Raw genomic sequence first — 115343 nt, 5'->3', positions numbered from 1 at the left:
TACGTCGCCGACTGCTCGGGGACGAAGTCCGCGAACGGGACGGACCCCATCGTGTTTCGCACGCCCGCCTTGAAATCGAAGAGGTCCTTGATCGCGATCGGCACGCCGTGGAGGGGACCGACCGGCCCGCCATCGTCGAGTTCCGCCTCGAGTTCTCGAGCGCGCTCTCGGGCGTCGTCCTCGAGGACGGTCACGAACGCGTTCAGATCGTCGCGGTCGTCGATGCGCTCGAGCGTCGCGTCGACAACGTCGACCGGGGAGAGGTCCCGCCGTCGGATTCGTTCGGCCAGGTCTGTTGCCGTTGCAGTCTCCATGCTATATGGCATCAATAGACATGTCCTCGAACTAGTTGGTAAGTGTTGTCGTGTGTAGCACGTGCTGATTCCGCGTGGGCACGACGAGTCCCGACGTCGACGGCCGGGCGATCGGACTGGAAGGTCTATGTACGTCCCCGGTGGAGACGAACGGTGAGCCGGATCGACCGTGCGGTTGGGCGCGCGAGAGCGCGTCGTCGCCGGATCGATTCGGTCGAAGAACTATGGAGTACGTATACGCAGCGATGGTCTTACACGAGGCGGATCGAGACGTGACCGAGGAGAACGTGACCGAGATACTCGAGGCGGCGGACGTCGAGGTCGAGGACGCGCGGGTGAGGGCGCTCGTCGCGGCACTCGAGGACGTCGACATCGACGAGGCGATCGAGACCGCCGCCGTCCCGGCTGCGGGCGCGCCCGCCGCTCCCGCAGAAGCGGAAGCCGAGGAGGCAGAAGAAGAAGCGGCGGAGGAAGAAGCCGAGGAGGAAGAGGAACCGGAGGAAGAAGAGGAGGTCTCCGGCGAGGGACTCGGCGACCTGTTCGGCTAAATCCGGTGCGAAGACACCTTTGAACGCCAGAACGGCGCTCCAGGACGACTGGTTGCTCGACGGATCGCCGTCGACAGTCGTTACTCGTCGGACAGGTGGCCGGGGTTCCAGTCGCCCTCGAACTCCTCGTGGAGGAAGGGCTCGGCGTCCTCGCCGGCGTACGTCCCGACGAGCTGTCCGTCACCCTCGAGGTGGTACTTGTAGGTCGTCAGGCCCTCGAGGCCGACGGGTCCTCTGGCGTGGATCTTCCCGGTACTGATGCCAACTTCTGCGCCGAGGCCGAACCGGTAGCCGTCGCTAAAGCGCGTGGAGGCGTTGTGGAAGACGCTCGCCGAGTCGATGCTCCGCATGAAGGTACTGGCCCGGTCGGCGTCGTCGGTCACGATCGACTCCGTGTGCTTCGAGCCGTACTCGTTGACGTGATCGACGGCGGCCTCGAGCGAGTCGACGACCTTGATCGAGAGGATCAGGTCACCGTACTCGGTCGACCAGTCGTCTTCGGTCGCCGCCTCCATCTCGACGATCCCCCGCGAGGCCTCGTCGCCGCGCATCTCGACGCCCGCCTCCTCGTAGCGGGCGGCGATTTCGGGCAGGAACGCCTCGGCGACGTCCTCGTGGACCAGCAGCGTCTCGACGGCGTTACAGACCGCCGGATACTGCACCTTCGCGTCGTAGGCGATCTCGGTTGCCATCTCGAGGTCGGCGTCGTCGTCGACGTAGACGTGGCATACGCCCTCGGTGTGACCGAGCACGGGAATGCTCGTGTTGTCCTGGATGTAGCTGACGAACCCGGAACTGCCCCGCGGCATGAGCAGGTCGATCGAGTCGTCCATCTCGAGCAAGGCGTTGACGTCCTCGCGCGCTTCGATGAGCTGTGCCCAGCCGTCGGGCATCTCGGCGGTCGCGTCCCGGATGATCTCGTAGAGCACCCGGTTGGAGTGGCTCGCCTCGCTGCCGCCTTTCAGAATGACGGCGTTGCCGGACTTGAGACTGAGCGCGGCGATCTGGACTAACGCGTCGGGTCGGGACTCGAAGACCGTGCCGATGACGCCGATCGGGACGGCGATCTTGTACAGTTCGAGGTCCTCGTCGAGCCGTCGCGAGGTGAGCGTCTTCCCGAGCGGGTCCTCCTGGGCAGCGACGCTCCGGACCATCTCGGTGATGCTCTCGAGTTTCGACTCCGAGAGCTTCAGGCGATCGACGAGCGCCTGGGTGTACTCGCCTTCCTCGAGCATCCGCTGGCCCTCGGTGACGTCTTTCTCGTTGGCCTCGAGGATCTCCTCGTGGCGCTCGTCGATCGCGTCGGCGATCGCGTGCAAGGCTGCGCTTCGTTCGTCGTCGTCGAGTTTCGCCAGCTCGAGTGCTGCGGTCTGTGCCTCGTCGACTTTGGTTTCCGTCGTTTTCTCAGTCATCGATGACACCGTTGATGGGGACGAATACGGTTCCCACAGGTTTGGCAGCAGCGATTTTCTCGAGGATGTCGTCCTCGGTCGATCTGGCGATAATCGCCGGAATGCCGTGCTCGCTTGCGTCGCGTGCCCCCTGAACTTTCGTCTGGATGCCGCCGAACTGGGAACTCGAACTTTCGTCGATGATCGCCTGGACCTTGTCGTAGTTGCGACCGACGGCGTCGATGCGTTCCGCCTCGGGGTCTTCTTTCGGATTCCCGGTATACACCCCGCCGACGTCGGTGAGTGTGACCAGCAGGTCGACGTCGATCCCGATGGCGACCGACGACGAGAGCATGTCGTTGTCGCCGATCTGGATCTCCTCGGTCGCGACGGCGTCGTTTTCGTTGATGATCGGGACGACGTCCCACTCGAGTAGCGTCTCGATCGTGTTCCGGAGATTCGTAAAGCGCTCGGGGTTCTCGAGGTCGTGCTGGGTAAGCAAGAGCTGAGCGACCTTCTGGTCGTAGCGTTCGAAACTCTCCGTGTAGCGTCGCATCAGGTGACTCTGGCCGACGGTCGACAGCGCCTGCGATTCCTCGACGGTCTCGCCGGTGTAGCCGATCCGTCCCACGCCTGCACCGATCGACCCCGAGGAGACGAGTATCACGTCTTTGTCCCGCTCGAGGAGGTCGGCGATGTCGTCGACGAGTTTGTCGAGTTTCCCGTCGTCGAGGTTCGACTCGTCGTCGGTCAGTGAGTTCGTCCCGGCCTTGACGATCACGCGCTCGGCGTCGGCCGCGAGCTGTCTCGCCTTCTCGGCTTCCTCGGGTTCGATTTCGGTCGTCTTACTCATGCGTGACGGCCCCGACGTCGGTCGACAGTTCCTTCGAACGCTCTTCGGCGGCGGCTACCGCGTCGACGATCACCTCGTCGACGTCGCTGTCCCACAGCACTTCCATTCCTTCGATGGTCGTCCCCTTCGGTGAACAGACTGCGTCGATCAGATCGTCGACGCTCTCGTCGGACCGCAACACCGTCTCGGCGGCCCCCTTGAACGTCTGTGCCGCCAGCGTCTCGGCCTGTTCGTCGTCGAGGCCACCCTCGACGCCAGCCTGCTTCATCGCGTCCAGGAGATAGAACACGAACGCGGGGCCGCTGCCGTTGACCGCCGTCGCGACGTCCATCTGCGCCTCGTCGATCTCGACGAACTCGCCGACGTCGTCCAGCAGTTCCCTGACGTCGTCGTCGACGCTGTGTTCGGTTACGGCCGCCGCCATGTTACCCGTCTCGGCTGCGAGGTTCGGCATGACCCGAACGACCGTCGCGTCGGTTCGCTCCTCGAGGTAGTCAGTCGAGACGCCCGCGGCGATCGAAACCAGCGTCTGCTCTGCCGTCAGGTCGAGGTCCTCGAGGACGGCGCCGACGATGTCGGGCTTGACGGCGACGACCACGACGTCAGCCTCCGCCGCGACGTCGGGGTCCGACGTCGTCGTCGTACAGTACTCGGCTACCGACTCGAGCGCGTCCGGGTCCAGATCGCACGCCGTCAGCGTGTGATTTCCGGCCCTGGAGAGGCCCTTCAGGAGGGCTCCTCCCATGTTTCCGCACCCAATAACGCTCACATCAGTCATCCTATTTCACTTGAAGCGGCGAGACCAACATACACCTTTGGTTTCCGCTACGATTTGCACTCGAGTACAGATTGCCGGTACGATGGGGTGTATATTGCGACGTGTTTCCATATCGGGCGGTCGACAGCGTCTTTTCAGACTCAGAAACTACCCTCACGAGATTATTACAGTCCGGTGAGACGGGACAGTCAGGGAGCACCGACGGTCACTGTGGCCCGGTCGTTCCCTGCCTCTGACAATCCCGAACGGTCTCCGAACGCGGGCATCGTTGCCCGACGACCGTTCACCGTCGCTACCCGATTTCGCGAGTCCACTCGCGAGAGTCGACACGCGGTTGGTCCCCGCGACGTTCGGCCCACCTGACGGTGATTCGGCAACTGGTTCGGAACCGGTTTTACGATTCGACGAGCGACGACGAGCGACGCGACAGACGAAACGCGAGGTCAGTGACGGCCGTAAAGCGAGTACATGATCACGAGCAGTCCGAGCAGCCGACTCACGTTCTCGAGGAAGACGATAACGACCCGAGCTGGAGCGACAAGCGTGGTGATCGCGATGTTGATCAGAAACGGACACAGGGTGAGCAAGAGTAACCCGATCGCGAGATAGAGCATCGACGTTGCGTCGTTTCGCCGATAGCCACGGTACGCCTGGTAGGCGATGATCGTCCCGAGAAGAGCGACGAGAAAGAGACTTACCACGGTCAACAGCTCGAACATCGTGGCCTCGTCGAGACGGACGACGCCCTGGCTCATCGCATTCCCTCCCACATGTCAGTGAACTTGTCGGCGACGTCTTGTTCACGATACGATAGTTCGAACGCAAACTCTCCGTCCCCAAGGGAGAGCTCCAGTCGATCGAGGTTCGCGCTGTAGACGCTGTAGTGATTCCCGTCCGGTGCGAGTTCGGTCTCTTCAGTGATGAGCTGACACTCCTTGAGCCGGTCGATTCGCCGATAAATCGTCGGCAAGGACGCGTCACACCGCTCGCTCAGTGTGCTGGCAGACATGGGTTCGACGCTCGTTTCGGTGAGGATCGACCGTGCGTACTCGTCGTCGAGAATAGCGAGCACCGCCGAGAGATCGCACTCCTCACTCACTGATGACCGTTCGTTCTGCTGGGGATATGAAAAGCGATCCGTTTTTTCTGATCGAGAAAAGGCCCGACGTCGCCGTCGCCTCGACGAATCTGCTCTGATACTACTGGACAACAGTCAGTGACTACTCGATCGCGTCTCGACGGCTGTCGCCGCTGGCGACAGCGTCTCCCGTGTGACCGAGGTTCGAACCGTGTTGTCCGACAGTACGAGCCACACTGTCCGAAGCCAGCAAGCCATCGCTCAGATTCTGTCGACTGTCGACATTGCAGTCGAGATACGGCGGACGCCTGAAAGTAGGGACAGCTTTTGTGTCGAGTCACTCGAATCGACGGGCGAGGCTAGCTGCATCTCACGTCGGCAAACGCCGGTCGACAGCCTTCTGAGGTCGACAGTCGAGCGAAATACCTCACAGTTGCCACAGAAAATATTGCTAATACCGGGCCAGCCACAAAAGTACCCGAAGAAAATTCTTGCTTAGACAGAACTATACTTTGTACTCACGTAACTAAGGATGCAATGTCGGATACAGAAGTTGACGACACCGATAAATCCGCTGGAATGCCACTGCTCGGGGACCGGTTCCCGGACCTCGAAGTAGAGACGACCCACGGGACGAAGTCGCTGCCCGACGACTACGAGGGCGAGTGGTTCGTCCTGTTCAGCCACCCGGGTGACTTCACGCCGGTCTGTACGACCGAGTTCGTCTCGTTCGAGCAGCGCCGCGAGGAGTTCGCAGACCTCGACGCCAAACTGATCGGCCTGTCGGTCGACCGCGTCCACTCGCACATCAAGTGGACCGAGTGGATCGACGAGGAACTCGACGAAGACATCGGCTTCCCGATCATCGCCGACGAGAGCGGCGACGTCGCCGAAGCGCTCGGCATGATCCACCCCGGCCAGGGTACCGCAACCGTCCGGTCGGTATTCATCGTCGACCCCGAGGGCAAGCTTCGTCTCATCCTCTACTACCCGATGGAGATCGGCCGCGACATCGACGAAGTCCTGCGCTCGCTCGAGGCCCTCCAGACCTCCGACGAGGAAGGTGTCGCCCTGCCCGCTGACTGGCCCGAAAACGAGAACTTCGGCGACAAGGCACTGCTCTCCCCGCCCTCCAACGTTGCCGACGCCGAGGCCCGACTCGAGGAGGCCGAGGAAGAAGACTACGACGCTTACGACTGGTGGTTCACGCTGAAGGACCTCTAGCGACGGTCACACCACCCACCGCCTGACAGCATCGATCGATCGCTCCCGCTTTTCTGCGACAGTAGACCTCGTTCACACGTGGAGCAACTGCCACTCCTGTTGGAACGACGTCACGAAACGACCGTTCAGCCAAACTGCCTACATAGAATTCATACAGAGGCAGCGCGGAAACCCACGGCTTTAGCACTGTCTCTTACCCATACGTCGGAGTCTCGCGAAAGCGGCGTTTCGGAGGCTCTCGAGGCGGGCGAGCACGAGCCGAGACCCACAGGAAGAGAGACGGGATCGACGCTCGGTACGGAGCGTAGTATTCGAGTCGACTGCGTTCGGATCCACAATTACGGATTTCACCTGGCGAAAGGCGCTGAACACTGGTATCTCGAGAGCCACTCTCCGATGGATCGCTCGCAGACTGGTGACGCAACTTGTGGGTAAGAGACAGGACTACAGTCGTGGGCTTTCTCCTCGATTTCGTGTAATGGGTTCGAGAGTCGTTCATAATCGATCTCGAGAGCGACGACCGTCAGGGGAGAACGAACGCGACGTAGAGTTGGCCGACGCCGGCGATCGCCATCACGACGCCGGCGATCCGCTTGATCGTTCCCGCGTACGCCGCGAGACTCCCCGCACTGGCGAGCAGGCCCATCCCGGTCGCGACCGTCACAGAGACCATCAACAGCGCCATCGCACCGGCGTACGTCGCCAGCACGAGCACCGCCTCCGCCGTCGACAGCGAGATCGCCCGCCCGACGACCGCCAGGAACACCGGCGCGACGCAGGCCGCCGCCGCGAGCGCGTAGCCGGCCCCGAAGACGCCGAAGCCGGCCACGCTCGAGCGGCGTTTCGGGAGCGTCACCGAGAGCGAGGGAGCCCGGTCGACGGCGACGAGGACGCCGAAGACGACGAGCAAGCCGCCGACGATCGGCTCGAAGATGGCGACGTTCGAGAGCGTCGCGTGGCCGACCCAGAACGTCACGCCCGCAAGCAGCGTAAACGTCGCGAGCACGCCCGTCCCCGCGATCAGCCCACGCGAGACCGCACCCCCCAGCGACGCTTCCTCGCCGTCGGTCTGGCTCACGTAAAAGCCAACGTACCCCGGCAACAGCGGGTACGCACACGGCGAGAAGAACGTCGCGAGGCCGGCGGTGAACGCGAACGCCAGCGTCGGTGTGATCGACGCGTCGACCATCGGTTATGCCTCCGTCCCCGTTTCCGCGCGTGCGGTCTCGACGGCCTCGAGGAGGTCGTCGACGCTCTTTCGACCGGTGTTGTACCACCGGACCGCGCCGTCGGCGTCGATGATGATCGTCGTCGGGTACTGGAGGGCGTCGTAGCGTTCGGCGAGTTCGACCGTCGGATCGAGGCCGACCGGCCAGTTGCCGTCGTGTTCGACCCACCAGTCGGCGACGTCCTCGCGCGAGAGCGACCGACCGACCGGTTCGTTCGTCACCGACAGGAACGCGACGTCGTCGTCGACCTCCGCTCTCGCGTCGGCGAGGTGGGGCATCTGTGACTCACAGATCGTACACCAGGTCGCGAAGAAGTCGATCAGCATCAGCCCGTCGCCGGGGACGCGCATCGTCCCCGCCTCGCTCCCTGGCGCGTCGATCGTCTCGATCTCGAGTGGGTCGGCCGCGGCCGGGTCGGCGGACTCGTCTCCCGATCCTCCGTTGCCCTGATCGTCGACCTCGAGGGCGGAGGGGCCGCGCGTGGCGAGGACGCCGGCGGCACCGATCACGCCCAGGCTGCCGATCCCAGCGAGGACGTCTCGGCGGCGCATACTACCCGTTCACCACCGTTTCGAGGTCGGAGACGAGTTCCGACGGCTGGACGCCCGAGGGGGCCGTCACGTTCTGGTAGGCGCGCTCGACGATTCCGCGCTCGTTGACCAGCAAGATCAGGCTGATGTGACTGAACATGTACTCGAGGCTGCCGTGATTCTCGTGGCCCTCGACGTTCTCGGGGTCGACTTTCTCGACGACCAGCCCGAATTTCTCCTCGAGCACCGCCGTTCCGTCCTCGTAGCTCTCCGGGCGCAGGAAGTGCCAGTTGCCCGCCTCGAGGTCGATCCCGCGCTGGGTGGCGTACGACCGAAGTACGTCTGCCGTGTCGCGTTCGGGGTCGAACGTCATCGAGAGGAACGCGACGTCGTCGCCGTAGCCGCCCGCCGCGGCCTCCTCCTGTGCCCGGCGCAGACGCAACATCAGCGCCGGACACACGCCGTCGGGACACGACGTGTAGAAAAACGTCACCAGCATCGCTCGCTCGTCCTCGAACTGCTCCGAGGCGATTTCCTCGCCGGCGATCGGGTCGGGCAGACTGAACGACGGCAACTCCTCGCCGTGGATCGGATAGACGGGATCGCCGCGAGTCTCCTCCGGCGGCCCGAGGACCGTCTGGCTCCCCCCCGTTCCGGGCAGCGACTCGAGACAGCCTGCAGCGGCGACAGCACCCGTCACGCTCAACGAGGCAAGATATGTGCGCCTGTCCATACGCTCCCTTCGGAACTCGGTAGGTAAAGCGGAATCGGCGGTTTGCTGTGTCAGCAAATCGGCCCTGCGCCCGGACAGGATCGACGGTGACTCGAGGATCAAGTTCGTGACTGCGTCACCGTCGGGATTCTGGCCAGCGACGAGAGAGTGAGATGGGGTGACGGTCGACGATCCAGAGAGATGGCGACGACATTATATATTCTCAATGTGAAAGATACGTGCTATGTCAAACGACCGTGTCGTCGACCTCCTCAAACAGGCGTACAACGACGAAATCGAGACGGTGATGAACTACCAGACCCTGTCGATCGTTCTCGACGGGATCCACGCAGAAGAGATCAAAGAGAGCCTCAAAGCGGACGTCCAGGAGGAACTCGGCCACGCCGAACAGCTCGGACAGCGACTCAAGCAACTGGACGCACGGCCGCCGGGATCCGAGGAGTTCGTCGCCCGCCAGGCGACGCTCCAGCCACCGGAGAACACGACCGACGTCGTCGCGGTCATCGACGGCGTTCTCGACGCCGAAGACGACGCGATCGAGACGTACCGCGAACTGGTCGACGCGGCAGCGGAGGCGAACGATCCCGTCAGCGAAGACCTCGCCGTGACCCTGCTCGCCGACGAGGAGGCCCACCGCACCGAGTTCCGTGGGTTCAAAAAAGAGTATCAGGACGACTAGCGTCGGACACTCACTCGAGTCGGTGCCCGGTCGGTGCGTCCCTGGGACCTCATCTGGCGCTGATCGACACGAAAACGCCGCTTTTCTGGGCGGTGGTGCCGTTTCGTTGTACGCCCTGCCCGCGTGGTCAGTACAGACGAACCGGAGCGGCCGAGGGAGAAGGCTACGGGACAGTCGCGGTCTGTAGTCGCGGGTTCACAGCCCATCCTGAACACTTCCTCTATCGCCGCACGAATTTGCGCAAATGTGTCACTTGCACAACTGCTTTATTAGCTAGCCGAACCAAGTATCGGACACCAAAGACGGTGACACAACTGGCTATGGCATTTTCGCACTCGAGTTGCGGGCACGCGACAGATCTACAGAACCGACAGTCTCGTCCGAACTCGGTCGTCGCGACCGAGACAACGTATGTCGAGTGATCGTGAGACTGGACGCGAGCAACGCATCGTGATCGTCGGCGGTGGGACCGGCGGGACGGTCGTCGCGAACAAACTCGCGACCGAACTACGCGAGGAGCTCGACGCCGGCGACGTCGACCTGACGCTCGTCACGGACTCTCCGGATCACGTGTACAAGCCGATCTTCCTGTACGTCGCGTTCAACAGGAAGGACGTCGCCGACAGCCGTCGTCCGAACCGCGAACTCCTCGACCAGCGGGTCGACCTTCGCATCGATCGCGTCGTCGACGTCGATACCGACGCCAGGCGACTGGCGTTCGAGGGCGAAAACGAGGCGCTCTCGTACGACCATCTCGTCGTCGCGACCGGGACGACGCTCGTCCCGGAAACGATCGACGGACTCACCGACGGGGGCCACCACTTCTACAGCGCAGCGGGTGCCGAGAGGCTCCGCGACGAACTGGCCGAGTTCACGTCGGGACACCTGGTCGTGAGTACGATCGGGATGCCACACATGTGTCCGGCAGCCCCCATCGAGTTTCCCCTCATCGCAGACGAGTGGTTGCAGAAACGCGGCTGTCGAGACGATATCGATATCACGTACACCTACCCCCTCGAGCGAGCACACGGTCTCGAGTCGGTCGCCGACTGGGTGACGCCCCTGTTCGAGGAGCGAGGGATCGGCCTCGAGACGTCCTTCGAGGTCGAGGCCGTCGATCCGGACCGCCAGACGGTCGCCACGACGGACGGGCGAACGCTCGAGTACGATCTCCTCGTGACGATCCCGCCACACGCCGGTAGTGACCTCGCCAGTCGTGCCGACCTCGGCGACGAGTGGATCGAGGTCGACCGGCACACACTGGAGGCGACGCGCGCGGACGACGTCTACGCGATCGGTGACATCACCGACGTGCCGACGAGCAAGGCTGGCAGCGCCGCACACTACCAGGCCGGCGTCGTCGCCGACCGAATCGCGAGCGAGGTTCGCGGGCATCCACCGACCGCCAGGTACGACGGCAAGACGCTCTGTTTCGTCGAGACCGGACTCGAGAAAGCGACGTTCGTCTCGTTCGGGTACGACGAGCAACCGGTGGTTCGGCCACCGTCGCGGTTCGTCCACTGGGCGAAACTCGCGTACAACGAATCCTACTGGCTGACCGCTCGAGGACTCCTCTGAACCATGACCGAGAACACGATCACGGGAGACGACGAGATCGACCAGCTGCTCGTCGACGCGATCGCCGAGAATCCCAAGGAGGTCGCCGCCCTCATCCACCGGGTGGGGCTTCTCAATCAGCTGCTGGACGTGACGGAACTGGCGAGCGAGGCGCTCGACGACCGGCTGGTCGTGGACCTGGCGGCGACGTCGGCGACGCTCGGCGAAGCGGTCGACGGAATCGCGACCGAGGAGACGGTTCGGCTGGCGGACGCCGTCGGTGCCAACGCCGACGATCTGGCCGCTGGCCTGGAACGGGTCGCCCGACTCGAGGCCGACGGCGATCTCGAAACGCTGGTCGGAGTCGCAAATGCGGCGTCGTTGCTCTCTGCCGCGATGGACGACGACATCGTCATGTCGGTCGGCGAACTGGGAAGCTCGCTGGGTGAAATCGCCGATACGACGGCGGATCCGGACACGGTCAGCGGCGTCACGGCACTCCTCGACGGGGTCGGCACTGCAGCGGCCACGGACGCGCCACCGGAGCGACTCGGCCCAGTCGGACTCCTCCGTGCGCTTCGTGATCCGGACGTCCAGCGCGGACTTGGGTTTCTCGTCGCCGTCGCTCGCGCCACGGGCGTCAACATGCAGCGCCAGCGAACCGACGAACCGACGAACGACGAAAAAAGCCAGGGGTGATACTGCCGGACGACACGGTGTGGCCATCGATCGCACTCGAGACGCTGTCCTGACGACAGCCGTCGAGACGCGATCGAGTAGTCACTGACTGTTGTCCGGTAGTATAAACGTGAGGTCGTCGGCCACGCGCCTGCTCCCGTCTGGCAATGTCGACGGAGTCGGTGTTAGGCGGAACGTTTTTACTCGGTCCGGCTATGATATACAACTACACCCGTATCCACGCGACCCGCCGTCCCGATCCCGATCTGAATGAACCCGATCGACCCGAGGGGAAACTCACGTGCTGGCACGGTCGACGAGGCGAGACGACCGTACCCAGAAGCGATGCCCGTTGCAGTCGATTCGAGGTCACGGGTCTCACGTCCCGGTGGTTCCACGTCCCGGGAGCCATGACGTGCCGTCGAGACACGCCACGAATCGTCCGCAGTGGTCGTCCGCCGTCCATCGGTGACTCGGTGTGGTATCGTCGAACGTCTCGAGACGTCTGATATACCGCCGCTCGAACGGCGATCCGCGGAAATCTGCCCAACCACGACGTAATCATGCTCGATCCCGTCATCGCCAGCCGCCTTCAGTTCGCCGTCACGACTATCGTCCACATCATCTTTCCAGTGATGAGCATGGGCCTTGCGCCCTTTCTCATCTACTTCACCTGGAAGGAGATCCGGACCGGCAAGCCGATCTACGAACAGTTACGTCGGTTCTGGACGCGGATCTTCGCGATAAGTTTCGTCGTCGGCACCGTCACGGGCATCGTCCTCGAGTTCGAGTTCGGGACGAACTTCGGCGTCTTCTCGACGAGCGCGGGCGAGCTATTCGGCGGCCCGCTCGCGTTCGAGGGGATGATGGCGTTCATGCTCGAGGCGACGTTCCTCGGGGTCTTCGTCTTCGGCCGCGAGCGCGTCAGTGACGCCCTGTTTTTCGTCTCGAGCGTCGCGGTCGGCGTCGGGACGTGGCTGTCGGCGGTGTGGATCCTGATCGCGAACTCGTGGATGCAGACGCCTCGTGGCTACGAACTGGTGACCGAAAACGGCGATCAGGTCGTCCGGCTCGTCGATCCGATGGCGGCGTACTTCAATCCGAGATTTTTCTGGATGTACGTGCACATGCAGAACTCGGCACTCGAGTCCGTCGCGTTGTTCATGGCGGGCGTCGGGGCCTACTACGTCTTCCGGCACCACGTCTGGGGATACCAGGTCGAGAACGTCGGGTTCTGGGAGACGACGCTCAAGATCGCGCTGGTCGCGTTGATCATCACGGCCCCGTTGCAGGTGATCCACGGCGACTTCTACGCCAGGCACGTCTTCGAGACCCAGCCACAGAAGTTCGCCGCCATGGAGGCGGTCTGGGAGACCGAATCCTACGTCCCGGAGTACATCGTCGCGTTCCCGACGAGCGTCCAGGATCTGCTCGATCCACGCGCCAAGGAGATCTTCGGCATCGGCATCCCCGGCGGTGCGTCGTGGCTCGCCAGCGGCGGTGATCCACAGGCGACGATTCAGGGGTTAGAGGAGTTCGAAGGGCCACAGCCGCCGGTCGCGATCGTCTTCTGGGCGTTCCGGATGATGGTCGGGCTCGGCTTCTGGTTCATCGTGCTCGCGTTCTGGGGTGGCTACCGCTGGTGGCGCGGCGAACTCTTCCAGGACGACCTGCTGCACAAGGCGCTGATGGCGTCGTCCCTGCTCGGGATCGTCGCAGTGCACCTCGGCTGGATCACGACCGAGGTCGGTCGACAGCCGTGGATCATCCAGGACGTGATGAAGACGAGCGAGGGCGTCTCGACGGGCCTTACCGGCGCCGAGGCGACCGCGACGCTCGTGGGCTTCGTCGTCGTCTACACCGGCTTGCTCGTCCTGTACACGTACGTCGTCGTCCGCATCATTCGTGCGGGACCGCCAGCTGGCAGCGACCTCGCGGTGATCGACGGCGAACAGCCACAGGCACCGCCAGCGGAGGTGAGCGTCGATGACGACGACTAGTCTCGCGTCGCTTGCCTCCGAGCCGCTGTTCGGGCTGCCTCTCCCGGAGATCTGGTTCGGACTCCTGTTTTTTATCCTCGCGATGTTCCTGTTTCTCGACGGGTTCGACTTCGGTGCCGGCGCGCTGTTCGCGATCAGGGACGACGAACACGAACGCGAGCAGCTACTCGCAGCGGTCGGCCCGTTCTGGGACGGCAACGAGGTGTGGCTGGTCGTGTTCGGTGGGGCCATGTTCGCCGCCTTCCCGGCCGTCTACGCGGAGGTGTTCACGCGATACTACCTGCTGATGTTCGCGATCCTCGGCGCACTCATCGTCCGCGGACTCGCACCGGAGATGTACGAGCAACGCGAGGACGAGCGCTGGCAGCGCTGGTGGGGTCGGGCGTTCGTCTTCGGGAGCGTCGTCGCGCCGTTCCTGCTCGGTCTGTTCGTCGGCAACTGGATGCTCGGCACCAGTTCGATCGTGACACTGCCCGGCGTCGTCGTCGGACTCGTCGTCGTCGCGCTGACGATCGTCGACGGCGTCGCGTTCGTCAGACTCAAAACTCGAGGCTCGCTCCGGACGGAGCTCCGACCACACGGCCAGTGGGCCGTCGTCGCCTATCTCGCGCTCGTCGTGATCACGCTCGGCTACGTGTACGCGGCGTACCCCACGCTCCGGGAGAAGCTCCTCTCGCCGCTCGTGCTCGGACTCGTCGTCACGTCCGTGGTACTCGGCGGCATTTACGTCGTCGCGACGCGGCAGGATCGGTTCTACACGGCGTTCGTCGCCGGCGGCGGCCTCGTGTTCGCACTCGTCGCCGTCGTCGCGCGACTCATGTACCCGACCATCGAACCCGGCACCGGCCTCACCGTCGGCGACGCGATCGTCTCGACGCTTCCGCTCAACGTCATGACGATCGGTGCGAGTATCCTGCTCCCGCTCATCTTCCTCTACTTCGCCGTGCTCTACTCGTCGTTCAGCGGTCCGATCGAAGCAGGTGAGGGGTACTGACGAATGGACCGCGACGACACCTCGAGCGGCGAGACGGTGCGACCGAGGGCGACGATCCTCTCGCGAAGCCTGCTCACGTGGTTCGAACTGTTGATCGTCGGCATCGTCGGCGGGGCACTCGGCACGGTTACGTCCGGCCCCGTCCCGTTCGTCGTCTACCTGGCGACGAGTCTGGCCTCCGTCGGGATCATCTTCTACAACGTCGACGCGATGGTTGCCGACCGACTCGAGGAGTGACACCGGTCGACTCTGAGCGGTTCATCGTCGCTCGAGGTGAATACCCCGACTCTTCGGGCTTTGGCCCGACGTATTCGTCGTCGGTAGACGCCATCGAGCTGCTGTGGAACGACGGTACGTCGGAATCTTGCTCGAGATCGTCTCGGATTGAGACCACGTCAGCGTCGTCTTCACAGAATTTTAAGGCGGACCACGAGGTCGTCCGGAAATTGTCGGTTTCGCTCGATAACGAGCTGCTTCGTGTCTCGAACCACTCGACCTCGAGGCAGTTCACATACCTTTCTAAAATATCATAAATAGGAGGTTTAGAAAAACCGCCCGGAAAATGGTCACCGACACATCCGCCCTTTCTGCTTTTTCAGACCCCTGCTTTCACCGATGTACTTATCAGTAACAAAACCCGTCTGGCCCACATCACTCGAGCGGGGTAGTTCGTATCGATTCCATTCGGGTCCCACGGCGTACTCCGACAATCCAACCCGTCCTTTCTTTTACCTGTGTGTGGAGATCAATTATATCCCTAGTTCAATCCAGAACCCGGTGAGTATACTAACGATGACTAGAATGCGTGTGCTATTCAAACTTTACCCCGAAGATTTTCATTGAGCGGGTCGAAAGTGGCGACAATGAAAGATGGCTACGATCTTCCATCGGAAGCTCCCGGCCAATACATCCCACTCCGAACGAACGAGCCACTTCCGAAGATGTACCTCCCGGAGCCACTCCCTCCACGGGTGGATCTCTCCGAGGAAGTCATCACCGAGTGTGCGCGGGCGATGTGGGCATTGGGTCGACTCGAGGGACTCGGGAGCGAGATCGAGAACCCCGGTGCAGTGTTCAGTTCCTTCGTATACAAGGAGGCTGAACAGTCATCGCGAGTCGAGGGGACTGCAGTCACAGTGTCGGACATCTACCGATACGACATCGACCAACTCGAAGTTGAAAAAACGCCTACGAGCGATCATGAAGTCGACGTTCAGGAGGCACGAAACTACATCCTCGCACTCGAGGAGGCGGTGTCGTACCTCCGGACTGCTGGGTTCGATCGAGACAGTATCACGACGGAGCTCATACGGACCCTGCACGGACAACTGCTCGAACAGGGTCGAACAGACGAAGAGGATCCTCTTCCCGGTGAGTTCCGTCCCGGGTTTGCCGTCATCGAAGAGGACCATCCCCACTTCCACGGAACGCAAATCCGGTTTATCCCACCGAAAAGCGGCTCAGTCCCCGGACTAATGGACGATCTCGAGGGGTTTATCCAGCACGGGACGAACTGGCCTGACCTGATCGACATTGCGATCGCCCACTATCAGTTTGAGACGATCCATCCGTTCAAAGACGGGAACGGTCGAGTCGGCCGTTTGCTCGTCGTTCTTTTGCTCATCGCCAGCCGATCGCTCCACTATCCAATGCTCTACTTGAGTTCGTACATCGAACGCCACCGGACGGAGTACGCTGACCGACTGCTTGCCGTCAGCGAAGAGGGTGCATGGGATGCATGGTTTCAGTTCTTCCTTCGTGGCATCCGTCAACAGGCCGAAGAGGCGTTCGTTCGGGCACGGCTCCTTATCGACACCCGCAAACAGTACGAAGCGCGGTATGCTGCTGACCGACCCTCGGTACGACGACTCGCACTCGCGCTGTTTGAAACTCCGTATTTCACTGTCAAAGAAATTAGCGAACGAATCGATGTGACGTACCCAACTGCGAATACGGCAGTCGAGCAACTGAAAGCCGACGGCGTCGTCACCGAAATAACGGGGAACGAGCGAAACCGAGTCTTTCGAGCCGAGGAAATCATGGATATCGTCAAGCAGGAAGACCGTAAACTCCCAGACGCGAGCGATCTAGTTGATCTCGAACACGTATGGCAGCTCCCTGACCATCGATAGACCAGTGGTTGACATCCTCCTCTGCGTGAACGCGGAGGAGGATGTCAACATACAACTTCTCCGAGGATCGTTTCCAACTCGTCTTCCAGCTCCGAAGCCTGGAGGATGGCAATCTCGCGATCGGACTGGTCCTCGAGTGACGCCGTCTCTTCCTCGAGGTCCTGCACCACCAGGAGCCCGTTCCACCCAGAGCCGAAGTAGTCCCCGTTTCCATCCCCATCCTCGTCCTCACGACCGAAGACGTACTCCTCGTTCACACGGAGAAAGGCGAGGTACTCGAGTGTCTCCTTGATTCCCCGCCGGATCGTGTCCTCGTTGGTGCTGTTTTTGACCTCGACGATCAGGTACTCGTGCTCGTTTTCGTCCGCCGAGACGATCTCGAGGACGATGACGTCGGGACGACCCGTGTGGTTCCGGTAGTCTTTCTCGAAGTAGTTCCCCGCGATCTCCTGTGCAACGAGTTGTACCTGGTCCGTCCGGGAGGGATTTTCTTTGTCCTCGTCCGGGACGGCGACGAAGGAGAGTTTCCGATCTCGAGCGGAATTGTCGTGATAGAGGACGATCTCCCTGTCGCCGTCGAAGCGGGCGACTTCCTGGCGATCGGTCGCGATCGTCTTGAACTGCGGTTGCGTCTCTCGGAGATCCTCGATCGTGGCGACGAACCGAAACAGGACGAAGAGCTCGAACAGCGAATCGGTGTCGTCCGGTGCGATGGCAGTTTCCTCGAGCAATCGCCGGATCTCCTCGGGCTCGCCACGGAACAACCGCTGGCGTGACCTGAGCAGTTCGGCTGCATCTCGGTAGACTTCGTGGCGTGACTCGGCGGCCGTCGTCAACATCCGTTCGGTCGGCTCGTACGTGTCCGGCTCGCGAATCCGTCGGACGTGGACGTTCCGCTCGACGATCCGCTGGAGTTCGTCGATCAGGTCCTCGCTGCCCTTCCAGGTCTCGCTCACCCAGTCGTACTCCCCACGGAGGTACTCCTCGGCCTCTCGAGTCGTTCGATGAACGACGGAGATGAGCCGCTTGAGGACGATGTTCTCGGGGATGTCGTAGTTCACCGATCGGTTATCGCAGACGAAAATCGAGTTGTCTCGAGGGTACTGCGAGTACCGCTTCTTGATCGTCTCGCCCCAGTTGATCCGCCCGTCGACGGTCCCGCGTCGCATTCGGGACGTCGTCCGGGTTTCGGTTCGGATGCTGCGCAGGTGCTCCGAGAGCTGTCTGACGAACTCGACGACGTCGTCCTGGAGGATGAAGTGGAGGTCCAACAGGAGTTCGTACTCCTCGAAGCGCTCGTCTAACTGCTCGGGTTTGATCGAGCGAGCGAGTTCTCGCTCCGGGAACGTCCCGCCCATCGCGTAGGCGAGGATATCCTCCGTGAGTTGCTCGAGGAGGTCGTCTCTATTCATTCGTGGGCAGGGGGACCTGGAGCATCTCTCTGGCTGCGCTCTCGAGGAGTGGTGTCTCGATGTCTGGCACGGCGGCGAGTCCTCTGACGATCGTCTTTCGCTTCGGAACGCCCTCTAGCTGCGGGAAAATGTAGCTGATGACCGCCTGTGTGAGGTGGTATTTGAGCTCCTCGTCGGGATGGTGGCTGACATACCGGAGGACGTCTTCGATGATCGCCGGCCCGATCGAGCGCTCGTCAACCGCGGTGTTTGCCGTTCGCCAGACGCGCCCGACTGCGCCGGCTTCTCGCCGCGTGATCTCGAGATCCCAGGCGTTCGCGTACTCGAGGACGATGTCCTCGACTGAGTCGTCGGCTTCCGTCGCCTCCGGGAGCGTCGGCGCTGGAACGCGCACGAACGCAAATCGGCGCATGAACGCGTAGCTCATCTCGTACAGCGACGTCTTGTCGTAGGCGTTCATCGTCGCGAAGATCCGCCAGGAGCTGGGGACGACGTACTGGTTGCTGGCCGGCGTTCCATCGACGTCCTCGTCGGTGGTCAGTTCGACCTCCCGCCCGTCGACGGTGTAGGGGAGCTGGACGGACTGGCCCGAGAGCAGTGTGAAGAGCTGGCCGAACGCTTTGTCGATATCCGCCCTGTTGAGCTCGTCGATGACGAGCAGATCGTTCGCCTGAGTGCCTGTCTGGGAGTTTTTGAGGCGGTTGAGGACGATCCCGGGTTTGAACGAGAGGTCGTCGTCCTCCGTGGACTCGCTCGGCATGTACCCGCCGACGGTGTCGAACGTCGACCAGTCGGCCGTGGCCGTGGTCATCTCGAAGCCCGAGTAGAGATGCGGCTGTGTTTCCGTGAGGTGCTCACAGACGCGCTCTGCGATTTCGGTCTTCCCCGTTCCCGGTGGTCCCGTGAGGAGGACGTGTTTTCCAGAGCGCAGGGCCGTGGAGATCTGCTCGAGGATCTTCTCCCCGAGGTCGTCTTCGAAGTGAAGGCCCTCGAGAATCTCCGCCGGAAGCGTGCCCTCGAGTGACCTGTACGGATTGATCGGTGAGACTTCGGTCAGGTCGTCGGCCATGGCGTCGATGAGCGCCATCGGCCGGTCGCGATCGATCTCACCGCCATCCGTCCGGAACGTTCCGTACATCGACTGGACGGGGAACTCCGTCCCGGTGGTGACCTCACAGGTCCGGTTGGCCTCTTCGATCGGCAGGCAGTTCGCCGTCAGCGCCTCGAGTTCGCGTTCGATCTCGGCTGGTTCCTTCGCGGCGATCTCGCGGGCGCGATCTATTCGCTCGAGGTCACCCGTGAGGAACAGCCGGTCGAAACTCGCGATCAGCGGGAACTCGCTGTCCCTGTGGTGTTCGTCCCACCACCACGGCTCCGACGTTTCGAACGTCTGCCCGATGATCCCGAAGCCGATGATTCCGCCTGGCTGGTCGTCGAGGTCAGCGTTCGATGGTGCCGCTCGAGAGTGGAACACGACGACGTCGCCGGCCTCGAGGCGGTCCCATCCCTCCCGGTCGGCCTCCTCGAACGAAATCGACGCGAACTCGAGTGCGGTGAGCCAGTAATCCGGCGGTGCGGTGAACTTGTAGACGGTCGGTTCCGTGGTTTCGATGTAGGTCGCCAGTGGGTGATCGACGTCCACGTCCACGTCCACGTCCGATGGTTGGTCAGGTTGCTCGTCGGGCGTCGTGTAGGCACCAGTGAGGACGCTGTTCAGACGGGGCTGGTTGAACGGTCCCGGCATGTCGGACTCCTCCTGGACGAGACGGACCCCACAGAGGAACAACGTCTGGGCAGGAGTGAACGCATCGAGCGTCCCAACCTCGAGTTCGTCGGCTTTCGTCTCGAGTTCCGACTCGAGGCGCTCGTAGACCCGGCGGATCTGCTCGAGTTTCGCGGCGGTATCGGGGTCGACCTCGTCCGCCGGTCGGAACCCCGTGAGTGCGTCGGACCAGTCTTTGATGACGGCTTCGCCGATACGGGTTTTCGGCCACGACGGTTCGTCTTCGTGGGCCAGGCTCGAGCGGACGTCCTCGAGTGCGTGCTCGAGGGAGTCGTACTCGGAAACGGTGTCGTCGGGATAGAGCTGTCGGCCCGTGATCTGGCCGATGAACTCCTCGACGGAGGCGTATTCGTCGTAGAAACTCGAGCCGTTCCGATCGAAGTTGATGGCGCTGTAGGTATCGTTCGGCCAGCCTTTGAAGCCTAACGTGGCCCAGAACGCCTCCCGGTCGAGTTCCGCCTCGTAGAGTGGCTCGAGGAACAGGACGTGGGGAAAGATTTCGTCGGTGACCTCGCCCCAGCCGACCGCGTCGGTGAATCTGGCTGCTGTGTCACGGTCCAAGACCGTTGCATGAGCGACACGGGCGACGATGGTGTACTCGCCGCCTCTCCGTCCGTTGCGATCGGCGAACATCAGGTAGTCGCCTTCCTCGGCGGCTTCGTCCTCCTGGTTTCCCCATACCCGAAGGGTGTCGTGGTCGATCGGCAGATCGTAGATCCCTTCTAGCTGCTCTCGTGGGACGCCCTCGAGTATCGTCCGATCGAAATTCGTTCGAATCGGTCCGTCGCCAGTCTTGACCGGTACCTGATAGACGGTCGGATCGGTGAACTGCCTGAGATCGGAATTCGTCGAGTCGGTGCTGGTGGCGGATTCAGCGTGAAGGGTCGGTTTGGGGTCCCTGTCGACCGGTGCAAGTTTGAACCGGATTCCCTCACGGAGGTTCCCCTCCGAGTCAGGAAGTTCCTCGAAGAAGTGGCCGGCATACAGGTACTGGCCGACGTACCGGACGCCTTCCTCTTCCATCGTAAAGAAGTGGAGCTCGCGGCCGTCCTCGAGGTGGTCTCTGATCGCGCCGTTCCCGCGTTTCATCTCCATGTCGCCGACCTGTCCCTCGCCAGTGTAGATCACCGTCCCGTCGGGGCGGATCTCGTCCTGGTAGCCGTGGTCCTCCCCGGTTCCGCCACTGAAGAGGAAGACGACCGGCTCATCTCTGGAGGGGGCGATTCCACCCTGGATGCTGCCGCCGTATTTGGAGTGGAGGTCACGGCGGTCGTAGATCGCGTTCGGCTCGAGGTCGACGTTGGAAATGCCTTCGAGTTGGTTGGCGATTTCTTTGCCGTCCGAAGTGAGGTGGGTTCGCTCGTCGTCCCGTTCGACGTAGCCGAGCATCTGGAGCCACTCCCGGTGTCGGGTTGCGACTCCCGGCGTCTCCATCTCACACTCGTCGAAGGCGTTCACGAGCACTTCCATGAGCTCCTCGTCGGTTCTGGGCTCGCGTGCTACTGCGCAGATGATCGTGTCGAAGCCCTTGACGGTCGTCCGGAGGGCATTGTACAGAACGATCGGGTCTCGGTCTCTGAGATACCAGCGGGCGGTGTGAGTAGGGCTGTATCGGTTCTCCTGGTGTTCGATGAGTCCGAGTTCCTCGAGGAAGTTCAGACGGTCCCCGACCGCGTTTGCTGTTTGTGCGTTCGTATTGGATATGAGCCAGTCGATGACCTCGTCTCGTGGAATTCCGTCGTTCTGTTGTGTGAGGTATGAGAGTAAATCGGTGAGAATCCCCAACCGATCTTCGATGCTACCGTAGAAGCGAACGGTAGACATCCGGCGCTCGTCTGTCATTATTCCGTAACACGACACAGGACCTTCCTATAAATCCTGTTAAGGAATCTGAGAATCACTGATGAATTATTTGGTTTTAACCATATAGTGTGATTTATTATTTGAGGTATTGTTAGCAGAGCATATATATATATATATATATATAGTGTGCTGGAAGAATCGAAGAGTGATTTCTGAGATTTCCCGTTCAATCACTTGGACGTGTCCTTAGCACACCCCTCCCGACGCCGTACCCCCTAATCAACAGAATACATTTAGGGTATATTAACCCAGAGAGCAATTCGGGTACTAAATTACATTGGCGTATTTGTCATACATCCTTCATCAATGTATTTATCTAGCGAATATATTGATATGAACGTGACTGACAGGAAAACAAAAACTGCTCCTATTGAGTTGCCAAATCTGATTGAATAATAATAAAGAAATATCATTGAGAGTGTCCAAAATATTAGTGGCGAGAATATATTTTTTGACAGTAGTGAAGTAATGGTGGTGGATAATATTGTAAGGGGAACTAAAATCAGGAGGATCAGATTACCCTGTTTACCAAAAATTATAGAGAATGGCTGTGATGGGTAGAAAAATTGTAAAAGCACTACGACTACTATCTGGATTACAAACCCGAATACCATATAATTGTAGTTGTATGATTCCGAGTCCCTTTCTCTACGTATTCGAGATCTGCCTCCTCGGAACTCATCTACAAAGGGCTTTATCCGCCAATAAATTGCATGTATTGGAAATATAGAAATAATCAACCATAGAAATACCTCAACGAATTGTATTATTTGTGTTGTAGAATACAGCTTCCGTACTATAAGATATGGATTATAGGGGCCAGAGGGGATTTGTAACCCGATCCAAAATCCCATGTAACTAACGGGGAGAACTGGAGCCATATTAAGTGGAAGAGATACATGAGCTGATTTTCCATTATTGGAATAGTAATAATTCAAGCGCCGCATTTCAACAATCCAAAACTGCAGCGAATAAACGCCCAAGATGGCCGATGTAATTTGTGGCAGACTAATCCAAATGTATAAAATAATACTTTCTATCAGATATTGTTTCTGAATTAAAAGCCCTTTTATAAGATATCTTGATAGAGTTAGGAGATTATGGTAATAAATAAAATCGCCGCTAATCAGAGTGATGGCTATTTTAAACCCACACAGGACCATCAAGAATGTAGTTAGGTATTTTATATTATCTATCGATTTGGATGCGAAGTTAAAAACTTCCTGTTCAATATTCGCATCTATGACTGGATAATCTCCGGTATATTGAGTTGATCTTAATTTGTTCCAAAAAGTACTAAAAACTACAATGATTGCTAGCCAAACAGCCAGACCTTCAAATAAAACAACAGTAGCAGCTAACAGAAGGGATAGTGCGGAATAAAGTACTGATTTGATTAATCTTTTCTCTAATCGTTTCTGAGTGAAAATATGGAAATAGATCCAATATACACCAAATATTATAACCAAAATTAACACCGGGGAGATAACACTCCCTCCAGTCATAACTGGTCGGATGAGTGGAATTGCAAAAAGCGATTGTATAATACAAACCATATCAAGTATAGTTAATTCCTCTGTTCTCTTATGAGGAAAAATATTAACTCCCACACTAAATATTACTGATATGGTTATGAATAGACCAATTAATGTTGTGACCATTCCACTATTAATAAAGTAAACTGAAGTAATCTTCAGTAATGACGTGATGATTGGTTCTGTAAACAGATATCCCGTAAACCGCAACCCTTCGAAGACTGCTGCTATAATCACCAGTGCCCGAACTGAAATGTACCCAGGGATGTAGGAGATGATACGTAATAGGACAGATCCGATTTTACTATATTTCCGAGTCAATCCTGTCTTAAGATTTCAGTCAATGTTTTATATTTGTTTCGTACCAAATATGACTACGCGCCTAATTAACTGTCGCCAACAGATCTGAACCCGCGACAACTTGGTTCGAAGCCAGTGACGGTGTTGAATAGATAATAAAGATTTCCAGTGAGCAGCTGCCTCACCCTTTAGTATCTTCAATTGACTCGAGTTCGCTCGCATCAAGTTCTTCATCTAGATACGCTTCACCTTCATCTGTAATCCGATAGAGACCTCGAGAAATCTTTGTGACGAGTCCGTATTTAGCTAGCATTGGAAGACGATCGCTTGCATGACCTGCGACAGGCCCTCCGAAATCTTCGACAGCCTGCGGTGTCAGGTTCCCCTCTTCTCGAAGTAGCTCTAATATCCGGTCGTCACTGGGAACCATCCAATCCGCAGGCTGTCGCATTGTATTTCCTGTGTCCACTGTCGAACTCATAGTAGTCTCGATTGCGTAGGGATACTATCAGAAAAGCCTTAATTATTGCGCAACCTCCAGCAGTCACTGAGTAATTCGCAGTAAACATTATGTTACTGGGAGTATCAACGATGAATTGGAAGCCAAGCTATCAGGGTACGAAAGCTACCCGGCGTGCCTCCACACGCCAGGCTTGACTTCCGAATCCCTGCACGGGGTTTCAGAAGCCATGCGAAAAGACAGCCTCTGGACTCATAACTATAGGGTCCTCGAGTCGACAGCATCGCCCGATCGACACGACGATCGTCCAGACGATCCCCAGGACACACAGAAAACGCACCCGCGTCACACCGCGGATGCACGGACGAGAGAGCGGACACCCCCTGCCCCTCGTCCAGGAGACTCGTCCGACCGCGAGTCACCTGATCCTTCCGCTCTCACACACGCCCATCCCGACGACGAGGGCGTCGAACTCCTCGCACACGACGGCATCCTCCTCGCCGACGGCGGCACCGACTCGAGGTACGTCGTCCCGACGGGGGAGGGCTACCTCGCGACCTACACCGTCGGTGACGATCGCAGACTCTCGATCGGGACCGCCGGGCTCGGCGCGTGGCCTCGAGCCCACCGCGTCCACGCGATCGACCACGAGGACGGCGTCGCCCTCCGCGCCAGCACGACCGACGCCGAGACCATCGCCAGCTACCGGGTCCTCCGACGCCACCGCCGCGCTCGAGTCTGCGTCGGGTCGGCCGTCCTCGAGACCCTCGAGGTCGACCCCGGCGACGACGTCCGGGTGTACGACCTCGAAGGTGACGACATCCTGCTCGTCGACGCCGGCGACGATCCACGCGTCGTGACCGACGGTGGGCGAGAGTGCGAGTCTGACGATACAGAGCGGACGACCGCCCACCCCCGCCCCCGTACGCGCCTCGCAGCCATCGACGAGCAGACGGGGACGCTCCTCGAGTGGCTCGAGACCGACGACGGGCTCACAGCCGACGAGCGTCGAATCGCCCGGCGACACCTCCGCGAGATTCGCGCTCGAGTCGAGTCGCTTTCGGTCGTGCTCCGGTGTCCCGAGGTCGTCGTCGCCCGCCTCGGTCGAGACGGCGAGTGCGACGAGCGTCCGGACGAGCACCGGGACGTGACCGACGACACGACGCTCCCGATGGGCAGCCACCGTGGTCGCCACGCCACCACGGATCTCGGGCCCGACTCGACCGCCGGCGAACGAGAGTGCAGGTCACGGGGTGACCGCGAGGAGCGAAGGTAACGCCGGCTCCCTCGCCTCGAGACGGGACCCTCGAGTCGAGACCCTCGAGACGAGACCCTCGAGACGGGACCCTCGAGGAATCGATCGACCCGAAGGCCGCCGTCTCACCCGTTCAGCGTTGCGCCGACTCGAGTTACGACGCTCGCCAGCCAGACGACTCCAGATCCAGATTCAGACCCATGCCAACAGACACGACTGCAGATTCGACCCAGCCGACCGCAGACCAGCTTCGCGACCAGTTCACGACCCTCCAGGAACGTATCGCCGATCTCGAGACCGCCCTCGAAAACCGGGACGAGCGTCTCGAGCGTCTCGAGGCCGAACTCGAGGAGACGACCGAGGAGAACGCGCGCCTCCAGGCCCGCGTCGACGAACTCGAGGCCGAACTCGAGACGTGCCGGACACAGACGGAGGCGCGCCTGGACGCCCACGAGAAGAAACTCGACGCGAACAAAGATCGCGTCGGCGAACTCCAGGCGCGCGAACTCGAGAAGGGGGCACATCTCCTCGCGGATCACGTCGACGAAAACGAGATCGACGTTCCCGACGACCGCCTCGAGCGCATCCGGAAAGACGACGGGCAGCGCTACTTCCGACTCCCAGAGAGTGAGGACCCACTCGAGCGAGGCGGTCGGGTCGCGCTCGCCTACGGCGACCTCCTCCCCATCCAGCAACTGGCCAGGATGGACGAGGAGATGCTCCGTGCAACGACGTCCGCACTGCCGTCACGACTCGCTGCGAAGCTCTGGAAGGCGCGTGTCGACTCGACGGTTGGTGACAACCCCTGGCGAAAAGGGAGCGCTGGCGTTCGCGAGTACGTCAGTGCCGGCGACCTGAAACACTGGATCCGTCGGCAAGAACAGGGCGTCAGCGATTCCTACGCGAAGAAGCTCGTCTCGCGGACGATCGACGCCTTGCTCGAGCTCTCGAAGAACCGGCTCGCGGTCAAAAAGAAGCGGCAACGAAAGAACGGCCTCGAGTACACCGAACGACGAGTCCTGCTGATGGACGACGCCGAGATTCCAGGTGAGTTCGAGTCCGGGGACACCTGACGTCCACACTCGAGGGTGTCCCCAGGCAACTCACAAGCCCTGAGAAGGACTGCACTCTTCACGCCACACTGAAACCCTGCACGAAGGCGGTGGTTTGCTCGGTACGGCTACTTGTGTGTACGTCACTCGATCGGTCGTCGTCGGTCTTACTCGAGTGACTCTGGTGCAGGCGTGTCTGAAGACGTCAGCTGTCTCCGGAGCTCCTACAGAATAGTTTCAGACGAACCCTTGTGAGGTTGAAGCGAAGCGGAGACCTCGAGGCCGGTCGGCTCGTCGAGGTCGAAATCTCCGTAAGTCCGAACGACCACGCACGCGTCGACGTCCGTCTCGAGGACGGTCGACGGTGGGTGTTCGGTGTGAACGACGACGTCGCCGTTCCGCTGTTCGACCTGGATGCCGACGGATACAGGAACCGCGATGAGGAGTGACCGGCGTGGATCGAACTGCTACTGCGCTGGCTCAGACTCGAGGGGGTGGACGCGTGAGGTCGAGAGTGTTCCTCGATCCACCGACACCAGTTATAAGAGTTCGTTCCACGTCGCATTCCAGAACGAGCGAGTTACTTCGACGACAATGCCTCTCCGAGTCCCGTCCACGACCTCCTCCATGAGGATGTCGCGCCCCTCGTCAGCCGTCCGTTCTGCTTGTCGAACGTTCTCGTAGCCAAGATTCCGGAAAACATCTTCCATCACGTCCTCGAACTCGAACCCGGAGAGATCGTCCAGAACAGGCATTTTGATATGTTCTATTTGTTGATTATCCGTCCCGTATATACGTTCCCTTGGATTAGTACCGAAGTACTTAGGATGCTCTGTTGAACGCCGACGCCCTCTGCGGATTGTATCGCTGATTTCAGGGGATTTGGACGCCGTCTGGCGATATGGGACGTCTCAGGAACCTCGCACAGACGTTTCACGAGTTCGCCACGACCCACGTAGAAGAACCAGACGTACCCGCCGCGCCGGACGGCGCGGACGGGTACGCCAAGTCCACGAAGATCGCGTTGCTCTTGCTCAAAGAGGAAGTCAACAAGCCGCTCCGGCAGTTCGAGGACTATCTGAACGAGATGCCGGGAATCCTTGCTGTGTTCGGCCTTGAGAAATCACCTGATTACACGTCTTTCAGCGTGTGGGACGGAGAATTCCCGATGAAAGAGTTGCGCCGCCTGCTCCGCCGGTCAGCGGAGCAGGCGGGGCTCTCAGGAACTGCCTCGATCGATGCCAGCGGCTTCCAGCGAGATCAGGCTAGTTCGCACTACCGAAATCGTGTCGGCTACTCGTTCAATGCGATGAAGACAACGCTGCTCGTCGATACGGAGTCACTTGCTATCATGGACGCTCATTTCACCACAAAGAAAGCCTATGACGGTCACATTGGGCTGCAGGTCTTTCGGCGCAACGCCGAAGAACTGCAGGCACTTCTGGCTGACAAGATGTACTCATGGAGCAATCTCCGGGAGGCCTGCCGTGAAGCGTCAACGCGACCAGTGATCAAACACTGTGAGCAAAACGCACTCAAGAAGGCTCACAACGCCAGAATTGACGACGAAGTCTACAATCAACGGTCAATGAGTGAGACCGTATTTGCGATGCTGAAGGACGACGGCGACGAGCTCCGCTCCCGGAGCTGGCATGGCCAGTTCCGGGAGCTCACACGGAAGTGCATCGTCCATAACCTCGCGCAGGCGGCGAGTTAAGGCTCGCCGCCTGCTCCTCTTCTCCGGACGTATTCGAGAGAGGCATCGCCATCGTCCATCTCACACTTCGTGCAGCATCTTGTGAAACTGATGTTTTGATCACTGCACAAGTCGGCTGAAATCGAATCGTCCGATCTCAGAACCTACCGATAGAGCGTAGCTACCGGTGGAAAAGCGAATGTCAAAATTTCTATGACGGCGCTGTCTTGCGTTCAACACTGCAACTTAGGACGGCGTGAGTAGCTCGTCGAGGTCCGCTACGCTGAACAGGGACCACGAGTCGTCGAGTTGCGCTTCGAGTCCGTCGACGAATCCGTTTTTCGAGAACAGGGCGAATTGCTCGTCTCGATCCGGCGGTCCCCATCGGACGTTCTCTGCCTTTGCTCGTAGGCTTTCGACGAGGTCTTCCCCAATCGGATCCGTCGTCCACTTACATTCGGCGAGGAGGACTCGGTCGTCATTCGGTGCCAACCCGACGATATCGATCTCTTCTTCTCCGTACCACCAGCGACCGACTTCTGAGTACGGCTCGAACGTGCCGCGTCGAATCCCTTCCCAGACGGCTTCTTGGCACACATCTTCGAACGTGGTTGCGACGTGCGTTGGGAGGTCCGGCTCAATCGTCCCGTCGTACACGATCTCCGGTGCTTCCTCGATACTGGATCGATTCGGCTCGACGTACCGAAACCAGAACCGAAGGAACTCATCAGCCACCCGGTACCGTGACCGCTTTGATTTCTTCCCCGAGGCCGTGACTGGAACGTCTCGTTCGATGAGCCTGAGTCGGCGAAGTGTCTGTAGGTACTTCGAGAGTGGTCCCGAGTCGATCCCCGTTGCGCCGGAGATCTCGTTCGGTGTCGTATGGCCTAGCGCGACCGCTTCGAGGATACTCATATACCGGGCCGGGTTTCGGAGCTCGGTTCGCAGGAGGAACTCTGGTTCGTTATACAGCACTGCAGACGGTGACAGTACGTGCGACTGAATATTCGCCGCGAGCGACTGTGTGTAGTCGAACAGCGTGAGGTACATCGGGGTGCCACCCGTGACGGCATACGAGCGAATCGCATCCTGGATGTCGTACGAGATGACCTCTCGGGCCTGTTGAAACGAGAACGGCGTCACGTCGAGTTGTGCCGTTCGTCGCCCGTAGAGTGGGCTCTCGTGTCCCAGGATCTCTGACTCCATCGTACTCACGCTCGACCCACAAAGTACGAGCATCGAATCCGTCCCATCGAGTTCCTGGTCGACGAACGCTTGTACGTACGACGGGAGTGAGTCGTTCTCTGCGACGAGATATGGGAATTCGTCGATGACGACGACGAGATCCTCACGCTGGAGTTGCTCCCCGAGGTATTCGAACGCCTCGTCCCACCCGTCGATTCGCGGAACGCGCTCGTCGAAGTGGTCTGCGATCTGGTTGAGGAACTTCTCTCGCTGTCTATGCTCGGCCTCCTGCGCGGCGAGGAAGTATATGTGGGGGCGATTGGCACAGAATTCTTTGAGGAGCTCCGTCTTCCCGACTCGACGTCGGCCGTAAACAACGATGAAGTCCGCACCGGGGGACTCCACCGCGGCGGTGAGGGTATCGAGTTCCGCCTCCCGGTCGTAGAAGGTCATACTCTGGATAATGATTACTGCGATAATGACTTAAACATTCGGTCAACCAGGCCCAACCGAGAGTTGCTCGGACTGCGAACAAAGTACCAAACCAAGCCCAGCAAAAGATTCAAGCGAAACAGGGCTGGAGAGTCGGGGATACCGTCTGTCCACTCATCGGATGGGACTGATGTACTCACACGTCGATTCCAAACGCGAGTCCGGCGACCTCGAGGCGATCCGCGAGCGCGTCGTCGATCTGCGGGCCAACGTCGACGACGTGTAGCCTCAGTAGCGGATCGCCGCATCGACAATTCCTGCCGTCTGGCCAAGCCCGACGAGCACGAGTCCACCGACCGCGGCCGTCCGGGTGCCCCAGGTCGGGCCGACGGCGTAGAGGGCCGCACCGAGTAGACAGCCCGCGGTCCCGACCGCGTAGATCCAGCCCCCTCTGGTGACCCGACGCCTGGTATCGACGAAGCCGACTGCCGGTAGAAGCATCCAGCCGAAAAGAGCGACGGCCGTAAGCGCCGGATTCGTCGGCTCGAGCCAGAGGCCGACGACCCCACAGAGCGTGACGACCGAGCCGACGGCGATGAGCAGCCACCACGTGCGTAGGACGCCCTCGCGCATGTCGGCGTAGCCGGTCGCCGCGAAGCCGACCAGAAGGACGGCCATCACGACGTGAGCGATGAACAGCGTGTACTCGGTTACGACCTCGAGGTGGGCGGCCGTCACGAACGTCCAGGCCAGCGGGACCAGGATCGGCGGGCCGAGCTCTCGAGCGCGTCTGAACATGCCGGAGCATACTGTGTACTGACACAAATGCGTACACGGTAGCGGTGGTAGCTCCCGCCGAGTGTCTCGAGACCTCTCCTCCGAGCAGCGATGTCAGCTATCCAGTTCTTCGTAGCGTGCCTCGATGTCGATCATCGGCCGCGGGTAGTCGACGCCGAGTTCGACGCCGTAGGTGGCCTGTTGCTCGTCGCTCAGTCGCCAGGGCTGGTGGACGAACGCCGAGGGAAGTCCCTCGAGTTCGGGCAGCCAAGTCGTCACGTACTCGCCGTCGGCGTCGTAGTATTCGGCCTGTGAGAGGACGTCGAAGTAATTGTCACGGGAGTCGTTTCCCACGCCGGCCTGGTAGGCCCAGTTCCCCCAGTTCGAGGCGACGTCGTAGTCAACGAGTCGTTCCTCGAAGTATGCTGCTCCCCAGCGCCAGTCGATACCAAGTGCGTCGGCGAGAAACGAGGCGACGTTCTGGCGGCCACGATTGGACATGTATCCCGTCCGGTTTAGCTCGCGCATGTTCGCATCGACGAACGGAATCCCCGTCTCGCCGTTCACCCACCGCTCGAACGTCTCCCGGTCGTGCTCCCACGCTTTTTCGATGTCCCGGATTCCGTTGGGATGGAAAAACTGTGCGCCGTATTTACAAAACTGGAACTGGAAGAAGTCACGCCACAGTAACTCGTAGACGAGCCAGTAGGTGTCCTCGTTCGAGACTCGTTCGGCCTCGTAGCGACGGACCTCGTCATAGATCCACCGTGGCGAGAGACACCCTGCCGCCAGCCACGGCGAGAACTTCGAGGAGTAGTCTGCCCCCAGCATCCCGTTTCGGGTCTCTTTGTACTCTCTGAGGTGATCTCCTTCCCAGAAATATGCCTCGAGGCGGCGCTTGCCGGCTGATTCGCCTCCCTCGAAGGCGAGCACTGTACGTTCGTCCTCGGGCGGCGTCTCGAGTCCGAGGTCCGACAGCGTCGGTACACCGCCGGCGGGCAAGGCTGGCGTGGAAATCGATTTCGGTGGTTCGACGGGCTCTCGAATCGAACACTCGCGTTCAATCTCTTTGCGCCACGGCGTGAACGTCTCCCCCATCCGCTCGTATGACGTCGGGAGATCAGAGACGTGATACAGCGTATGCGTCCACCGGTGCTCGAAGGCGATCTCGTCGGGAAGTGCCGCTCGAACACTGTCTTCCACCTTGCGTTCCTCCGTCGCCGGTTTCGTTTGTGCGTACACGGCATCGGCGTCGACGCGACCCGCGATGTCGGGAACGACTGTCTCCGGACGGCCCTGCCTGACGAACAACTCGCCCCCTCGCTCTCGGAGCGCCGCCCGTAACTCGAGCAGTGACTCGCGGCGGAATCTGGCGCGGTGAGTGCCGAGCTTTTCGGTCCCGTAGCGTGTCTCGCCGCGCTCGTGCGGATCGACGACGTAGACCGGCACGATTTCGTCTGCCGTGGTGACCGCATCGGCGAGCGTCGGATTGTCCGTGACTCGGAGATCGTCTCGAAACCAGACGACGGCGGTATCCATGGTTTCTGGACGGAGAGCGATAGCAAGTATCTGTGGACAAACAGTGATACCGGATGTATCCAGCTACAGTAACAACTGAAACGATTTACACACTGATCGCACGAGAGCTGTGCGATCAGGTGTGCAGTGACTCTCGATGGTGAACCAAGTGTGTCGCTGGGGGTTAGCCGATCGCTGGAATCGATAGATTCCACGATCCACACCGAGAACAGTACGTATCTCCGCCAGAACTCGTAGTCAAAGAGCTTGAGAACCGACTTCTTCGTCGTCAGATCACTGTAAAACAACAGCAGATCGAACAACTTGAGGCTCGCCTCGAGTGGTACGAAAACCCATGTCGTGTTGCACACTACTTCCGAGAGATATTGACCTCCTCCCGCGCCTAAATCAATAGGGTTGAAGCGGAAGACCTCGGTTGCCCATGACCGTCTTCGGGTTGGGTTGCCGAGACGCGCGCAATGTTTGATGTCTGTCCGTCTCCAGTGATCAGTATCCCATGCGCCACGTCGAGATTTCGCTCCGACCGGAGACGCGCGAACCAGTCTTAGAGGTACTTGACTCGGAACGGATTGACTACACAGTCGTTCCGACCGACGACAGCAGCGAGTACGAATCCCTCGTGTCATTCACCCTCCCGAAAAGCGCCGTCGAAGTCATCTTAGACGAGTTAGAGAGGGTCGGACTCGGCGAGGACGATCACACGGTGATCGTTACGGCAGACATGGTCATCTCCCAGAAGTTCGGAGCTCTCAAAGATCGGTTCACGGGAGAGGTACTGGACGATCAGCGCCTCGCTCGCTACGAACTGTACGCCGAATCGGAAGGACTCGTATTGGCGATTCCGATATACGTGACGCTGACGCTGGTGAGTGCGATCGTTGCGACGGCCGGGCTGTTACTCGATTCGGCCGCCGTCGTGGTCGGGTCGATGGTTATTGCACCCTTGATCGGACCGACGCTCGCAGCCAGCGTCGGGACCGTTCTCAACGAACGCGACCTGCTCTGGACCGGGGTTATGTATCAAGTGCTGGGCGTCAGCGTAGCGATCGCCGGTTCCGCGGCGTTCGCCTGGCTCTCGAAGTCGCTATTTCTCGTACCGCCTGGGATTGAAGTCCTCGAAATCGACGAAGTCAGCGAACGGGTCCTTCCTCACCTCCTTTCGCTGGTCGTCGCCTTCGGCGCGGGAATTGCCGGCGTGTTGTGCCTCTCGACGGGTACCTCTGTCACACTGGTTGGCGTGATGATCACTGCTGCACTGATCCCGCCCGCCGCAGCGGCCGGCATCGCTATCGCCTGGTGGATACCGAACGCCGCAGTCGGCTCGCTCGTCCTCGTCTTCGTCAACCTGCTTGGCGTCAATATCACGGGCCTCCTCACCCTCTGGGCGATGGGGTACCGCCCCCAAATTCAGAGTGAGGAAGGGATCGCACGTCAGTTAGTCCGTCGTCGCCTCGTCGTGTTGACGTTCGTCATCCTAGTACTGTCGGTATTCATGATCGGTGTCACGTGGGCGTCGTACGAACGCGCATCGCTCGAGAACGACGTCACGACGGAAGCGGAAGCCGTCCTCGACTCGTCGGCGTATCAGGACATCTACCTCGTCGAAGTCGAACTATTTCTCGAGGAAGAAATCCCATTCGAGCCCGTAGTACGAATCGAAGAAGGGTCCCTGTTCGAAGGACCCGAACGTATTGTAATCACGGTCGAGCAGCCGAGCGATGACGAACATCCGGAACTTGTCTCAGAACTGGACGAACGAATTACCGACGAAACGGGAGACGACGTGAGGGTCGACGTTCGGTTCGTTGAGTACGATACTGCGTAGGGATTTCGGCGCTCTATGACTGACAGTGAATCCTCTCCTGCCTACAGGAGTTTCTTACCCACAAAGAGCGTGACTCCATGAAGATCCCCTTACGTCCAATAGGGTGCCAGCTGACTGTGCGACAGGCGTGACACTGTGTGTCGTTGCTCGATTCGATGTCAGAACCATTCCCGGGCCTTCAATCGAGCAGTTAACTCGATGCTTTTGCGGAGGCCTCGACGAACGATACCGCTTGAGTTCGGGACGCCCTCACCGTCTTCATACTCGAGCCCACGAACGACCACGACGGGAACCTGTTCGTCAGCCTGGCCGAACAGCAGCGCTGAACCTGCGGTGAGTTCGTCGGCGACGAGATCGACACCGCCCATCTTCGGCTGGTCGTAGAGATCTGTCCGTCCGAAGTTAGCGTCAATCGCTTCGATTCCCGAACAACCAACAGCGAGGTCCATCGATCCCGGACCGGCAACTTCTGAATCAGAGAGCACGACAGCGACGTCGGCTTCGGTTCGTGCTTCGATCTCCTCGCGGAGTCGTCGCGCACTTTCGTCGGGATCTTCTGGAAGGAGCGTCATTTTTCCTTCCGGACTGTTCGACCAGTCGATGCCCGCGTTCGTACAGAGTCGGCCGTTACGTTCGGTCACAAGCATGGAGGGGACGTCGTCGAGCGCTTCTTGAGCGACGTCGGGATCCACAGCGTGTTCCAACAGCAGGTCCTCACCAATTTCCGCGATCGGGATTGCACCGAGAACGTCACTTTCCTCATAGATGACCGCCACCTCGCGTGGATCGATTCCAGTGATATCAGCGACTCGCTGGTCGCGTTCAGTAACATCGACATCGTCGGCTTCGATGAGTCGCCCCTCGGCGAATGAAACGACTTTCGTGGTGATAACGATCACGTCACCGTCCGACAGGGGATACTCCTCGTCGGTCGTCTCGACGATTCGCTCAACGAGATCGTCATTCGGGTCGACTCGCCCAATATCTAATCCGTGAAAGGTCAATTCCGGCATTAGTGAAACATCGGCGGCGACCTATTTAAGATGCAATCTCGTTCTCACCAACTCTGGTGAAGAGGACGTAAGACCACAAAGCCCCTATCAAACGGGCAAGATAGCATGACGGGAAACAGCACAGCCGTTGCCAGTCAATCGAACGAGGCGCTCACTGCATCTGCGAGCACGCCCGGTTCGCGGTAGTGCTTGCTCACGGGTGGAATCTCCGCATCGAGATCGAGCAGGTCATAGACGGCGGTCATCGCCGTCCGCACCGAGTACTCGACGGTGAACACGACGTCACGTTGGAGTTCGGCGTACTGCCCGACGAATGCGAGATTGTTCGAGCTATCGGGGACGACCAGCGGCCGGTCGCCGGGCGTCCGGGGCTGGAAGTGGGCCGTGATGAACGGCATCATGCACGGCACGCAGTCTACGTCCTCCAGGATTTCCGGCAGGCGATCCTCACACTGCAGGTGATAGCAGAGCTCTTCGAGGATCTCTCGTCCTGTACATTCGGACATCTTCTTTTCGACGTAGTCGCCCTCCTGGTCTGTGAACAGGGCGTACCCCCAGAAGATTTTCACGTCGTCAGGCTGGTTCGGGAAGTGGGGCTGGGCTGCGACGACAGTGGACAGAAGCCAGGACGAGTCGACGTAGGTCACCAGCCCGTTGCCCGGCTCCTCGTCGGTGAATTCGACGATGTGATCGAACAGATCGGTGTTGTGTAACGTGACGGTAAAGGACTCCCACTTGGTCTCCTGGACATTGCCCGCGAAGACCTCGGGGTCGCCGAACCCGGTGTTGTCCTCGGCGATCGACCTCCACAACTCCCAGGACGCTCCGGTCTCGTTCGTTTCGGGTGCTTCGTCCCATGACCCGAGATCCGAGCCATCGGTCATCGAACCGTTGGTGAAAAAGACCAGATCCGTGGGATCGACCTCGACGCTCTCGGTTCTCTCTCCGGTCTCGTAGTGGAGCCGCTCGACAGTCCGCCCTGCTCGCGAAGTCACGATGTCCATATCGGTCACGCGACAGTCCTGCTGGAAGTCGACGCCACGAGTTTCGAGCCAGCGCCGAAGCGGCAGGATCATCGAATGATACTGGTCGTACTTGGTCCGGTCGATATCTTCCAACGTGTGTAGACCGGGGAACACGTGCAGGAACCGATACATGTATCGGCGGACTTCAGCGACGCTGTGCCACGGCTGGAAGGCGAAGATCGTCGCCCACAAGTACCAGAAGTTCGTCTCGAAGAAATCGTCGTCGAACCACTCTTCGATCCGGGTGTCCCCGAGTCGTTCCTCGGGTGTAAGCAGAAGTCGAACCAGCGAGGTCCGGTGGTGCATCTTCAGCTCGAATTGCGAGGCATCGAGATGGGTCCCATCTTCGACCAGCCGCGTCTCCGCATATGACTCGTGGATCTCGTTGAACTCGTTCATCTCTTCTTTGACCGAGATGCTGGAGTCCTCGAGCGAAGGGATCGTCCGGAAGAGGTCCCATGTACATTCGTAGGCGGGGAAATTGAACATGCGCCCGCCGCGGATAACGTACCCTTCGTCGGGGTTGCCTGCACCGTCCATCGCCCCGCCGACGACGTCGAGTTTCTCGTAGAGATGAACGTTCTCGCCAGGCATGTTTCCATCGCGAATCAGGAACGCCGCGGCGGCCAGGCCGGCGATGCCACCGCCAACGACGTGGGCTTCGCGGTCGGCGACGTGTGGTGTCTGTTCACCAGGCATGCAATTCCCCCAGTGGCGCATTCGTCCGGAAACGATCAGAGGCCGTCATACCGTCTGTATTCGTCTGAAGTGCCGGTAGTGGAGTCGTGGATACTCTTCTGGATCGCTGCCGACCTAACAGGTGCATCTGACGTTTCATCACAACTAAACCGAGGATGGTCGGGCAAATAACAATTTGTAAAATATATACTGTATTTCGCATAGTCTGTTTAATAACTAGAGATATAATCTCTCATTCGTGCAACCAATCCGTCAGTAGACGATCGATGATCATACCATGCGATTGATTGTGTAGTCGACGAGGCGACGTTGGCCGCGTCGGAGCTGCTCAGACTGCTGTGTTCAATGACACCGTCGCTAAACGCGATCAGTCGGTCGGTTTCCTCGGATTCGGGGTGGAGTGAAAGTTCTATGTGCGATATATACAGCCCACCGATAATTTATAGAGAATCGAGGCGAATACACCCGCCTTCCCGTGAAATTCCCCCGCGTTCACGCGGGGGAGGAGGTCAATTTGGTCACTCTACCGTGAATAATGGCTGAGAACCGTCGTATCAAGCAGTTTCATCTTCTGTCTCTCCATCCGTCAACTCGTCGAGAGCCTCTCGTTGCCGCGCGGAAAGGCCCTCGCCCAGTTGGTCACGGGAGTCCTCGACGAACTTCTCGAGTTCGTCGGCTTCCCCTTCGGAGAGCGTTCCGAAGCCCTCTCGCCAATCGACGGTCGTTTCGTCCAGCAGGCGGTTGACGAGGTCGGAGAGACTCTCGTCCGCTCGCTTTCGAGCCTGCAATCGCTCGTACACGTCGTCTCGAATGTCGATGGTTTTCGTACCCATACCTTGTATTACCACGCAGAACCACAAACTCCTTTCCGACGATTTCAACGACAGACCGAGTACCGATATCGAATTCCCGACGACCGACACCGAGGCCGTTCCAGGCCGTCGAGAAGATGCGAAGGAGTTAATAAGCTGTGGGGTATAGTTATTAACGAGCAATAGTGATCGAAGACACCACCACCTCACAGGCGGACACGGGACAGGGCCGGGGGCGTTCCTACGAGCGAGCCGTCGGCGTCGGCGGACTGCTCGCGCTTGTCGTACTCTCCGTGCTCGCCCTCGCCGCGGACGTTACCTGGAAACTGCTGGCGATCTCCTGGGTCGCGTTCGGCGCGATGGCGATCGGCGCGCCGCTGGGCGCACGGGCAGCGACCGCCAGCCACCCACTCGAGTCGGTGTGGGGATACGGCCTCGCGAGCGGTGCGATGGTGACGAGCGCCGCGCTCTTTCTGGTCCCGCAGGCGCTCGGCCAGCACGGCCAGTTCGGGAGCCTCGGCATCGCCGTCGGCTTCCTCGCGGGCTACGTCGGCCACACCCTCGGCCACCGACTCTCCCACCTCGAGTTGCCGGTCGACCACACGGCGGCTGAACTGACGGTCCACGCCCTCGCGGCCGGGGCGATCATCGGCGCGATCTACACCGCGATGCCGTCGCTGACGTCGGTCCTCGGGGTCGCACTCGTCTCGCACAAAGCGCCCGCCGGCTACGCCGCGGCGCGTCGACTCGCCGGGGAGGGACGGTCCGTCGTCGCGCTCGCGCTCCCGGCGGCCGCCGTCGGCTTGATCGCGCTTCCCGTCGGCATCGTCGGCTTTGGCCCCTCGAGCGTCGTGCGCGGACTCCTCTTCGGTATCGCGGCCGGCGTGTTCCTCCACGTCGCCGTCGACCTCCTGCCGGAGTGTACCGCCGGGAGCGAGACGTGTCCCGCAGACGCCGCGATCGACGGTGACTTCCACCAGTTCCAGGACCGACTGCGAACGCACGCTGCGGTCAGTGCCGTCGTCGGAGCCGTTGCAGTTGTCCTCGCGTGGCTGCTGGTCGTCTAGAGTTTTCGGTTCCACTCGTCGGAGGCGAACGTCTCGGTCGCGCGGGTGCGAGCGTCGTTCACGACGTCGTCCGGAAGCGATCCGGGTTCGGCGTCGAAGCGGTCGGTGAACGTCTCTTTCATCGCGTCGATGATCTCCGCCCGGGTCGCGTCGACGTAGTCACGCATGACCGCGACGCGTTTTTCCGCGGACTTGATCGCCTTGTCGGAGACTTTCTCCTCGCCGATCCGGAGCACCCGGAGCATCTCGCTCGTGTCGAGGGCGTAGCTCATCGTCGTGTGATGGAGGACGGCGTCGTCTTTCCGAAGCTGGGCCGAGCCGCCGATTTTCCCATCGGCGTGGGTGATGTCGTTCAGCGGCTCGTGGAAGACGTCGAGTCCGACGCTTCGAAGGGCGTCGATCGCCCACTGGTCGAGTTCGGCGTAGCTGGCCTCGATGTCGTCTGAAACGGCCTCGCGGGGCAAGTACAGCGAGTAGGTGATGACCGCACCCGGTTCGACGTACATCGCCCCGCCACCGGTGAGCCGTCGGACGACGTCGACGTCGTGTTCGTCGACGTAGTCGACTGCGACTTCGTCGGCGTACGCCTGAAAGCGTCCGAGCGCGACTGCAGGCGACTCGCGATGCCAGAACCGCAGCGTGGGCTCGAGGTCGCCCTCGTCGAGACGCTCGGTCAGGACGCCCTCGAGTGCCTGCTGTACCGGCTCGCTGTAGGTGCCAGCGTCGACGATTCGATAGGTCATCGGATCGCCTCCAGCGTCGCATCAGCCAGGTGCTCAGCGTCGAAGCCGATGAGCGTCGCGTCGACCGCCTCGATCGCCTCGACGAGCGTCGGCCGGGAGACGTCGGCTGGATGGCCCTCGAGTGCGGCCTCGAGCGAGGCGTGACGCTCGGGTGGCTCGAGGAAGAAGTCACCGGTCACGCGGACGTCCGTCAGTCGGTCGTCGTAGGTGACGTCGACCTCGACGAGTTTGCCAGCGGGAACTTTGACCGTCGCGCTGTCGTGCATCAGTACGAAAAACGCGTTCGAAACAGGTAACGCTGACTTTCTCCGGTCCGTGGACCGGTCGAGGGCGGCCTGCCCACTGTCGGCCGTCCAATCGACGTTCGTCCGTCTTCACGTCGATCCCGTGACTCGCTGTCGTTCGAGTGGCACTCTCGAGTCGCCTCGAGATTTATGTACCTGCGGTACCCATCGCCCACATGGCAATCCTCGTCGCGTACGACGGTTCCTACCCCGCACAGCAGGCAGTCGAACACGCAGTTCGCGAGTACCCCGACGAGGAGATCATCCTGCTGCGCGTCGTCGAAGCGGCCGGCGGCTCCCTCGGGGCGGGCTTCAACCTCACTCGTGAGCGATTCATGGAAAAACGGGAAGAGGTGGCAGGCGAGACGGCCGAGGAGGTCAGCGACCTCCTCGAGGCCGAAGACGTCGAGTACCGACTCGAGATGGCCGTCGGCCAGCCTGCGGCCGAGATCGTGTCGTTTGCAGAAGAAAACGACGTCGATCAGATCGTCGTCGGCAGTCACGGCCGGGCGGGCCCCTCTCGCGTCTTGCTCGGGAGCGTCGCCGAGAAAGTCGTTCGCCGTGCGCCGATGCCGGTTACGGTCGTCCGCTGACCGGCGTGTTTTGCGATACGAAAGGCGATACGAAAGGCGAATTCAGTTATCGAACGCGCCGGCCTCGACGGTGATGTCGGCGTGTAGCTCCTCTCGAAGCGCCGCGTGCACGTGACAGATGTCCTCACCGAGGGCGGCGAGTTCGTCCGGGTCGTCGACGTCGGCTTCGACTTTCAGCGTGAACTCGATGTTCTCGAGGTCGTCTTCGTCGTCCAGCGTGGCCGTCGCGTCGATCTCCATCCGACCGAGGTCGTCGTAGCCGGCTTTCTGTGCGCCGACGCGGACGGCAGGGAGGAAACACGACGCGTAGTCGGCGACGAGCACCGCGTTCGGGTTCGGCCCCGTCTCTTCCATCGGATCGATGGCGAGTGCGAAGTCGCCGATGACGCTCTGCGTGTCGAAGCCGTCGTCGCTGGTCGTCGTCAGAGAGATGTCGTCCATGTCTGTATTGTGCAGTGTCCACTATACAGGAAAAGGTCTTGTGAATCGATCGGATATAAATACGGTCTCGAAACGAGGAGATAGCGGCCCTGTATCGGTGTCCGACGGCTGACCCTCAGCGCGTGTGGATCGCTTCGTCGCGAGCGTCGGCGGCGGCTTCCATGATCGCCTCCGACAGCGTCGGATGCGTGTGGACCGTCCCGGCGAGCGTCGAGAGGTCGGCACCGACCTCGAGTGCGAGCGCGACCTCGCCGATCAGTTCGGAGGCGTTCGGGGCGACGATCTGCGCGCCGAGGACGCGTTCTGTCGCCGCGTCGGCGACGACGCGGACGAACCCGTCGGTCGCCTCGACGGTCAGTGCCCGGCCGTTGGCCTGGAGGGGCATCCGACCGACGACCGGATCGTAGCCCGCATCGGCAGCCTCGTCGCGTGCCAGCCCGACCGTCGCGATTTCGGGGTCGGTGAACACTGCAGCGGGCATCGCCTCGTGGTCGAGTGCGGCCGGCTGACCGGCGATCGCGGCCGCGGCGACCTCGCCCTCGTAGCTGGCCTTGTGTGCCAGCATCGGCTCGCCCGCGACGTCGCCGACGGCGAAGACGTGATCGCGGACCGTTCGCCCCTGGGCGTCGGTCGGCACGAACCCGTCTTCGTCGAGTTCGATGCCGAGCGCCTCGAGGTTGGCCGTGTCGGTCGCCGGTTCGCGCCCGGCGACGACCAGCGCGGCGTCGGCGGTAAGTTCCGTAGTCGCGCCGTCTTCGTCCTCGGTCGTGACGAGAACGCCGTCGTCGGTCGGCTCCCAGTCGGCAGCGCGTTCGCCGAACCGGAACTCGACGCCGTACTCGACGGCCTGCTCGCGGACGACGCGCGAGATCTCGTCGTCGTACATCGGCAGGACGTCGTCGAACATCTCGACAGCCGTGACGTCCGTGCCCAGTTTCGCGAAGACCGTCGACAGCTCCATGCCGATGTAGCCCGCGCCGACGACGACCAGGCGGTCGGGGACATCCGAGAGCTCGAGTGCGTCACTCGAGTCGAGAATGTGCTCGCCGTCGGGTTCGAATCCAGGGATCTCGATGGGGCGGCTCCCGGTGGCGACGATCGCGTACTCGAACGAGATGGCAGCGTCCCCATCGTCGGTCGCAACGTGGGCGCGGTGGTCGTCGACGAACGTCGCGTGGCCGTCGACGAGCGTGACGCCGGCGGCACGGCACAGCCCCTCGACGCCGCCGGTCAGTCGATCGACCACGCCGTCTTTCCAGTCGGTCAGCCGGTCGGCGTCGACGTCGATCTCGGCGGTGATACCCAGGTGCTCGGCGCTCGTCGCCTCGTGGGCGACGTCCGCGCCGTGGATGAGTGCCTTCGACGGGATACAGCCGTCGTTGAGGCAGGTACCGCCGTAGGCGTCTTTCTCGACGAGCGTGACCTCGAGTCCGAGCTGGGCGGCGCGAATCGCCGCGACGTAGCCGCCCGGGCCGGCCCCGACGACGAGCACGTCGGTCGACTCGGGGACGCCGTCGACGGTCCCCGCGGGCACGTCCGCCGTATCGGTCGATTCCGTGTCGTCGTCGATCCGGGTGACCGCCGGCGTGGGGCCGTCCGCATCCGACTCGTTCGTGCCAGTCGACTCATCGGCGTCGGGGTCGTCGTCCGCCTCGAGTCGCGTCACTGCCGGCGTGAGGTCGTCGTCGGTATCGGCGTCAGCGGTAGCGCCGTCCGATTCCGCCGTATCGGTCTCGAATCGCAAGACGACGTCACCGACCGAGACGGTGTCACCGACGGCGGCGACGACGTCGGTGACGGTGCCGTCGACCGGTGCCGACAGCTCGACGACGGACTTGTCGGTCTCTACTTCGGCGACGAGGTCACCCTCGACCACGTCGTCGCCCGGTTCGACGTGACAGGCCACCAGTGTCCCGTCGGTCGCGCCGTTTCCAAGCTCCGGCAACTCGAACTCGTAGGTCATCGACGTGAGTTCATCGGCCGTGTTTAATATTGCCTTTGGTATGCAAGACTAATGGGGCGTGATACCGTGTGGAACTGCGACACGCCACTCGCCAGTTGACGCCAAATTTTCGGCTGGCTGCAGTCGATACGTTCAAGTCTAACGGCGCACAGTTATTACAATATTAGACAATACTATGGCTGACGTCGAGCGGACGACGGCGGAGACGCGATCACGAATCTCGAGTACTATCGAGTTCTTCGGACCGCAGTGGTTTGGATCGACGATGGGGACCGGCGTCCTCGGCGTCGCGCTGGCGCTGGTCGCAGCACGGGTTCACCTCGAGTCCGTCGCGACGCTCGCCACGGCGTTCGTCGGCCTGACGCTGGTCGCGACGGTCGCGTACGCGATTCCGTGGTTCCTGCGGATCGTCTACTATCCCGGCCGGGTGTGGGCCGACCTGACCCACCCCGTCCGGAGTCAGTTCTTCCCGACGATGCCGATCACGCTGCTCGTCCTGGGCGTCGGGATCGCCCAGACGACAGGCGACGTGTTGCCCGACGCGACCCTGCGGCCGCTGCTTACCGCCCTGTTCGTCGCCGGAAGCGTCGGCATCTTCGGGTTCGGGTTGTTGCTCGTCACGCTCATGTTCACCAACGATCGGATCGGCCCCGACGACGGCGTCTTCGCGTGGTACATCCCGCCGGTGTCACACCTCGTGATCCCGCTGCTCGGCTTCCTGCTCGTCAGCGAGTACTACGCCGGCACCCTCGCCGGTCAGGCGATCTTCACCGCGTCGGTGGTCGCCCTCGGCGTCGGGACCTTCATGTTCCTGTTTTTCGGCTCGATCGTCCTCTATCGATACGCCTACGAGTCACTCCCCCACGAGAAACTCGCGCCGACGTTCGCCATCGGTCTCGCGCCGACGGCCGTCCTCGCGATCGACGTCGCACGGCTCTCTCACGCGTTACAGGCTGGCGTCGGCATGGACGTCGCCGCCGCGCCACTGGAACCACTCCTGAAGCTTCTGGGGCTGTTGCTGTGGGGCTTTTCGGCCTGGTGGTTCCTCCTGACGGGCGCGCTCGTCGCCTACTACGCCACCCGTCGAACGCACCCCTTCTTTTTCACGTGGTGGGCCTACACCTTCCCGGTCGGTGCGTTCGCCGTCTCGACCGACGTGCTCGCAGGCCTCCTCGAGGTCGACGTCTTCGGCTACGTTCTGGTCGGGGTGACCGCGCTGTTGCTGGTCGTCTGGACGGTCACGGCAGGACGGACCGTCCGACTCGTCGCCCGTGGACGAGCGTTTACGGCCGATTGATTCCTCTCTTTTGGCCCTGTCGAAATCCCATTCGGTCGTCTCTGTCATCATCGAAGCAACCGTGGAGTGGGCGTATCGACAGCGCTACTCATCTCATCACGTCCCTTTTTGGACCACCGTGGGTAAGATGCATACGGCGGCAATGGAACACAGCAACGTCGAGAACGTCGGAGCGATCTCTTTCGATCTCGATGATACCTTGATTCGGTACGAACGATCTCCCGGAGAACTGCTCCGGGTGTGCTTTTCCCATCTCGATCTCGAACCGATCTTTTCTGTCGAGGAGTACTATGGCCGATACGACGAGTTCGCAGAAACGTGCGATTCGATGGCCGAACTCCGTTCTGAATGCTTTGCAACGCTTGCTGCAGAGAACGGATACGAGAGGCAACTTGGCAAAGATGTCGCAGCGGTGTTCGACGATGAACGCGACCAATCGAACGTAACACTCCTCCCATCTGCCGCTCGCCTCCTGGACGAACTCGCTCGAGAATACCGACTAGCCATTGGTCTTTAGCTAAGCCTCAGCAGCCGGTTGGATGGTAGTAGCGAGCTGTTCTTGCAGGATTGGTCGTTGCCTGTGGATCTTCTGAGCGTCTTCGATCAGTCGTTGTAGCAGTGGCGGCGGTGAGTAGGCGAGATACTCTCTCAGTTCGCGGAGGATGAGCTGGGCGTGCGACCGAAAGGTCGCCGCCCAGCGTTCCGGCGGAAACACGATCCCATCATCAGCGTGCTCTATGACCAGACCGAGTAAATCACGACTCACGACCAAGGATAACAACGCTGCGTACAGCAGAATCTCTACGATGTGCTTCTTCGTCGTGTCGAACTCGTCCAGTTCGTACTGCGTCTTCAGTTCACGGAACAACAGCTCTACTTCCCATCTACATCGGTAGATCGTCGCTAGATCGGCCGGGAGAAACTCTTCCCGAGAAAGGTTCGTGATGTACAGATGGTAGTCGTCGGCGTCCTCGTTGCGGACGCCGACGACGCGGAACCGTTTCGTATCACGTGACTGCGTGCCCGCGTACTCTCGTCGGTCAAACTCGACCTCGACTTCCACGTCGATGTACTTCCGGGAGAGATCATCCACGATGTCGAAGATCTTCTCGCCTTCTAAGGGAATGGCGCGGCCGCGCCATTCCCGTAATTCCTCCGTTACAACCGGGTTCGCGCTCTTTTTCAGTCGGCTCACGAAGTAGCCGTCGTTCTCGTCGATCAACGCGAACCGCCGGTACTTGAAATAGGCGAGGTCGAAGATCGCTAGCCGTCCTTCCAGCCACGATCCTGTGTTAAACAACGTGCTGTCGTGCGTTTTCTCGTCTGTGACGTTGAAATGTTCGACTGTCTGGTCAGTGACGTTGTGGAGCAGGTGGAGCTTCGCTCCAGCCTGCTCCTCGTGACGTGCTTTGTACGCTTCAGAGAGCAACTCGTGCAACCGCAGGACGGTTCCATCAGCGATCATCACGTCTCGAAACCGGTCGAACTCATCAGAGACGGTGTGAGGGACAGCGACCTCGTCGAACCCGTATTCGACGAGGTCGCGGAGGTACTCTGCGAGCGTCGGAGTCAACCGCTGGTAGAAGCCGCCCGGAGAAAGTGACTCGTCAGCGGTAGAGTTGTAGGTACGTCTGAAGGCCGCAAGCGTTCGGCTTTCGCCTGCGGCGAAGCCGAACGCAAACGACCAGACAAGTGGCGGGAGCTGAAGCTTCCCCTCGCGCTCGACCACGCCGACGGCATCGGCGTGGTCTTCGAGCGCTTCAGAGGGAAGGAGGTTAGTGAGACGGCGTTCAATGTGACGTGAGGAGGTTTCGGTGTGCACAGCTGTCACCTCCTCATTCCTTCCGAAAAGCAACTCCGATAAGCCGCCGCTGTCATGCGGTTCTTGGCTTAGCTAAAGACGGATGGGGGTAGATATCGGGGAAGCCTCTTTGTTAACTGTGTGTCACCGTGACGAGCGTGGCTCCCCGGCTACACCCAACCTCTGGAACGACGAAGGCAAGACGGTTCGACAACTCCGTGAGATGTACTTCACGGCAACTCGACGCCTTCAGCAGCGTGGAAGCAAACGAATCGCTGACTCCTACGGCGACGAACTGTGGCGACACATCGACCACATTCTCCACACGGTCACGTCGGAGGTCGTCGCCTACGCCGACCAATTCGAGACCCCCGTACTGGTTCTGGAAGACTTGACGCACATCCGTGAGAACATGGACTACGACGCGTTCATGAACCGGCGGCTTCATGGATGGTGGTTTGCGAAGATGCACGCCCAGATTCGGTACAAGGCAGCGGAAAAAGGGATTCGAGTGGAGACGGTAAATCCCGCGTACACCTCGAAGACGTGCCACTGTTGTGGAGAACAGGGCTACCGTCCGAAGCAGGCGACGTTCAAGTGTTCCAATTCGGAGTGTTGGGTTTCAGAGTACCAAGCAGACGTTAACGCCGCGCTCAATATTGCAGACCGCTGCCTCAGCGGAGAGAGCCATTCAAGAGAACACACGAGTGGCGATGACTCGGCTGAGGATGGGGGACGTTTGACCGTCCCACAAGACAGCCAAGCCGATGCTGAAACTCAGCAGTTAACGCTTGGAACGTATGCGTCTTGAAACCTTAGGGCCGCGCTCGGCCTGAAATCCCATGGTGGGATTCCCGCGACGTTAGGCGCGGGAGGAGGTCAAACTCTAGGAGTGCGACTGTCGTCTCTGTGTAGAGACACGCCTCCAAACCATCCATTAGGGAGTGAATCCCAATCCACGGAGCGGTAGCGTATGCAGTCGGTCATAGCTTCTATCGAGGTGCACATTTCCAGGCGGAAAAGCAGTAACCTCGTGTGTGAACCGCCCCGGGCCGAGTCCCGTGGCATTCGCCTCGACACCTGTGGACACTACAGCGTCTCATTTCCGTGGCAAACGTTTATGGTTTCCAGTTTCGTAACTCTATACAAGATGAGTTACGATACAGAACACGTGCGAAACGCGGGTGAGACTCCGGGGATGATCACCGGAATCCCCACGTTCGCAGAATTACTCGAGAACGCGTCCCTCGCTAGCCTCTATACATCGATTAGACGCACAGCGACTGCCACGGGCCCCGAACTCGTTGAATCAACGACCGTCTCGAAGAAGACGGTGTACGACTATCTCCATAAGCTGGAGCAGGCGGGCCTGATTAGCAAGGTCGGTGACGATGGCGGGACCGCCGTGTACACCGCTGAAGAGTTCGAGCTGACACTGACGGTCCGCGAGACGGAAGTCTCGATCACACCCGAACTTATCGAAGTGATCGCACAGAAGAACGAGTACCCAGTGATCAAGCGGGTTTTCGAAGACCACGGTATCGTCACGTTCGCACTCGCATACGATCTCGTGAAGGCACACAGTGAGGGGGATGTCACAATCCGGCAGATCGCGACCCTCACAGACCTTTCGCCTGGAACTACGTATGATCTCGTCGAAGCGCTCTATTCGATTCTCGATCTCGGTGACGACGAGTCGGCCCCGACGACGTACGCACCGGATGATTTCGATGAGGACGAAGGCGATCTCCTCGGAGAATTTGCTGACGAGTAGCCTGAGTACCGAGGATGTACACTGCGAACATTGCGGACACGGTGATGTTTCGGAATGTAGGGAAGCATCCCAGTCCGCGTTTACAGTCGCTCAAGAGTGCCGTCGAGGAATCCGGAACAGAGATTTGGGTGCCAGCAGCGGTCTACCACGAACTGGCGGATACTGGGAGTGCCGATTCACCGACGAATCCATACCTCGATAGGGCTATCGAAGAGGGGTGGCTTCGGGTGGCCACACCGCTGCCAGGTGATCGCACAAAAGGGTTTGATAATAGTGCTGGGCCAGTTGAGAAAGCGCGCTTCGTTGCAGATGCGTTTCTCAACCAGCAAAGCAAGTATCCAGAGACGAACAACTGGCGGGATGCGTCGTTGGTCGCGTTGGCGGTTCGATTGTTCGACGCGAATGCCCGCATTCGTGTAATTACCCACACAGCGGACGAGAATCTGGCAACGGCGTGCGCTCGTCTCCCTCCCGAATTCGGGTACTACGATATCAAGTCTCGATACTACAACCCGCCCCAGACAGCGAAGGCTGAGTTTCCAACCGTTGACCAGCTTACGTGGAATGAGTGAACTGCTTCGGGGACACGCCCCGAGGCACTCGCCTTGATTATCGGCAGAGAGCGTTGCGGCGGTTGGACGAGTGTAGCTAGAAATGCAACCCACTAACCTAGAAACCCCTCACGGGTCTTGGCAAGAGTATGGGCTGCATTTTCAGCATCTCTCGAGGCGGAGCCCCCGGCCGCAACGAGCGAGGGTAGCAGCCCGAGTGAAGTAGAGCGGGGTCGGTTACACACCGAGTTTCCGGTTGACGACGGTGGTTATCTGACTGCCCTCTTTCGACACGATCTGAGCGGTCAGCTCAACTACACAGACCGGAACCATATCGAAAAATGGTTCCAGACTGTGTCGATGCGAATCGACTGCTTTCATTCGTTTTGGCGGGGCAGTCCAGCCAGCGCACATCGCTGGCTCAGACGGTTTAGACACCACTACAACCACGATCAACCGAGTCAAGCACTCGATGGCCGAACACCAGCTCAGGAGGTGCTGAACTAGACAGTGCCCGGCAAGGAGGATGTCACTCACAGTTGACGATGTCGTTACTGCGCTGAGTAGATGACAGGCCCTAACTGAGAGTTATACGAAAATTGACTATCGTGGGTTGTCGTACGCGCTGTCACCAGGTTGTCCTCGAGTCGGCGACGAACCGATCGTTCGTTCGTACTGCACGTCTTTTCGCGATGTCCCTGCGCTCTCGTTTCTCGTTTCGGGATCGGCATCGAACACGAGGTCATCGTTCTGGATCGCCGACCGGACGTCGCTGCGATGTCCGCCGGTCGACCGCCTGCTCTGTTCTCGATTCGGTCTGGCTCTCATAATGGTGGCTGTGACTGGTTGCCGACGCAACCGCAAGCTGGTTCGCGGTTGCAGCGGTAACGACTCACAGCCATCGTTATCAGAGATCCTCGAGCCACCCGAAGGAGGCGTCTTCGTCGTCGATCGATCCGACGTACGGTTTCACGTCGACGACAGGCGTCCCGTCGACGAGGTCGAGTCCCCTGACGTGAAGCGTCGTCCCGTCGCGCTCGAGCAACTCGACGGTCGTCTGGGCGAGCGGGTTGGGTCGGTGGGGACTCCGCGTCGCGAAGACGCCGACCTCGAGGTCGTCGGCGTGTGGCGGCCGAGCGGTGAGTCGGTACTCGTCGATCTCGTCCAGGTGGGCGAAGACGACGACGTGTGAGAACTCCTCGAGTCCGTCGAGACCGGCCTCGTACTCGTCCTCGAGGACGATCTTGCCGGTCGTCTCGTCGACATCGTCGTGGACGACGTCGGCGGGGGAGTCGTAGGGTGAGCGAATGCGTCCGATCGGTGTGTACGTGATGGTCATTGGATTGGTGTGTTGTGGTCGAGTCAGTGTGTGAGCGATTCAGTGGCCACTCCGGCCCTCGAGACCGAAAGCACTGCGACGGCCGCGACGAGCGGGAACACCGCGAGCACGCCAAAGAGCAGCGAGTAGGAACTGCTCGAGAGAATCCAGCCGGCGAGCGAGGCCCCGAGTGCGCCGATGCCGAAGTTGACGGTGAAGACGAGTCCGAAGCCGATCCCCTGGCCCGCGTCGGGCGTGTGTTTCGCGACGAGCGACGACTGGAGCGGAGCGAGGGTGAACAGGAGGGCACCGAAGACGAGTCCGACCCCGATGACGGCGGTGCCAGAGAGCCCGCCGAGCGCGAGCAGGGCGAGGCTCGTCGCCGCGAAGACGCCCAGCAGGACGCGCTCGATCTCGAACCGTTCGCCGAGGAGTCCGCCGACGATCTGGCCGACCGACCCGGTCAGCAGGATCAGCGAGTAGAGCCACTGGCCCGCGCCAACAGAGGCACCTGCGAGATCGAGGCTCGGAAGCGACGACAGCGTGTCGATAAACTGCGGGAGGAACGTCAGCGTGCCGCGGTAGTAGATGCCCGCGAACACGTAGACGGCGACGATACCGACGAAAACGGGAGTGACGAGCGCACGAAGCTGCCCGAAGACGTCGCCCAGCGACTGTTCGGACGCGCCGTGATCGTTCGAGTCCGAGGGCCCGCGGAGCGCGAAGAGCACGCCGAATCCAAGCAGCGGAACCGAGAGGAGTGCGAGCACGGTTCGCCAGTCGCTGACCGCCAGCCCGGCCGTGATGAGCAGCGGTCCGATGCCGATCCCGAGGTTCGCGCCGATCCCGTGGTAGGCAAAGCCCTTGCTCGGTGCCTCCGCCTCGCGACTGATGAACGCGAGCGCCGGCGGGTGGTAGAGCCCGGCACCGGCACCCGCGAGCGCGACGACGACCGCAAGCGCCGCAAACGAGTTCACGAATGGAACGGCCAGAAACACCGCACCGGTCAACAGCAAGAACCCGGTGATGATCGTGTCCGCACCGAACCGGTCGCTCAGAATGCCGGATGGTAGCGCCATAACCCCGTACAGGCCGGTCATCAGCGTCACGAGCAGCCCGAGCTCGTACGTCGTCACCTGGAACTCCTCGATCCAGATGGGAACGAAAAGCGGAATCGAGAGGATGACGAGGTGATCGAGTGCGTGTGCACCCGTCGTATACCCGATAAGTTGCTGGTCTGCTGCCGGTACTCCTCGAGCGTCGAATGTATCGCGTATCGTGCGTCTGAGTCGCATTAGTATTGTTCTACTCACTCAATTATTATTTGCAGCCGATTTGTTAATAGGGCCTTCGATACCAGAGATAGATGCCGTCCTCGAGACAATTGTCGACGTCGAAACGAACGTATCGGCCACAATTATATTGCGTGCTAATCCCATAGACGAGCACGTTCGATCGAACGCGATGCGAGCAGACCACGACGGGGAAGTCGACGCCGGCGTCTCGAGAACGCGCCAGACGATTCTTCGAGCCACCGATCTTTGGATTCGAGACGAGAGTTGGAACCGCGGATCCACCGTCGATACATCACGTGGATAGAACGATTTGAGAGCGATAAAGTCGATCGTATTACCTTACGAATGATATGTTTTGAAGTGTTCCGATCGGCACGTGCTTCGGAGCGAAATCCGAGCGCGTGTCAACGGAGCACAGTCCGGAGGCGTTGTGCAAACCGAGGAGAAACGCAGCAGCGTCGAAATCGTCTCTCTCGAGTTATTCACGACAAGTCGTTCTCGAAAAGCCGCTGTGACCGTCGAACAGTGCCTGAGAGAGGAGTTTCCTCTGAACTGGCAATACTAAACGGCCAACATCGATGATCGCCGATCCAGCTCACCGTTTTATCACCTACACGCGGTTCCGATTTACGTCAGTGGCGGGCTGGAGATCGTGCTCGCGTGTCCAATCGTGGACCACTTTTCGACGCCGGCCAATACCGAATTCTCGGAATTACATAATATATTTAAAATTGGTAGATTGGAGAATTCACTCGTTTATTTGTATTTTAAGAATCGGTCAATTTACTGTTTGTCAGCAATGGCTACTGGTAGAATAGCGAGTGATCGGGGTCGTTCGGAAGAGATTCGCTCTTCCGTGACTGAGCGAATCAGCGACTCGCGATGTCGTCGGCGCGAAGTGCCGACTGCTCGAGGGATCGAAGTTCTCTCGCCGTCCGCGAGACCATCGCTTTCGCTCGATGACGAGGCGTTTCACGTCTCGAACCACGTGACTCTGGGGCGGTCGACGTCGCGTTCCCTATCGATTCGACCCCAGTCCATGGTTGTCTCTGTCTTGCACGGCCGCCGAACCCGTAATAGATGACATCGGTAATAGAGACAGAAGGTGTCCTATGAAGAGCACGTCTCCGAATTCATCACAACCCGAGGGAACGACAGAGACGACTTGTTTCGCGAGTACCGAGCTGTCTCAGACCGTATCCGACGTACGACGAGTCGGCGTTTTGAGTCCCCAATCAGACGATCGAAGAGTAACCACTATGATTGCGAGGCGACCCGAGATAGAGCTATGGCCGGCACGTACCGAGCTCCGACTACAATGTCTGTAACGAGACGAGCAGTACTCGAACAACTTGCTTTAGCGAGCGATGCCGACACGCGACAGACGACGACAGTCGATGCGCTCGCAGCAGAACTCGAGGTCGACGAACGTACGATTGTGGCTCACCTCGACGGGTTAGCAGACTGTGAACTGGCTCGAATACGACCAGATGGACGAGTCCGCGTGACGACCACCGGTGAAGAGTTTGTCCAACTCCAAACCGACGGGCCGGTAATCGTCGTTCCGTCTACAATGGACCCAGATGAATGAAACGAATCAATATTTACTGAGGGGCCGCCTAGCTATTCACCTGCATGGAGGCGTTGGAAGCTAATGTCTGAAAGCGATACGAGCCAATCAAAAGAATCCCAAGAGGTCCAGTACGATCCATCGTCCAGTCAGTACGATCTCTTCGAGTGTCCTGACTGTGACAACGTCGTCCTCGTGCTCGGTCGTGACGATCCCCCGATGTCCTGTCACGACGAACCGATGGAGCGCGTGACCGACATCGAAATGAGCGTCAGGCCTCCCGACGTCAGACAGGTACTTCTCCAGGCCTTCGGACTACCAAAAGCCGGGCTGGACATCTGTCTGTGCGTCATCGGTGAGGGTCCACTTTCCGCCAACGAGGTCGCCGAAACGCTCGGATACGACCGCAGTACGGTCACGCGGTATCTGAACAAACTGGTCGACCTCGGTCTCCTTCGTCGATCTGAACTGAACCGAGAGAAAGGAGGTGTCGTCAACGTGTATCACTCGGTCGACCTCGAGCGGATGCGCCGCGAGACGCTGATCGGGTTCTACGTCTGGGCCGGGGAGGCTGCCGCGCTCATCGAAGACGCGAATCTGACCAAACAGGACTATCTCGAAGCGAACACCGATCGAGAGCTACCGGACGTATTCTGGGACTCGTTCCCCGAAACGTGACTGTCTCGGGGACGAGACGGCGAGAAACTCGATGGGTCGCGATCCCAGCGGATCCCACGCGAACCCGACGTGACTGGCACTCTCGCCTGAACTGTAGCGAGGGAAGACGAGTGTGCAACGGTTTCCGGCAGCCGTTCGAAAGAGCCCTACGCGAGTAGTTCGCTCCCGAGCACGATGGCTCCCACGATCACGAAGACGACTCCGAGCGCCGGTTCCATGAGTTCACTCGGGACGTACTTGCCGACCCGTGTGCCAATGGTACCGCCGAACAGGACGCCGGGGATCGACCAGACCACGACGTACCACACTGGAGTGGCGGCGAGCGCGTGGACTGCTGCACCCGCGATCGCAGCGACGGCAAGGACGAACACGCTCGTCGCGATCGCCACGCGAGGCGGGAGCCGGCACCGAATAATCAACTGCGTCGTCGTAATCTCGGGGAGGCCGGCGCTGATGAGTCCGGTGATGAACCCACCGACGGTTGCCAGCCCGAGTCCAGGTGGCCGCCAGCAGGTGTCGTAGGTGAACGTCTCGCCGTCGGCCGCCTCGACGACGGTTTTTCCCCGGCCCGTATTCTTTCGTTCCAGGAGTTCGCCCTCGCCTTCGCCCGGGACACACTTCTCGGGCGGATCGTAGTAGACGAGAAACGTCCCCAGCAGGAGCAACCCGACGCCGAAGGCGATCGTGAGCAGCGTCGTCGGCACAGAGTGGGCCACGAGCGCCCCGACGACGACGGCCGGAACCGCGCCGAGCAATAACCACTTCGCCGTCGCGTAATCGACTGTCCGCTGGCGGACGTAGTTTACCAGTCCGTTTCCCATCCCGAACACCTCGGTCAGGAGTCCCGCGCCGATCGCCTGTGCAGGTGGCAATCCGACGACGAGAATGAAAAACGGGCTGAAAAAGAGCGCACCCGAGACGCCCGACGAGAGTGCGATCGTCGAGAAGAGAATCGACGCCGGGAACACCCACCAGTGAGCGAGGAACTGTTCGACCGGGAACCCCGTCGGGGCTGGAACCGACTGCAGTGCAACGTCGACGCTCGCGGAACTGCTCGAGGCGCCGAGCTCGGTGAGCAGTACCAGTCCCACGACACCGGCGAAACCGCCGACGACGCTCGCTCGGAGTCGCATTACGGATCCAGGCCTCCGTTCGGGGTACTCGTCTCGGCTCTCTCTTCGGAGGGAACGTCGGGGTTCATACTCACCTACTCGAATAGCGCCGAAACGGTCTCTTCGTCGGGTATCCAGCCGACGAACTCACCGCCCTCGAACGGGAGATCGACGGAAGCGATGTAGTTACACAGTCCGACGTAGAAGTCGACGAGGAGTCCGAGTGCGACGATCTCCGCCGGCGTATACGCTCGCATTAGCGCCTCGTGGATCTGGTCGGTCACCGTTCCGGATTCGACGGCTCGAGCATACTGGAGCAAGACGAACTCGGCGTCGTCGAACACCGAGAGATCGTTCCCCCCGATGGCTCGCATCTCCTCGAGCGTGACGCCCTCGTTGCGGGCGATGTCGACGTGCTGGTGCCACTCGTAGCGAGCGCCGCGGGCTCTCGCGACGGTGAGGATGACGAGCTCCTTGCGTCGGTCTCCGAGCTGGTCGTACAGCGTGTTCAGATACTCGAGGGTAGCCTCGAGGACGTCGGGATTGTGCGCCCAGACGCGAAAGATGTGGCGGTCGCCGAGGTAGTCGTCGCTGAACAGGTGGTGATACTCCTCCGGAACGTCGTCTGTGTCGAGTAGTGAAAGTCGTGACATTGTTCTGGATCGTCAGTTGCGAGTTCGTAGCTCGCTCCGAAACGCGGTGCAGTCGGCCGTCGATACGTCTACTGCCGGACAGAACGGTTCATCTCTCGATCGCATCCGAGACGCGGTCGCCAGCGGCGACAGCCGTCGAGACGCGATCGAGGATTCACTGGCCGTTGTCCGGTAGTATTATCCGAAGAGTCCAGCCCCGAGGAACGCGCCGAGGACGACTCCGTAGACGACGTGAACGGTCCCGAACGTCATCAGCATGTCGCGATCGGGCTCTATTCCGATGATCGTCCGCATCCAGACCACCATGCCGCCGATCATCAGAACGATACCGTAGGCAAGACCGAGTCCGACGGCACCGACGATCGAGTCGAGGTTGAGGCCGATCAGCGGAACGCCGACTGCGAAGACAGCGCCGGCGACGATACCGTAGATTACGTGTAACGCCATCCCGGGCATCGCGTACTCTTCGGGATCGCCTCCTGCGAACTTCGAAACGAGCCGTGCCGTCGGTGGTGGCCCATCGTCGCCCAGTATCATCATCGCGATGGTCATAACGATCGTTGCAACGACGCCGCCCGCGAGACCGGCACTGATGGATGCCATGAGTTGACTCAGGCGAGATGGCTATTAAACCGCGGCGCGGCCGTTGAACACAGGTACACACCCGCTCGAGGTCGTCTTCGATCTCCGGAGGTAACGACTCCAGCGCGGGTTGGCAAGAGAAGGACACACCGGCGGTCGATTATTACGTGAGGACGTCGACGGAGACGGCATGCACGAAGTCGATTTGCTAGTCATTGGATCCGGTTCCGGGCTCGACGTCGCAAACGCTGCCGTCAATCGCGGTCAGTCCGTCGCAGTCGTCGAGAAAGGGCCGCTCGGCGGGACGTGTCTCAATCGAGGATGTATCCCCTCGAAGAGGTTGCTCTACCACGCAGACGTGCTGGAGACAGTCGAACGGGCCGGCGAGTTCCACATCGACGCCAGGGTAAGCGACGTCGAATTCTCTAAGATCGTCCGCGAGGTCAACGAGGAAGTCGAATCCGACTCGGAGTCGATTCGGCGAGGATTACACTCCTCCTCGCGTCACGATCTCTACGAGGGCGAGGGCCGGTTCGTCGACGACCGGACGGTCGAAATCGTCGACGGCGAGGACGACGGCACCCGCATCCGAGCCGAAACCGTACTGATTGCCGCTGGAACCCGTCCGTCGATTCCCGCCGTCGACGGCATCGACGACGTGGAGTACCTGACCAGCACCGAAGCGTTGCAACTGGAAACACCACCGGACCACCTCGTCATCGTCGGCGGAGGGTACATTGCGGCCGAACTCGGCCACTTTTTCGGCACGTTCGGAAGCGACGTGACGATCGTCGGACGACGCCCGAACCTCCTGCCGGAGGCCGACGACGAAGTCGCCGAAGCGTTCACCAAGCGGTACGCCGACCGATTCACTGTTCACACCGGCTACGCGGCCACCGCCGCCTCCGAGACTGACGGAACGGTGACCGTCGAAGCACACCCCTACGAATACGGCGAAAATGGCGGGTTACTGGAAGACGATACCGTGACCGTGACGGGAGATACGCTGCTCGTGGCCGCCGGACGCACTCCGAACTCGGATACGCTCGACCTCGACGCAGCAGGGGTCGACACCGACGAACGAGGGTTCATCGAGACCGACGAGTACCTGCGGACGACCGCCGAGGGTGTGTGGGCGCTCGGTGATATCGTCGGCGAGCACCTCCTGAAGCACAGCGCCAACCACGAGGCACAGGCGGTCGCCCGAAACCTCTTCGGCGAGGATCTCCAGCCAGTCGACTACACGGCAATGCCGTTCGCGGTCTTCGCCTCACCCGAAGTCGCCGGCGTCGGCGCACACGAGGGCGACCTCCAGGACGCCGGCCGGGAGTATGCGACCCGAACGTACCGGTACGACCAGACCGCGCGAGGAAGTGCGATGAATGCCGACGGCTTCGTGAAGGTCATCGTCGACCTGGACGGGACGATCCTTGGCTGTCACATCATCGGGCCGGAAGCCGCCGACCTCATCCAGGAGGTCGTCGTGGCGATGAACGCCGGCTCGGGCACAGTGCAGGATATCCGTGAGTCAGTTCACATCCATCCCGCCCTCTCGGAGGTCGTCCAGCGAGCCTTCGCTGGTCAGTTCTCTCGTGGCGGAGCGAGCAGTCGCTCGAGCTGATCCCGGGTTCGATCGGATACGACGCGCGTCTCCGCCTCGAGGGACGAGAGGCTTCTTCAGCGGCCGTGGCGAGTTGCTACACGCGAGTCCATCGGTTATCGAAGGAGTAGAAATCGGCGTCAGGGTATATAAATGACCGCTGCAAGTGCACTTCGGTTGCACAACCACACACGGGCTATACTATCCAGCGCCATACTGGAACGTGCAATGACGAAAACAGCAGTCATGATCCTTGCAGGAACCGACGGACACGCCAATCTCGGTCGCCTCGTAAACGGCCTCGAGACGGCAAAGGAGTTCGCGGATAGCGACGGCGACGACGTCGAACTCATCTTCGACGGCGCGGGGACCCAGTGGATTCCCGAACTCGAAGACGAGGAGAGCGATTATCACGAGCTGTATCGAGCAGTCCGGGACGATACGTCGGTATGTGATTTCTGTACCGGAGCGTTCGGCGTCGACGATGCGGTAAACGATGCTGGCGTGGTACGTCTCGACGACAACGATGGACACCCCAGCGTCCGGTCGCTCGTCGACGACGGCTACGAGGTCATCACGTTCTAGCTGTTCGCAGCCCGCCTGCAGCGAACGCGCCAGCGCGAGCGGGGTGGGATCGTTCCCACCGAGAATTCGCCGTTTTATAGCCGGAACGAACGGTACGACACGTTTCGATTGCAACGGTACCCGTCTCGAAGCCGGGCCCGTGACGATGACGCGTCACGCGGCGGTCCCTGTTCCCTTCGGAGGAAGGTGGCTGGAACGTGAGGTTGCGCCCGTGTGTCTGCCGCGCACGACCAACGTCTGGTTATGAGGAGGTGGTGCCTCGTACCACGTATGGAAGAGTGGCTACCGAGGCGGCGCAGATCGAGGCGCGACGTGCTCCGTACGACCGGAGCCGTCGCCGTAGCCGCTCTCGCGGGTTGTCTCGGCGGCTCTCGCGTCCTCGACAGTGGAACGGACGACGAAGATAGACCGACCGCCGGTCCGCCGACGGTCGATCGATCGCTCCCCGAGGAGTACACGACCGAGGAACTCGACGACGCGAGTCTCTCCGGCGGGCCAGGACCGGACGGCATTCCGTCGATCGACGAGCCACAGTTCACCGCCGCCGACGACCCTCCGACGACCCTCGAGGACGGCGATCCGGTCTTCGGCGTCGAACTGAACGGTGACCCGAAGGCCTATCCCCAGTACGTACTCGTGTGGCACGAGGTGGTAAACGACGTCGTGGGTGGCGACGCAGTCGCCGTGACGTACTGTCCGCTGACCGGGACGGCACAGGGATTCTACCGGGGAGAGAGCGAGTTCGGCGTCTCCGGTCGACTGATCAACAGCAACCTCGTCATGTTCGATCGCGGGACGGAGACGTGGTGGCCCCAGATGCTGGCGCGAGGCATCCGGGGTCCACACGAGGGGGAGTACCTCGAGGAGTTTCAGGTGACATGGACGACGTGGGGGCGATGGCGCGAGCAGTATCCGGAGACGGTCGTGCTCACGGAGGATACCGGTCACGTCCGGAACTACGGAGACGATCCGTACGGGCAGTACAATCCCCGGAGCGGCTACTACGAGGACGAAAACACGCTGTTCAGGCCGCTGGCGACCGACGATAGATTTCCCGCGAAAGCGGTCGTCGTCGGGGCTCGAAACGACGACGGCGCGATGGCAGTCCCCAAAGCGACGCTGCGCGAGCGCGTGGTCGTCGAAGGCTCAGTAACCGACGTTCCGTACGTGACCGTCTACGACGAGGTGCTCGATACGGGATACGTGTACCGGAACGCCGACGAACTGGCAGTCGAGTACGACGGTGGGGCGCTCACCGTCGACGGCGAGGAGTACGACGCCGACGGGCTGCCACTCGAGCGCGAGCTCGGGTTCGACGCGATGTGGTTCGCCTGGTACGGCTACTACCCGTCTACGGAGGTCCACGAATGAGCGTGGTGACTCGACTCGACCTGAATCCAAAGCGACGGCTCGACGAGACGGTGGCTGCCACGCGCCTCGTCGTGCTCCGACGCGATTCGCTGGCGGTCGCAGTCGTCGTCGCCGTCGCCTACCTCGTGGCATTCCTCTGGATCGTCGGTGACCTCGCGTTCCGACCCGACGTCCCGGCGACCCTGGTCGCCGTCGACGATCCAGTCGGTCGGATGTTCGCCCGAACCGGCCCCGCATCGTTCGAAGCCGTCGCACTTCTCGACACCGGCGTCGTTCGAATTCTGGTGTCGCCGGTCAACGTCGCGATCGGGCTCTCGGTCGCGAACCTCGTCGGCATCAATCTCGGACTGACCTATCTCGCCGTCGTGCAGCCGGCAGCTTGCGGGATCGCTGCGGGATCGGGCCTGGTCGCGTCGTTGCCTGCGTTGCTGTCTGGCACTGTCTGCTGTGGGCCCGTCGTCCTGATCGCACTCGGGATACAGGCGAGTGGTATCCTGTTGACCACGTTCGCGTGGCTGTTGCCGCTGGGAATCGGACTGATGCTCCTGAGTCTGGTGTACGTCGCCGGTACGATCGACGGTAGTACGGTGACAGAATGACAGCAGCGAGGTGGTTCGAGATCCAGTCACCGATGGAGACTGCCGGATACGTGTCCCAGTCGGAGTTCGCCGTGTGGAGTCTCTCGCGTGCTATCGTCGCAACTGATACTGCCAGACAACAGTCAGTGACTACTCGATCGCGTCTCGACGGCTGTCGGCAGCGACGACAGCGTCTCGAGTGCGATCGATGTCTGAACTGTTTTGTCTGGTAGTATGAAACAACGTACCCATTCCTCGAATCGAGTGATCGGAATCGGCGACGTCCCGCTGAGTCCGGTCACGGGCTCGCGGGGAGACGTGCGCTGACGTTTGGCGACGATAGTATCGCAGTCGTCCTGGCCGACGTCGACCTGTGGAATTCGACTGTACGTTGCTTCACTATATTTAAAAATTTTTGTATTTGGATTGAATAAATAACTATCGAGTACTCTTACCCACGGGTACGGAGGTTAGCAATCGGTAACTACCCACCGACTGTAAGCTCGTCGACAATACCGGGCGAGACGACACCAAAATCGTCGCCCTGCCTCGAGTCGTATCTCGGTTTCGAGTTCGGTTTTTCGAACCCTGAATTACAGGGGTAGGTACGTAAAGATATATAGTACATCCAGACAGGAGAGAGATCTCGAGACGCCCTGGCCAGGCGGCGACAGCCGTCGAAACGCGATCGAGGATGTACTGACTGTTGTCCAGTAGTGTCAATCGAGATTCAGTGCGTCGAAGAAGCGACGCGAGATGTCGTCGAACAGTAACTCGAGGAGCACGTCGTCGCCGTCGACGTTGTCCGCGAAGATGCCGAGTGGGAGCTGTGCGCTGGCCATGTCGCTGTGGCCGCCAGCACTCCCGACGTCGTCGAACGCCCGGTTTAGAACGGCGCCAATGTCGACGCGGGGATCGTTGGAGCGGGCGCTCATCCGAACCGCGTCGTCGACGATGCCCTCGACGAGGACCGTGTCGACCCCCTCGAGATTCAGCAGGTAGTCTGCCGCCTGTGGAAGCGCATCGCCCTCCGTCGTCCGACCGATACAGGTGACGAGACTCGAGCCGCGAATCTCCCGCTTCTGGATCGCCTTACTGATCGCGTCAATCGTCGCAGGAGAGTACGCCGAGCCGTAGAGTTGATCGAGTAGTTCGGTGTCCGCGTACGGATAGACGAACGTTGCTGCGTGATACTCTTTGAGCGTCGGGTTGTTCACGTAGTCGAGTCGCTCGCGGTGCAGGGCAAAGAGGAGTGCCGATGCCAGTCGCGACGACGGCTCGAGGTCTAACTCCTCGAGATACTCGATCATGATCGTCGCTGTCGACCCGTACTCTGGCCGTCTGTCGACGATTTCGGCGTCCGAGCGTGCGGTGGTGTCGTGGTGATCGACGATAACCTCGATCTGCGACTGCGGAGTGCGCGGAAGCGACGAATCGATTTTCGAGTGGTCGACGAGCGCTAACGATTCGTACTCGGTTACAGAAATACAGGAGAAAGCTCACGACTGTAGTCGTGGGATGAATCCGTCACTAGTGAAGACAACCACGATACCATAGCCCGCCTGCAATCCCAACGTTTACAATACAAGTAACCGACATCTAACACATGAGCGACCGACCACAACGCACGAACGAGTACACTGCTCACCCCGCTACCGAACGGTACAAGCAGTGCTTGTTCGAGTGGTTGGCCGCCCACGCCCCCTTGTGGAACCAGATAACCTATCGACGTCCCCAGAACAAAGTTCTGGTGGGCCATCCAGACGCAAAGCGTCTGGAGACGACGCCAACAATACTTCCAAGAAGACGGTGACGTTTGGGGCGCCGAGTACACAGACCTGTACGACGAGTACGCACCCATTCTCGGCAAGGCAGCATGCCAGCAAGTCGCCCGCAAGAACAGCGAAGCATGGCGGAGCCACTTCCGCCTCCTCGACAAATACCACGACGACGCAGACTCCACAGTCACGGAGAAACCATCTCCACCCGGCTACTGGGGCAATCGTGACGACGGGTACGAGTTGCACGGTCTCGTCCGCAACGACCTGTACGCGTTCGACTGGGACGAGGACAAGAGCATCCTCGAATTCGGCGTTGGCGACGTCCTCGAAGACAAATACAACTTCGAGTATCAAGAACGAATCACTCTCGAAGTTCGCGGAAATCCACAGTGGAACGGTGACGATAGCAGGTTAGAACTCGTCTACGACGAGGCGGCTGACACGCTTCGTGTCACGCATCCGGTTCGCATTCGGCCAGACAACCTACGAGAACAGCGACTGGATGCATTCACTCATACACTCGACAGCGAGAACACGACGCACACTGCCGCCATCGACGTCGGCGCGAACAACACCCTCGCCATCGTCACCACCTCTGGCGAAACCGCCGTATATCATGCTCGACCCGAGTTCGACCAGTTCCAGGTCCTGTCCGAGGTGATTTCCGAGTTGCAATCCGCGCTTCCCGACGACCAGTACACGAGCAAGCGGATTCAACGCGTGTATGACGAGCGCGGGGAGAAGCGTGACCATAGCCGTGACGCGGCGGTGAAACACGCGGCTGACTGGCTCTTAGAACGGAACGTGGACACCGTATACGTTGGCGACCTCACCGACGTATTGGACACCCACATCCGTCTTTAGCTAAGCCAAGAACCGCATGACAGCGGCGGCTTATCGGAGTTGCTTTTCGGAAGGAATGAGGAGGTGACAGCTGTGCACACCGAAACCTCCTCACGTCACATTGAACGCCGTCTCACTAACCTCCTTCCCTCTGAAGCGCTCGAAGACCACGCCGATGCCGTCGGCGTGGTCGAGCGCGAGGGGAAGCTTCAGCTCCCGCCACTTGTCTGGTCGTTTGCGTTCGGCTTCGCCGCAGGCGAAAGCCGAACGCTTGCGGCCTTCAGACGTACCTACAACTCTACCGCTGACGAGTCACTTTCTCCGGGCGGCTTCTACCAGCGGTTGACTCCGACGCTCGCAGAGTACCTCCGCGACCTCGTCGAATACGGGTTCGACGAGGTCGCTGTCCCTCACACCGTCTCTGATGAGTTCGACCGGTTTCGAGACGTGATGATCGCTGATGGAACCGTCCTGCGGTTGCACGAGTTGCTCTCTGAAGCGTACAAAGCACGTCACGAGGAGCAGGCTGGAGCGAAGCTCCACCTGCTCCACAACGTCACTGACCAGACAGTCGAACATTTCAACGTCACAGACGAGAAAACGCACGACAGCACGTTGTTTAACACAGGATCGTGGCTGGAAGGACGGCTAGCGATCTTCGACCTCGCCTATTTCAAGTACCGGCGGTTCGCGTTGATCGACGAGAACGACGGCTACTTCGTGAGCCGACTGAAAAAGAGCGCGAACCCGGTTGTAACGGAGGAATTACGGGAATGGCGCGGCCGCGCCATTCCCTTAGAAGGCGAGAAGATCTTCGACATCGTGGATGATCTCTCCCGGAAGTACATCGACGTGGAAGTCGAGGTCGAGTTTGACCGACGAGAGTACGCGGGCACGCAGTCACGTGATACGAAACGGTTCCGCGTCGTCGGCGTCCGCAACGAGGACGCCGACGACTACCATCTGTACATCACGAACCTTTCTCGGGAAGAGTTTCTCCCGGCCGATCTAGCGACGATCTACCGATGTAGATGGGAAGTAGAGCTGTTGTTCCGTGAACTGAAGACGCAGTACGAACTGGACGAGTTCGACACGACGAAGAAGCACATCGTAGAGATTCTGCTGTACGCAGCGTTGTTATCCTTGGTCGTGAGTCGTGATTTACTCGGTCTGGTCATAGAGCACGCTGATGATGGGATCGTGTTTCCGCCGGAACGCTGGGCGGCGACCTTTCGGTCGCACGCCCAGCTCATCCTCCGCGAACTGAGAGAGTATCTCGCCTACTCACCGCCGCCACTGCTACAACGACTGATCGAAGACGCTCAGAAGATCCACAGGCAACGACCAATCCTGCAAGAACAGCTCGCTACTACCATCCAACCGGCTGCTGAGGCTTAGCTAAAGACCAATGTGGACACCCATTGGTCGGCGACAGTGAACACTAAGACACACGCGTTCTGGTCCCATCGTGCCTTGTTGAACGCAAGACGGCATCGGGGTGGGGTTGCTGATCTACAATTTCACGACGTTAGAGACGGCTTTTCGACCTCAGAAGATGCAGTAGCTGTCAGTCACAGCGATTGCTGATGAGTCAAAACTATGGTACCTTGCTCCGTTGTTCCGGTGACGACGGCGATGCCTCTCCCGGATACGTCCGGAAAAGGGGAGCAGGCGGCGAGCCCTAACTCGCCGCCTGCGTTAGGTTATGCACGATGCACTTGCGAGTTAGCTCCCGGAACTGGCCGTGCCAGCTCCGGGAGCGGAGCTTCTCGCCGTCGTCTTGCTTCAACTGCGAGAAGCCGGTTTCACTCATCCAGCGCTGGTTGTAGTCATCGTTCATTCGTGCGTTGTGGGCCTTCTGCAACGGTGTCTGCTCCCTGTGCTTGATCAACGGTCGCGTTGACTCGGAGCGACACTCCTCACGGAGGTCGCTCCACGAGTAGTTCGCGTCAGCAGACAACACACGCAGGTCTTCCGCGTTCCGGCGGAAGACCTGCATCCCGATGTGGCCGTCCCAGGCCTTCTGCGTCGTAAAATGAACGTCCTTGATCGCCAGTGAGTTCACGTCGATCAAGATCGTTGTCTTCATCGACTGGAATGAGTAGTTCGCTCGGTCGCGGTAGTGGTAGCTGGTTTGATCGCGCTGGAAGCCACTTGCATCAATCGCAGCTTCACCACTCCAGCCCGCCTGCTCCGCCGAAGCGCGGAGCAGGCGGCGCAGTTCACGCATCTGATACTCCTGCTCCCACCGACAGAACGAGCTGTAGTGCGGTGCCTCGTCGAGATCGAACACAGCAAGAACACCTGGCATCTCGTTGAGGTAGTCTTCAGTCTCACGGAGGCTCTTCTCCAGTTCGACGCGGAACAGAATTAACGCGATCTGTGTCCACTTGGCGTACCCGTCCGCGCCATCCGGCGCGGCGGGTACGTCCGGATCGTCAACGTGCTGTTTGGCAAGGTCTCGACACATTCGCGCTAGTCGTCTGAGCGATGCCATATCGCCAGACGGCGTCCATTTCCCGGTTAATCTGACGGAACCTTCCTGTGAGAACGTCTGAAGTTGCCGTCAATCGGCGGCAAAACAAGGCATCCCATCGCCAACTCGTCGACAGGCTTGAACTCACGCTCGGCGATGTCGGCATCACCGTCGAGCGAGTGAACGAGTTTGATTCGAGTAGTACGTGCCCGGAGTGCGAGAGTGAGGACGTGTTGCGTGATGGCGATTCGTTCCGTTGCCACGAGTGCGAGTTAGACGCGCATAGTGATATTGCTGGGGCGTGGAATCTACTGCAAGACGAAGTTGGGCCGATGGCGCGGCCCGCTGCCCTCTCTGCTGAACGCGATAGGGACGCACCCACCGATGGGGCGTACTGGGAGTGGAATGGACACGACTGGACACCCAGAAGTTTTGGAGAACAGTCGAGTCTGCTTGACCAAACCAGTATCAGCGAACCCGCAAGTTCACAGCCGGGGTAATCTGCTGGCCGGATTGCCCACGGAGGAATCCCACGGCTTCAGCCGTATGGAGGACGTCAACGAGGAGTCGGTGGCCGGATGACTGAGCGAGATATTCAGTAAATTGATAAATGCCCGATTTTGCTGGTGGGAGATTTCCCCACAGTAAACCAGTTTGACGTCGTCGACGTTCGCCTCGGTCGCGACTCGCTCGAGCGCGAGAGCACTCGCGATGCAGTCTGGATCCGGATTCGAGTGGCCGATGATCGCGAGCGACTCACACTCCCGGAATTTCTCTAGTAGCTGGCGAGCTTCGCTCATAGTGAATCGTGGCTCACTTCGTGCCGACTTCCCCTGATTCGATACGATCGAACCAGAGTCGACACTGCGTGCCAATCACATTCAGTCATGAACAGGAATATATGTTCGGTTCCTCGACCCGGTCGTGTTCAGAGAAGCTGATCCGTGTGAAGGCGAACGGTTTCAACCACTCGCCAGCAGTTTTGTTCTGACATTGTTAAAACAATTCGAGAAGGAGAGAAGCTCTCTGTTTTGTTTTATAAAATATATATTCGACGCTGTTCCGATTCCGTGGTGTTTGCATCTGAGACCGAGGCTGTGTCGAGAACACACGTTTTGGTTGTCACCGAGTCTGATGGCGGTTTCGTTGGCCATAACGTGATTCTGGCTACGACGATTCTCGAACTGTAAATCAGTTTCGTGAACCCAGTGTGAACGGCCAATCGAGCCCGTATACTAATAAATACCAAATAAATGAACTATATGTGAAAATTATAGTATAGCAAGATCGGGTCAGATATTGACATTTATAAACAGCAGTAGTGTTTCTTCCCGCTCCACCAGATCTCCCTCGAGTTGGTCGATACTCCCAGTGAGGCTAGCGTTTTTCTGTCGTGTGCGTGTCGAAGGCACAACACATCATTCGTCGATCCTAATTCGACCACTGCAGTCGAACTGGGCAGATCCGGCGACGAGACGGTCGCATCCGATCCGCTCACTGCGAGAATGGGCGTCGACTCTCGGGGGCCTCACCCGTGTCGTGCGCACCGGAATCGGCGTCGGTCCACACCAAGACTCCGGATCGCTGTCACCCGCACCACTCGAGGATCATGGAGGCGTAGATCTTCGCCGCCGTTACGAACTGCTCGAGCGGGATGTACTCGTCCGGTCCGTGTGCCCCCATCGAGATATCCCCGGGACCCAGGCTGATCGTGTCCACTCCGCAGTCGCGCTGGATGTACGAGTTGTCGGCGACGGCTTTGAAACCCGAGTACACGGGCCGTTCGTCGGTGACGTCTTCGACGACCGTGCCCAGCGTCTGACAGGCGGGGTGGTCCGCGGGGACGTCGAACGCCGGCCAGTCGAAGACGTCCTTCCAGCTCATCTCCGGCGGATGCTCGTCCAGCCAGTCGTGTGTCAGCGCCAGCTTCTCGACGACCGCCTGCATCTCGCTCCAGAGTTTCTCGTCGTCGGCGAACGGCGGATAGAACACGTGTCCCTCGATCGTCGCCTGACCAGGGATCGACGCGATGTAGTCGCCGGCCTCCACGATCGTACAGTTGATACCGATCGGGCCGACCCCCTGTGCGTCCGGTGCGGGGTGACCACCGCCGCCGTAAATCTCGTCCCGGTAGCGCATGTTCCACTGATGCTCGAGGTCGTGGAATTCCTGGAGGAGTTCCGCCATGAGCAGCCCCGCATCCACACCGACGTCCTGTCCGACCGGAATTCCGTGGCGCTGTGGATACCGGGTCAGGTTCCGCTGGGAGGTATGCACCTCTTTGCCGTGGATCGTGATGGTGAAGTCGAACGTCGCGGCGCTTTTGGTGTGAATCTCGTTGTTCGTCGGTTCCGTGTTGAGACAGATCGGAATGTCGATTCCCTCGTCCAGGAACGCGTCTGTCGCCGCGATCGAGCCGTACTCCTGTTGGTTCAACTCCTCGCCGACGACGATGCTCATCATGAGGTCGCCGCTGAGTTCCACGTCGGACTCCATGACGGCTTTCGCCGCCCAGATCATCGCGGTGTTCGGCCCCTTCATGTCGTTCGCGCCACGGCCGTAGAGTTTGCCGTCCTGGATGACGGGCTCCCATGGGTCCGTCGTCCACGCTTCCTCGGCTTCCTCGGAGACGTCGACGATATCTGAGTGGCCGTTGAACAGGAGATTGCGCCCCTCACCGTCGCCGGTACCGACGAGCCGACCGTTGATGTTGGGTCGGTCCGCCTCCTCCGAAACGTCGACGACGTCGACGTCGTCCCAGCGCATCTCGTCTCTGAAGAACGGCTCGATGAACTCGCGCTGGACCTCCCGTTCGTGTTCGGTCGGCGACCGGTAGCGGACGTACTCCTGTAGGAAGTCGATCATCTCCTCTTCGTGGTCGTCGATCCACCGGTGGACGTGAACAGTCATTGGTACTACACCACATAGTTGGCCAATCCATCCGGCGATAAACCCTATTGTATTTATCTGACCAGAATTCGACGATACTAAGAAACGACGTGTGAGACACCCAGCGGTCAGTTCGTCCCGTCGAGGCGAGACGATCTGAGCAGGGAGCCGGGTGCGGTCGAGAGAGCCGATCGAAATAGTAAATTAACTGTACAGAATATCGACAGAGCGTGACCGACTACGACACGGTTCTATTCGACAACGACGGCGTGCTCGTCGAGCCACCTGCGTACGAAACGCAGTCCGAAGCCACGAGAACGGCGTTCCGTGAGGTTGGCGTCGAAGCCGCCGACCGACGACACATCGACGACGTCGTCGAGGGCGTGACCGCCGACAGACTGCACGAAATCTGTGCAGCCTACGACTTCGAGGTGGAGACGTTCTGGGACGCACGCGAGCACCACGACGAGCAGTCGCAACTGGCCGCATTCAGAACGGGAGCGCGGACCTGCTACGAGGATGTTGCAGCGATCACAGACGTTACCTGCAATCGTGGAGTCGTGAGCAACAACCACCACAGCACCCTCGAGTTCCTCCTCGACTTTTTCGATCCGTTACCGACGTTCGACACCTACTACGGCCGCGAGAAGACCGTCCAGAGCCTCGAGTTGAAGAAACCGAATCCCTACTACCTCGAGCGGGCGTTGACCGATCTCGACGCCAAATCGGCCCTCTACGTCGGCGACAGCGAAAGCGACGTGATCGCGGCCCATCGAGCGGGGATGGATTCGGTGTTCGTTCGCCGCTCCCACTGTCGTGACGTGGACCTCTCGGTTGCTCCGACCTACGAGGCCGAGTCGCTCCACGAGGTCGCGGCGATCACGAACGAGTGATTCGTGAACGGCGAGTCGATCGTCGTCGACGGTGGGTATACCTCCACCGGGTGGTGCTCGATCACTAATGGGGGAGGCTGCGACTTCACGCGAGCGTCGCTCCCGCTTGAGGAGCTATTCTGAACCGTGATCGTTTCTTCTCACACGCCAGCGTTTGTGTATCGCGTCGACGAGCAGAATTGCCGGCGCGGCGAGCAGGGCGACGAGCGCTCCCTCGAGCGGCGGCGGCGCGTGTCCCAGTATCCGTGCGATCGGTCCAATGAAGAGGAACACCAGTAACGTGAGTAACTCGACGCCGACCGCACCGACGAGGAGGCGGTTGGACGTCCAGCCGAGCACACCGGGCCACTTGGTCGTACTCCGACAGGCGAAGGCGTTCGCCATCTGGCCGACGACGACGGCGGTGAACGCCGCCCCGGACGCCGCCAGGAGCCCTGGCTGAGCGGGAAATTCGCCGCCCGGTGTCCAGCCGAAGGTGGCGAGTGCGACGACGAACGCGGTCATTTCGACGGTCGCTTCGGTCGGGCCGAGAACGCCGAACGCCCGGCCGAGTACCGTCTCGTCGATCAGGTGCTCGGCCTCGAGTGGCTGCCGAAGGACGTCCTCGGAGGGCGGTTCCGAGCCGAGTGCGAGCGCTGGAAGGAGATCGGTGCCGATGTCGAGTGCGAGGATCTGGAGGATGCCGAGCGCGAGCGGAAACTGCCCCGCTGCGAGTGCCCACACGACGAACGGTGTGAGCTGTGCGACGTTGTCCGTGAGGTGGTAGGTGAGAAACCGCTTGATGTTGTAGAACGTCGCGCGTCCCTGTTTAATCGCGTTGACGATCGTCTCGAAGTTATCGTCGAGCAAGACCAGATCCGCCGCCTCACGCGCGACGTCCGTTCCCGAACGGCCCATCGCGACGCCGACGTCGGCTTCCTGGAGCGCTGGCCCGTCGTTGACGCCGTCGCCGGTCATCGCCACGACGTGACCCCTGTTTTGCAACGCACGGGCGATTCGGAGTTTATCCTCGGGGCTGACCCGACTCACCACGACGCCATCGCGATCCAGAATTGCTCCGAGGACCTGGTCGTCTTCGGGAAGATCGTCGCCGTCGACGACGAGTCCTTCGTCGGCCAGCAACCCGACCTCCTCGGCGATCGCCCGTGCCGTCGTCGGGTGATCGCCCGTTATCATCGCTGTCCGGACGGACGCGTTCTTGCTCGCGGTGACGGCGGTCGCCACGCCGGGCCGCGGCGGGTCCTCGAGTCCGACGACGCCGACCAGATCGAGGTCCGTCTCGATCGACTCGAGGTCGTCGTCTACGGGTACGTCGTCGGCAGGTCGCGTCGCGACCGCGAGGACGCGCAGTCCGCGTTCCGCCATCTTCGCGACCGCAGCCCTCGCGTCGTCACCCCCGTGACGAGTCCTCGAGATGACCGCCTCCGGCGCGCCCATCACCAGCAGTCGATCCTGCGTGAGCACCGACGTTCGCCGCCGTCGTGGATCGAACGGAAACCGCCGCACGTCCGGATTCGCACGCGTTCGCTCCGGAACGTTCACGTCCAGTCGACGGGCGAACGCGACGAGTGCGGCCTCCATCGGATCGCCGTGTGCCACCCACTCGTCGTCCCGCTTTTCGACGTCGCCGGTCGAACACCGCGCGACGACGGTGCCCAGGTCTCGAAGCACGGGTCGCGTCCCATCGTCTGCGTCGACGGTTCCCGTCGGTTCGTAGCCGTCGCCCTCGATCCGGGCGCGACCCATCGGCGTCCAGGCTTCGACGACGGCCATTTGGTTCTGTGTGAGCGTCCCCGTCTTGTCCGTGCAGATGAACGTCGTCGAGCCGAGCGTCTCGACGGACTCGAGTCGCCGAACGAGCGCGTTCTCCGTCGCGAGGCGTTTGGCCCCGACGGCGAGAGACATCGTCACGCTCGGAAGAAGCCCCTCGGGAACGAGCGCGACAGTGACGCCGATCGCGAAGAGAATGCCGACGCCGGGGTCGGTCCCGAGTGCCACGCTCACGGCGAAGAAGACGCCGCCGACTACGACGGCGACGATCGCGATGACTCTGACGAGGCGATCGATCTCGTGGTGAAGCGGCGTCTCCGGACGCTCTCTCGCACGCGTCAACGCTGCGATCTCTCCGAGTCTCGTCTCGGATCCGGTCGCCTGGACGGTCCCCGTCGCTTCGCCTTCGACGACGAACGTTCCTGCATACGCAGTCTCGCCTGCCGCGACCGACTCTGGAACGCTCTCGCCGGTGAGTAACGAGATGTCGAGTTGCAGGCCGTGGGAATCGACGATCTCGAGATCCGCCGACACGCGATCCCCCGGGCCGAGCAAGACGACGTCGTCGACGACGAGTTCCGTCGCGTCGATCTCGCGCGTCGTCCCGTCACGGCGGACGGTGACTCGTTCCGGAAGCAGATCTCGAAGCCGTTCTGCCGCACGCTCGGCGCGGTACTCCTGGACGAACGCGAAGACGCCGTTGACGACCACGACCAGAGCGATCGCAACTCCCAGTTCGCTCAGTCCGGCGACGAACGCCAGACCGCTCGCGACCCAGAGCATGATCGCAAAGAAGTGAACGAACTGCTCGACGAACACGTGCCACGCCGGCGGTGGCCGCTGGGTCGGCAGGACGTTCGGCCCGTCGCGCCGGAGCCGCTCGTCAACTTCACGAGCGGTGAGACCGCGGACGCGACGGAGGGTACGGGAGTCGACGGGGTTCCGGTCCATCCACCGAAACCCCACGACCACGACCTCGAAAAACCCCCCAACGACCCCTCAACCGGGTGAACTACCTCGAGATCGAACCCGTCGAACGAGTGACGCCCTCGCTACTGTGGAAGGCAGACGATCGTCGACGGCACGTGACAAAACGGGAACCGGGATCGCCCGTGCCCGGCGAGACGAACTGTCGGCGCTCGTTCGATAGTGCCTGCCGTCTGGAACACTCCGATCGCGTCTCGTGGCCTCCCACCCGTGGTGACGGTCGCTCGAGTGGACCGAGGTGGTTACTGACCGTCGTCCGACACGATCACTGTCCGTCGTCTTCGTACGGCGGCTCCTGGTAGAAGAAGTTCGGCGTCTCGATCGAATTGTCGTAGGTCTTGTGGAAGATGTGGGTCGTCGCCGGGGAGACCGGCGGGATGAGCCACGACCAGTCGCCGGTCACCTCGCGACCGGCCTCGGCTTCGCGCGTTTCGAACGCTTCGAACTGTTCGGCTGCCGTGTGGTGGTCGACGATTGTGACGCCGTCGCGCTCGAAGGAGTGCAACACCGCCCGATTGAGTTCGACGACCGCCTCGTCTTTCCACAGCGACCGCTGGCGGGAGGTGTCCAGTCCGATTCCGTCTGCGACCGCCGGAAGCATATCGTACCGGTCCTCGTCGGCGAGGTTCCGCGCAGCGATCTCGGTCGCCATGTACCAGCCGTTGAACGGCGCGGCCGTATACTGGAGGCCGCCGATCTCGAGGCGCATGTTCGAGACGACGGGGACGGCGTACCACTGGAGATCCAGGTCCTCGAACCAGTCGTACTCCGGATGGCGGATCGGCACCTCGAGGACGAGGTCGTCGGGTATCTCGAACAGTTCCGGCTCCCGGTCGCGGATCTGGATCACGTGCGGGAGGACGTCGAACGCGGTCCCCTCGCCCTCCCAGCCCCGCGAACGGCAGTACTTCGTAAACTCGAGTTCGTCCGGGTCGCCGACGACACCGTCGTCGGTCTCGTAGCCGGCGTAGCGAACGAGCTGGTAGTTCCAGATGCGAACCTGCCGTTCCCCGCGAACCATCGGCTCGAACAACGTGATCGTCGGCTGGATGTCGCCGCCGTTGGTCGCGTACTCGAGGTGGTGACACAGTGCCTCGTGGACGCTCTCGGCGTCGTCACAGTCGCGTGCGTCGATCACGTCGAGCGTCTGCCAGAAGAGTCGCCCAACACAGCGGTTGCTGTTGCGCCAGGCCATCCGTGCGCCGTGCTCGAGTTCCTCGAAGGTGTGCTCGTAGTGGCCGGTTTCGGCGATCGACTCGCGGATCTCCGCCAGACGGGGCTCGATCTCCGCCTCTTTGTCCAACTCAGTGTAGCACTGTCGAACGAACGTCTCCGCCTGCTGGCGCAGTTCGTCTCGATCGTATTCCGGCACGGCAGCGTGCATAGGTGGAGCGGAGGCTCGAGCGGGTTTACGGACATCGATCAGCGACGTCTGTGCCACTTCTCCATTCGCGACGCCCAGAACCGGAAATTTTCCCGTCTACGGCGGTGAGCGGGGTGACTGTACTATCGTCGTGGATGTAACTTCATTTCTCGAAATAACTGATCGAACGAATGATGTAGAGTTCCATATTCTAGAGACTGGTGCCCGAATTCCTCGTATCGCCCTCTTACTTAAATAGATGTCCAGTGACATTTCTGGTCGCAATTACGAGTATGCCTAGAGAGATCATCAGTGATTCGTTGACGTATCTATCTCGAAGCGACGAGGCAGTTGGCACCTTTCTCATCGGGGCACTACTCAGCTACTTTGGTGCATTCATCTTGCCGCTGATTCTCGTTGCAGGGTACAACCTCCTGGTGCTCAGTAGAACGATCGAAGAAGCGAATTCGGCCCCACCGGACGAGAACGGTCCTTGAGAAACCGGCACGATTCCATCGTACGATAACTGGTTAAATTTGGCTATCTTCGGAATAAAAGCCAGTATTATCAAGTTAATATTCACCACGATCCCGGTCATCGTCTTTTATCTTCTCGCCGAAGGCGCTACGGACCCCGGTGAATCGACTGCTCAACTGCTCGGATTACTCCTCAGTGGAGGGCTCTTTTCGGAGTACCTTTCGGACTTATGGTACTCCCGTACTGGGTAGCCAGCGTTGTCCTCGTCGTCGTGCAACTGAGGGGACTCCATCCGCTTTTCCCGCCCGAGGATGATCTCAGGTACGTTACTGGGCTACCCTTTGGAATCGTCGAAAACGTCCCGTTGAACGTCGTGTCGGGAAGCCATCCGTTCTACGTGGCCTCACTACTCGTTCCCTCTTTGCTCACGTTCTATCTGCTGACGAAATCGTATCTCCTCGTCGGTGCTCGTTCGAGACGATGGGACGATGTATCGAACGAAAGTTGAGAGGCCGCCAAAATCGACGTTCCCATTGTCCTGAAGGGCGAGAGACGACGAAGATCCGTCGCCTACTGTGGCCGAATATGTGCTTTTCAGCGCGTCCAGCACCGTTGACAAGCCCTCTACTTGGCAGCGCTTTCCATACCTCTGCAGGACGCCGTGCCCCCGAGGGAGAGTATCGATGCTGTTCTGTCTCGACGGCGTATCGGACTGGTTGTTACGATTTGGTCACCTCGAGTCCAGTCGCCGTCAGCCTCGACGGTGGCCCAGACGGTACCGCTCGCATCGTAGGATTTTGAGTTGTCGAACGGGCCGGTCTTGTTGCTGGGCAACGTTGGGAGTCGGCCTGCCACAGTAGCGTGGAGTGTCGAGTTGCGTGTCGACTTCCACCCTGACCTCGAGGGTCGGAACATCCGCTTCGACAGCCTGTGAATATATTTCATACGATCCGATACGTGTCCTACCAGACTACTACAATCAGCTCCAGTCGATTACATTCGGCTCTTAGCAGATTTCATTAGTAGTCTCTGGCAGAGAACGTACGTGACTCGTAATTCACGACGGTCGGTGCTGAAACGCGGGGGAGCAGCTATTGTCGGCGGGATCGCGGTTTCCGGGTGTCTCGGGAGCGTCTCGTCGAACGGAAACGACGGGGGGGACCTCGAGAACGAGCCGGACGAAGACGCCGTCACCGTCTGGCACGCGATGGGTGGCGGCAACGGCGAGGCGATCGAGGCGCTGGGGAACACGTTCCAGGAAGAAACCGGCATCGAAGTCGAGATGGTCTACCAGGGAAGCTACGAGGACACCCTGAACCAGTCGTTTGCGGCGATCGAGGCAGGAACGATGCCGGAAATCGTCCAGATCGACAGCCTCCACGCGAAACAGATCCTCGACACCGACGCGTTCCAGTCGGTCGAGGGGATCATGCCCGACGACTACCCGTTCGACAACTTCCTCGACCCCGTAACCGACTTCTTCACGATCGACGGGGAGCTGTACTCGATGCCGTTTAACAACTCGAATGCGATTCTGTACTACAACAAAGACGTCTTCGACGAGGCTGGCCTCGATCCCGAGTCGCCGCCGGAGACGCTCGAGGAGGTGATGGCGTACTCGCGTGACATCGTCGACTCGGGGGCGGCCGAGTACGGCATCACCTGGCCGAACCACGTCTGGTTTCTCGAACACTGGTACTCGCTCGACGGCCAGACCCTCGTCGACAACGAGAACGGCTGGGGCGGCGATCCGACGACGGTCCACACCGAGACCGAGACTGGCGAGGCACTCTGGTCGTGGTGGCGGGAGATGGCCCAGGACGGTCTCTACACGAACCCCGGAATGGAGGCGTGGGGCGAGGCAGCGGACCTGTTCTACGGGCAAAACGCTGCGATGATGCTCACCTCGACGGCCTCCGTCGCCGGGGCCATCGAGCAAAGCGAGGCAGAAGGATTCGAGCTCGGGACCGGGTTCTACCCGGCGATCGACGACCGAGAAGGCGTCGTCATCGGTGGTGCCTCTCTCTGGGTCCCCGACGGAATGTCGGAGAGCCGCGCCAACGAGGTCGGCCAGCTGCTCGAGTTCATGACCCAGCCCGAAAATCAGATCCAGTGGCATCAGGATACGGGCTACTATCCCGTCCGTCAGGAGGCAGTCGATCAGCTCGAGGACGAGGGCTGGTTCGAGGAGAGCCCCCACCACGGAACCGCGTTCGATCAGCTACTCGAGAGCGAACAGACGACTGCCACCAAGCGCATGCTCGTCGGTCCCGCCCGACAGGTGTCCGTCCAGCTCCAGGAGGGATCCGTCGAAATTTTCGACGAGCAGGCCGGCCTCGAGGAGGGGCTCGCGACGATGAAAGAGAACATCGAGTCGGAGATGGAGCGGTACGTCGACGCACGCGGATCGTAAATTCATGTCGACACGGGAGATATACGGCGGCTCGCTGGGAGTGATTCGCTTCATCCGGGAGCGAGGGGTGCGAGAGACGGCGTCGTACCTGCGAGAACACGGCGTCCGTGGAGCCCTCTCGAACGGCCGCGATGGTCGGGGATCGATCCGCAGCGAGATACGCGGAATGGTGGTCGCGTACTTGCTGTTAGCCCCGACGCTGCTCGTCTCGGCGGTCTTCCTCTACTACCCTGCGATCGAGGCAGTCGTGCTGAGTTTCTATCAGACGCTGTTCTTCGGCGGGCAGCGAACGTGGGTCGGCCTCGGTAACTACGCGACGTTGCTGGAGTCGGCGTCCTATCACGACAGCGTCACGATCACGGTCGTGTTCGCAGTGCTGGTCGTCGTCGGCGTGATGGCGATCTCGCTCGTCGTCTCGTTCCTGCTCCACGAGGTCGACTGGGGCCAGTCTGGGTACCTGATCGCGGCGATCTGGCCCTACGCGCTCCCGCCTGCCGTCGCCGGGATCGTCTTCCTCTTTCTGATCCATCCGACGATCGGGACGTTTACCGGCATCGTCGAGAGCTACACCTCGATCCAGGTCGACTGGTTCAGTAACGGCCGACAGGCGTTCGTCGTGGTCACGATCGCGGCCATCTGGAAGCAACTCGGCTACAACGTGATCTTCATGATCGCGGCGATGAACAACGTCCCGGAGACGCTTGCCGAAGCCGCCCGGATCGACGGCATCGGGCGCTGGACGCGGTTGGTCCGCGTCTACGCGCCGCTCATCTCGCCGACGCTGCTGTTCCTGGTCGTGATGAACACGATCTACGCGTTCTTCGGCACGTTCGCGTTCATCGATCTGATGACCCAGGGTGGCCCCGGCGGTGCGACGAACATCATGATCTTCGACCTTTATCGCAACGCGTTCGAATTCAACAACCACGGACTCGCATCCGCGCAGTCGGTCGTGCTGTTCGTCGTCGTGAGCACGCTCATGTACGCCCAGCTTCGGCTGTCGGACGAGCGCGTCCACTACGGAGGCTGAGACGCCATGAGTAAATCGACTGCCTCTCGGTTCCTGCCCGCAGCCCTCGAGTGGCCGACGATCGTCGATGGAAAGAACGTGCGCGTCCACGCCTTGCTCTGGATTGCCGTGGTGCTGATGGCCCTGCCGCTGGTGCTCGCGGTGCTTATCAGCTTCCAGAGTCGAGCGACGTTCACGAGCCTGGCCGACCTGTCGCTTCGGACGGCCGCACAGAACTACGACGACGTCCTCTTCCGGTACGAGATGGGGCGGTACATGCTCAACTCGTTTCTCATGGCGGTGGTCGTCGTCGTCGGCAAACTCGCCGTCTCGTTGCTCGCCGCGCTGGCGATCGTCTACTACCGGTTCCCGTTCAAGAACCTCACGTTCGCGTTCGTGCTGGTGACGCTGATGTTGCCCGTCCCGGTGCGAATCGTCCCGCTGTTCCAGCTCGTGGCCGATCTCGGCTGGGTGAACAGTTTCTACGCGCTAACGATTCCGTACCTCGCGAGCGCGACGACCGTATTCCTGCTCCGCCAGCACTTCCTGTCGATACCGGCGTCGCTGGTCGAATCCGCCAAACTCGACGGCGTCGGCCCGCTTCGGTTCCTCGTCTTCGTTCTCGTCCCGATGTCGAAAGGGATGCTCGCCGGCGTCTCGGTCATCATGTTCATCTACGCCTGGAACCAGTACCTCTGGCCGCTGATCGCCGTCAACGATCAGTCGATGCAGGTCTCTCAGGTCGGCATTCGGCTCCTGCAGGGTGTCGTCGAGAGCGGCGACATCGCCTGGCCGTTGGTCATGGCCGGGTCGATCGTGACGCTGGTACCGCCACTGCTCGTCCTGATCGCGTTCCGAAAGCCGCTACTCGAGACGTTCGGAGTCCAACAGAAGTAACCATGGCAGCTATTGAACTCACAGACCTGACGAAACGCTTCGACGACGTCACCGCAGTCGACGGGATCGACCTCACGGTCCGAAACGGCGAGTTCCTCGTGGTCGTCGGTCCCTCGGGCTGTGGGAAGTCGACGACGCTTCGCTGCATCGCCGGTCTCGAAACGCCGACCGACGGCGCGATTCGGATCGGCGACGAGAACGTAACCTATCGCGAACCACACGAACGGGACATCGCGATGGTGTTCCAGAACTACGCGCTGTACCCCCACATGACGGCCAGACGGAACATGACGTTCGGGATGAAGTCCGCGACGTCGTTCTCGAGCGAGGAGATCGACGAACGTGTCACGAACGCAGCCGAGATCCTCGGGATCACCGGGCTTCTCGATCGGAAGCCGGCTGCCCTCTCGGGTGGAGAACGCCAGCGCGTCGCCCTCGGTCGCGCCATCGTTCGCGATCCGGCCGTCTTTCTCATGGACGAGCCGCTGTCGAACCTCGACGCGAAGCTTCGCGTCCAGATGCGAACGGAACTGGCGAAGCTCCACGAGGACCTGCAGACGACGACGGTCTACGTCACCCACGACCAGACCGAGGCGATGACGCTCGGTGACCGCGTCGTCGTGATGAACGACGGACGGATCCAGCAGATCGACAGCCCACAGCACCTCTATGACTACCCGGCAAACCGCTTCGTCGCCGAATTCATCGGCGACCCCGCGATGAACATGCTCGAGGTGACCGTCGACGACGAACCGAACGGCCCGGTCGTCCGCCACGAGGCGTTCGACCTCTCGGTGCCAGCAGCACCCGAACTCGAAGACAGAACGGGATCTGCTCACCTCGGATTCCGTCCGGAAGACGTCTCGATCACGGATCGGGTGACAGGTGGCGTGATCGAGGCAACGGTTACGGTGACCGAATCGCTCGGCGACAGCCGGTTGCTCTACTGCCGTGCCGGGAGTGACGAGTTCAAGGTCCAGGCTGCGCCGCGGACGGACCTGGCCGCAGGCGATACCGTGACGTTGACGCTCGACGAGGATCGGCTCCATCTGTTCGACGACGACACCGACGAGGCGCTCTACCACTCCGACGGAGAGCACCTCCGCGTCGCCTCCGCCGTCGAGTGATGATCGATCCACGGACGACGCGCCGGCAACTGGTCGGCGCGCTGGCACTCGGCGGAACAGTCGCAGTCGGGACGACGCTCTCTCGCACCTGGTCGGTCGACGTCATCGCCCACCGCGGCTTCGCCGGTGAACAGCCCGAGAACACGACCGAAGCGGTCCGCTACGCGGCCTCCCGCGCCGATGCGATCGAGGTCGGCGGCAGGCGCTGTGGGTTGGGCAAACTGGTCTGTTTCCACGACGAAACCCTCGATCGACCCGCGGACGCGACCGGCCTGGTCGGCGAAACCGACCTCGAGACGGTACGCGATTCGGGAGGGCGAAGCCGCGATTCATTGCGGCTTCCCCGTCGTCTGGGAGCTTCTCGATCAACCGATCGACGGCCCGACACAGGTCGATGAGTCCGGAGCGGTGTGTTCGGGGTACGAGGGTCAAGATCTGTCTCGAGACAGCCGTCGTCGTGGCGGATCGTCTCGAAGGGGGCGGTCGCGGTAGCAGGGACGCCATGGTGACCAGCTAACGCTCGTCGCGGCGTGCCGCGACTCGCTTTGCGTCGTTGGGCTTCTGCAACTCGACACAAGAGCGGAAGCATTAACCAACGAATCGGATCCTACCGGGAACGTGTTGGTTAAGGAACTACGCCCCGGCTGCGATGCGACCAGCATATCACACCCGGTTCGTTGGGATAGGTTGGATCGAGAAAGAGACCCCACAAAAGGCAGACGCTCAATCCGGCTGCTTATACTGCCGGACAACAGTCACTGAACACTCGATCGCGTCTCATGGCCCGTCGCCAGCGGCGACGGCCGTTCGAGTGCGATCGATGTGTGAATCGTTTTGTTCAGTAGTATTAGGCTTCATCACGCGTTTCCCACTCAGGACGTGGTGTCGGCGACGGGAGCTCGGCAACTGCAGTTCGGAGTTCCTCCTCAGTAGTCCATGGAAAGCACTGGTCGTGTAATTCGAATTTGCGGAACTTGTTGAGATGAACCCAGCTGTAGGTCGCTGGTTCTGCTCCCTCGTCCTCCCGGTCGTCGATAGCATCCCAGACCTCTTCGTCAGCAACGCCGATCCCAGACTCTTGTGCGCGGTCGACGAGCGAGTCGATCTTCGAATGGGCCTCATTTTCAGTTAGATTGTCCGCGAACGCAATTTCGAGGACGGCCTGAATGACGTGATATTTCGATTCGATATTTGCGTCCGTCACCCACGCGTAGTCTCGTGGGAACACGTACGATTTGTCGAAATACGGCGGGTCATCGATCTCGCCTAATTCCGGCGCTTCACCGCCGCTTTCTTTCTCGAAGACACCGACGATGTAGTCGCTGTACGTCGCCAGCAGGGAGAACATGATATCGAACGTATTGAGCCGCTCAGTCGGCAACTCGAGGAGATCGCCCATGACGAACGGATATGCGCCGAGTTGCTTCGTGAGTTCGTTCTGCACGGCGCGAAGCCGGCGGATGGAGGGATCACGATAGCTCCCGAGGATGAAATACGATGTCCGCTGACTCCAGAGATACGGCAATTCACGTTTAGCGAATCGCCAGATCTCCCGTTTCTCCGCTGGTTCGAGTTCAATGCCGCCGATCGCCTCGTGGACCACCGTCATAATGGCCGTAGCGTCTGGCGGTGGACTGGGATCAGTCATTAGCTACCAGTTCAAACTACACTACCTTATCCCTTCTGAATCACTTTGGTATTTTCCAGAATAATCAACTTGGACAATCCTAACTGTTATAGTGCCGCTCCTCCTAACGCCACGTATGAGCGAAACCTCCACTGACGCGGCCGATTCAGGGCCGTTTGCGGAACAGCAGCGGTTGTTCAAGCTGCTGTCTCAGGATACGCGCCACCTCATCATCCAGGAGCTTCTGGGCCATCCTGCACACCTCATGTCGCTCGCCGAACTCGAGTATATGACTGGCAAGAGCCAGGCGGCCATCAAAGACCAGCTGGAGACGTTGATCGAAGCGGGGATCCTCGCACGCTACACGTACGAACCGAGCGAGAAGAAACGCGATCTCCCATCGCAGTTCTACGGATTCACCAGGCGAGGTGTCGAGGTCCTCCACGATTACAAGTATCTGCGCGGTCTCCCGGTCGCCCGGGCTCTCTACGAAAACACGCGTAAGACCGAAAAGATCGAACGCCACGAATCGGCGCCGCGCCCGGAGCTGCCAGCGGCGGTTGCAGAGGCACTCGAATTTGATGAACCCGACCTCGACGCCGTTGATGGCGGTACAACCCCGTAGCTCGTCGTCGAACAGAACGATTCCCGCCACCAGAAATCGATGAAGAGGGAGATTTGCATCAGAGACACTCGCAGCCTCCCGCTTCAACACTTTTGATTTAGCATTCTGTTCCGCCGCCGTCTGGCGATTCAACACAGCCGAATCGTTCGACTCGTACCGAATTCCGGTGCCAGAAGTGCGGGTCGGAGTCGAACGCAGACGACAACGCAGTCGTCGGATCACATCCGACGGGTAGCAAAGTCGCTACGCGACTCTGCGACGGCGAGGAACACCGGTATGTCTGTCGGGCCGACAGTCGCTTCGACGGATAGACAACGGTCAGCTTGCCCTGAAGTCTGAAACGGTGACGCCAACTGGCGGAGTTACCGCCCACCCTGACGGGTTCGAGGCCGAGTTCGTGGACAAGCCCTACCCTGCACGAGCGCACCCGTCAGGATGAGCGAAAGCGGGCGAGGTAGTTAACGCTACAAAAAGTACCGAAGATATTCGGGAACGGGTACTGGGTGCTGGCCGATGAACGTTCGACTGTGAACCGATGCCACGCGCAAACCTCACGCTCACGCTCCCGGAGGACGTCTGGATCGGCGACGTCTCGCGTACGTACCCGGACGCGCAGTTCAGGATCCTCTCGGCGTTTCCGGCCGAGAACGGCGGCGTCGGACTCGCGGAGGTTAGCGCCGACAGCCTCAGAGCGGTGCTCACCGAAATCCAGAACCACGAATCCATCGCGGAACTGTACGTGCTGCAACGCCACCAGGACACTGCGTTGATCCAGTTCGAGACGCCGATGCCGCTGTTGTTACTGCCGATTCAGGGGTCGGGCATCCCACTCGAGATGCCGTTTACGATCAGAGACGGGGAGGCCGAGTGGGAGATTACGGCCCCACAGGATCGGCTCTCCGAACTCGGGACGCAACTCGAGGAGTTCGGCATCTCGTTTACGGTCAACGACGTCAGCCAGCACATCGAGCCGACGCGGCTCCTGACGGCCAAACAGCTGCAACTCGTCCGGGAGGCCGTCGATCGCGGCTACTACGACACGCCCCGGTGTTGCTCGCTGACCGAGTTGGCCGACGAACTCGGAATCGCGAAGTCGACCTGCAGCGAGACGCTCCATCGAGCGGAGGAAAAGATCATCAAGGAGTTCATGGAAGGGGCGGCCGACAGCGTCCCCGACTCGACGTTCGCGTGAATCTGATGACGACGCCACTGACGACGGAATCGCGAGTCCGGCACGGGACACGTGAGCGCCGAAAAAGGGCGGGGCGAAGATATTCGGCTCCCCTCTCGGGAGGCGAGAAGCGCCACCCAGTGAAAACCACCACCCAATCGAACCAGCAACCATGGAAGTAAGCCGTCGAACGATCGCGAAAGCCCTCGTCGTGGTTTTCGTCCTCAACCTGATCGTCATGGGAGTCGGCGCACTGTACTCGTACCAGCAGGTGCCGCCCATTCCACAGGAGGTCGTCGGTCCGGACGACGAGACCGTCGCCACCGAGTCGGAGGTGCAGGCCGGCAAGGCCGTCTTCCAGAAGAACGGGTTGATGAACCACGGGTCGATCCTCGGCAACGGTGCGTACTACGGCGTCGACTACACCTCCGACGCACTCGAGTTGAAAGTGGAGTTCATGCGCGAGTACTACGCCCAGCAGCGGTACGAGACGGCGTATTCCGCACTCGAAGAACCGGACCAGGCGAGCGTCGACAGCCTCGTGCGGTCGGACCTGGACGAGTCGGTCGCCCGTGATACGGACGCCGTTCGGTACTCGGCCGCCGAGGCGTACGCACACCAGCAGGTCAGGGACGTCTACGTCGACCGCTATCACGGCGGTGCCACCGATCGGGGCATTCCAGCTGAATTCGTCGAGTCGGAGGAAGAGGCGAGCCAGTTCGCGGACTTCGCGCTCTGGACAGCCTGGATCTCCCACACAGATCGACCCGGTAGCGACCACAGTTACACGAACGAGTGGCCCTACTCGCCGGCTGCCGGGAACGTCCCGATGGGCGCGACGATGATCTGGAGCGTCATCAGCATGGTCTTGCTCGTCGGTGCCGTCGGAATCGGCGTCTGGCTGTACAAGTCCGTCGAACTACCTGAACCGAAGATCGAGAGCCTCGAGATCCCCCCACCGGACGAGATCGTCCTCATGCCGAGCCAGCGGGCGGCAACGCGCTTTATCCCGCTCGCCGCGGCGCTGTTCGTCCTGCAGGTCCTCCTTGGGGGACTGCTGGCACACTACTACGTCGAACGTCACGCCTTCTTCGGGATCGAGGAACTGTTCGGGGTCAAACTCCTCGAGGTGCTCCCGTTTGCGATGGCGAAGACCTTCCACCTCGACCTCGGCGTGCTGTGGATCGCCTCGCTCTGGCTCGGCGCGGGCCTGTTCCTGGCACCGCTGCTGACCGGCCACGAGCCCGATCGACAGCGAACGTACGTCCACCTCCTCCTCGGGGCGCTCGTCGTCGCGGCCGTCGGCGGACTCGCCGGCATCTGGCTCGGCGCACAGGGCTACATCGACGGCGATCTCTGGTGGATCCTCGGCAACGAGGGCCTCGAGTACGTCGAGGTCGGCCGCCTCTGGCAGTTTGGCCTCCTCGTCGGCTTCGGGCTGTGGACGGTGCTGGTCTGGCGCGGGTTCAAGCCGATGCTCGACAGCGAAGCCCGCTACGGGCTCGCACACATGATCATCTACGCGGGCGGGTCGATCGGACTGCTGTTCGTCGCCGGCATGTTCTACACGCCGCAGACGAACATCGTCATGACGGAGTTCTGGCGCTGGTGGGTCGTCCACATGTGGGTCGAAGGCGCCTTCGAGTTCTTCATCGTCGCCGTCATCGGGCTGACGCTCGTCAGTATGGGGCTGCTCCGGAAGCAATCCGCCGAGAAGGCCGTGGCCTTCCAGGCGTTTTTCGTGATGGGATCCGGCGTCATCGGCGCGGCCCACCACTACTGGTGGATCGGCCAGCCCGACGTCTGGCTCCCGTTCGGGACGGTGTTCTCGACGCTCGAGCTCATTCCGTTGATCCTCATCCTCTTCGAGGCGTTGAGCCACTACCGGACGCTGGCGACGAGCGACGAGACCTTCCCGTACACGCTGCCGTTCATGTTCATCATCGCGAGCGGGGCCTGGAACTTCCTCGGTGCCGGCGTGCTCGGCTTCTTCATCAACCTCCCACTGATCAACTACTACGAACACGGGACCTACCTCACCGTCGGGCACGCACACGCCGCGATGTTCGGCGCGTTCGGCTTCCTCGCGATCGGGATGGCGACGTACATGCTCCGCATCGCGACGAAACCAGGCGAGTGGACCGAACGCCGACTCAGGTGGGCGTTCTGGCTCTGGAACGTCGGGCTGGCGGTCATGGTGTTCGTCTCCGTGCTGCCCGTCGGCTTCCTCCAGCTCGAGACGGCGTTCACGGAAGGCTACGCGGCCGCCCGCGGGCTCGCGTTCTACGAAAGCGAAATCGTCCAGCTGCTGTTCTGGGCGCGACTCCCCGGAGATACGATGTTGATCCTCGGCACGCTCGTGTTCGCGTACGACGTGGTACAAAAGCGGTTCACGCTCCGGTCTGTGTCGACGCCGAGCGAGACACCACCGACGGGGACGATCCCCGACCGCGTGATGGCAGAAGACGACGACTGACGGCCTCCGACGCGCGGTCGCGCTTGTCGCCGTCTTTCGAACCCTTCTCGAGACGCGCTTGCGCTCGCGCTGTTGATCGCATGCACTGCCGCAGGCGTCGCGATCGCGAAAGCTGCCGGCGTCGAGTCACCCGGACGCTTATACATCTTGTCTGCGAAGTGTGATCATTCCCCATGGCAAACGAACAAATCACACCTCCTGAGGTACAGACTGACGACATCTTGCGGGTCAACGATCCGGCTTTCACCCTCGAGAACGTCGCGCTCGTGACGGGTGCGGCCAGCGGGATCGGCCGCGCCACCGCGCTCGCGCTGGCCGCCAACGGCCTGACGGTCGCAGCAACCGATATCGACACAGAGGGGCTCGCAGACACGGTTGATCGGGCCGCAGAACTGAACCTCGACGGTCGCATCGTCGAGATTTCTGGGGATCTCACGGTCGATGCGGACATTGAGACGGTCGTCAACGAGGCAGCCACGCTCGGGACGATCACGTACCTCGTGAACATCGCGGGCGCACAGCACATCAGCCCGATTGAGGACTTCTCGATGGAGACGTACGACCATCTCCATCGGATCATGCTCCGCGCGCCCCTCTATCTCACGAAACTCTGCCTCCCGCACATGCGCGATTCAGCTGATGGACGTGGGTGTGTCGGGAACATGTGTTCGGCCCACGGGCACTACGTGACGGCTGACAAGGTGGCGTACAACATCTCGAAGTTCGGCCTTCGAGGCCTCACGCAGTCAGTCGCGGCGGAGGGCGACGGACGGATCAGAGCGTTCAGCGTCAGCACCGAGTACGTCAAGACTCCACTGGTAACCGACCAGATTCCGGATACTGCGGCCCAGCGGGGGCTCACGCCACAGGAGGTTGTCAGCGAGGTGATGCTCTCGGAGTCCCGCTCGACGGAGATGATGGATCCTGTTGAGGTCGCAAACCTGTTCGTGTTCGGGCTCTCTCAGCACGGGCAACACCTGAACGGCGGCGACCTCAGGTGGGACGGCGGGATGACGCTAACCTATTGAGTCCCTCGTGACACCGTCCTCACTCGGTGACAGTGATCTCGTCGGTGGCCTTCGGGACGAGACAGATGAACGCCCCGGGTTCATCGCCGTCGTTCCGATACCAGTGTTCGACGCCCGCAGGGATGAGCAGCGCGTCGCCCGCCGATACCGTGTGGGTCTCGTCCCCGATCCCGACCACGTACTCCCCGTTGAGGACGTACTGTTCGTGTTCAACCTCGTTTGTGTGTCGGGGAACCCGCGCCCCGGGGTCAAGCTCGAACCGGCGCATGTTGAAGTGCGGCGTGTGCTGGTCGTCGGCGAGCACTACTCCCTTGCGGAGGCCATCGGCTAGGTCGACCGTCTCGTACTCGATCTCCGCGGCGCGTCGGATCACCGGCTGTGGTTTGGTTTCAGCCATTTGCTAAAACTACTCGTGGAGCACACTTAATCCCATATGTGCCACCTAGTCGATGGCCTCCTCGTAGGCGTCGAGAAGCGCCAGCAACTGTCGATCACGCTCGTCAGCGAGGTTCTCGAAGTCGGCTCCTTCCCAGTCGTAGACGCCCTGTCCCGTTTTCACGCCGTAGTGTCCCTCGTCCACGAGCGTCCGGAGCGATTCCGACGGCTCGGTCCCGCGGTCGATCTCCTGCAGAAGGTATGACATCACTTCTTCGTAAATGTCCAGTCCGGTGAAATCAGATTTCTTGAAGACGCCCAGAACGGGAACGCGGAACCCGAATCCGGCCCGCACGGCGCGGTCGATATCCTCGGCACTGGCTACGCCCATCTGGAGCAGTGACCACGCCTCGAAGTCCATCGCCATCTGGATGCGGTTCCCGATGAACCCGGGAATGTCCTTCTTGACTTCGACCGGCTCCTTGCCGGCCGCTTCCAGTAAGTCGTACATGCGGTCCACGGTCGCATCGGCCGTCTGGTCGCCCCTTACGACCTCGACCAGCGGGACGATGTGTGGCGGATTGAACCAGTGGGTCCCGACGACGCGGCTAGGGTCGTCGACGACGCTGGCGATCTCCGTGATCGACAGGCCCGATGTGTTCGTCGCGAGTGTGGCCGACGCCGGGGCGTGGCGGTCGAGTCGCTCGAACACCTCCTGTTTGATTTCGAGATCCTCCGTCACCGCCTCTGTCACCAGGTCGGCGTCCTCGACGGCGGCGTCGAGCGCGTCGTGGTAGGTGATCCGGTCGGCGATGGCATCGATATCTTCGGTCGGAATCCGGCCAGCATTCGCAAGCGTTGTAAGGGTCGCCTCAACGTTTGTTTCGGCCTGCGCGAGCGCCTCTTCCGAGACGTCGTACATGCGGACGGTGCACCCCTGACTAGAGTAGACAGTGCCGATCCCATAGCCCATCATCCCTGTGCCGACGATGGCGACGCGGTCAATTGCTGACGCACTCATGGTTCAGCATTTGTTGGTCGGAGAGTAAATAGCTGTGATGTGGTACCAAGCACCACTGACATGAATAGAATCCTTAGAAAACAGTTTAGTTCGCTCAGGTGACACTCATAGCCATGGTAGAAGTTACCATTGACCTCTTCAGCCGGGGACGGATGCAACTCGATCCACACTTCATGAAGGAGGGCGCGATCCTAGCGTCTCGGGACGATCCGACGCCGACCATCGAGCGGCTGGATGCCTCGATCCACAACGCCGTTATCGATCATCCGGCAGGGACATTCTTGTGGGATACGGGCTCGCATCCGAACGCGGCGGACGGGTACTGGCCCGATGCGCTGTACAACCTCGTCGAGCAGGACGATGCTGCCGAGCATGAACTTGACGACGATCTCGCCGAGCTTGGGTACGACCTTGACGACATCGACTACGTTATTCAGTCACATCTCCACCACGACCACGCTGGTGGGCTCACATACTTCGAGGGGACGGACATACCCGTCATTGTCCACGAGCAAGAGCTGAAGTTCGCCTACTACAACGGGGCGACCGGCGAGGACCACAACCCCTACGTCGTCGAGGATTTCCACCGCGACCTGAACTGGCATGTGCTCCACCAAGATCAGACGAGCCCCTTCGAAGGGATCGAGTTCGTCCGCTGTCCAGGCCACACGCCTGGGATGGTTGCGACGATCGTTCATTGTGACGACCCCGGCACGATCATAATTGCAGGCGACGCCGCGCATCTGGAGTTCAACTACGAGAATGAGCATCCGATCGGTGGGGCCCTCATCGACGACAAACGCGCGTGGTTCGAGAGTGTTCGCCACCTGCAGGAACTCGAACGGGAATATGACGCTGAGCACGTGATCTTCGGGCACGATATGGACCAGTTCAACCGGCTCGAAGGCCGCATCGCCTGACGACAGGACCGACAGGGTGGCGCGCACCTCGATCGCCCTGATCGCTCTCCACGCGTTGATGTTTGCCAGCCGGACAGGATAATGGATGGTCCGTCCTGGCCGTTGACGCTGTTCGTGCGTGCGGAAGATGCCGACATCTCGAGGCGGTGGATCTCAAGACTGGTTCCCCGGTCAGCAGAGCCGGGTCACGCCTGCGATCTCGATGATGCTGCTCGAGGCGGCCGCCACGCCTCGAGCGAGCGCTATCGGCAAGTAGTGCGGCGGGGGCGACGATCGTCAGTTCTTACAACGTGTGACCTGACGGAATAGTATGGACGCACTCGAGAACAACATCGCCGACGGGATCCTCTCAGACGAGCACCGGCTGTTTCGGGACGAGACGCGAAAGTTCGTCGAGAACGAGGTGCTCCCGGAAGCCCGCGAGCGAGATGTCGAGCAGGAACCGATGTCCGACGACCTGATCCGCCAGATGGCGGAGATGGGATTCTTCGGGATTCTCATCGACGAGGAGTACGACGGACTGGGCCTGGACCTGAAGACGTACGCGGTCATCGCCGAGGAACTGTCCCGCGGATGGCTGAGCGTCGGGAGTATCATCGCCCGCGGGCAGAGTCTCGCCGGGGCGACCGAAGCCCAAAAGGAGCACTACCTCCCGAAGATGGCCCGTGGCGAGATGCTAAAGAGCATCGCGATTTCGGAAGCCGAGGCTGGCTCCGACGTCTCCAACATGCGGACCCGCGCAGAGAAGGACGGCGACGAGTACGTTCTGAACGGTCAGAAAATGTGGTGTACGTTCGCGAAGGGGTCGGACTTCATCCTCACCTACGCCGTCACGGACCCGGACGCAGAGCCCGCCTACAAGGGTATCTCGGGGTTCATCGTCGAGAAGCCTGCCGGCACGTTCGACCGCGAGGGGTTGAGCGGCCAGCCGGTGAACAAGATCGGCTATCACGGCTGGAAGACCTGGATGGTGAACTTCGACGACGTGCGGGTGAGCGAAGACAAACTCGTCGGTGGCGAGGAGGGACAGGGCTTCTACCAGATCATGGAGTTCTTCGAAGAGGGGCGCGTTCACACTGCCGCCCGCGCAGTCGGCCTCGCCAGAGCCGCCCTTGAAGACTCCCTCGAGTACGCCCAGGACCGAGAGCAGTTCGACCAGCCCATCTCTGACTTCCAGGCCATCCGGTTCAAACTCGCCGACATGGCAACGAAAATCGAGGCCGCGCGGGCGCTAACCCTCCTCGTCGCGGAGGCCGTCGACCGCGGCGATCGCGCGGACGCCCAGGCCGCGATGGCGAAACTGTTCGCTACCGAGATCGCAGAGGAGGTCACGAGCGAGGGCATCCAGATCCACGGCGGCTACGGCTACACCACGGAGTTCGACGTGGAACGCCACTGGCGGGACGCCCGCCTCACGAAGATCTTCGAAGGGACGAACGAGATTCAAAAGCGGATTATCGCCGACCGACTACTCTGAGCAGGGACTGACCGTCCTCAGATCGACCATCACAGTCCGACCGACGAGGTCTCGAGGGAGCAGTGAGAGACTCGAGAGAGAAGAAGACTTATAGCTGACTAACCGATTAGTCAATACATGGCCAAGTCGACGTCGCAGAAACGACCGTGGCTCGCAGCGCTGCTCGCAGTAGTCGCGACCGGTCTCGGCCACCTCTACCTGCGCCGGTGGCGACGTGCGTTCGCGTGGCTCGCGGTCTCGTTTGCCGTGACCGCGCTGTTCGTCGAGCCGGCGGCAGTCGACGAGTTTATCGTCGGAAACTGGACTCCTGACACGCTACGGGCGATCGCACCGATGTTAGTCGTCGTGGGATTGAGCATCGTCGACGCGTACCTCCTCGCTCGAACCCAAAACCTGGGTACTCGCCCGTCCAGTCTGTCCGACGGAGACGCCGCCTCCTGTCCCCACTGTGGCAACGAGCTCGATCCCGAACTCGAGTTCTGCCACTGGTGTACGAATCCGATCGCGGACGCTGATCACGACCGCACTGAACCGTCGGAACGGAGTAACTAGCGCTCGTTTGTTTCTGGATCGGCGCTATCGTCGACCGCGTCTCGAGTGTCGCTCACCAGCACGGCAGTGACGTACTCGTCGGCGGCGCGTCTCGCCGTCGTCAGCACGTCCTCTTCGTCGCATACGACTGCTCGAGTCCGGGCACCGTCGACGATCGTCATGAGCGTCCGGGCCACGTGTTCGGCGTCGACGTCGTCGAACACGCCTTCTTCGATTCCATGGTCGATCACCGTGCGGAGCATGTACCGAATGTACTCGTCGTTCTGCTGGAACCGTTCGCTGAATCGGTCCGTGTACGGCGCCTGACTTCGCATCTCCAGCATCGCGACGAGCAGGTCCTGGTGGTCTCTGAGATCGACGAGGAGTTTGTCGAGCAGCAGGTCCAGTCGCTGTTCGGGATCCGTCGTCTCGACCTCGTGGACGGCGTCTTTGAACTGATCGAGGATGTAGTCGAGAAACGCCGCGAGCAGGTCGTCTTTCGTGTCGTAGTGGTAGTGGATCGCAGCGGTCGACTTGCCGTACTCGTCAGCGATTCGTTTGATCGTGAGATCGGCGTACCCGTACTCGCACAGCGCACGGTAGGTCGCGAGCATGATCTCCTCGTCTGTGCTGGAGGGGGTCTCCTCCGACGGATCAGCCATTGTACGAGTAGTTACGCGGGCGGCAGATAACAGTTTTGACCCACTCGTCAGTACGTCGTAGGACGGGCTATCGGCATCCAGTGGACGAGAGGACCAGATCGACTCTCGGAGTGATCCCGTTTCAGTCGTTTTGACTAATTAAGTGGTAAGTTACGTACTCATCGAGATGGATAGCGATGCAGCAAGCGAGACGTCGTGTTCGCGGCAGGTCCGGAGACGCCGACCGTACACTCGAACGCCTTGCTGCTGGGACGAGCGTACAGGCGACAGCAGCGACACGCCGTGAAGACGGGAAGACGCTGTTCGACCCGTCGTCTCGGTCGTGGTGCTCGGGTTCGTCTGGTGCCGACTCGCCAGATCGACTCACGATCGTCAGACGACGGACACCGTCTCGAGAACGCGTGCCCAGCGACGCTACTCGGATCGGATTCGGAGGGTGATACCGTCCGGAGCGGCGATCTCGAGACATCCAGCGCGTTCGCCGACCGAGACGTCGGCGGCTTCGAGTTGGCGGCGAACGGTTGCGAGCGTCTCCTCGTCCGGGACGACGAGTTCGAACCACGCCAGCCCACGGCCACCTGCTGGTTGTGACCGACCGTTCCACGTGTTCACCCCGAGGTGGTGGTGGTAGTCTCCGGCCGAGAGAAACAGTGCCGACCGCACATCCGTCTGCACGCGCATCCCCAGCGTGTCGACGTAGAACGCTCGTGCGGCCTCGAGCGACGACGCTTCGATGTGAACGTGTCCGACCGTCGTTTCGGGCGGGACTCGTGTGGCTCCGTCCGACGCTGCGGCGACGTCGGCGAGATCCAGTGGGACCGTTCCCAGATGTATCCGGCCGTCGTCTGCACGCGGCCACTGCTCGCGTGGCAGATCGCGGTAGATTTCGACGCCGTTGCCCTCGGGATCGGTGAGGTAGAGCGCCTCGCTCACGTGGTGATCCGAAGCTCCGTCTAGCTCCCACCGATCCTGGATCCGATCGAGCGCAGCACCGAGTGCAGTGCGTGAGGGGACCCTGAACGCGTTGTGGAAGAGCCCCGCCTGATCTCGGCGTCGAGGTTCGGCGTCCTCGTCTCGGTGCAGGACGAGCAGCGGCGTCTCGCCGGCTCCGAGCGTCGCCGTCGTTTCGCTTCGTGACTGGACCGCGAGGCCGACGACGTCTCGGTAGAAGTCCGTCGTCTCCTCGAGGTCTGCCACGACCAATGCGGTACGGCCGATTCGTGCAGTATCTGGAACGAGCGGCGTGCGCGTCACGATATCACGATGGACATTGGAGGATGATCGCCAAATAGATTCGCGGACGTCGGTTTGACGTCCTCCGCACGGCTAACGCCGTGGGATTCCTCCGTGGGTATCACGGCCCGCAGACGCGGGCTCCACCCCGGCTGTGAACTTGCGGGTTCACTGACGCGCCTTCAGCCCTCACACGGAGGGGTGTGGTGGTCTTGGGTATCTGCTCGGCGTAGCCCGCCCGATGAGGGAGTGGCTCCCAGCGGCGTCCAGCGCACTGGGCAGTGGGCCGCGCCATCGGCCTGACCCTCGATTCCAACCACGAGTGAGGGTCGTCGAGTGGCATGCCAACCACACTGCTGGTTGGGCTGCGAAGGGTGTGTTTGTGTGTAGTAGTGTGAGACCTACTCGTAGCCATGGTGAGCGTGAGCGGGTTCCCCGCAGCAGCATGCCGCATGCCTCTGTCGAATAACGTGGAGATTCGTCTTAAACCTTTCAGATTGTGTGGGTGATGCGGGGGAGTCGTGTCGCGTGGTTTGATGCAGTAGTGACGGCTTCATCCCACGAGTAAACTCCTGTCTCTTACCCATAAGTCTCAGGAGTGCAGTTCGTATCCCTCCGCCCAGGTCTGAAGTTTCTTGAGGCCTTTCCACATCGTCTCCCAACCGGGCGGTGGATCGGAACTTCGGTCAAGGTAGCCACCGATCTTCGCAATCGCAATTGCGTACGCTTGAGTCCCGTTGTCGGTCAATTCTGGAAATTTCGTTTCCAGAATTGACCGTTCAGTCTCGCTCAGAAGGACATCAGGTGAGTAGTATGCGTCTCCCCGGGCAAGTTCCCGCAACTCCAGCACCTTCCACGCAATCACCGAGTAGACACTCAACAAAACCTCCATACGTTCCCACGTTTCCAGCCGACGTTCCTCGATCCGGCATCCAGTCTTCAGCACCTTGTGCCAGTCTTCGATCGTCCATCGGGCGCGATAGGACTCTACCACACTCAGCGAATCACTGAACGTAGCGACCGATTCAGTGGTGAGTAACACCCACTGAATCGGGTCATCTTGTTCTCCACGTTCGTCGATTCGTACGACGTTTACCTCAACTGGATCCGTATGAGTTGGCTCGTTCTTTGGAGGGAGTAACTTACATGAACCGGCTTTGACGATTAGCTCAGCTTTTCTGGCCTCTCTTCCATTCCCCTGTTCAATCTCGATAGACGTGCGACCTTGTTCAGGAAGGTCTTCACTCCAGTCAATCAGACGGCCGTCCGGAACGGACGGCGTCTGAATACAGCGGTTCTGATTCGCACGGACGACAAATCCAGCGTCCAAGTCGTCTGTAACTTCGCGGTAGAAGGCAAATGCGTCAGCTCCTCGGTCGTGGATGAATATTGGCCGAACTTCCTCGGCAAGCCAGTCGCTGGCTTGCCTATCTCCTCGAATCCATTTTTCCTGTTCGCTCTCTAATTCGATTGGCTCGTTCTTTCCGTTCGCATCGTGCTTAGTACTGGCTTGCTGGTCCTCGATCAGCGATTGCTGATCGATAACCCCGGTCATACGGTGGGTCTGTGGATCAAGTCCAATCGTCGAGTGAACTTTGACGCCTTCAAGATCCGTCTTGGAGTTGCCGATGTCGCCAAGCCCTTCCTTCGACGGATGTCTCGGAAAGACGAGTTCAGTGGTATCAGAGACCACCAAGAGCTCGTCGTTGTCCTGCACTCGTGATGCTCTGTTGCAGCGTCGAATAGCACCAGTTTCAGCCTTGTTCTCGGCTGATTTCCGTGAGGCTTGTGGGGAATTGGACGCCGTCTTGCGATATGAGGTCGAAACGGCCGATCATACGGCAGTGTAAGAATCTTGCCAAACAGCACGTGGATAACCCTGACGAACCCGCTGCGCCGGACGGCGCCAGCGGGTTCGCCGAGTGGACTCAGATCGCGTTTATCCTCTTGCATGCGGAACTCGACAAAGATTTCCGAGAGACTGAAGCATGGTTCAATGACTCCAGAGCCATCCGTGAAGAGCTTAACATCGACAAATCGCCGGATCACACCACGCTCTGTCGATGGGAGCAACAGGTCGACATGCGTGAACTCCGCAGCCTGCTCCGCCGCAGTGCGGAGCAGGCTGGCTGGTCGGGAACAGCAGCAATCGACGCCAGTGGCTTCCAGCGAGATCAAACCAGCTATCATTACCGGAATCGTGCTGGCTTCTCGTTTCACAAGCTGAAGACAACGATTTTGGTCGATACAGAGTCACTGGCGATCAAAGACGTTCATTTCACGACGAAGCGCAAGTGGGACGGACACATCGGCTTGCAGGTCTATCGGCGCAACGCCGAAGACCTGCAAGAGTTCCTTGCAGATGCGAACTATTCGTGGTCAGATCTCAGAGAGGAGTGTCGCGCTGGCGCGACACGACCGCTAATCAAACACAGGGAGCACAATGCGCTGAAGAAAGCGCATAACGCTCGGATGGACGAAGATCTGTACCATCAGCGGACACTGAGTGAGACTGCGTTCTCACTGCTGAAGGATGACGGTGAGAAGTTACGCTCTCGGAGCTGGCACGGCCAGTTCCGAGAGCTCACGCGCAAGTGTATCGTGCATAACCTATCGCAGGCGGCGAGTTAGGGCTCGCCGCCTGCTCTCTTTCTCTGGACGTATCCGCCAGAGACATCGCCGTCATCCACGTACGGGTTCTCACAAAGTGACCTAATTCTGATGGTTGCAGAATCAACGAACTGTACTCCTCCCACATCATCCAGATCTCAAAACAATCAGTACAGGAGTTCTAACGCCATCTGCCTGGATATCAAAATTTCAATACTGCCGCCGTCTTGCGTTCAACAGAGCAACTCGTGACCGTTGTGCTCGCTTGTGTGCATCAAGAATCTCGTTAGGATCCACACGCTCGTTATCGCAAAATCGGTACGTAGCCTTTGTGGAGGCCCAGTCTTCGCACGCGTTTGGGATCGACTCGGCAGGTGCCCTGCCGAGCCGATCTCCGACCTGTATCAATCGCTTTGTAAGCCGTTCGTCACCAAACTCAGCAGACTGGAACTCCTCACGAACCTTGCCAGAGACATCTGTCTCACATCGCTCACTCTCATCATCTACGTCAGACCGCCGGTTCCGTGAACCGCTCTGCATCTTGGTCTCGTTCTCGGCGAACTACAGCGATAGGAATTGTGGGTAAGAGACAGGACTGAAGTCGTGGGCTTTCTCCTCGATTTCGTGTAAACGGAGTATGGAAGAGACGACACACCGAACGATCGGCAATACGTCCATCTCGATCGGGAATCCATGGCTGTTCTTCGCCGTCACGTTCGCCATAACGTGGGGGTTCTGGCTGGCAGCGATCGTTCTCGAGGTACGGTTCGACAGCGCCGCAGGTCTCCTGCTGCTACTAATCGGGCTTGTCGGCCCTGGAGCTGCCGGTATTGGGTTCGTATACCTCGTGTACGACGACCGAGGACGGGCAGATTTCTGGGATCGCCTCAAACAGGTTCGCCGAATCGGCGTTCGGTGGTTCCTCGTGATTCTGTCGCTTCCGCTGGTGGTGACTGTCACAGCCGCAGTCACAAGTATGCTGTTAGGTGGGTCAGGCGCGACATGGGGCCAAGGAGTACAGGAATTTGGCGTGAATCCACTTGCGCTCCTCCCTGCGCTATTTTTCGCCACACTCCCGCCTCTCCTCGAAGAATTAGGGTGGCGAGGCTATGCGTTAGACCGGCTGCAGATGAACTGGTCCGCGCTGACTGCCAGCGTGCTGTTAGGCGTGGTCTGGGCGGTCTGGCATCTCCCGTTATTCTTCGTTGCTGGCTCGTTTCAACGTGAGGAAGTTGGATTCGCCACACTCGGGTTCTGGCTGTTCATGATCGGAATTGTCGCACTTTCGGTCGTATTCACGTGGGTCTATAATCACACCTCACGCAGCATCCTCGGAATCATTCTTCTTCACGGATGGATCAATTTCGTCTCCGAGACTATCGAAGTGGGAGACGTATTCTATTACTCTCACTGGGTACTACTCGCAGTGATACTTACAGCAATCTGGGGAGCGGCAACGCTCACAAAGACCGACGAGGTGCCTCGACCGCCTCCGCGTCGCGATCACGACCGAAGATACGGCTGATCCAGCACCTTCTGTCCGATAGCTGCGCGCTCGATTGGCGACGTGCAGAGAGGTGCGAGAGATGCGCTGTGTACTCACCTATGGAAATTCTGCTGGTTAAACAAACCACGTTTGCTAAGATAATCCTTCTGGCGACGGGAACTTGCTGTAATTTTCGAGCGTAGAATCGGCAACCGGCGAACCGATAGCTACTGAAACAGCCATCAGGCGGGGGACTTCTTGTTAGCGAGAGCGGTCGCTCACGCTGCCACCAGCCGGCCAATGAGCGCCGCCCCGGCGGCGCTCAGGCACTCACCCCTGGTGGATCGTACACCTCCTCACGGTCCAGCATATGATACATTGAAACCAGCAGTTTCCGGGCGGTTGCTACGATCGCTGTTTTCGAGTTCTTCTTTCGAGCCAACCGGTTGTAGAACCGGCTGAGGTACTCGTCTTCGCACGTATGAACCGCTGTGTACGACGCTTGAACGAGCAGCCACCGGACGCGTCCTGACCCTCGTTTCGAGATACTCCCCTCAAACCGCGAGTCGCCAGACTCGCGGATTATCGGGTTTAGTCCGACGTAACTTACGATCTCCTTGGCCCGGTCAAACCGGTCTATCTCTCCCAATTCCGCGTAAATCGTCAACGCTGTAAAGTAACTCACCCCGGGAATCGTCATCAGGAGCTGGGTCTCCTTCAGAGACCCAGCCCGCTCCTCGATCTCCGTTTCCAACGACTCAATTTGCTCAGTGAGTGTCTGAATGAGCTCCAGATACGACTCCAGCAACGCGTCCCACGGTGCCGGGAGCGAGAGTTCCGTCAGGAACTCTCGTCCCTCCACACTCAGCGGTTTCACCTCCTGAGTGATCCCGTGGTCACTCAACAAGCCATGGATCTTGTTCGCGTACTCGGTCCGGTTCTCGACGAGCTTCTGGCGCCCGCGCACAAGTGTGCGGGCTTGCCGAACCTCATCGGTTGGAACGTAGCTTTCAGGAATCGATCCTAACCGAACCATCCGAGCGAGTTGTTTCGCGTCGACGCGGTCAGTTTTCTTGTCCGAGTCGGAGATCAACTTCAATTCGCCTGGATTGGCGACAGTCACATCCAGATACTCTGAAAGAGTATCATGGATATGGTAGTAATTGCTGGTCGCTTCAAGCGCGGCTTTGGACCCAGCGTACTGCTGGGCAAAGTCGTCGAGGTTCGCGTTTTCGACGCGAACCTCTTCGACGATCTCACCGTTTTCGTCCAATACTGCGATTTGTGAGTACCGCTTGTGTACGTCGATTCCAATGAACATTGGACTCACCTTGGAACGCCGGTGCGTGAAACGGAGATTCACCTATACGGGCTTTCCCGACTGCCGCCAGGAGCGGCAGTCGGGCTGTGATGCCCAGGACTCGGCTTCCTACGCACTCGGACCAGTCAGCACCACGTGCTCTCAGGCACGGAATACAGCTCGGTCTCTTGCGTCCCATACTTGTTTCACGCTCTCATGGGATAGCAGAATTTCCATCGAGTCAGCACGCTATTTGTATCAACAACTGCGGATTTCAACAGAGTGAGACACAGATATCTGAGGTGAAGCAATAATATATGCTTTGCTGCCGAAAGGGGACACATGACAAAACGATCTGGGCCGTCGGACGATCCAGCAGCGCAGTGGAGTGCAGACCGGACGACGTTTCAACGGATATACGACGTTCTCGTGGGGACCACGAACACTGCTTCCGCACAACAGTTCGCGGAGTGGGCGGACTGTTCCGAAAACGGCGCTCGCCAGGCGCTCGAACAGCTCGTCGAGATGGGGATTGCAGAGCGAGCGACGGCGCGACCGGCACTGTACCGACGAAATCCGTCGTACTTCCGATGGAAGCGCGTGGAGACGCTTGCACGTGAACACAACACGAGTGACCTTCGGGCTCGTCTCGAGGAACTCCTCGAAGCAGACCAGGGATTTCAGGAGAAATACGGTGTCCCCGATCCAGACGCCGTCGTCGTCGCTGATGATCCAGACGAGAGTCACGAAGAACTTCACGATCGGTGGGAAGACCTTACGGAATGGCGGACGACCCGGCGAGATATTACGCTCCTGAAACGCGCCGTCCAGCGAGCCGAGTCGTCCAACAATGATCGAGCACGGGTTTGAGCTGTGACCGAACGAGAAGAAGCCCCGAGTGGGCCACTCGACGTCCCGACACTCGAGGTGCTTGCACGGCGTGCGACCACGCATCCGCTCGTTTCGGACTGGGACTTTCGACCCGATACGATATCACCACGCGTTCTCGAACTCCGGGTAGATAGGGAACAGTATCCAGTCGACGTGAGCGGTGTTCGAGTCGACGTCCGGTGGTTCGTCGGCGGTGACTACACCGTTCACTATCTCGAGTATCGCGAGGACGAAACCTGGCAGTGTCAATGGGGCCGTCATCCAAAGCCAGACGCACCCCGAGAACACTTCCATCCGCCGCCGGATGCTGCTTCACCTGCGGAACCGTCGCCACTCGAGTCGAACCACCATCTCGGCGTCTTGTTCGACGTTCTCGAGTGGGTGGAAAAGCGGGTTCAGCAGTTACACAGGTCCGATAGCCACTCGTAGTGTTTGTCTGCAATAGGTTCCTATTCTAAACATTGTTTAATAGTATCCTATCTAAGATAGTATTAGACAGGTGCCTATTGAACCGACTGTCCGTCCCTGCAGGTCCGCCACGAGTACGACGGAAACGAACGTGGACCTCGAGGGCGACCAGACGCGACGTCGCCGCCTCCATCACGACCGGCACCGTTAAGCGTAGCCATGGTGTCTTCTGTCACAGACTGATGACAGGAGAACGAATCGAGCGGACGGACCTCCCGGAGCCGCGATACGAGTTCGGGGGCGACGACCACGTCTTCGTCGAACTCGACGAGGCGATGAGTTTCGACGCCAACTTCCAGGCGATGGCGATCACCCAGCAGATCCGGGACCGCGACCTCGAGGGCGTCACCGAGATCTGTCCCGCCAACGCCTCGTACATGGTGCGGTTCGATCCCGACGTGATCCACCCCGAGACGATGGTCGACGAATTAAAAGAGATCGCCGCCGAGACCGACATCTCGGAGTACTCCTGGGAGACACGCATCGTCGAGGTGCCGGTGTTGTTCGACGACCCGTGGACTCACGAGACGCTCATGAACTTCCGGGATCGCCACCAGGACCCCGACGCGACGGACCTCGAGTACTCCGCGCGCATCAACGGCTTCGACTCCGTCGAGGCGTTTCTCGACGCGTTCGTCGGCGCGCCGCACATGGTGACGATGGTCGGCTTCGTCCCTGGCCTGCCGTGGTGTTTCCAGATGGTACCGAAGAGCGAACAGATGGAAGTTCCCAAGTACGTCCAGCCGCGGACCGACACGCCCAGCCGTGCTGTGGGCTTCGGCGGTGCGTTCTCGGTCGTCTATCCCGTCCAGGGGGCGGGCGGCTACCAGCTGTACGGCCGGACGCCGATCGAAGTGCTCGACATCGACCAGGAACTGCCCGCCTTCGAAGACTCGATGGTCTTTCCCAACCCCGGTGACATCCTGACCTACCGACGCATCGACCGCGAGGAGTACGACGCCATCCGCGAGGAAGTCGAAGCCGGCACCTACGAGTACACGATCGAAGACGTGGAGTTCACACCCGAGGAGTTCTTCGAAGCGCCACACGAGTACAACGAGCGGCTCATGGGGGTGCTCGCCGGATGATCGAAATTACGGACGGCGGCATCTCGACGACCGTCCAGGATCTCGGCCGATTCGGCCAGTACCACATCGGAATGCCTCCGTCGGGCGCGATGGACCAGTTCTCCCACGAGGTGGCCAACGCCCTCGTCGGCAACGACCCCGACGCGGCGACCCTCGAGATGACCTACGCGGGAGCGAACGTCCGATTCGAGGAGGACGCCGTCGTCGCGCTCGCCGGCGCAAAGATGCCCGCCCGCATCGATGGGGAGGCCGTCCCGATGCATGAGGCGGTTCGCGTCGAGGCTGGCCAGGAACTCGAGATGGAGTTTGCGACCGAGGGTGCACGCACCTACCTCGCCGTGACCGGCGGCATCGACGTTCCGGAAGTGATGGAGAGTCGCTCGACGTACACGCTGGTCGGCATCGGCGGCCACGAAGGGCGAACGCTCGAGGAAGGGGACGAACTCGCCGTCGCCGACAACGGGACAGATCTCGAGGCCGTCGTCGGGAACAGCGCTCCCGAGGAACACCTCCGGGACTTCACGACGGACAGCGTCCGCGTCGTCGTCGGCCTCTGTGACTACCGGCTAACGGACGAGAGCCGCGAGCGGCTATGTGACGTCGAGTGGACGGTGACGCCCGAAGCCGACCGCGTCGGCTACCGCCTCGAGGGGCCCGAACTCGAGTTCGTCGAACGCGAGCAGCCCTTCGGCGCGGGGACCGATCCGTCGAACGTGGTCGACGTCGGCTACCCGATCGGCTCCATCCAGCTCCCACAGAAGCCGATCGTCCTGATGCGCGACGCCGTGACCGGCGGCGGCTACGCCACCGTCGGAACCGTGATCAGCGCCGACCGCGACCTGCTCGCACAGCGACGCACCCACGAGAGCGTCACCTTCGACGCCGTGACCGTCGACGAGGCACTCGAGGTTCGCCAAGCGATCGAGGACGACCTCGAGGCGATCCGGGACGGACTCGAGCAGTAGCGTTCGGACGCCGATCCGAACTCGGACACCCACAGCACACCGAACTGTCGGCAGCCGTCACGTCGTAGGCGTCCTGCTGCATATCGGTAGTGCACTATCGAATAGTTACGAGTGGTTCTATACGGAAATAATGGTGGTGTCAGTCGTCAGCAGTATATGCCCCGTCACGTTTTCGAACGCTCTCAACACGCAAAATGCGCTCCTCATGCACTAGCCGACAGCCAACCCGATAGGTCCCTACTCGAAGCTTTTGGAATGGGGAATTGGTTAACGGTTCGAGGAAGTCAGCAGGCTCACGCCATTCTGAGGAGACAACGTCATCCAGTTTGGAGATGAGCCGCTCTTGCGTTTCTGGATCCAGCTGTGCAAACTGGTCTTCAGCTCGTGGCGAAAAAACCCACGACCAATCGTCGTCACTCCTCGTCGAGCCCATACTCTGCTTTGATCTCGTCACTCGAGCGAGCGTCTCCGTCATCAAACTGTGCCTCGCTAACTGCGAGGTCTTTCCAGAATCCAGCACCCTCGGGATGGTTTACTGACTCACGGAGTGCGTATCGGATGAACTCACTTCGGCTATTAAAACCTCGCTCGCGCCATGTCTCGTCGATCACTTCGCGAAACGACCGCGAAATGCGAAGATTGATTCGTTCGATCTCGGGGTCACCATTGTTAGCGCCAGCTTCCGACATACGCTTGTACGTACGTAGTGCACACACAAAACACTAGCGTCAACGGTCTGTCTAACGTCTCGCCGACATTATCGATGGCGATAAACGGTGTCTGCTTTCCCCACTACGATCAAAGATATGAACTCAGCACTGACTATCTCGTAGGCGAGTTCCACAAGTGAGAACTCGACAGATGTGGTGATAGCAGCCTGATTTTTGGCACGGAGGATTGACCACTTGGGATCTTCCTACGCTTTCGGCCGCTCAGTTTATTCATCACGACGAGGACAGGACAGTTCTCGGCGTTGACCTCGGCATCGTCAACATCGCCACCACGAGTACAGCGTACTTCGCATCGGGGAGAGAACTCAGGCACCGGCACCGGAAGTTCGAGCGGATTCGCGGCAACTTCAGCAGACCGGCACACAATCCGCCCATCGGACAATTCAGTAGATGAGCGGTAGGGAGTCACGGTATCTTCGTGACCAACTCCATCAAGTCGTAACCGGATTCTCGAAGAAGCACGGACACACGATTGCGAGTACATCGCGTTCGAGAAGCTAAAACACATTCGAGAACGTGCGCCGCCCGTCAAAGAGTTTCATCAGTGGGCGCACCGGCAACTTGTTGACCTCGTGGAGTACAAGGCTGAAGCCGAAGGGATTAGCGTCGAGTTTGTAAATCCGAAGAATACGAGCCGTCGGTGCCCCGAGTGTGGGCATACGAGCGAGGGGAACCGAGTGCGACAGGCGGAGTTTGAGTGTGAGTCGTGCGGTGCGACTCAGAATGCAGATTGCGTGGGTGCGAAGAATGTTGGGTGGCGGTACGTCCGTCGGAGCCTACAGTCGTCTCGGCGGACGGGCGACAGTCAACTCGCCCTGAAGTCAGGAACGGTGACGTCCTCAGGTTTCGTAGAAACCTGATGGGCTGTACGAGAGCTCGCTCTCGTGAACCCCAAACCGGGGATTTGTCCCGTCCGACTAACCGTCGGCAGAGGCCGAGTTCACTGACAAGCCCCACGCCACCGTGCGCGGGGCAGTTGACACGATCACGCAGCCTCTGCGCGCCAGAACTCGATCATGAAAACGTTATATGTTATGTAACTCGTTATATGAGGCATAACGAATGGACATTGAAGTGCGACTGCCGCTACCGGACGAGCAGATCTTCAGGTACGAGGCGATGGACGACATCCTCGAGATCCTCGCGCGGAACCCGACCGACGAGTTCGGGAACCGGGACTTACAAGAACTTACCGGATTCGGCGGCCCCAGCGTCTCGAAGGCACTCTCGCTGCTCGAGGCAATGGGATTGATCGTCAGGCGCGACGTTGGTAACAAGACGCTCTACCGGATCGACGAGCGACGGCTACACGAGGTCGACGATCCGTTGCTCGAGATCCCGCAGGCGGAGTTCCGGGAACCGCTCCGGCGATTCGCAGACCGAATAGACGAGGAGCTATCGTCCACCGTCGGGATCGTCTGTTTCGGGAGCGTGGCACGGGGAGAGGCCGACCGAGCGAGCGACGTCGATGTCTTCGTGCTCGTCGACGATGACGACGAGCTGGTTGCCGCGCGACGAACCGCCTCGGACGTCGCGCGTGATCTCGAGGAGGAACGGATCGACGGTCAGCGGTACGAGTTCGAGGTCTTCGTCGAGTCGCCCGAGAGCGCACGCAGGCGAGGGGAGGACCTACGGCCGATCTTCCAGGAAGGGATCGCCCTCTCGGAGAGCGAGACGCTCCGCCGGGTGAAGCGCGATCTCTTCGGAGATGTCGTCGAGTGACCTCGAAGGAACTCGAGGCGGCGCTCGGCGACGCGGAGGACGCGTTTCAGAAACCCGCGAATCCCGAGGTCGGACTCGAGCACGTCTCCGACCCCGCCGTCTTTCAGCTGCGGAAGGTGTGTCACCTCCTCGACGCTGCGGGCTTCCTGCTCGATCAGTCGTCCGTCGTCAGTTCGATCAGTTCCTGACCGGCCTCGATCTCCGCCTCGTCGTCGACCAGAATCTCGCTTACGGTCCCGCTCGAGGACGCCGTGACGTCGTGGAAGTTCTTCATCACGCCGACGAGGGCGACCGTCTCACCCTCGCTGACGTCGTCACCGACCTCGACGAACGGCGGATCGTCGGGATCGGGTCGTCGGTAAAACACGCCGGGCATCGGAGCCGTCAGGTATTCCGTCGCCATACCACGTGTGTCGGTGCCACGCTACTTAACCGTTGACGACGCGTGCTGGCGGTCAGTCGCTCACTCGAGTGTCGTCCACTCGCAAAGTCACTCGAGCGACGACGTCACCGAGACTACTCCGTTTCGGGGACGCGAACCGTGAGCACGGGTGCTGGCGCAGTCCGCAAGACGCGTTCGGTGACGCTACCGAGCATGAGCCGATCGAAGCCGTGTCGTCCGTGGGTCCCCATCACGAGGAGGTCGGCCTCGTGGTCCTGGGCGTGAGACCTGATCTCGCGGTAGGTCGAACCGAACGTCACCGTCGTCACGACGTCGTCGACGCCCGCGGTTCGTGCCTTCGCCGCCGCGTCGTCGACGATCGTCCGCGCGTATTCGGCGAACTGATCGGCCTGCAGGTCGGCGACGGCGTCGACGCCAGTGGCTCTCACGTCGACGACCGACAGGAGGTGAAGCGTCGCGTCGTGTCGGGTCGCGATCTCGATCCCGTGTTCTAAGGCCGCCACGGCGTGTTCGCTTCCGTCGATCGGCACGACGATCGTCTCGTAGGGATACTCCCGCCGGACGTCACTGCCCCTGCGGACGACGAGCACTGGAACGGTCGCGTTACGGACGACCGACTCCGTCACGCTCCCGAGCACGAACCGCTCGAGTCCCTGTCGCCCCTGCGTCCCCATGACGATTCCGTCGACGCCGCGGTCGGCGGCGTACTCGCAGATCGTCTCGTCGGGTTCGCCCTGCACGACCTCCTCGTCGACTGCCGCCCCAGCGGCGGTGACCCAGTCGCGGGCCGTCGTGACGATCTCCTCGTCTTCCTCGTCGGGCGGCGTCTCGGTCACGTGCAGTACGTGAACGGTCGCATCGTTCGCTGCCGCGATGGCTGCCGCGTACTCGAGGGCGGCGGTCGCGGGACCGCTTCCGTCCGTCGGCACGAGAATGTGATCGAACATGTTGTCATTTCACCCAACAGTTACTTACGACTGTCCCTCGAGCGGTTCGTCCGCTTGCCCTGCCCTCACGGAGCGCAGGCCTGCCTCGGGGCGATCAGTGTTCACGATCAGCCGGTAGTTCGCTCCCCGATAGTTCACCACGCTCGACACGTGTCACCGCGATCGTCAACCCTACGATACTGACGAATCCGATCAGACCGCCGATCATCGTCACCGGGGTCAAGCCGCCCTGAAAGACGCTCACGACGATGATGACAGCTCCGACGAGAACGCCGATCACCGGGACGCCAAACGCGAACGACTCGCTGTCCATACCGAATGGACTCGTTCCAGCGAGGTATAGCTCTCACAGGATTTCCTGATAAGTTCACGAATCTGATCGCTGTCTATCCCACATCGGTCACTCGCAGCTCTACAGCGCTCACGCCACGGAGAAGACGATCGAAGACCCAAACTGCCGGTCCCAGCCCCATTTCGACGATACTGTTACCAGGGAATAAAATCTGTATTTCCCATATTTACAACTTCGCAGAAACTTCAATTCACCAATAGAATTAATACCAATGTTATCTATTATCACAGTTGGCTATGTTAAATGGAACACGACGAACGTTCCTCAAGGTGAGCGGAAGCCTCCTCGGTGGAATTGCGGTCGGAAGTTCGGTCGTTGCAGCGACGTCGACAAGCCGATTCCTCGTCGACGCCAAGGCGACCTCGAGAACGAAGGCCGAAGCGGCAGGCCTGGACGTCGTTCACGATCTTCGTGAGATCGACCTGCTGGTCGTAAATGGAGCAGAAGCAGACGTCCGGTCGCTGAACACAACGTACGCTCCGGACACGACGTACTCGCTGAATCGCCCTCTCAGCGACCAGACGCCGATCGCAGCCAGCGCAACCGACGAGCCGGGATACGAGTATCAATGGGATAAGCAGGCCCAGAACATTCCAGCGGCTCACGAAATCACTCGCGGAGACGAAACTCGAGTAGCGGTCATCGACACAGGAGTCGCTGCCGGGCATCCAGATCTCGAGCACGCAGTGAACGAGGACCTGTCTCGGAACTTCACTGACGACGGATACGGTGCTGGTGGTCCCTTTGGTGGGTACCACGGGACTCACGTCGCCGGAATCATCGCCGCAGACGATCAAAACGAAGGGGGCGTCGTCGGTACTGCGCCCGCGACGGAGGTCGTCGACTGTCGAGTGTTCTCGCCGGAGTCACTGGCGTCGTTCGCGGACATCCTCGCGGCCATCGTCTACAGCGTCCGCATCGACGTCGACGTGGCCAACATGAGTCTTGGAGCGTATCCGGTCTCGCGCAAGGCACAGGGGCAATTGTACGGCAAGATGCTCAATCGGACCACGACCTACGCCAATAGCAACGGGACGTTGCTCGTCGCAGCCGCGGGCAACGACAGTACGGATCTCCAGCACGATGGACGTATCTGCACGGACTTCGACGGCGACGGCACGGAGGAGTGTGCCCCTGCGGTCAGTCTTCCGAACGAGGCGGCGAACGTCGTGTCCGTCAGCGCTACTGGACCGATTGGGTACCAGTGGGGCGACGAGGGGCTCGAAGAGGGCTTCTACAGTCCAGCGTTCTACACCAACTATGGAACGAACGCCATCGACGTCGCTGCACCCGGTGGAAATGCCGACCTCGACGCGATCGACACCGGCGTCCCGTGGTATCTCGACCTCGTATACAACACGATCGCCATGCCCGAGTACGCCGATGACGGGACCTACGAGGGGGCAACCTACGGCTATGATTGGATCGCTGGAACGTCGATGGCCTGTCCACAGGTCGTGGGGGCTGCTGCACTCGTAAAGAGCCAGAACCCCGACTTCAACGCGAATCAGGTACGTCAAACGTTGAAGAACACTGCCGAGACGGTCGAAGAGTACGACAAGACGTACTACGGATCGGGCTTCCTGAATCCGGCTGCAGCCGTCGAGCAGTGACCCGTCCACCCGACTTCGATTACGGCTGAAACGATTTTTTAGAGGCTGTAGACAATTGGAACAGGCACGTATTTGGAGTCGACACATCCGAACAATAGTCGCACATTATACAATAGGTGCAATAGTCAACAGAGGTTACTATTTCGATTCACACGACGTCGTAATGACTGTCGCTCGGAGCTAGACCATTGCTGTCGGAAGATCAATCGCGCAGTTTTTCGTAATCCGCTATTAGTAGTGTCTGTCCGAACATCAGAAGCTCGATCCCCTCTACGCTGACGGGAATTGACACCCTGCCATCGCGCTGCCAAGCGCTGCACTACTTCCAAGAAGGACCTGTCGCCTGGTAGCCGACGACTTGTCGTTTGCCATCGAGTCAATGGTTCAAAATAATTAGTAAATATATTTATATTATATTACTATTAGGGTCGTAACTGTGCATAACAGTATATAATTCTTTCAACCACATCGTCAAAGTGGGAAGTCCCAACCCCAACGAGTGAGCACCAAGTGCGAGTAGGGCGGAGTAGTTCACCTTGTGGATTAACTGAGCGATCAGTGCCAGTGATGGATATTTCTCTAGTCGAGTGCGTCGGGATCGACTTGGTCGAGTGGATCTTCAATATCACCGATGATCGTCTCCAAGAGGTCAGTTACGGTCACCAGTCCAACGACTCCGCCATCTTCGATGACGAGGGCGAGTTCTTGCTGTTCAGTTTGGAACTGATCGATCGCATCGCTAACGTCCGTATCGGGAGAGAGTGTCATCGTCGGTGCTGCTAGCCCGGAGAAATCGAGGTTGCCGGTTGCCAGTTGTTCACGGTGTCTCAGCAGGATCGGAGTATAGACAATGCCACGGAAATCGGTCAGCTCATCGCCAATCAGTGGATACCGTGTGTGGGGGTGCTCTTCCATTTTCTGGAAGTTCGACTCGGGATCGTCTGTAGTAGATAACGATACTATTTCGTCAGCCGGGATCATGACCTCACTGAGCGACTGCTCGCCGATTGTCAAGGCGTTCATAATCTCCTCGCGGCGTTCGTCGGGCAGGCCACCCTCCTCGAGCACCGATCCAAGCCGGGTCCGGAGATCAGCTCGAGTCTCGATAACTTCCCGTTCGGTCTCCGTCCACGCCTGGGTCATCTCGATGCCGAACAAACCGAGTGTCGCCTTTGCGATCCAGTCACCGAATTTGATTGCCGGGGCGAGTATCTTGGCGAACCAGTACAGCGGCCGTGATCCGTAGCGGGCGACCTGTTTGGAGCGTTCGACGCCGAGGTACGTCGGAGTCTGTTCGCCGTGCGTGAGGTGGACGAGGTTGATGATCAAAAACCCAAGTAGTGATCCGGCTCCGGCCGATGCGAGTGTGGTGTTCTCGAACAGGGGTGAGAACAAGGCTGCCAGTCCGGGCTCGGCGATAATCCCCAATGCGATACTCGTCGCGGAAATCCAGACCTGGCAGGTCGTCAAATAAAACTCCAAGTCGTTAGTCATCTCCCACGCGAGTTCAAGCCCCGGCGTGTTGAACTCCGACTCGGGATACTGGCGGGTACGCGTCAACGCGAATTCGATCGCGACGAAAAACGCGTTTACTCCGATAAGTATGATTCCACCGAGAATCCGTAAGCCGATTTCGAGCGGTTCCATTGTCGGGCGTTACTAACCGACGACAGAAATAATGTCTGCTATAACTGTTTTCCGGGGCTCTAGTCAACTGCCCCGCGCACAATGGCGCGGGGCTTATCGGTGGACGTACCGCGTCGTACCCGAAGAGCGTTCGGGCGTTCACGGGTCTGCATCCCCGATTCTGGGGCCGGTTGACTGCGGCCCGTGATCGGCGACAGCTGTTGGCCGCCGACCACGTACCACTAATGTGGAATGTCACTCACTTCAACCCTCCGAGGAGGCAGCGCGTGTTGGCTTCCTTCCCGCCCACGGTGGGGCGGGAGATCCGCCTCGCTACCTAGTTTGAATCCGTCGACGGCGTCGAGGTAAGTCATTAGAACGATCGCCAATTCCGTGAAATCGTGCTTGCCGCAGCAGTCTACAACGTTGAACAAGCTGTCAAACAATGAATCCTGTTGCCCTCTGCGGATTCAACAACCAGGTGTCTGAGAATGAATCCGTACCGTCCGTCACAGTCCAGTGACTGTGAGCAATTCAGGCGCAAACGACGTTCGTCGCGCGGGGACCCTTGGGGGCCTGCTCGATATCGAAATCGATGTTCTGTCCCTCTTCGAGGGTCGGGCCGCCAACGTCCACCATGTGAAAGAAAACGCCCTCGTCCGAATCCTCAGTCGAAATAAACCGTAGCCACCAGTGTCGTTGAAGAAATCAACCTTATCGTTCCCTATTACAAACAAATGTTCCTTCGAACGACGTGTAAGGGTCCCGAGGATCACGCTACCACGATCCGTCATTATCTATCGGAGCACGTGCGTGCCATCATCAGTCGAAGCTGAGCGCTCGGCGTTGTACGAACATTGATTGGCCTTGCCCTCCTACGTGGCGCATGGCCGAGTTTCCAGACGAGCGACAGCTCGTACTACGAGCACGATCCCACTTGGAGCAATGGACGAATAGTGCCCGGACGGCGGCATATACTGAACTGTTCGACAGTGACGAGCCGATCCTCACCGCGGACGAACTCCGACTCCTCGATACCCTCGATTCTGAACTGGAACGACACGGGGGCGATGGTGTCTGGGGGACCGACCAGTACGGAATCCACACGGCAGGGACCTCGAGTTCGGATACCTCACTCGGGGTGGTCTGCGTGTATCACCCACAGATTACCATAGACTCCGCCCTTCGTGGAGCAGACGTACTCGACGACGAGACCGAAGAACGGCTCAACGCCGCACTCTGGAGATACAGCGAGCGCGTCGCGACGCTCATCGAAGCCGAACTCGACGAGTTCATTCGTCAAACTCAATGATTTCCGTTTCATACGATATTTTTCGGCCACTCGCACGTTATTACGGTTACTTCACGGAATCCCTACGCCTATAAGATCTGCTCGAGGAATCACAGGCGTGAGCTACCACACCGTTATCTGAATCGAGCGCCTAGTGGGAGAGATGACAGATGACAAACAGAGCCGAGACGAGAAAGACGGTGAGCAAGGACCACGCCAGTCAGATCGAAAGGTAGAGAAAACACGCGACCGCACTCGTGAAGACCAAGCGATGAGTGGTGACCCTAGTGGGCAGCTCGGTGACCTCGGTGAAGCCCTCGAAACCCACGACTATCCAACCACGACGGATGAATTGGTTGCGGCCTATGGCGACTATGAGATCGAAACTCAGGGTGGGACGGAATCCCTCGAGGAAGTGCTTGCTCCCACTGATAACCAAACGTACGACTCCGCCGATGATGTTCAAGGCCGAATACTGGGACTGATACACCGGTGACAAATCGGCTCTCGGGTGCGCGAATCTCAGTCTGGTGGCTGTCGCGCTTGGGGCACTCATACAGACAGTTACGGTCCAGCCTGTGATATCCCCAAACATTGCCGTACCTACGGGAACACCTGGAACACCACGGTCACGATCCCAAGACGGCGATATCTCTCGTTGGAATGTACATTATCTCCGACACAGCCAGTGAACCGCCTCGGGGTCAGGTGGTTCGAGACGCGAAGCGTCTCGTCACTGAGCGAAGTCGAAGGCTTCGCGAGGTCTGCGAACGCGTTGCGTTCGCCCGATCACGGAAGTCGGAGATTTCTGTACGACCCCGAGGCACCCGGCCTGCTCCGCCTTTGACCTCCTCCCACGACTGAAGTCCTGTCTCTTACCCACAAGTTGCGCTACCAGTCTGCGAGCGATCCATCGGAGAGTGGCGATCGAGATACCAGTATTTAGCGCCTTTCGCCGGGTGAAATCCGTAATTGTGGATCCGAACGCAGTCGACTCGAGTACTACGCTCCGTACCGAGCATCGATCTCGTCTCTCTTCCTGTGGGTCTCAGCTCGTGCTCGCCCGCCTCGAGAGCCTCCGAAACGCCGCTTTCGCGAGACTCCGACGTATGGGTAAGAGACAGGACTAAAGTCGTGGGCTCTCTCCTGCGTTCTCTGTAGATATCTATCCGATTACCCGCCAAGCCACCAGCCATAGAGCTGTGCCCGCTCGTCAGTGTCTGAATGCTTCTTCGAGTGGCCGTAGGTCTTCCCCTTGAGCAGCTGACGTTCGACCGCGTTCGCGGCAAGTCGAAGGGCGTGAGAGGCACCGTAGCCCTCCCCATCGGCCGTGAAGTAGCCGCGGTCGGTGACCAGTCGGATTCGTGCGAGCACCAGCGGCACACCCCGACTCTGTTCCTTGTGCTCCTGCAGTTCGATACTGGCCTTGATTACGGTCATCTCACCGTACTTCGAGGTCATGTTCTCGATCAGCGCGGAAACGTCGTCGTAGTTCATCCCCTCGAGCAGGTCGAGTCCGAACACCTGCACGGCGTTCCGGTCATCGCGCTCCCAGGTAAGCGCCTCGATGACGTCCGTCTTCGTGATGATACCGATCGGCTCGTCGGCGTCGTCGGCCGTGACGACGAGCGAGGAGACCTCCCGCTCGAACATCGTCTCGACGACCTCGTCGAGCGGTGCGCTTCGCTCGACCGTCGCGACTGCGTCGGATATCAGGTTCCGTACCGGCAGATCGAGCATCCGGTCGGCATCGCCCTCGCGCGCGCCGAACCCGCCACGGTTCTGTCCCCCGCCACCGCGGCCACCGAAGCCACTCGACGACCCGCCCTGACTCTTGCTGCCGCCCCGCGTCGTGAAGTCGATGACGTCGTACAGGCTTAGCATTCCCACGAGGTCGTCCCCGTCGACGACCGGGAGGTGAGCGATACCGGCTTCTCGAAGCATATTGAGCGCTTTCCCGATCGTGGTTTCAGGAGTCGCACTGATCAACTTCGCCGTGTAGGCGTCGTCGACGGTCACCGCGTCGAGAAACGGACGGACGGCCTCGAGGACCGCATCGCCGGTCACTACGCCGACGACACAGTCGTCGTCGAGTACGGGGAGCGTTTTGGCGTCGCTGCCGATCATGAGTCGCGCAACCTCACGGACGTCTTCGGTGCGAGCGACGGCCGGGACGTGCTGTGCCTGTGAGCCGACCTTCGCCGAGGGCTGGTTGGACGAGGAGGCGAGCTGTCGACGACTGACGACACCGCGGTACTCGTCGCCGTCCGTCACGACGACGGCATCGAGTTCCTGGTTCTCGAACGCCCCGACGACCTTCGAGAGCGGGGTTCCGATGTCGAACTCGGTGAACTCCGTCGAGAGAATCTCAGAGATATCCATGGGGTAACTCTCTAGTGAGAGGGGCGCTGGACAGTTATACCTGTGCCACCCCTGTTCTTGAAGCCGGAGAGATATCGAGAACGGGTTATAGAGATGCGAGGAGAATACCTCCGCCGTTAGGCGGAGGATGAATCCGACAACTCGAATGCAATCCACGCCGCAATACTCCCGTCCGAGATTTCTAATCCATCCCTTGAAGTGACAGGCGACCAATCATAGAAGTAGGAATCGGTCGGGAACGGGGCGATTCCCGCCAGTCCTACGATGGCGGCCTGCCCGCCCCAAGCAATAAGACAGTAATCGGAACCAGTCAGGTGGACGGTCGGTTCCTATACTGAACCGATGCAGTGCCCGACTGCTGCAAGCACCACGGAAAGTAACTCCGAGTCCGTTGACGCCCACTCGGCCCTCGCCGGGCAAAAACAACCACGAGGGTCGAACGCGGCACGAGGATAGGAGTACCGGGGGTTTGGCACTCCCAGCAGTCCCACTCGCCACAGTCCATGAACCCCACACGGATTCGCACCGTGTCGGGGTTCGGTGGGACTGCAAACCTGAAATCTCCAACGCTCAGGATTCCTCCGCCTTCAGGCGGAGGAGGATGTCAATTAGTCGGCGATCGGTTGCGCGTTCTCCCGGGCGAATAGGTCGAGTATGATTTTCGCTCCCCCGAGGACCACGGGGCCGATGAACAGGCCAATCGCTCCAAACACGACGAGTCCCCCGAAAATTCCCACCACGATGGTTGCCGCATTGATCGCCCCGCTCCGGCCGATGATTACTGGTCGAAGGTAGATGTCGGAGACGCTAATTATCGAACCATACACCAGTATCGCGCTCGCTGCCACGGGCCGTCCGACCAGAAGAAGATAGATCGAAACCGGCACCCAGACACCGAACGTGCCGATTAGCGGGAGCAGCGTGAGGACGAAGGTCGCGACGGTCAGGAAGACGACCCCGGACATACCAACGAGTGCTAGTCCGATCCCTAACAGCACGGCTTGGATACCCGCGACAGCGACGTTACCCACGACGGAGGCCCACATGAGGTGGTCGAGTTCTACGAACAGTTCTCGCTGTACACGATCGTCGACGGGGACGACCGATTCCAGCCACGCGACGAACTGTTCGCCGTCGCGTAACAGTGCGAAGAGGACGAAACCTGTCACGGTGAGCCCAATCAGCACACCTGGGAGGCCGCCGATGACGGAGAGTGTGCCAGTGGCGAGTCGCTGCGCGGTCTGCGTGATAGGACCCTGATAGGTCGCGTACAACAGGTCGAGGTCGACGACGAATCCGATGGTTTCGAATCGGTCCTCGATACGGCCCGGGCTGAACGCTCCCTCCTGGATTGCGGTGAAGAGCGCCAGGCCCTGCTGAAAAGCGATAGCGAGGACGTATACGACCGGAATGAAAAATACGACTATCGACATCGCAATGGTGGCGACCGCTGCCGTCGCCGAGCTCAGCCATTGCTCGAGTCTCCGTTGTACGGGTGTGAGAACGTATGCGAGTACGATCGCGAGCAAGACGTATTGCAAGTATGTGAAGACGAGCAGTACGGCGAGCGCCGTGCTTACCACTGCGAAGATTGTCAGTGCATTCCTGTGCGAAGACTGCTGTGGCGGCTCGCTCTTCTTCGTCATATACACCTTTTCGACGGAGTTTCTTATGATTTCCGTGCCCGTGTCCCCGCGATTCTTCACGTCAGTGGCCAGGCCGATTTCTCGATGACGGGTCTGAGATTTCCGGATGGACATGCCCAGATGTCAACTGCCCCGCGCACGGTGGGGCGGGGAATCCTCCTCGCTACCTAGTTTGAAGCAATTTTTCAGATGGTGTCTACAGGATCGATAAGCGCATATGGACAATATTCATACATTGGAAAATAGCTACAATAGTCAGTAGAGGTAGCTATCGCTAATCTTCTGCGACGTAGAGGTCGTCGCTCGAGCAAGACAATCGCTGTCGAAAGGAGAGACTGCGCTTTCTGAGGACAGGGATACTTCCGTATCGGCGACACGCATCATGGAACCGAGACGCCCCATCTGCTCACGGGCGCTTCACATCCGTTCGCATGGTCCGTGAGACCGGAGGCTTCACTTCACGCTCCCCTCACGGAGCGACAGGCGACAGCAGAGAGCAGGTGGGGCAGTTCACGGGAGAATCGTCGTCCGGGCCACGTACTCGAGGCCAGCGATACCGAGGATTATCGCCAGCGGGACCAGCCAGAACATGCCGTAGATGGCGAGTGGGCTATCGGCCGTCCCACCGACCTCGACGGCGATTGCATATCCAGCGATACCGAGGAACGCGACCAGTGGGGAGAGGTAGCCGTACTCGACGAGAAGGTACACGGGCAGGCCCGCAAGCAGGAGGTGGCCCAAACCAATCCAGAGTGCGTAGAGGGCGACCTGTCCGGTCGTGTCCGCGGCGAACTCGTAGCCACCGCGACGTGCGAGAGCGTAGAGTGCCAGGAGGTAGATCACTCCGGCGACGAGCGCGGCCAGTACCGAGTGCTGCTGACTCGAGGAAAGAAGCGGGAGACGTGTCATGAGTGCGTTTTCGGACGTGTGGTTGCGGTCGATGTGCCGTCAGTGTCGTGTGCTGTCGAAAGTGAGATTTCGCGTGCTATCCCGTGAGTGCTGATTGGTTGTGGAATTGATATAGTCCTTGGGTACTCACTCGTAGATCACGCCGACATTTCCGTCGTGGGTCTCCCACCTGGTTCCGCCCCCGAACACGTACTCCGAAGAGCGATTCCACGACTCCCAGTCGTTCATCGCCTCGTCTCGAGCATCGTTGAAGTACCACGGATCGTCACCGATGAGATTGTGATCCAGCGGATCACGGTGGGCGTTGCCGATGACCTGAATCGAGTCGGTCGAAGAGTCGACGCTCACGTCGTAGACCCGAATGTGCCACTGTCGCGTGTAGTAGATCTCCTTGTAGATGTGTTCGTCCTGTGCCTGCGCCTGTCCGTCGTACAGGATATACCGGCTCCCGCTGCCAGGCATCGTCCAGTGTTCTTGCCAGTCCCGATTTTCCATATACGACTGGAGCTGTGACGCAGTCTTGTCGACGGAGGTCCCCCAGGCGACGTTGATCGGTCCAGTTCGCTCGTAGATATCCTGGTCCTCAGCGCCCGACGCCGATTCGTAGACGTACTTCGGGCCGTCGTAGTACTGGGTCTGAGTGCGCACCTCATCGGTTCCGTCGGTCTCCGCCGGTTTCTCGGCCTCCAGGTGGTCCTCGAGCGTACCCACCACGAGTTCGTCGCGATACTGTCGCGTAAACGGCCGGTCGGGATCGGTGTACTTTTCGGGAATGGCCTCGCGTGGAACCGGTTCCGGTTCGTAGGTGAGTACTGGCCCGCCAAAGCGGCGCTTGAACGTGGGGCTGATCGCTCGTTTCTCGAGGTAGAAGTGCTCGTCGTCGTCGCTGGGACGAAATCGTTTGATTACCGTCGCTTCGGCAGTCGTCGGACCGACGTCGTCGCCGTCGCCATCGTCGTCGGACGCAGCAGCACCGATTCCAGCACACCCGATCAGCGCTGCGAGCGTCCCGCCAGTGGTCCGAAGGAGTCCTCTGCGTGTTCTATTCCCATCTGCGAAGTTATTGTCGTCGACCATAGTCGACAGTTACAACTAGTTCGGATAGTATAAAATTCAAACCATTAACACAACGGTGAACGAGAAAGTACTATCGATCCATCAATAGACGTCTGAACTGTCGATAGGGATCGAGAGAGGTGTCGTCGGGAGGATCGAGGAATGAAATACGCACGTGAGTAGTTCGGGCTATCGGCAATCGCAACTCTCGATCAGGGAGCGAGCCTGGCCAAAAAACGGTTTAGGGCGGAGAGGATCTCAAGGGAGAACGCAGACGCTCGCAGGATCGATCGAAATCGAGACCGAGTCTCCACGGCTGTACTCCACGTTCCCGTCCACTCGCAGCGTCACCGTACGTTCGTCTGGCAGTGCGACAACGAGTTCCGTCCGGTCGCCCAGATAGGTGGCTTGCTCGACTGTCGCCTCGAGCGGTCCGCCGAGTTCGAGCGATTCGGGCCGAACGACGACCTGGACGGAACCGGTGGCGTCGAACGATCCCGGGAGTTCGACGACGCCGAGGTCGAGTCGGCCGTCTCGGACCGTCCCCTC

The 115343-nt window shown here is 60.1% G+C and carries 103 protein-coding genes and 12 pseudogenes (2 of these 115 running past the window's edge); 59 read left to right on the top strand and 56 right to left on the bottom strand.

Going from position 1 to position 115343, the window contains the following annotated elements:
* A protein-coding gene (locus MU558_RS21595; protein ID WP_246975446.1) for an amidase crosses the window boundary here: on the bottom strand, positions 1-326 show its beginning. The gene continues 1141 nt to the left of window position 1, outside the view; the window shows 326 of its 1467 coding nt (coding positions 1-326); it begins with the start codon at positions 324-326; its stop codon lies off the left edge, out of view.
* A gap of 212 nt (positions 327-538) precedes the next feature.
* Between MU558_RS21595 and rpl12p the strand changes: the two genes are divergently transcribed.
* Positions 539-862 (top strand): 50S ribosomal protein P1, encoded by a 324-nt coding sequence (gene rpl12p, locus MU558_RS21590; RefSeq protein ID WP_246975444.1) that lies wholly within the window; start codon positions 539-541, stop codon positions 860-862.
* A gap of 80 nt (positions 863-942) precedes the next feature.
* Here rpl12p and MU558_RS21585 read toward each other — a convergent pair whose 3' ends face one another.
* The 5 genes from MU558_RS21585 to MU558_RS21565 all read right to left on the bottom strand — a co-directional run bounded on the left by MU558_RS21585 (position 943) and on the right by MU558_RS21565 (position 4983).
* A complete protein-coding gene (locus tag MU558_RS21585; protein WP_246975442.1) occupies positions 943-2274 on the bottom strand; it encodes a glutamate-5-semialdehyde dehydrogenase in 1332 nt (443 codons plus the stop codon).
* Positions 2267-3106, bottom strand: a complete 840-nt coding sequence (gene proB, locus MU558_RS21580) for a glutamate 5-kinase (RefSeq protein WP_246975440.1) — start codon at positions 3104-3106, stop codon at positions 2267-2269. Before proB ends, MU558_RS21585 begins: the two co-directional genes overlap by 8 nt.
* Complete coding sequence (gene proC / locus MU558_RS21575) at positions 3099-3884, bottom strand: pyrroline-5-carboxylate reductase (protein ID WP_265781590.1); 786 nt, start codon at positions 3882-3884, stop codon at positions 3099-3101. Before proC ends, proB begins: the two co-directional genes overlap by 8 nt.
* A gap of 443 nt (positions 3885-4327) precedes the next feature.
* On the bottom strand, positions 4328-4639 hold the full coding sequence (locus MU558_RS21570) for a DUF7521 family protein (RefSeq protein WP_246975436.1): 312 nt from the start codon (positions 4637-4639) through the stop codon (positions 4328-4330).
* Positions 4636-4983, bottom strand: coding sequence for a winged helix-turn-helix domain-containing protein (locus MU558_RS21565; RefSeq protein ID WP_246975435.1), 348 nt, complete (start codon positions 4981-4983; stop codon positions 4636-4638). The genes MU558_RS21570 and MU558_RS21565 overlap by 4 nt, the downstream gene beginning before the upstream one ends.
* 516 nt (positions 4984-5499) lie before the next feature.
* Between MU558_RS21565 and MU558_RS21560 the strand changes: the two genes are divergently transcribed.
* Entirely contained in the window at positions 5500-6186 is a 687-nt protein-coding gene (locus MU558_RS21560; RefSeq protein ID WP_246975433.1) for a peroxiredoxin, read from the top strand.
* 523 nt (positions 6187-6709) lie between these two features.
* Here MU558_RS21560 and MU558_RS21555 read toward each other — a convergent pair.
* From MU558_RS21555 to MU558_RS21545, 3 genes are read right to left on the bottom strand one after another with little or no spacing between them, the layout of a single operon-like run.
* Complete coding sequence (locus tag MU558_RS21555; protein WP_246975431.1) at positions 6710-7375, bottom strand: cytochrome c biogenesis CcdA family protein; 666 nt, start codon at positions 7373-7375, stop codon at positions 6710-6712.
* Between the two features lie 3 nt (positions 7376-7378).
* Complete coding sequence (locus MU558_RS21550; protein ID WP_246975430.1) at positions 7379-7966, bottom strand: TlpA family protein disulfide reductase; 588 nt, start codon at positions 7964-7966, stop codon at positions 7379-7381.
* 1 nt (position 7967) lies between these two features.
* On the bottom strand, positions 7968-8678 hold the full coding sequence (locus tag MU558_RS21545) for an SCO family protein (RefSeq protein WP_246975429.1): 711 nt from the start codon (positions 8676-8678) through the stop codon (positions 7968-7970).
* A 223-nt stretch (positions 8679-8901) separates the two neighbouring features.
* Between MU558_RS21545 and MU558_RS21540 the strand changes: the two genes are divergently transcribed.
* From MU558_RS21540 to MU558_RS21510, 7 genes are all read left to right on the top strand, one after another.
* Entirely contained in the window at positions 8902-9357 is a 456-nt protein-coding gene (locus tag MU558_RS21540; protein ID WP_246975427.1) for a ferritin-like domain-containing protein, read from the top strand.
* Positions 9358-9768: 411 nt separating this feature from the next.
* Positions 9769-10935 (top strand): NAD(P)/FAD-dependent oxidoreductase, encoded by a 1167-nt coding sequence (locus tag MU558_RS21535; protein ID WP_246975425.1) that lies wholly within the window; start codon positions 9769-9771, stop codon positions 10933-10935.
* 3 nt (positions 10936-10938) lie between these two features.
* On the top strand, positions 10939-11613 hold the full coding sequence (locus tag MU558_RS21530) for a helical membrane plugin domain-containing protein (RefSeq protein WP_246975423.1): 675 nt from the start codon (positions 10939-10941) through the stop codon (positions 11611-11613).
* Positions 11614-12155: 542 nt separating this feature from the next.
* Complete coding sequence (locus tag MU558_RS21525) at positions 12156-13592, top strand: cytochrome ubiquinol oxidase subunit I (RefSeq protein WP_246975421.1); 1437 nt, start codon at positions 12156-12158, stop codon at positions 13590-13592.
* Positions 13579-14586 carry a cytochrome d ubiquinol oxidase subunit II gene (gene cydB / locus MU558_RS21520; protein ID WP_246975419.1) on the top strand — a complete coding sequence of 336 codons (1008 nt, stop codon included), beginning with the start codon at positions 13579-13581 and terminating at the stop codon, positions 14584-14586. The genes MU558_RS21525 and cydB overlap by 14 nt, the downstream gene beginning before the upstream one ends.
* Before the next feature lie 3 nt (positions 14587-14589).
* The gene (locus tag MU558_RS21515) at positions 14590-14823 is read left to right on the top strand and encodes a hypothetical protein (protein ID WP_246975417.1); all 234 of its coding nucleotides are present in this window, start codon (positions 14590-14592) and stop codon (positions 14821-14823) included.
* 626 nt (positions 14824-15449) lie between these two features.
* On the top strand, positions 15450-16718 hold the full coding sequence (locus MU558_RS21510; protein ID WP_246975415.1) for a Fic family protein: 1269 nt from the start codon (positions 15450-15452) through the stop codon (positions 16716-16718).
* A gap of 44 nt (positions 16719-16762) precedes the next feature.
* Here MU558_RS21510 and MU558_RS21505 read toward each other — a convergent pair whose 3' ends face one another.
* From MU558_RS21505 to MU558_RS21490, 4 genes are all read right to left on the bottom strand, one after another.
* Positions 16763-18130 carry a hypothetical protein gene (locus tag MU558_RS21505; RefSeq protein WP_246975413.1) on the bottom strand — a complete coding sequence of 456 codons (1368 nt, stop codon included), beginning with the start codon at positions 18128-18130 and terminating at the stop codon, positions 16763-16765.
* Positions 18123-21755 carry an SRA domain-containing endonuclease gene (locus MU558_RS21500; RefSeq protein WP_246975411.1) on the bottom strand — a complete coding sequence of 1211 codons (3633 nt, stop codon included), beginning with the start codon at positions 21753-21755 and terminating at the stop codon, positions 18123-18125. Before MU558_RS21500 ends, MU558_RS21505 begins: the two co-directional genes overlap by 8 nt.
* 293 nt (positions 21756-22048) lie before the next feature.
* On the bottom strand, positions 22049-23437 hold the full coding sequence (locus MU558_RS21495; RefSeq protein WP_246975409.1) for a hypothetical protein: 1389 nt from the start codon (positions 23435-23437) through the stop codon (positions 22049-22051).
* A 355-nt stretch (positions 23438-23792) separates the two neighbouring features.
* Positions 23793-24092 (bottom strand): winged helix-turn-helix domain-containing protein, encoded by a 300-nt coding sequence (locus MU558_RS21490; RefSeq protein ID WP_246975407.1) that lies wholly within the window; start codon positions 24090-24092, stop codon positions 23793-23795.
* A gap of 208 nt (positions 24093-24300) precedes the next feature.
* Between MU558_RS21490 and MU558_RS21485 the strand changes: the two genes are divergently transcribed.
* The 3 genes from MU558_RS21485 (at position 24301) to MU558_RS21475 (ending at position 26827) form a co-directional block, all read left to right on the top strand.
* Complete coding sequence (locus MU558_RS21485) at positions 24301-25347, top strand: hypothetical protein (RefSeq protein ID WP_246975405.1); 1047 nt, start codon at positions 24301-24303, stop codon at positions 25345-25347.
* A 179-nt stretch (positions 25348-25526) separates the two neighbouring features.
* Complete coding sequence (locus tag MU558_RS21480; RefSeq protein WP_246975403.1) at positions 25527-26399, top strand: DUF8008 family protein; 873 nt, start codon at positions 25527-25529, stop codon at positions 26397-26399.
* A 236-nt stretch (positions 26400-26635) separates the two neighbouring features.
* Positions 26636-26827 carry a hypothetical protein gene (locus MU558_RS21475; RefSeq protein ID WP_246975401.1) on the top strand — a complete coding sequence of 64 codons (192 nt, stop codon included), beginning with the start codon at positions 26636-26638 and terminating at the stop codon, positions 26825-26827.
* 135 nt (positions 26828-26962) lie between these two features.
* On the opposite strand, the pseudogene MU558_RS21470 reads toward MU558_RS21475, so the two are convergent.
* Positions 26963-27133 (bottom strand): annotated as a pseudogene (locus MU558_RS21470) (restriction endonuclease); the annotation flags it as partial.
* Between the two features lie 146 nt (positions 27134-27279).
* On the opposite strand from MU558_RS21470, the gene MU558_RS21465 reads away from it, so the two are divergent.
* Positions 27280-28095, top strand: coding sequence for an IS5 family transposase (locus MU558_RS21465; protein WP_246975399.1), 816 nt, complete (start codon positions 27280-27282; stop codon positions 28093-28095).
* Positions 28096-28320: 225 nt separating this feature from the next.
* Here the strand turns inward: MU558_RS21465 and MU558_RS21460 are convergent, their stop codons facing one another.
* From MU558_RS21460 to MU558_RS21450, 3 genes are all read right to left on the bottom strand, one after another.
* A complete protein-coding gene (locus MU558_RS21460; RefSeq protein WP_246975397.1) occupies positions 28321-29712 on the bottom strand; it encodes an ATP-binding protein in 1392 nt (463 codons plus the stop codon).
* 267 nt (positions 29713-29979) lie between these two features.
* Positions 29980-30489, bottom strand: coding sequence for a hypothetical protein (locus MU558_RS21455; protein ID WP_246975395.1), 510 nt, complete (start codon positions 30487-30489; stop codon positions 29980-29982).
* Positions 30490-30582: 93 nt separating this feature from the next.
* Positions 30583-32007: a DASH family cryptochrome gene (locus tag MU558_RS21450; protein WP_246975393.1), complete on the bottom strand. Its 1425-nt coding sequence runs from the start codon at positions 32005-32007 to the stop codon at positions 30583-30585.
* A gap of 150 nt (positions 32008-32157) precedes the next feature.
* On the opposite strand from MU558_RS21450, the pseudogene MU558_RS23480 reads away from it, so the two are divergent.
* Positions 32158-32342 (top strand): annotated as a pseudogene (locus MU558_RS23480) (IS66 family transposase); the annotation flags it as partial.
* Between the two features lie 161 nt (positions 32343-32503).
* Positions 32504-33832 carry a TIGR00341 family protein gene (locus tag MU558_RS21445; protein ID WP_246975390.1) on the top strand — a complete coding sequence of 443 codons (1329 nt, stop codon included), beginning with the start codon at positions 32504-32506 and terminating at the stop codon, positions 33830-33832.
* Between the two features lie 158 nt (positions 33833-33990).
* Here MU558_RS21445 and MU558_RS21440 read toward each other — a convergent pair whose 3' ends face one another.
* From MU558_RS21440 to MU558_RS21430, 3 genes are all read right to left on the bottom strand, one after another.
* Positions 33991-34845, bottom strand: a complete 855-nt coding sequence (locus tag MU558_RS21440; RefSeq protein ID WP_246975388.1) for a coenzyme F420-0:L-glutamate ligase — start codon at positions 34843-34845, stop codon at positions 33991-33993.
* Positions 34846-34979: 134 nt separating this feature from the next.
* Positions 34980-36569: an oleate hydratase gene (locus MU558_RS21435; protein WP_246975386.1), complete on the bottom strand. Its 1590-nt coding sequence runs from the start codon at positions 36567-36569 to the stop codon at positions 34980-34982.
* Between the two features lie 554 nt (positions 36570-37123).
* Positions 37124-37402 (bottom strand): antitoxin VapB family protein, encoded by a 279-nt coding sequence (locus MU558_RS21430; RefSeq protein ID WP_246975383.1) that lies wholly within the window; start codon positions 37400-37402, stop codon positions 37124-37126.
* Between the two features lie 164 nt (positions 37403-37566).
* On the opposite strand from MU558_RS21430, the gene MU558_RS21425 reads away from it, so the two are divergent.
* A complete protein-coding gene (locus MU558_RS21425) occupies positions 37567-38448 on the top strand; it encodes a ZIP family metal transporter (protein WP_246975381.1) in 882 nt (293 codons plus the stop codon).
* Here MU558_RS21425 and MU558_RS21420 read toward each other — a convergent pair.
* Both MU558_RS21420 and MU558_RS21415 read right to left on the bottom strand, forming a co-directional pair.
* Positions 38445-39191, bottom strand: coding sequence for a lipoate--protein ligase family protein (locus tag MU558_RS21420; protein WP_246975379.1), 747 nt, complete (start codon positions 39189-39191; stop codon positions 38445-38447). The two genes, MU558_RS21425 and MU558_RS21420, sit on opposite strands and share 4 nt — an antisense overlap.
* Positions 39188-39457 (bottom strand): hypothetical protein, encoded by a 270-nt coding sequence (locus MU558_RS21415; RefSeq protein WP_246975377.1) that lies wholly within the window; start codon positions 39455-39457, stop codon positions 39188-39190. The genes MU558_RS21420 and MU558_RS21415 overlap by 4 nt, the downstream gene beginning before the upstream one ends.
* 194 nt (positions 39458-39651) lie before the next feature.
* Here MU558_RS21415 and MU558_RS21410 point away from each other — a divergent pair, with 194 nt between their 5' ends.
* On the top strand, positions 39652-40068 hold the full coding sequence (locus tag MU558_RS21410) for a universal stress protein (protein WP_246975376.1): 417 nt from the start codon (positions 39652-39654) through the stop codon (positions 40066-40068).
* Between the two features lie 42 nt (positions 40069-40110).
* Here the strand turns inward: MU558_RS21410 and MU558_RS21405 are convergent, their stop codons facing one another.
* From MU558_RS21405 to MU558_RS21395, 3 genes and pseudogenes are all read right to left on the bottom strand, one after another.
* Positions 40111-40509: an OsmC family protein gene (locus tag MU558_RS21405; protein ID WP_246975374.1), complete on the bottom strand. Its 399-nt coding sequence runs from the start codon at positions 40507-40509 to the stop codon at positions 40111-40113.
* 115 nt (positions 40510-40624) lie between these two features.
* Positions 40625-42043 carry a dihydrolipoyl dehydrogenase gene (lpdA, locus tag MU558_RS21400; protein ID WP_246976683.1) on the bottom strand — a complete coding sequence of 473 codons (1419 nt, stop codon included), beginning with the start codon at positions 42041-42043 and terminating at the stop codon, positions 40625-40627.
* Between the two features lie 216 nt (positions 42044-42259).
* Positions 42260-42472, bottom strand: a pseudogene (locus MU558_RS21395) (biotin/lipoyl-containing protein); the annotation flags it as partial.
* 175 nt (positions 42473-42647) lie between these two features.
* Between MU558_RS21395 and MU558_RS21390 the strand changes: the two are divergent.
* Together MU558_RS21390 and MU558_RS21385 are read left to right on the top strand one after the other, a co-directional pair.
* Positions 42648-43769: a TDT family transporter gene (locus tag MU558_RS21390; RefSeq protein ID WP_246975372.1), complete on the top strand. Its 1122-nt coding sequence runs from the start codon at positions 42648-42650 to the stop codon at positions 43767-43769.
* A gap of 142 nt (positions 43770-43911) precedes the next feature.
* Positions 43912-44286 carry an HAD family hydrolase gene (locus MU558_RS21385; protein WP_246975370.1) on the top strand — a complete coding sequence of 125 codons (375 nt, stop codon included), beginning with the start codon at positions 43912-43914 and terminating at the stop codon, positions 44284-44286.
* Here MU558_RS21385 and MU558_RS21380 read toward each other — a convergent pair whose 3' ends face one another.
* Entirely contained in the window at positions 44287-45591 is a 1305-nt protein-coding gene (locus MU558_RS21380) for an IS4 family transposase (RefSeq protein ID WP_425607621.1), read from the bottom strand.
* An 82-nt stretch (positions 45592-45673) separates the two neighbouring features.
* Here MU558_RS21380 and MU558_RS21375 point away from each other — a divergent pair.
* The 4 genes and pseudogenes from MU558_RS21375 to MU558_RS21360 all read left to right on the top strand — a co-directional run.
* Positions 45674-46381 (top strand): annotated as a pseudogene (locus MU558_RS21375) (RNA-guided endonuclease TnpB family protein); the annotation flags it as partial.
* A 309-nt stretch (positions 46382-46690) separates the two neighbouring features.
* A complete protein-coding gene (locus tag MU558_RS21370) occupies positions 46691-47344 on the top strand; it encodes a hypothetical protein (RefSeq protein ID WP_246975368.1) in 654 nt (217 codons plus the stop codon).
* 14 nt (positions 47345-47358) lie between these two features.
* Complete coding sequence (locus tag MU558_RS21365) at positions 47359-47916, top strand: PIN domain-containing protein (RefSeq protein WP_246975366.1); 558 nt, start codon at positions 47359-47361, stop codon at positions 47914-47916.
* Positions 47917-48144: 228 nt separating this feature from the next.
* Positions 48145-48402, top strand: a pseudogene (locus MU558_RS21360) (IS6 family transposase); the annotation flags it as partial.
* Positions 48403-48802: 400 nt separating this feature from the next.
* On the opposite strand, the gene tsaA reads toward MU558_RS21360, so the two are convergent.
* Positions 48803-49234: a tRNA (N6-threonylcarbamoyladenosine(37)-N6)-methyltransferase TrmO gene (tsaA, locus tag MU558_RS21355; RefSeq protein ID WP_246975364.1), complete on the bottom strand. Its 432-nt coding sequence runs from the start codon at positions 49232-49234 to the stop codon at positions 48803-48805.
* A gap of 23 nt (positions 49235-49257) precedes the next feature.
* Positions 49258-50508 (bottom strand): MFS transporter, encoded by a 1251-nt coding sequence (locus MU558_RS21350; RefSeq protein WP_246975362.1) that lies wholly within the window; start codon positions 50506-50508, stop codon positions 49258-49260.
* A gap of 1654 nt (positions 50509-52162) precedes the next feature.
* On the opposite strand from MU558_RS21350, the gene MU558_RS21345 reads away from it, so the two are divergent.
* Positions 52163-52756, top strand: coding sequence for a MarR family transcriptional regulator (locus MU558_RS21345; RefSeq protein WP_246975360.1), 594 nt, complete (start codon positions 52163-52165; stop codon positions 52754-52756).
* Positions 52757-52902: 146 nt separating this feature from the next.
* Here MU558_RS21345 and MU558_RS21340 read toward each other — a convergent pair whose 3' ends face one another.
* From MU558_RS21340 to MU558_RS21330, 3 genes are all read right to left on the bottom strand, one after another.
* Complete coding sequence (locus MU558_RS21340) at positions 52903-53889, bottom strand: sulfite exporter TauE/SafE family protein (RefSeq protein ID WP_246975358.1); 987 nt, start codon at positions 53887-53889, stop codon at positions 52903-52905.
* Between the two features lie 74 nt (positions 53890-53963).
* Complete coding sequence (locus tag MU558_RS21335; RefSeq protein WP_246975356.1) at positions 53964-54521, bottom strand: carboxymuconolactone decarboxylase family protein; 558 nt, start codon at positions 54519-54521, stop codon at positions 53964-53966.
* Positions 54522-54698: 177 nt separating this feature from the next.
* Positions 54699-55124 (bottom strand): hypothetical protein, encoded by a 426-nt coding sequence (locus MU558_RS21330; RefSeq protein WP_246975354.1) that lies wholly within the window; start codon positions 55122-55124, stop codon positions 54699-54701.
* A 169-nt stretch (positions 55125-55293) separates the two neighbouring features.
* On the opposite strand from MU558_RS21330, the gene MU558_RS21325 reads away from it, so the two are divergent.
* The 4 genes from MU558_RS21325 (at position 55294) to MU558_RS21310 (ending at position 59258) form a co-directional block, all read left to right on the top strand.
* On the top strand, positions 55294-56724 hold the full coding sequence (locus MU558_RS21325; protein ID WP_246975352.1) for a dihydrolipoyl dehydrogenase: 1431 nt from the start codon (positions 55294-55296) through the stop codon (positions 56722-56724).
* Between the two features lie 207 nt (positions 56725-56931).
* Positions 56932-57288, top strand: coding sequence for a hypothetical protein (locus tag MU558_RS21320; protein ID WP_246975350.1), 357 nt, complete (start codon positions 56932-56934; stop codon positions 57286-57288).
* Between the two features lie 270 nt (positions 57289-57558).
* Positions 57559-58659, top strand: coding sequence for a DUF3179 domain-containing protein (locus MU558_RS21315; RefSeq protein WP_246975348.1), 1101 nt, complete (start codon positions 57559-57561; stop codon positions 58657-58659).
* The gene (locus MU558_RS21310; protein WP_246975346.1) at positions 58656-59258 is read left to right on the top strand and encodes a hypothetical protein; all 603 of its coding nucleotides are present in this window, start codon (positions 58656-58658) and stop codon (positions 59256-59258) included. Before MU558_RS21315 ends, MU558_RS21310 begins: the two co-directional genes overlap by 4 nt.
* A gap of 698 nt (positions 59259-59956) precedes the next feature.
* Here the strand turns inward: MU558_RS21310 and MU558_RS21305 are convergent.
* Positions 59957-60547: a DHH family phosphoesterase gene (locus MU558_RS21305; RefSeq protein ID WP_322987053.1), complete on the bottom strand. Its 591-nt coding sequence runs from the start codon at positions 60545-60547 to the stop codon at positions 59957-59959.
* Between the two features lie 296 nt (positions 60548-60843).
* On the opposite strand from MU558_RS21305, the pseudogene MU558_RS23475 reads away from it, so the two are divergent.
* Positions 60844-61870: pseudogene (locus MU558_RS23475) on the top strand (transposase); the annotation flags it as partial.
* Positions 61871-61954: 84 nt separating this feature from the next.
* Complete coding sequence (locus tag MU558_RS21295; protein ID WP_425607621.1) at positions 61955-63259, top strand: IS4 family transposase; 1305 nt, start codon at positions 61955-61957, stop codon at positions 63257-63259.
* Positions 63260-63542: 283 nt separating this feature from the next.
* Here the strand turns inward: MU558_RS21295 and MU558_RS21290 are convergent, their stop codons facing one another.
* Complete coding sequence (locus tag MU558_RS21290; protein WP_246972198.1) at positions 63543-64358, bottom strand: IS5 family transposase; 816 nt, start codon at positions 64356-64358, stop codon at positions 63543-63545.
* A 92-nt stretch (positions 64359-64450) separates the two neighbouring features.
* Here MU558_RS21290 and MU558_RS21285 point away from each other — a divergent pair.
* A pseudogene (locus MU558_RS21285) lies at positions 64451-64837 on the top strand (zinc ribbon domain-containing protein); the annotation flags it as partial.
* Here the strand turns inward: MU558_RS21285 and MU558_RS21280 are convergent.
* Together MU558_RS21280 and MU558_RS21275 are read right to left on the bottom strand one after the other, a co-directional pair.
* Complete coding sequence (locus MU558_RS21280) at positions 64823-65137, bottom strand: DHH family phosphoesterase (RefSeq protein WP_377071292.1); 315 nt, start codon at positions 65135-65137, stop codon at positions 64823-64825. The pseudogene MU558_RS21285 and the gene MU558_RS21280 overlap by 15 nt on opposite strands.
* Before the next feature lie 787 nt (positions 65138-65924).
* Positions 65925-67247 (bottom strand): M20 family metallopeptidase, encoded by a 1323-nt coding sequence (locus MU558_RS21275; RefSeq protein WP_246975342.1) that lies wholly within the window; start codon positions 67245-67247, stop codon positions 65925-65927.
* Positions 67248-67456: 209 nt separating this feature from the next.
* On the opposite strand from MU558_RS21275, the gene MU558_RS21270 reads away from it, so the two are divergent.
* Complete coding sequence (locus tag MU558_RS21270; RefSeq protein ID WP_246975340.1) at positions 67457-68119, top strand: HAD family hydrolase; 663 nt, start codon at positions 67457-67459, stop codon at positions 68117-68119.
* 114 nt (positions 68120-68233) lie between these two features.
* Here MU558_RS21270 and MU558_RS21265 read toward each other — a convergent pair whose 3' ends face one another.
* Both MU558_RS21265 and MU558_RS21260 read right to left on the bottom strand, forming a co-directional pair.
* Positions 68234-70855: a cation-translocating P-type ATPase gene (locus tag MU558_RS21265; protein WP_322987052.1), complete on the bottom strand. Its 2622-nt coding sequence runs from the start codon at positions 70853-70855 to the stop codon at positions 68234-68236.
* Positions 70856-71141: 286 nt separating this feature from the next.
* Entirely contained in the window at positions 71142-72260 is a 1119-nt protein-coding gene (locus MU558_RS21260; RefSeq protein ID WP_246975338.1) for a nitric oxide synthase oxygenase, read from the bottom strand.
* 488 nt (positions 72261-72748) lie between these two features.
* On the opposite strand from MU558_RS21260, the gene MU558_RS23470 reads away from it, so the two are divergent.
* From MU558_RS23470 to MU558_RS21225, 8 genes and pseudogenes are all read left to right on the top strand, one after another.
* Positions 72749-72967: a DUF4013 domain-containing protein gene (locus tag MU558_RS23470; RefSeq protein ID WP_377071307.1), complete on the top strand. Its 219-nt coding sequence runs from the start codon at positions 72749-72751 to the stop codon at positions 72965-72967.
* Positions 72946-73224 (top strand): hypothetical protein, encoded by a 279-nt coding sequence (locus MU558_RS21255; RefSeq protein ID WP_246975336.1) that lies wholly within the window; start codon positions 72946-72948, stop codon positions 73222-73224. The genes MU558_RS23470 and MU558_RS21255 overlap by 22 nt, the downstream gene beginning before the upstream one ends.
* 699 nt (positions 73225-73923) lie before the next feature.
* Positions 73924-75129, top strand: coding sequence for an ABC transporter substrate-binding protein (locus MU558_RS21250; protein WP_246976674.1), 1206 nt, complete (start codon positions 73924-73926; stop codon positions 75127-75129).
* A 166-nt stretch (positions 75130-75295) separates the two neighbouring features.
* Positions 75296-76159: a carbohydrate ABC transporter permease gene (locus MU558_RS21245; RefSeq protein WP_246976671.1), complete on the top strand. Its 864-nt coding sequence runs from the start codon at positions 75296-75298 to the stop codon at positions 76157-76159.
* Positions 76160-76165: 6 nt separating this feature from the next.
* Entirely contained in the window at positions 76166-77035 is an 870-nt protein-coding gene (locus MU558_RS21240) for a carbohydrate ABC transporter permease (RefSeq protein WP_246975334.1), read from the top strand.
* Between the two features lie 2 nt (positions 77036-77037).
* On the top strand, positions 77038-78162 hold the full coding sequence (locus tag MU558_RS21235; protein ID WP_246975331.1) for an ABC transporter ATP-binding protein: 1125 nt from the start codon (positions 77038-77040) through the stop codon (positions 78160-78162).
* Positions 78162-78560 (top strand): glycerophosphodiester phosphodiesterase, encoded by a 399-nt coding sequence (locus MU558_RS21230; protein ID WP_246975329.1) that lies wholly within the window; start codon positions 78162-78164, stop codon positions 78558-78560. The genes MU558_RS21235 and MU558_RS21230 overlap by 1 nt, the downstream gene beginning before the upstream one ends.
* Positions 78463-78717: pseudogene (locus tag MU558_RS21225) on the top strand (IS1595 family transposase); the annotation flags it as partial. The gene MU558_RS21230 and the pseudogene MU558_RS21225, both read left to right, overlap by 98 nt.
* Positions 78718-79009: 292 nt before the next feature.
* On the opposite strand, the gene MU558_RS21220 reads toward MU558_RS21225, so the two are convergent.
* Entirely contained in the window at positions 79010-79810 is an 801-nt protein-coding gene (locus tag MU558_RS21220) for a DUF8170 family protein (protein WP_246975327.1), read from the bottom strand.
* A gap of 115 nt (positions 79811-79925) precedes the next feature.
* Here MU558_RS21220 and MU558_RS21215 point away from each other — a divergent pair, with 115 nt between their 5' ends.
* The 4 genes from MU558_RS21215 (at position 79926) to MU558_RS21195 (ending at position 85089) form a co-directional block, all read left to right on the top strand.
* Entirely contained in the window at positions 79926-80414 is a 489-nt protein-coding gene (locus MU558_RS21215; RefSeq protein ID WP_246975325.1) for a helix-turn-helix domain-containing protein, read from the top strand.
* A gap of 535 nt (positions 80415-80949) precedes the next feature.
* On the top strand, positions 80950-81606 hold the full coding sequence (locus tag MU558_RS21205; protein WP_246975322.1) for a helix-turn-helix domain-containing protein: 657 nt from the start codon (positions 80950-80952) through the stop codon (positions 81604-81606).
* A gap of 151 nt (positions 81607-81757) precedes the next feature.
* Positions 81758-84061: a nitric-oxide reductase large subunit gene (locus MU558_RS21200; RefSeq protein WP_246975320.1), complete on the top strand. Its 2304-nt coding sequence runs from the start codon at positions 81758-81760 to the stop codon at positions 84059-84061.
* A 173-nt stretch (positions 84062-84234) separates the two neighbouring features.
* Positions 84235-85089 (top strand): SDR family NAD(P)-dependent oxidoreductase, encoded by an 855-nt coding sequence (locus MU558_RS21195; protein WP_246975317.1) that lies wholly within the window; start codon positions 84235-84237, stop codon positions 85087-85089.
* A gap of 19 nt (positions 85090-85108) precedes the next feature.
* On the opposite strand, the gene MU558_RS21190 is transcribed toward MU558_RS21195, so the two are convergent.
* Together MU558_RS21190 and MU558_RS21185 are read right to left on the bottom strand one after the other, a co-directional pair.
* Positions 85109-85486 carry a cupin domain-containing protein gene (locus MU558_RS21190; RefSeq protein WP_246975315.1) on the bottom strand — a complete coding sequence of 126 codons (378 nt, stop codon included), beginning with the start codon at positions 85484-85486 and terminating at the stop codon, positions 85109-85111.
* Positions 85487-85531: 45 nt separating this feature from the next.
* On the bottom strand, positions 85532-86485 hold the full coding sequence (locus MU558_RS21185) for a 3-hydroxyacyl-CoA dehydrogenase family protein (protein ID WP_246975313.1): 954 nt from the start codon (positions 86483-86485) through the stop codon (positions 85532-85534).
* Between the two features lie 113 nt (positions 86486-86598).
* Here MU558_RS21185 and MU558_RS21180 point away from each other — a divergent pair, with 113 nt between their 5' ends.
* From MU558_RS21180 to MU558_RS21170, 3 genes are all read left to right on the top strand, one after another.
* A complete protein-coding gene (locus MU558_RS21180) occupies positions 86599-87405 on the top strand; it encodes an N-acyl homoserine lactonase family protein (protein ID WP_246975311.1) in 807 nt (268 codons plus the stop codon).
* 310 nt (positions 87406-87715) lie between these two features.
* On the top strand, positions 87716-88882 hold the full coding sequence (locus MU558_RS21175; protein WP_246975309.1) for an acyl-CoA dehydrogenase family protein: 1167 nt from the start codon (positions 87716-87718) through the stop codon (positions 88880-88882).
* A gap of 117 nt (positions 88883-88999) precedes the next feature.
* Entirely contained in the window at positions 89000-89434 is a 435-nt protein-coding gene (locus tag MU558_RS21170; RefSeq protein WP_246975307.1) for a zinc ribbon domain-containing protein, read from the top strand.
* Here MU558_RS21170 and MU558_RS21165 read toward each other — a convergent pair.
* The 3 genes and pseudogenes from MU558_RS21165 to MU558_RS21155 all read right to left on the bottom strand — a co-directional run.
* Positions 89431-90075, bottom strand: a complete 645-nt coding sequence (locus tag MU558_RS21165) for a TetR/AcrR family transcriptional regulator (protein WP_246975305.1) — start codon at positions 90073-90075, stop codon at positions 89431-89433. The genes MU558_RS21170 and MU558_RS21165 overlap by 4 nt on opposite strands.
* Before the next feature lie 414 nt (positions 90076-90489).
* Entirely contained in the window at positions 90490-91329 is an 840-nt protein-coding gene (locus tag MU558_RS21160; RefSeq protein ID WP_246975303.1) for a VOC family protein, read from the bottom strand.
* Between the two features lie 571 nt (positions 91330-91900).
* A pseudogene (locus MU558_RS21155) lies at positions 91901-93031 on the bottom strand (IS4 family transposase); the annotation flags it as partial.
* Between the two features lie 92 nt (positions 93032-93123).
* Here MU558_RS21155 and MU558_RS21150 point away from each other — a divergent pair.
* Positions 93124-93939, top strand: a complete 816-nt coding sequence (locus MU558_RS21150; RefSeq protein WP_015298633.1) for an IS5-like element ISNpe14 family transposase — start codon at positions 93124-93126, stop codon at positions 93937-93939.
* A 219-nt stretch (positions 93940-94158) separates the two neighbouring features.
* On the opposite strand, the pseudogene MU558_RS21145 reads toward MU558_RS21150, so the two are convergent.
* Positions 94159-94458 (bottom strand): annotated as a pseudogene (locus MU558_RS21145) (IS4/Tn5 family transposase DNA-binding protein); the annotation flags it as partial.
* A 97-nt stretch (positions 94459-94555) separates the two neighbouring features.
* Here MU558_RS21145 and MU558_RS21140 point away from each other — a divergent pair.
* Positions 94556-95443 carry a CPBP family intramembrane glutamic endopeptidase gene (locus MU558_RS21140; protein ID WP_246975300.1) on the top strand — a complete coding sequence of 296 codons (888 nt, stop codon included), beginning with the start codon at positions 94556-94558 and terminating at the stop codon, positions 95441-95443.
* A gap of 283 nt (positions 95444-95726) precedes the next feature.
* Here MU558_RS21140 and MU558_RS21135 read toward each other — a convergent pair whose 3' ends face one another.
* Entirely contained in the window at positions 95727-96725 is a 999-nt protein-coding gene (locus tag MU558_RS21135; RefSeq protein ID WP_246975298.1) for an IS110 family RNA-guided transposase, read from the bottom strand.
* Between the two features lie 321 nt (positions 96726-97046).
* On the opposite strand from MU558_RS21135, the gene MU558_RS21130 reads away from it, so the two are divergent.
* The 4 genes from MU558_RS21130 (at position 97047) to MU558_RS21115 (ending at position 100116) form a co-directional block, all read left to right on the top strand.
* Positions 97047-97574: a DUF7342 family protein gene (locus MU558_RS21130; RefSeq protein WP_246975296.1), complete on the top strand. Its 528-nt coding sequence runs from the start codon at positions 97047-97049 to the stop codon at positions 97572-97574.
* Positions 97575-97577: 3 nt separating this feature from the next.
* Positions 97578-98024: a toxin-antitoxin system TumE family protein gene (locus MU558_RS21125; RefSeq protein WP_246975294.1), complete on the top strand. Its 447-nt coding sequence runs from the start codon at positions 97578-97580 to the stop codon at positions 98022-98024.
* A 221-nt stretch (positions 98025-98245) separates the two neighbouring features.
* On the top strand, positions 98246-99151 hold the full coding sequence (locus MU558_RS21120) for a 5-oxoprolinase subunit B family protein (RefSeq protein WP_246975292.1): 906 nt from the start codon (positions 98246-98248) through the stop codon (positions 99149-99151).
* Positions 99148-100116 carry a 5-oxoprolinase subunit C family protein gene (locus tag MU558_RS21115; RefSeq protein ID WP_246975290.1) on the top strand — a complete coding sequence of 323 codons (969 nt, stop codon included), beginning with the start codon at positions 99148-99150 and terminating at the stop codon, positions 100114-100116. The genes MU558_RS21120 and MU558_RS21115 overlap by 4 nt, the downstream gene beginning before the upstream one ends.
* Before the next feature lie 413 nt (positions 100117-100529).
* On the opposite strand, the gene MU558_RS21105 is transcribed toward MU558_RS21115, so the two are convergent.
* Positions 100530-100805: a ribbon-helix-helix domain-containing protein gene (locus MU558_RS21105; RefSeq protein WP_246975284.1), complete on the bottom strand. Its 276-nt coding sequence runs from the start codon at positions 100803-100805 to the stop codon at positions 100530-100532.
* A gap of 259 nt (positions 100806-101064) precedes the next feature.
* Here MU558_RS21105 and MU558_RS21100 point away from each other — a divergent pair.
* The 3 genes and pseudogenes from MU558_RS21100 to MU558_RS21090 all read left to right on the top strand — a co-directional run.
* A pseudogene (locus MU558_RS21100) lies at positions 101065-101707 on the top strand (RNA-guided endonuclease InsQ/TnpB family protein); the annotation flags it as partial.
* A gap of 202 nt (positions 101708-101909) precedes the next feature.
* Complete coding sequence (locus MU558_RS21095; RefSeq protein ID WP_246975282.1) at positions 101910-102569, top strand: ArsR/SmtB family transcription factor; 660 nt, start codon at positions 101910-101912, stop codon at positions 102567-102569.
* A complete protein-coding gene (locus MU558_RS21090) occupies positions 102566-102757 on the top strand; it encodes a DUF8154 family protein (RefSeq protein WP_246975280.1) in 192 nt (63 codons plus the stop codon). The genes MU558_RS21095 and MU558_RS21090 overlap by 4 nt, the downstream gene beginning before the upstream one ends.
* On the opposite strand, the gene MU558_RS21085 is transcribed toward MU558_RS21090, so the two are convergent.
* The 3 genes from MU558_RS21085 to MU558_RS21075 all read right to left on the bottom strand — a co-directional run bounded on the left by MU558_RS21085 (position 102724) and on the right by MU558_RS21075 (position 104232).
* Positions 102724-102972 (bottom strand): acetyl-CoA carboxylase, encoded by a 249-nt coding sequence (locus MU558_RS21085; RefSeq protein ID WP_246975278.1) that lies wholly within the window; start codon positions 102970-102972, stop codon positions 102724-102726. The genes MU558_RS21090 and MU558_RS21085 overlap by 34 nt on opposite strands.
* Positions 102973-103085: 113 nt before the next feature.
* The gene (locus MU558_RS21080; RefSeq protein WP_246975277.1) at positions 103086-103919 is read right to left on the bottom strand and encodes a universal stress protein; all 834 of its coding nucleotides are present in this window, start codon (positions 103917-103919) and stop codon (positions 103086-103088) included.
* Between the two features lie 94 nt (positions 103920-104013).
* Positions 104014-104232: a hypothetical protein gene (locus MU558_RS21075; protein WP_246975275.1), complete on the bottom strand. Its 219-nt coding sequence runs from the start codon at positions 104230-104232 to the stop codon at positions 104014-104016.
* 308 nt (positions 104233-104540) lie between these two features.
* On the opposite strand from MU558_RS21075, the gene MU558_RS21070 reads away from it, so the two are divergent.
* Positions 104541-105884, top strand: a complete 1344-nt coding sequence (locus MU558_RS21070; RefSeq protein WP_322987051.1) for a S8 family peptidase — start codon at positions 104541-104543, stop codon at positions 105882-105884.
* A 579-nt stretch (positions 105885-106463) separates the two neighbouring features.
* On the opposite strand, the gene MU558_RS21065 is transcribed toward MU558_RS21070, so the two are convergent.
* Entirely contained in the window at positions 106464-107531 is a 1068-nt protein-coding gene (locus tag MU558_RS21065) for a hemolysin family protein (RefSeq protein WP_246975271.1), read from the bottom strand.
* 513 nt (positions 107532-108044) lie between these two features.
* Positions 108045-108238: pseudogene (locus tag MU558_RS21060) on the bottom strand (cold-shock protein).
* A 158-nt stretch (positions 108239-108396) separates the two neighbouring features.
* Here MU558_RS21060 and MU558_RS21055 point away from each other — a divergent pair.
* Together MU558_RS21055 and MU558_RS21050 are read left to right on the top strand one after the other, a co-directional pair.
* Positions 108397-108822: a DUF7539 family protein gene (locus tag MU558_RS21055; RefSeq protein ID WP_246975269.1), complete on the top strand. Its 426-nt coding sequence runs from the start codon at positions 108397-108399 to the stop codon at positions 108820-108822.
* A gap of 142 nt (positions 108823-108964) precedes the next feature.
* The gene (locus tag MU558_RS21050) at positions 108965-109297 is read left to right on the top strand and encodes a DUF5789 family protein (RefSeq protein ID WP_246975266.1); all 333 of its coding nucleotides are present in this window, start codon (positions 108965-108967) and stop codon (positions 109295-109297) included.
* 677 nt (positions 109298-109974) lie between these two features.
* Here MU558_RS21050 and MU558_RS21045 read toward each other — a convergent pair.
* The 5 genes from MU558_RS21045 to MU558_RS21025 form a co-directional block, all read right to left on the bottom strand.
* Positions 109975-111183 carry a CBS domain-containing protein gene (locus tag MU558_RS21045; protein ID WP_246975264.1) on the bottom strand — a complete coding sequence of 403 codons (1209 nt, stop codon included), beginning with the start codon at positions 111181-111183 and terminating at the stop codon, positions 109975-109977.
* Positions 111184-111791: 608 nt separating this feature from the next.
* On the bottom strand, positions 111792-112943 hold the full coding sequence (locus MU558_RS21040) for an AI-2E family transporter (protein WP_246975262.1): 1152 nt from the start codon (positions 112941-112943) through the stop codon (positions 111792-111794).
* Positions 112944-113339: 396 nt separating this feature from the next.
* Entirely contained in the window at positions 113340-113738 is a 399-nt protein-coding gene (locus MU558_RS21035) for a hypothetical protein (protein WP_246975260.1), read from the bottom strand.
* A 126-nt stretch (positions 113739-113864) separates the two neighbouring features.
* Positions 113865-114815 carry a hypothetical protein gene (locus tag MU558_RS21030; RefSeq protein WP_246975258.1) on the bottom strand — a complete coding sequence of 317 codons (951 nt, stop codon included), beginning with the start codon at positions 114813-114815 and terminating at the stop codon, positions 113865-113867.
* A 237-nt stretch (positions 114816-115052) separates the two neighbouring features.
* Positions 115053-115343: the 3' end of an ABC transporter ATP-binding protein gene (locus MU558_RS21025; protein WP_246975256.1), read on the bottom strand. Its footprint extends 720 nt past the window's final position; 291 of the gene's 1011 nt are visible here — the last part of the coding sequence; its start codon lies beyond the right edge, outside the window; its stop codon occupies positions 115053-115055.

The organism is Natribaculum luteum (assembly GCF_023008545.1).
GTDB lineage: Archaea > Halobacteriota > Halobacteria > Halobacteriales > Natrialbaceae > Natribaculum > Natribaculum luteum.
Note: the sequence above shows the minus strand (reverse complement) of the source record. Positions and strands in the feature narration are given on the sequence as shown.

Coding starts and splice junctions, on each gene's coding strand:
- rpl12p (WP_246975444.1), top strand. CDS start 539: ATGGAGTACGTATACGCAGCGATGGTCTTACACGAGGCGGATCGAGAC.
- MU558_RS21585 (WP_246975442.1), bottom strand. CDS start 2,274: ATGACTGAGAAAACGACGGAAACCAAAGTCGACGAGGCACAGACCGCA.
- proB (WP_246975440.1), bottom strand. CDS start 3,106: ATGAGTAAGACGACCGAAATCGAACCCGAGGAAGCCGAGAAGGCGAGA.
- proC (WP_265781590.1), bottom strand. CDS start 3,884: ATGACTGATGTGAGCGTTATTGGGTGCGGAAACATGGGAGGAGCCCTC.
- MU558_RS21570 (WP_246975436.1), bottom strand. CDS start 4,639: ATGAGCCAGGGCGTCGTCCGTCTCGACGAGGCCACGATGTTCGAGCTG.
- MU558_RS21560 (WP_246975433.1), top strand. CDS start 5,500: ATGTCGGATACAGAAGTTGACGACACCGATAAATCCGCTGGAATGCCA.
- MU558_RS21555 (WP_246975431.1), bottom strand. CDS start 7,375: ATGGTCGACGCGTCGATCACACCGACGCTGGCGTTCGCGTTCACCGCC.
- MU558_RS21550 (WP_246975430.1), bottom strand. CDS start 7,966: ATGCGCCGCCGAGACGTCCTCGCTGGGATCGGCAGCCTGGGCGTGATC.
- MU558_RS21545 (WP_246975429.1), bottom strand. CDS start 8,678: ATGGACAGGCGCACATATCTTGCCTCGTTGAGCGTGACGGGTGCTGTC.
- MU558_RS21540 (WP_246975427.1), top strand. CDS start 8,902: ATGTCAAACGACCGTGTCGTCGACCTCCTCAAACAGGCGTACAACGAC.
- MU558_RS21535 (WP_246975425.1), top strand. CDS start 9,769: ATGTCGAGTGATCGTGAGACTGGACGCGAGCAACGCATCGTGATCGTC.
- MU558_RS21530 (WP_246975423.1), top strand. CDS start 10,939: ATGACCGAGAACACGATCACGGGAGACGACGAGATCGACCAGCTGCTC.
- MU558_RS21525 (WP_246975421.1), top strand. CDS start 12,156: ATGCTCGATCCCGTCATCGCCAGCCGCCTTCAGTTCGCCGTCACGACT.
- cydB (WP_246975419.1), top strand. CDS start 13,579: ATGACGACGACTAGTCTCGCGTCGCTTGCCTCCGAGCCGCTGTTCGGG.
- MU558_RS21515 (WP_246975417.1), top strand. CDS start 14,590: ATGGACCGCGACGACACCTCGAGCGGCGAGACGGTGCGACCGAGGGCG.
- MU558_RS21510 (WP_246975415.1), top strand. CDS start 15,450: ATGAAAGATGGCTACGATCTTCCATCGGAAGCTCCCGGCCAATACATC.
- MU558_RS21505 (WP_246975413.1), bottom strand. CDS start 18,130: ATGAATAGAGACGACCTCCTCGAGCAACTCACGGAGGATATCCTCGCC.
- MU558_RS21500 (WP_246975411.1), bottom strand. CDS start 21,755: ATGACAGACGAGCGCCGGATGTCTACCGTTCGCTTCTACGGTAGCATC.
- MU558_RS21495 (WP_246975409.1), bottom strand. CDS start 23,437: ATGGTCACAACATTAATTGGTCTATTCATAACCATATCAGTAATATTT.
- MU558_RS21490 (WP_246975407.1), bottom strand. CDS start 24,092: ATGAGTTCGACAGTGGACACAGGAAATACAATGCGACAGCCTGCGGAT.
- MU558_RS21485 (WP_246975405.1), top strand. CDS start 24,301: ATGCGAAAAGACAGCCTCTGGACTCATAACTATAGGGTCCTCGAGTCG.
- MU558_RS21480 (WP_246975403.1), top strand. CDS start 25,527: ATGCCAACAGACACGACTGCAGATTCGACCCAGCCGACCGCAGACCAG.
- MU558_RS21465 (WP_246975399.1), top strand. CDS start 27,280: ATGGGACGTCTCAGGAACCTCGCACAGACGTTTCACGAGTTCGCCACG.
- MU558_RS21460 (WP_246975397.1), bottom strand. CDS start 29,712: ATGACCTTCTACGACCGGGAGGCGGAACTCGATACCCTCACCGCCGCG.
- MU558_RS21455 (WP_246975395.1), bottom strand. CDS start 30,489: ATGTTCAGACGCGCTCGAGAGCTCGGCCCGCCGATCCTGGTCCCGCTG.
- MU558_RS21450 (WP_246975393.1), bottom strand. CDS start 32,007: ATGGATACCGCCGTCGTCTGGTTTCGAGACGATCTCCGAGTCACGGAC.
- MU558_RS21445 (WP_246975390.1), top strand. CDS start 32,504: ATGCGCCACGTCGAGATTTCGCTCCGACCGGAGACGCGCGAACCAGTC.
- MU558_RS21440 (WP_246975388.1), bottom strand. CDS start 34,845: ATGCCGGAATTGACCTTTCACGGATTAGATATTGGGCGAGTCGACCCG.
- MU558_RS21435 (WP_246975386.1), bottom strand. CDS start 36,569: ATGCCTGGTGAACAGACACCACACGTCGCCGACCGCGAAGCCCACGTC.
- MU558_RS21430 (WP_246975383.1), bottom strand. CDS start 37,402: ATGGGTACGAAAACCATCGACATTCGAGACGACGTGTACGAGCGATTG.
- MU558_RS21420 (WP_246975379.1), bottom strand. CDS start 39,191: ATGACCTATCGAATCGTCGACGCTGGCACCTACAGCGAGCCGGTACAG.
- MU558_RS21415 (WP_246975377.1), bottom strand. CDS start 39,457: ATGCACGACAGCGCGACGGTCAAAGTTCCCGCTGGCAAACTCGTCGAG.
- MU558_RS21410 (WP_246975376.1), top strand. CDS start 39,652: ATGGCAATCCTCGTCGCGTACGACGGTTCCTACCCCGCACAGCAGGCA.
- MU558_RS21405 (WP_246975374.1), bottom strand. CDS start 40,509: ATGGACGACATCTCTCTGACGACGACCAGCGACGACGGCTTCGACACG.
- MU558_RS21390 (WP_246975372.1), top strand. CDS start 42,648: ATGGCTGACGTCGAGCGGACGACGGCGGAGACGCGATCACGAATCTCG.
- MU558_RS21385 (WP_246975370.1), top strand. CDS start 43,912: ATGGAACACAGCAACGTCGAGAACGTCGGAGCGATCTCTTTCGATCTC.
- MU558_RS21370 (WP_246975368.1), top strand. CDS start 46,691: ATGGTTTCCAGTTTCGTAACTCTATACAAGATGAGTTACGATACAGAA.
- MU558_RS21365 (WP_246975366.1), top strand. CDS start 47,359: ATGTACACTGCGAACATTGCGGACACGGTGATGTTTCGGAATGTAGGG.
- tsaA (WP_246975364.1), bottom strand. CDS start 49,234: ATGACCATCACGTACACACCGATCGGACGCATTCGCTCACCCTACGAC.
- MU558_RS21350 (WP_246975362.1), bottom strand. CDS start 50,508: ATGCGACTCAGACGCACGATACGCGATACATTCGACGCTCGAGGAGTA.
- MU558_RS21345 (WP_246975360.1), top strand. CDS start 52,163: ATGTCTGAAAGCGATACGAGCCAATCAAAAGAATCCCAAGAGGTCCAG.
- MU558_RS21340 (WP_246975358.1), bottom strand. CDS start 53,889: ATGCGACTCCGAGCGAGCGTCGTCGGCGGTTTCGCCGGTGTCGTGGGA.
- MU558_RS21335 (WP_246975356.1), bottom strand. CDS start 54,521: ATGTCACGACTTTCACTACTCGACACAGACGACGTTCCGGAGGAGTAT.
- MU558_RS21330 (WP_246975354.1), bottom strand. CDS start 55,124: ATGGCATCCATCAGTGCCGGTCTCGCGGGCGGCGTCGTTGCAACGATC.
- MU558_RS21325 (WP_246975352.1), top strand. CDS start 55,294: ATGCACGAAGTCGATTTGCTAGTCATTGGATCCGGTTCCGGGCTCGAC.
- MU558_RS21320 (WP_246975350.1), top strand. CDS start 56,932: ATGACGAAAACAGCAGTCATGATCCTTGCAGGAACCGACGGACACGCC.
- MU558_RS21315 (WP_246975348.1), top strand. CDS start 57,559: ATGGAAGAGTGGCTACCGAGGCGGCGCAGATCGAGGCGCGACGTGCTC.
- MU558_RS21310 (WP_246975346.1), top strand. CDS start 58,656: ATGAGCGTGGTGACTCGACTCGACCTGAATCCAAAGCGACGGCTCGAC.
- MU558_RS21305 (WP_322987053.1), bottom strand. CDS start 60,547: ATGATCGAGTATCTCGAGGAGTTAGACCTCGAGCCGTCGTCGCGACTG.
- MU558_RS21290 (WP_246972198.1), bottom strand. CDS start 64,358: ATGGCATCGCTCAGACGACTAGCGCGAATGTGTCGAGACCTTGCCAAA.
- MU558_RS21280 (WP_377071292.1), bottom strand. CDS start 65,137: ATGAGCGAAGCTCGCCAGCTACTAGAGAAATTCCGGGAGTGTGAGTCG.
- MU558_RS21275 (WP_246975342.1), bottom strand. CDS start 67,247: ATGACTGTTCACGTCCACCGGTGGATCGACGACCACGAAGAGGAGATG.
- MU558_RS21260 (WP_246975338.1), bottom strand. CDS start 72,260: ATGCACGCTGCCGTGCCGGAATACGATCGAGACGAACTGCGCCAGCAG.
- MU558_RS21255 (WP_246975336.1), top strand. CDS start 72,946: ATGGTACTCCCGTACTGGGTAGCCAGCGTTGTCCTCGTCGTCGTGCAA.
- MU558_RS21250 (WP_246976674.1), top strand. CDS start 73,924: ATGGGTGGCGGCAACGGCGAGGCGATCGAGGCGCTGGGGAACACGTTC.
- MU558_RS21245 (WP_246976671.1), top strand. CDS start 75,296: ATGGTGGTCGCGTACTTGCTGTTAGCCCCGACGCTGCTCGTCTCGGCG.
- MU558_RS21240 (WP_246975334.1), top strand. CDS start 76,166: ATGAGTAAATCGACTGCCTCTCGGTTCCTGCCCGCAGCCCTCGAGTGG.
- MU558_RS21235 (WP_246975331.1), top strand. CDS start 77,038: ATGGCAGCTATTGAACTCACAGACCTGACGAAACGCTTCGACGACGTC.
- MU558_RS21230 (WP_246975329.1), top strand. CDS start 78,162: ATGATCGATCCACGGACGACGCGCCGGCAACTGGTCGGCGCGCTGGCA.
- MU558_RS21220 (WP_246975327.1), bottom strand. CDS start 79,810: ATGACTGATCCCAGTCCACCGCCAGACGCTACGGCCATTATGACGGTG.
- MU558_RS21215 (WP_246975325.1), top strand. CDS start 79,926: ATGAGCGAAACCTCCACTGACGCGGCCGATTCAGGGCCGTTTGCGGAA.
- MU558_RS21205 (WP_246975322.1), top strand. CDS start 80,950: ATGCCACGCGCAAACCTCACGCTCACGCTCCCGGAGGACGTCTGGATC.
- MU558_RS21200 (WP_246975320.1), top strand. CDS start 81,758: ATGGAAGTAAGCCGTCGAACGATCGCGAAAGCCCTCGTCGTGGTTTTC.
- MU558_RS21195 (WP_246975317.1), top strand. CDS start 84,235: ATGGCAAACGAACAAATCACACCTCCTGAGGTACAGACTGACGACATC.
- MU558_RS21190 (WP_246975315.1), bottom strand. CDS start 85,486: ATGGCTGAAACCAAACCACAGCCGGTGATCCGACGCGCCGCGGAGATC.
- MU558_RS21185 (WP_246975313.1), bottom strand. CDS start 86,485: ATGAGTGCGTCAGCAATTGACCGCGTCGCCATCGTCGGCACAGGGATG.
- MU558_RS21180 (WP_246975311.1), top strand. CDS start 86,599: ATGGTAGAAGTTACCATTGACCTCTTCAGCCGGGGACGGATGCAACTC.
- MU558_RS21175 (WP_246975309.1), top strand. CDS start 87,716: ATGGACGCACTCGAGAACAACATCGCCGACGGGATCCTCTCAGACGAG.
- MU558_RS21170 (WP_246975307.1), top strand. CDS start 89,000: ATGGCCAAGTCGACGTCGCAGAAACGACCGTGGCTCGCAGCGCTGCTC.
- MU558_RS21165 (WP_246975305.1), bottom strand. CDS start 90,075: ATGGCTGATCCGTCGGAGGAGACCCCCTCCAGCACAGACGAGGAGATC.
- MU558_RS21150 (WP_015298633.1), top strand. CDS start 93,124: ATGAGGTCGAAACGGCCGATCATACGGCAGTGTAAGAATCTTGCCAAA.
- MU558_RS21140 (WP_246975300.1), top strand. CDS start 94,556: ATGGAAGAGACGACACACCGAACGATCGGCAATACGTCCATCTCGATC.
- MU558_RS21135 (WP_246975298.1), bottom strand. CDS start 96,725: ATGTTCATTGGAATCGACGTACACAAGCGGTACTCACAAATCGCAGTA.
- MU558_RS21130 (WP_246975296.1), top strand. CDS start 97,047: ATGACAAAACGATCTGGGCCGTCGGACGATCCAGCAGCGCAGTGGAGT.
- MU558_RS21120 (WP_246975292.1), top strand. CDS start 98,246: ATGACAGGAGAACGAATCGAGCGGACGGACCTCCCGGAGCCGCGATAC.
- MU558_RS21115 (WP_246975290.1), top strand. CDS start 99,148: ATGATCGAAATTACGGACGGCGGCATCTCGACGACCGTCCAGGATCTC.
- MU558_RS21105 (WP_246975284.1), bottom strand. CDS start 100,805: ATGTCGGAAGCTGGCGCTAACAATGGTGACCCCGAGATCGAACGAATC.
- MU558_RS21095 (WP_246975282.1), top strand. CDS start 101,910: ATGGACATTGAAGTGCGACTGCCGCTACCGGACGAGCAGATCTTCAGG.
- MU558_RS21085 (WP_246975278.1), bottom strand. CDS start 102,972: ATGGCGACGGAATACCTGACGGCTCCGATGCCCGGCGTGTTTTACCGA.
- MU558_RS21080 (WP_246975277.1), bottom strand. CDS start 103,919: ATGTTCGATCACATTCTCGTGCCGACGGACGGAAGCGGTCCCGCGACC.
- MU558_RS21075 (WP_246975275.1), bottom strand. CDS start 104,232: ATGGACAGCGAGTCGTTCGCGTTTGGCGTCCCGGTGATCGGCGTTCTC.
- MU558_RS21065 (WP_246975271.1), bottom strand. CDS start 107,531: ATGGAACCGCTCGAAATCGGCTTACGGATTCTCGGTGGAATCATACTT.
- MU558_RS21055 (WP_246975269.1), top strand. CDS start 108,397: ATGGCCGAGTTTCCAGACGAGCGACAGCTCGTACTACGAGCACGATCC.
- MU558_RS21050 (WP_246975266.1), top strand. CDS start 108,965: ATGACAGATGACAAACAGAGCCGAGACGAGAAAGACGGTGAGCAAGGA.
- MU558_RS21045 (WP_246975264.1), bottom strand. CDS start 111,183: ATGGATATCTCTGAGATTCTCTCGACGGAGTTCACCGAGTTCGACATC.
- MU558_RS21040 (WP_246975262.1), bottom strand. CDS start 112,943: ATGTCCATCCGGAAATCTCAGACCCGTCATCGAGAAATCGGCCTGGCC.
- MU558_RS21035 (WP_246975260.1), bottom strand. CDS start 113,738: ATGACACGTCTCCCGCTTCTTTCCTCGAGTCAGCAGCACTCGGTACTG.
- MU558_RS21030 (WP_246975258.1), bottom strand. CDS start 114,815: ATGGTCGACGACAATAACTTCGCAGATGGGAATAGAACACGCAGAGGA.